The 115,343-nt window shown below is 33.0% G+C and carries 109 protein-coding genes and 5 pseudogenes (2 of these 114 cut by a window edge); 26 read left to right on the forward strand and 88 right to left on the reverse strand.

Features of this window, described 5'->3' with window-relative positions; translation table 11 throughout:
• Positions 1–17, forward strand: partial view of an IS1595 family transposase gene (locus tag IMCC3317_RS08665; protein ID WP_160128951.1) — the final stretch only. Its footprint begins 886 nt before the window's first position; the window shows 17 of its 903 coding nt (coding positions 887–903); its start codon lies beyond the left edge, outside the window; it ends in the stop codon at positions 15–17.
• A gap of 93 nt (positions 18–110) precedes the next feature.
• On the opposite strand, the pseudogene IMCC3317_RS23915 reads toward IMCC3317_RS08665, so the two are convergent.
• From IMCC3317_RS23915 to IMCC3317_RS08730, 14 genes and pseudogenes are all read right to left on the reverse strand, one after another.
• Positions 111–208, reverse strand: a pseudogene (locus IMCC3317_RS23915) (IS982 family transposase); the annotation flags it as partial.
• Positions 209–350: 142 nt separating this feature from the next.
• Positions 351–1,241: a hypothetical protein gene (locus IMCC3317_RS08670; protein WP_160129125.1), complete on the reverse strand. Its 891-nt coding sequence runs from the start codon at positions 1,239–1,241 to the stop codon at positions 351–353.
• 150 nt (positions 1,242–1,391) lie between these two features.
• Positions 1,392–2,390, reverse strand: a complete 999-nt coding sequence (locus IMCC3317_RS08675; protein WP_160129126.1) for a hypothetical protein — start codon at positions 2,388–2,390, stop codon at positions 1,392–1,394.
• Positions 2,383–3,882: a Mov34/MPN/PAD-1 family protein gene (locus IMCC3317_RS08680; RefSeq protein WP_160129127.1), complete on the reverse strand. Its 1,500-nt coding sequence runs from the start codon at positions 3,880–3,882 to the stop codon at positions 2,383–2,385. The genes IMCC3317_RS08675 and IMCC3317_RS08680 overlap by 8 nt, the downstream gene beginning before the upstream one ends.
• Positions 3,883–3,893: 11 nt before the next feature.
• On the reverse strand, positions 3,894–4,487 hold the full coding sequence (locus IMCC3317_RS08685; protein WP_160129128.1) for a Mov34/MPN/PAD-1 family protein: 594 nt from the start codon (positions 4,485–4,487) through the stop codon (positions 3,894–3,896).
• A 2-nt stretch (positions 4,488–4,489) separates the two neighbouring features.
• Positions 4,490–4,972 carry a ubiquitin-conjugating enzyme E2 gene (locus IMCC3317_RS08690; RefSeq protein WP_160129129.1) on the reverse strand — a complete coding sequence of 161 codons (483 nt, stop codon included), beginning with the start codon at positions 4,970–4,972 and terminating at the stop codon, positions 4,490–4,492.
• A gap of 61 nt (positions 4,973–5,033) precedes the next feature.
• Entirely contained in the window at positions 5,034–5,297 is a 264-nt protein-coding gene (locus IMCC3317_RS08695; protein ID WP_160129130.1) for a ubiquitin family protein, read from the reverse strand.
• A gap of 11 nt (positions 5,298–5,308) precedes the next feature.
• Positions 5,309–6,547, reverse strand: a complete 1,239-nt coding sequence (locus tag IMCC3317_RS08700; RefSeq protein ID WP_160129131.1) for a HesA/MoeB/ThiF family protein — start codon at positions 6,545–6,547, stop codon at positions 5,309–5,311.
• 360 nt (positions 6,548–6,907) lie between these two features.
• Positions 6,908–7,963: a DUF4407 domain-containing protein gene (locus tag IMCC3317_RS08705; RefSeq protein ID WP_160129132.1), complete on the reverse strand. Its 1,056-nt coding sequence runs from the start codon at positions 7,961–7,963 to the stop codon at positions 6,908–6,910.
• Positions 7,960–8,262 (reverse strand): hypothetical protein, encoded by a 303-nt coding sequence (locus IMCC3317_RS08710; RefSeq protein WP_160129133.1) that lies wholly within the window; start codon positions 8,260–8,262, stop codon positions 7,960–7,962. The genes IMCC3317_RS08705 and IMCC3317_RS08710 overlap by 4 nt, the downstream gene beginning before the upstream one ends.
• Positions 8,249–10,090, reverse strand: a complete 1,842-nt coding sequence (locus IMCC3317_RS08715) for a hypothetical protein (RefSeq protein ID WP_160129134.1) — start codon at positions 10,088–10,090, stop codon at positions 8,249–8,251. The genes IMCC3317_RS08710 and IMCC3317_RS08715 overlap by 14 nt, the downstream gene beginning before the upstream one ends.
• A 2-nt stretch (positions 10,091–10,092) precedes the next feature.
• The gene (locus IMCC3317_RS08720) at positions 10,093–12,762 is read right to left on the reverse strand and encodes a hypothetical protein (RefSeq protein ID WP_160129135.1); all 2,670 of its coding nucleotides are present in this window, start codon (positions 12,760–12,762) and stop codon (positions 10,093–10,095) included.
• Between the two features lie 9 nt (positions 12,763–12,771).
• Positions 12,772–13,344, reverse strand: a complete 573-nt coding sequence (locus IMCC3317_RS08725; RefSeq protein WP_160129136.1) for a toll/interleukin-1 receptor domain-containing protein — start codon at positions 13,342–13,344, stop codon at positions 12,772–12,774.
• Positions 13,345–13,347: 3 nt separating this feature from the next.
• Positions 13,348–14,304 (reverse strand): caspase family protein, encoded by a 957-nt coding sequence (locus IMCC3317_RS08730; RefSeq protein WP_160129137.1) that lies wholly within the window; start codon positions 14,302–14,304, stop codon positions 13,348–13,350.
• Between the two features lie 177 nt (positions 14,305–14,481).
• On the opposite strand from IMCC3317_RS08730, the gene IMCC3317_RS23675 reads away from it, so the two are divergent.
• Complete coding sequence (locus IMCC3317_RS23675; protein WP_228055004.1) at positions 14,482–14,640, forward strand: TIR domain-containing protein; 159 nt, start codon at positions 14,482–14,484, stop codon at positions 14,638–14,640.
• A 15-nt stretch (positions 14,641–14,655) separates the two neighbouring features.
• Positions 14,656–15,015, forward strand: a complete 360-nt coding sequence (locus IMCC3317_RS08735; RefSeq protein ID WP_228055007.1) for a TIR domain-containing protein — start codon at positions 14,656–14,658, stop codon at positions 15,013–15,015.
• Between the two features lie 6 nt (positions 15,016–15,021).
• Here the strand turns inward: IMCC3317_RS08735 and IMCC3317_RS08740 are convergent, their stop codons facing one another.
• The 5 genes and pseudogenes from IMCC3317_RS08740 to IMCC3317_RS08760 form a co-directional block, all read right to left on the reverse strand.
• On the reverse strand, positions 15,022–15,648 hold the full coding sequence (locus IMCC3317_RS08740) for a response regulator transcription factor (protein ID WP_160129138.1): 627 nt from the start codon (positions 15,646–15,648) through the stop codon (positions 15,022–15,024).
• Between the two features lie 2 nt (positions 15,649–15,650).
• The gene (locus IMCC3317_RS08745) at positions 15,651–17,747 is read right to left on the reverse strand and encodes an ATP-binding protein (protein WP_160129139.1); all 2,097 of its coding nucleotides are present in this window, start codon (positions 17,745–17,747) and stop codon (positions 15,651–15,653) included.
• A gap of 90 nt (positions 17,748–17,837) precedes the next feature.
• Positions 17,838–18,017, reverse strand: a complete 180-nt coding sequence (locus IMCC3317_RS08750) for a hypothetical protein (protein WP_160129140.1) — start codon at positions 18,015–18,017, stop codon at positions 17,838–17,840.
• A 539-nt stretch (positions 18,018–18,556) separates the two neighbouring features.
• A pseudogene (locus IMCC3317_RS08755) lies at positions 18,557–19,720 on the reverse strand (IS4 family transposase).
• Between the two features lie 493 nt (positions 19,721–20,213).
• On the reverse strand, positions 20,214–21,347 hold the full coding sequence (locus IMCC3317_RS08760) for a M57 family metalloprotease (protein WP_160129141.1): 1,134 nt from the start codon (positions 21,345–21,347) through the stop codon (positions 20,214–20,216).
• Positions 21,348–22,162: 815 nt separating this feature from the next.
• Here IMCC3317_RS08760 and IMCC3317_RS08765 point away from each other — a divergent pair.
• Positions 22,163–22,528: a hypothetical protein gene (locus tag IMCC3317_RS08765; protein WP_160129142.1), complete on the forward strand. Its 366-nt coding sequence runs from the start codon at positions 22,163–22,165 to the stop codon at positions 22,526–22,528.
• Positions 22,529–22,594: 66 nt separating this feature from the next.
• Here the strand turns inward: IMCC3317_RS08765 and IMCC3317_RS08770 are convergent, their stop codons facing one another.
• Together IMCC3317_RS08770 and IMCC3317_RS08775 are read right to left on the reverse strand one after the other, a co-directional pair.
• Positions 22,595–23,956: a pyridoxal-phosphate dependent enzyme gene (locus tag IMCC3317_RS08770; protein WP_160129143.1), complete on the reverse strand. Its 1,362-nt coding sequence runs from the start codon at positions 23,954–23,956 to the stop codon at positions 22,595–22,597.
• Between the two features lie 89 nt (positions 23,957–24,045).
• A complete protein-coding gene (locus IMCC3317_RS08775) occupies positions 24,046–25,287 on the reverse strand; it encodes an ABC transporter permease (protein WP_160129144.1) in 1,242 nt (413 codons plus the stop codon).
• A 124-nt stretch (positions 25,288–25,411) separates the two neighbouring features.
• Between IMCC3317_RS08775 and IMCC3317_RS08780 the strand changes: the two are divergent.
• Positions 25,412–25,555, forward strand: a pseudogene (locus IMCC3317_RS08780) (DUF1343 domain-containing protein); the annotation flags it as partial.
• Positions 25,556–25,651: 96 nt separating this feature from the next.
• Here the strand turns inward: IMCC3317_RS08780 and IMCC3317_RS08785 are convergent.
• The 5 genes from IMCC3317_RS08785 to IMCC3317_RS08805 all read right to left on the reverse strand — a co-directional run bounded on the left by IMCC3317_RS08785 (position 25,652) and on the right by IMCC3317_RS08805 (position 29,597).
• Entirely contained in the window at positions 25,652–25,825 is a 174-nt protein-coding gene (locus IMCC3317_RS08785; protein ID WP_160129145.1) for a hypothetical protein, read from the reverse strand.
• 215 nt (positions 25,826–26,040) lie between these two features.
• Positions 26,041–27,282, reverse strand: a complete 1,242-nt coding sequence (locus tag IMCC3317_RS08790; RefSeq protein WP_228055009.1) for a glycosyltransferase — start codon at positions 27,280–27,282, stop codon at positions 26,041–26,043.
• Positions 27,279–28,085 (reverse strand): glycerophosphodiester phosphodiesterase family protein, encoded by an 807-nt coding sequence (locus IMCC3317_RS08795; RefSeq protein ID WP_160129147.1) that lies wholly within the window; start codon positions 28,083–28,085, stop codon positions 27,279–27,281. Before IMCC3317_RS08795 ends, IMCC3317_RS08790 begins: the two co-directional genes overlap by 4 nt.
• 89 nt (positions 28,086–28,174) lie before the next feature.
• Positions 28,175–29,026 (reverse strand): sterol desaturase family protein, encoded by an 852-nt coding sequence (locus IMCC3317_RS08800; RefSeq protein ID WP_160129148.1) that lies wholly within the window; start codon positions 29,024–29,026, stop codon positions 28,175–28,177.
• Between the two features lie 64 nt (positions 29,027–29,090).
• Positions 29,091–29,597: a YkgJ family cysteine cluster protein gene (locus IMCC3317_RS08805; RefSeq protein WP_160129149.1), complete on the reverse strand. Its 507-nt coding sequence runs from the start codon at positions 29,595–29,597 to the stop codon at positions 29,091–29,093.
• A gap of 298 nt (positions 29,598–29,895) precedes the next feature.
• On the opposite strand from IMCC3317_RS08805, the gene IMCC3317_RS08810 reads away from it, so the two are divergent.
• The gene (locus IMCC3317_RS08810) at positions 29,896–30,600 is read left to right on the forward strand and encodes a class I SAM-dependent methyltransferase (RefSeq protein ID WP_160129150.1); all 705 of its coding nucleotides are present in this window, start codon (positions 29,896–29,898) and stop codon (positions 30,598–30,600) included.
• Between the two features lie 97 nt (positions 30,601–30,697).
• Here IMCC3317_RS08810 and IMCC3317_RS08815 read toward each other — a convergent pair whose 3' ends face one another.
• A complete protein-coding gene (locus IMCC3317_RS08815; protein WP_160129151.1) occupies positions 30,698–31,231 on the reverse strand; it encodes a DUF2059 domain-containing protein in 534 nt (177 codons plus the stop codon).
• Between the two features lie 230 nt (positions 31,232–31,461).
• Between IMCC3317_RS08815 and IMCC3317_RS08820 the strand changes: the two genes are divergently transcribed.
• The 4 genes from IMCC3317_RS08820 to IMCC3317_RS08835 all read left to right on the forward strand — a co-directional run bounded on the left by IMCC3317_RS08820 (position 31,462) and on the right by IMCC3317_RS08835 (position 36,496).
• Complete coding sequence (locus IMCC3317_RS08820; protein WP_160129152.1) at positions 31,462–33,807, forward strand: T9SS type A sorting domain-containing protein; 2,346 nt, start codon at positions 31,462–31,464, stop codon at positions 33,805–33,807.
• A 162-nt stretch (positions 33,808–33,969) separates the two neighbouring features.
• On the forward strand, positions 33,970–35,484 hold the full coding sequence (locus IMCC3317_RS08825; protein ID WP_160129153.1) for a helicase HerA-like domain-containing protein: 1,515 nt from the start codon (positions 33,970–33,972) through the stop codon (positions 35,482–35,484).
• A 63-nt stretch (positions 35,485–35,547) separates the two neighbouring features.
• Positions 35,548–36,138: a hypothetical protein gene (locus tag IMCC3317_RS08830; RefSeq protein ID WP_160129154.1), complete on the forward strand. Its 591-nt coding sequence runs from the start codon at positions 35,548–35,550 to the stop codon at positions 36,136–36,138.
• Positions 36,128–36,496, forward strand: a complete 369-nt coding sequence (locus IMCC3317_RS08835) for a cupin domain-containing protein (RefSeq protein WP_160129155.1) — start codon at positions 36,128–36,130, stop codon at positions 36,494–36,496. The genes IMCC3317_RS08830 and IMCC3317_RS08835 overlap by 11 nt, the downstream gene beginning before the upstream one ends.
• A gap of 361 nt (positions 36,497–36,857) precedes the next feature.
• Here the strand turns inward: IMCC3317_RS08835 and IMCC3317_RS08840 are convergent, their stop codons facing one another.
• Entirely contained in the window at positions 36,858–38,327 is a 1,470-nt protein-coding gene (locus IMCC3317_RS08840; protein WP_160129156.1) for a hypothetical protein, read from the reverse strand.
• Between the two features lie 458 nt (positions 38,328–38,785).
• Here IMCC3317_RS08840 and IMCC3317_RS08845 point away from each other — a divergent pair, with 458 nt between their 5' ends.
• From IMCC3317_RS08845 to IMCC3317_RS08875, 7 genes are all read left to right on the forward strand, one after another.
• Entirely contained in the window at positions 38,786–39,001 is a 216-nt protein-coding gene (locus IMCC3317_RS08845; RefSeq protein WP_160129157.1) for a hypothetical protein, read from the forward strand.
• A gap of 224 nt (positions 39,002–39,225) precedes the next feature.
• Positions 39,226–40,272 (forward strand): hypothetical protein, encoded by a 1,047-nt coding sequence (locus tag IMCC3317_RS08850; protein WP_160129158.1) that lies wholly within the window; start codon positions 39,226–39,228, stop codon positions 40,270–40,272.
• Positions 40,273–40,740: 468 nt separating this feature from the next.
• Positions 40,741–41,580, forward strand: a complete 840-nt coding sequence (locus IMCC3317_RS08855) for an SH3 domain-containing protein (protein ID WP_160129159.1) — start codon at positions 40,741–40,743, stop codon at positions 41,578–41,580.
• Positions 41,581–41,659: 79 nt separating this feature from the next.
• Complete coding sequence (locus tag IMCC3317_RS08860; protein ID WP_160129160.1) at positions 41,660–44,695, forward strand: ligand-binding sensor domain-containing protein; 3,036 nt, start codon at positions 41,660–41,662, stop codon at positions 44,693–44,695.
• A gap of 116 nt (positions 44,696–44,811) precedes the next feature.
• Complete coding sequence (locus IMCC3317_RS08865) at positions 44,812–45,564, forward strand: LytR/AlgR family response regulator transcription factor (protein ID WP_160129161.1); 753 nt, start codon at positions 44,812–44,814, stop codon at positions 45,562–45,564.
• Between the two features lie 368 nt (positions 45,565–45,932).
• Positions 45,933–46,775 carry a GLPGLI family protein gene (locus IMCC3317_RS08870; RefSeq protein ID WP_160129162.1) on the forward strand — a complete coding sequence of 281 codons (843 nt, stop codon included), beginning with the start codon at positions 45,933–45,935 and terminating at the stop codon, positions 46,773–46,775.
• A 292-nt stretch (positions 46,776–47,067) separates the two neighbouring features.
• Positions 47,068–49,776: a carboxypeptidase-like regulatory domain-containing protein gene (locus IMCC3317_RS08875; protein ID WP_160129163.1), complete on the forward strand. Its 2,709-nt coding sequence runs from the start codon at positions 47,068–47,070 to the stop codon at positions 49,774–49,776.
• A gap of 85 nt (positions 49,777–49,861) precedes the next feature.
• On the opposite strand, the gene IMCC3317_RS08880 is transcribed toward IMCC3317_RS08875, so the two are convergent.
• The 12 genes and pseudogenes from IMCC3317_RS08880 to ffh all read right to left on the reverse strand — a co-directional run bounded on the left by IMCC3317_RS08880 (position 49,862) and on the right by ffh (position 62,964).
• Positions 49,862–50,596 (reverse strand): hypothetical protein, encoded by a 735-nt coding sequence (locus IMCC3317_RS08880; RefSeq protein WP_160129164.1) that lies wholly within the window; start codon positions 50,594–50,596, stop codon positions 49,862–49,864.
• On the reverse strand, positions 50,596–51,006 hold the full coding sequence (locus tag IMCC3317_RS08885; protein ID WP_160129165.1) for a hypothetical protein: 411 nt from the start codon (positions 51,004–51,006) through the stop codon (positions 50,596–50,598). The genes IMCC3317_RS08880 and IMCC3317_RS08885 overlap by 1 nt, the downstream gene beginning before the upstream one ends.
• A 1-nt stretch (position 51,007) precedes the next feature.
• Positions 51,008–52,471, reverse strand: a complete 1,464-nt coding sequence (locus IMCC3317_RS08890; RefSeq protein WP_160129166.1) for an SLC5/6 family protein — start codon at positions 52,469–52,471, stop codon at positions 51,008–51,010.
• Between the two features lie 179 nt (positions 52,472–52,650).
• Positions 52,651–53,421 (reverse strand): HEPN domain-containing protein, encoded by a 771-nt coding sequence (locus IMCC3317_RS08895; RefSeq protein ID WP_160129167.1) that lies wholly within the window; start codon positions 53,419–53,421, stop codon positions 52,651–52,653.
• A gap of 545 nt (positions 53,422–53,966) precedes the next feature.
• Positions 53,967–55,085: a DUF2914 domain-containing protein gene (locus tag IMCC3317_RS08900; protein ID WP_160129168.1), complete on the reverse strand. Its 1,119-nt coding sequence runs from the start codon at positions 55,083–55,085 to the stop codon at positions 53,967–53,969.
• A gap of 157 nt (positions 55,086–55,242) precedes the next feature.
• Positions 55,243–57,045, reverse strand: coding sequence for a tetratricopeptide repeat protein (locus IMCC3317_RS08905; protein WP_160129169.1), 1,803 nt, complete (start codon positions 57,043–57,045; stop codon positions 55,243–55,245).
• Positions 57,046–57,679: 634 nt separating this feature from the next.
• Positions 57,680–58,135 carry a hypothetical protein gene (locus IMCC3317_RS08910; protein WP_160129170.1) on the reverse strand — a complete coding sequence of 152 codons (456 nt, stop codon included), beginning with the start codon at positions 58,133–58,135 and terminating at the stop codon, positions 57,680–57,682.
• A 2-nt stretch (positions 58,136–58,137) separates the two neighbouring features.
• Positions 58,138–58,311: pseudogene (locus tag IMCC3317_RS08915) on the reverse strand (SRPBCC domain-containing protein); the annotation flags it as partial.
• Between the two features lie 230 nt (positions 58,312–58,541).
• Positions 58,542–58,982 (reverse strand): SRPBCC family protein, encoded by a 441-nt coding sequence (locus tag IMCC3317_RS08920; RefSeq protein WP_160129172.1) that lies wholly within the window; start codon positions 58,980–58,982, stop codon positions 58,542–58,544.
• Between the two features lie 370 nt (positions 58,983–59,352).
• Entirely contained in the window at positions 59,353–60,153 is an 801-nt protein-coding gene (locus IMCC3317_RS08925; protein ID WP_160129173.1) for a hypothetical protein, read from the reverse strand.
• A gap of 445 nt (positions 60,154–60,598) precedes the next feature.
• On the reverse strand, positions 60,599–61,489 hold the full coding sequence (locus IMCC3317_RS08930) for a bifunctional 5,10-methylenetetrahydrofolate dehydrogenase/5,10-methenyltetrahydrofolate cyclohydrolase (RefSeq protein WP_160129174.1): 891 nt from the start codon (positions 61,487–61,489) through the stop codon (positions 60,599–60,601).
• 143 nt (positions 61,490–61,632) lie between these two features.
• Positions 61,633–62,964: a signal recognition particle protein gene (ffh, locus tag IMCC3317_RS08935; RefSeq protein WP_160129175.1), complete on the reverse strand. Its 1,332-nt coding sequence runs from the start codon at positions 62,962–62,964 to the stop codon at positions 61,633–61,635.
• Between the two features lie 895 nt (positions 62,965–63,859).
• On the opposite strand from ffh, the gene IMCC3317_RS08940 reads away from it, so the two are divergent.
• Positions 63,860–64,525, forward strand: a complete 666-nt coding sequence (locus IMCC3317_RS08940) for a hypothetical protein (RefSeq protein ID WP_160129176.1) — start codon at positions 63,860–63,862, stop codon at positions 64,523–64,525.
• A 215-nt stretch (positions 64,526–64,740) separates the two neighbouring features.
• Here IMCC3317_RS08940 and IMCC3317_RS08945 read toward each other — a convergent pair whose 3' ends face one another.
• Entirely contained in the window at positions 64,741–66,750 is a 2,010-nt protein-coding gene (locus tag IMCC3317_RS08945; RefSeq protein ID WP_160129177.1) for a LamG domain-containing protein, read from the reverse strand.
• A gap of 128 nt (positions 66,751–66,878) precedes the next feature.
• On the opposite strand from IMCC3317_RS08945, the gene IMCC3317_RS08950 reads away from it, so the two are divergent.
• The 3 genes from IMCC3317_RS08950 (at position 66,879) to IMCC3317_RS08960 (ending at position 71,056) form a co-directional block, all read left to right on the forward strand.
• Positions 66,879–67,394: an RNA polymerase sigma factor gene (locus IMCC3317_RS08950; RefSeq protein WP_160129178.1), complete on the forward strand. Its 516-nt coding sequence runs from the start codon at positions 66,879–66,881 to the stop codon at positions 67,392–67,394.
• Positions 67,395–67,857: 463 nt separating this feature from the next.
• Positions 67,858–68,754, forward strand: a complete 897-nt coding sequence (locus tag IMCC3317_RS08955; protein ID WP_160129179.1) for a FecR domain-containing protein — start codon at positions 67,858–67,860, stop codon at positions 68,752–68,754.
• Entirely contained in the window at positions 68,747–71,056 is a 2,310-nt protein-coding gene (locus IMCC3317_RS08960) for a TonB-dependent receptor plug domain-containing protein (RefSeq protein WP_160129180.1), read from the forward strand. Before IMCC3317_RS08955 ends, IMCC3317_RS08960 begins: the two co-directional genes overlap by 8 nt.
• Positions 71,057–71,205: 149 nt before the next feature.
• Here the strand turns inward: IMCC3317_RS08960 and IMCC3317_RS08965 are convergent, their stop codons facing one another.
• The 5 genes and pseudogenes from IMCC3317_RS08965 to IMCC3317_RS08980 all read right to left on the reverse strand — a co-directional run bounded on the left by IMCC3317_RS08965 (position 71,206) and on the right by IMCC3317_RS08980 (position 78,315).
• Positions 71,206–74,385 carry a S41 family peptidase gene (locus IMCC3317_RS08965; protein ID WP_160129181.1) on the reverse strand — a complete coding sequence of 1,060 codons (3,180 nt, stop codon included), beginning with the start codon at positions 74,383–74,385 and terminating at the stop codon, positions 71,206–71,208.
• A 301-nt stretch (positions 74,386–74,686) separates the two neighbouring features.
• A complete protein-coding gene (gene argS / locus IMCC3317_RS23835; protein WP_394351596.1) occupies positions 74,687–76,435 on the reverse strand; it encodes an arginine--tRNA ligase in 1,749 nt (582 codons plus the stop codon).
• A 105-nt stretch (positions 76,436–76,540) separates the two neighbouring features.
• Positions 76,541–76,783, reverse strand: a pseudogene (locus tag IMCC3317_RS23880) (arginine--tRNA ligase); the annotation flags it as partial.
• 375 nt (positions 76,784–77,158) lie between these two features.
• The gene (locus tag IMCC3317_RS08975; RefSeq protein ID WP_160129183.1) at positions 77,159–77,572 is read right to left on the reverse strand and encodes an RrF2 family transcriptional regulator; all 414 of its coding nucleotides are present in this window, start codon (positions 77,570–77,572) and stop codon (positions 77,159–77,161) included.
• A gap of 176 nt (positions 77,573–77,748) precedes the next feature.
• Positions 77,749–78,315 carry a hypothetical protein gene (locus IMCC3317_RS08980; protein WP_160129184.1) on the reverse strand — a complete coding sequence of 189 codons (567 nt, stop codon included), beginning with the start codon at positions 78,313–78,315 and terminating at the stop codon, positions 77,749–77,751.
• A 207-nt stretch (positions 78,316–78,522) separates the two neighbouring features.
• On the opposite strand from IMCC3317_RS08980, the gene IMCC3317_RS08985 reads away from it, so the two are divergent.
• Positions 78,523–79,971: a hypothetical protein gene (locus IMCC3317_RS08985; protein ID WP_160129185.1), complete on the forward strand. Its 1,449-nt coding sequence runs from the start codon at positions 78,523–78,525 to the stop codon at positions 79,969–79,971.
• Positions 79,972–80,188: 217 nt separating this feature from the next.
• On the opposite strand, the gene ctlX is transcribed toward IMCC3317_RS08985, so the two are convergent.
• The 42 genes from ctlX to rpsL form a co-directional block, all read right to left on the reverse strand.
• The gene (gene ctlX / locus IMCC3317_RS08990) at positions 80,189–81,124 is read right to left on the reverse strand and encodes a citrulline utilization hydrolase CtlX (protein WP_160129186.1); all 936 of its coding nucleotides are present in this window, start codon (positions 81,122–81,124) and stop codon (positions 80,189–80,191) included.
• Between the two features lie 99 nt (positions 81,125–81,223).
• Complete coding sequence (locus IMCC3317_RS08995) at positions 81,224–82,036, reverse strand: transporter (protein ID WP_160129187.1); 813 nt, start codon at positions 82,034–82,036, stop codon at positions 81,224–81,226.
• Positions 82,037–82,080: 44 nt separating this feature from the next.
• Positions 82,081–82,995, reverse strand: coding sequence for a dimethylarginine dimethylaminohydrolase family protein (locus IMCC3317_RS09000; RefSeq protein WP_160129188.1), 915 nt, complete (start codon positions 82,993–82,995; stop codon positions 82,081–82,083).
• Between the two features lie 71 nt (positions 82,996–83,066).
• Positions 83,067–84,356, reverse strand: a complete 1,290-nt coding sequence (locus IMCC3317_RS09005) for a citrate synthase (protein WP_160129189.1) — start codon at positions 84,354–84,356, stop codon at positions 83,067–83,069.
• A 191-nt stretch (positions 84,357–84,547) separates the two neighbouring features.
• Entirely contained in the window at positions 84,548–85,066 is a 519-nt protein-coding gene (locus IMCC3317_RS09010) for a DUF350 domain-containing protein (RefSeq protein WP_160129190.1), read from the reverse strand.
• Between the two features lie 12 nt (positions 85,067–85,078).
• Positions 85,079–86,122 carry a hypothetical protein gene (locus IMCC3317_RS09015; protein ID WP_160129191.1) on the reverse strand — a complete coding sequence of 348 codons (1,044 nt, stop codon included), beginning with the start codon at positions 86,120–86,122 and terminating at the stop codon, positions 85,079–85,081.
• A gap of 336 nt (positions 86,123–86,458) precedes the next feature.
• The gene (gene eno / locus IMCC3317_RS09020; protein ID WP_160129192.1) at positions 86,459–87,748 is read right to left on the reverse strand and encodes a phosphopyruvate hydratase; all 1,290 of its coding nucleotides are present in this window, start codon (positions 87,746–87,748) and stop codon (positions 86,459–86,461) included.
• Between the two features lie 152 nt (positions 87,749–87,900).
• A complete protein-coding gene (locus IMCC3317_RS09025) occupies positions 87,901–88,551 on the reverse strand; it encodes a hypothetical protein (protein WP_160129193.1) in 651 nt (216 codons plus the stop codon).
• 70 nt (positions 88,552–88,621) lie between these two features.
• Complete coding sequence (carA, locus tag IMCC3317_RS09030; protein WP_160129194.1) at positions 88,622–89,734, reverse strand: glutamine-hydrolyzing carbamoyl-phosphate synthase small subunit; 1,113 nt, start codon at positions 89,732–89,734, stop codon at positions 88,622–88,624.
• Between the two features lie 38 nt (positions 89,735–89,772).
• Entirely contained in the window at positions 89,773–90,591 is an 819-nt protein-coding gene (locus IMCC3317_RS09035; protein ID WP_160129195.1) for an FkbM family methyltransferase, read from the reverse strand.
• 102 nt (positions 90,592–90,693) lie between these two features.
• Positions 90,694–91,164: a 50S ribosomal protein L17 gene (gene rplQ / locus IMCC3317_RS09040; protein WP_160129196.1), complete on the reverse strand. Its 471-nt coding sequence runs from the start codon at positions 91,162–91,164 to the stop codon at positions 90,694–90,696.
• A gap of 61 nt (positions 91,165–91,225) precedes the next feature.
• A complete protein-coding gene (locus IMCC3317_RS09045) occupies positions 91,226–92,218 on the reverse strand; it encodes a DNA-directed RNA polymerase subunit alpha (RefSeq protein WP_046756842.1) in 993 nt (330 codons plus the stop codon).
• A 25-nt stretch (positions 92,219–92,243) separates the two neighbouring features.
• Positions 92,244–92,849, reverse strand: coding sequence for a 30S ribosomal protein S4 (gene rpsD, locus IMCC3317_RS09050; protein WP_160129197.1), 606 nt, complete (start codon positions 92,847–92,849; stop codon positions 92,244–92,246).
• Between the two features lie 85 nt (positions 92,850–92,934).
• Complete coding sequence (gene rpsK, locus IMCC3317_RS09055; protein ID WP_160129198.1) at positions 92,935–93,324, reverse strand: 30S ribosomal protein S11; 390 nt, start codon at positions 93,322–93,324, stop codon at positions 92,935–92,937.
• 100 nt (positions 93,325–93,424) lie between these two features.
• Complete coding sequence (gene rpsM / locus IMCC3317_RS09060) at positions 93,425–93,799, reverse strand: 30S ribosomal protein S13 (protein ID WP_160129199.1); 375 nt, start codon at positions 93,797–93,799, stop codon at positions 93,425–93,427.
• 2 nt (positions 93,800–93,801) lie between these two features.
• Complete coding sequence (gene ykgO / locus IMCC3317_RS09065; protein WP_007094966.1) at positions 93,802–93,918, reverse strand: type B 50S ribosomal protein L36; 117 nt, start codon at positions 93,916–93,918, stop codon at positions 93,802–93,804.
• Positions 93,919–94,013: 95 nt separating this feature from the next.
• A complete protein-coding gene (gene infA / locus IMCC3317_RS09070; RefSeq protein WP_046756846.1) occupies positions 94,014–94,229 on the reverse strand; it encodes a translation initiation factor IF-1 in 216 nt (71 codons plus the stop codon).
• A 2-nt stretch (positions 94,230–94,231) separates the two neighbouring features.
• Positions 94,232–95,572, reverse strand: a complete 1,341-nt coding sequence (secY, locus tag IMCC3317_RS09075; protein WP_160129200.1) for a preprotein translocase subunit SecY — start codon at positions 95,570–95,572, stop codon at positions 94,232–94,234.
• A 15-nt stretch (positions 95,573–95,587) separates the two neighbouring features.
• Positions 95,588–96,040, reverse strand: a complete 453-nt coding sequence (gene rplO, locus IMCC3317_RS09080) for a 50S ribosomal protein L15 (protein WP_160129201.1) — start codon at positions 96,038–96,040, stop codon at positions 95,588–95,590.
• Positions 96,041–96,055: 15 nt separating this feature from the next.
• Entirely contained in the window at positions 96,056–96,235 is a 180-nt protein-coding gene (gene rpmD / locus IMCC3317_RS09085) for a 50S ribosomal protein L30 (protein WP_160129202.1), read from the reverse strand.
• Positions 96,236–96,247: 12 nt separating this feature from the next.
• Entirely contained in the window at positions 96,248–96,772 is a 525-nt protein-coding gene (gene rpsE / locus IMCC3317_RS09090; protein WP_160129203.1) for a 30S ribosomal protein S5, read from the reverse strand.
• A 6-nt stretch (positions 96,773–96,778) separates the two neighbouring features.
• Positions 96,779–97,129 carry a 50S ribosomal protein L18 gene (gene rplR / locus IMCC3317_RS09095; RefSeq protein WP_160129204.1) on the reverse strand — a complete coding sequence of 117 codons (351 nt, stop codon included), beginning with the start codon at positions 97,127–97,129 and terminating at the stop codon, positions 96,779–96,781.
• A gap of 9 nt (positions 97,130–97,138) precedes the next feature.
• The gene (gene rplF / locus IMCC3317_RS09100; protein ID WP_160129205.1) at positions 97,139–97,681 is read right to left on the reverse strand and encodes a 50S ribosomal protein L6; all 543 of its coding nucleotides are present in this window, start codon (positions 97,679–97,681) and stop codon (positions 97,139–97,141) included.
• Positions 97,682–97,699: 18 nt separating this feature from the next.
• A complete protein-coding gene (rpsH, locus tag IMCC3317_RS09105; RefSeq protein ID WP_160129206.1) occupies positions 97,700–98,098 on the reverse strand; it encodes a 30S ribosomal protein S8 in 399 nt (132 codons plus the stop codon).
• A gap of 62 nt (positions 98,099–98,160) precedes the next feature.
• The gene (gene rpsN, locus IMCC3317_RS09110; RefSeq protein WP_160129207.1) at positions 98,161–98,430 is read right to left on the reverse strand and encodes a 30S ribosomal protein S14; all 270 of its coding nucleotides are present in this window, start codon (positions 98,428–98,430) and stop codon (positions 98,161–98,163) included.
• 2 nt (positions 98,431–98,432) lie between these two features.
• The gene (rplE, locus tag IMCC3317_RS09115; protein ID WP_160129208.1) at positions 98,433–98,984 is read right to left on the reverse strand and encodes a 50S ribosomal protein L5; all 552 of its coding nucleotides are present in this window, start codon (positions 98,982–98,984) and stop codon (positions 98,433–98,435) included.
• A gap of 2 nt (positions 98,985–98,986) precedes the next feature.
• Positions 98,987–99,298 carry a 50S ribosomal protein L24 gene (rplX, locus tag IMCC3317_RS09120; protein ID WP_160129209.1) on the reverse strand — a complete coding sequence of 104 codons (312 nt, stop codon included), beginning with the start codon at positions 99,296–99,298 and terminating at the stop codon, positions 98,987–98,989.
• Between the two features lie 13 nt (positions 99,299–99,311).
• On the reverse strand, positions 99,312–99,680 hold the full coding sequence (gene rplN / locus IMCC3317_RS09125) for a 50S ribosomal protein L14 (protein WP_007094978.1): 369 nt from the start codon (positions 99,678–99,680) through the stop codon (positions 99,312–99,314).
• 2 nt (positions 99,681–99,682) lie between these two features.
• Positions 99,683–99,940 (reverse strand): 30S ribosomal protein S17, encoded by a 258-nt coding sequence (gene rpsQ / locus IMCC3317_RS09130; RefSeq protein WP_160129210.1) that lies wholly within the window; start codon positions 99,938–99,940, stop codon positions 99,683–99,685.
• Between the two features lie 18 nt (positions 99,941–99,958).
• The gene (gene rpmC, locus IMCC3317_RS09135) at positions 99,959–100,150 is read right to left on the reverse strand and encodes a 50S ribosomal protein L29 (protein WP_160129211.1); all 192 of its coding nucleotides are present in this window, start codon (positions 100,148–100,150) and stop codon (positions 99,959–99,961) included.
• A 13-nt stretch (positions 100,151–100,163) separates the two neighbouring features.
• Complete coding sequence (gene rplP, locus IMCC3317_RS09140) at positions 100,164–100,583, reverse strand: 50S ribosomal protein L16 (protein WP_160129212.1); 420 nt, start codon at positions 100,581–100,583, stop codon at positions 100,164–100,166.
• Positions 100,584–100,603: 20 nt separating this feature from the next.
• Positions 100,604–101,329, reverse strand: a complete 726-nt coding sequence (rpsC, locus tag IMCC3317_RS09145) for a 30S ribosomal protein S3 (protein ID WP_160129213.1) — start codon at positions 101,327–101,329, stop codon at positions 100,604–100,606.
• 9 nt (positions 101,330–101,338) lie between these two features.
• Positions 101,339–101,746, reverse strand: a complete 408-nt coding sequence (gene rplV / locus IMCC3317_RS09150) for a 50S ribosomal protein L22 (RefSeq protein WP_160129214.1) — start codon at positions 101,744–101,746, stop codon at positions 101,339–101,341.
• Between the two features lie 9 nt (positions 101,747–101,755).
• Positions 101,756–102,034 (reverse strand): 30S ribosomal protein S19, encoded by a 279-nt coding sequence (rpsS, locus tag IMCC3317_RS09155; protein WP_072303192.1) that lies wholly within the window; start codon positions 102,032–102,034, stop codon positions 101,756–101,758.
• Between the two features lie 3 nt (positions 102,035–102,037).
• On the reverse strand, positions 102,038–102,862 hold the full coding sequence (rplB, locus tag IMCC3317_RS09160; RefSeq protein ID WP_160129215.1) for a 50S ribosomal protein L2: 825 nt from the start codon (positions 102,860–102,862) through the stop codon (positions 102,038–102,040).
• Between the two features lie 13 nt (positions 102,863–102,875).
• Positions 102,876–103,166 carry a 50S ribosomal protein L23 gene (gene rplW / locus IMCC3317_RS09165; protein WP_160129216.1) on the reverse strand — a complete coding sequence of 97 codons (291 nt, stop codon included), beginning with the start codon at positions 103,164–103,166 and terminating at the stop codon, positions 102,876–102,878.
• Between the two features lie 8 nt (positions 103,167–103,174).
• A complete protein-coding gene (rplD, locus tag IMCC3317_RS09170) occupies positions 103,175–103,804 on the reverse strand; it encodes a 50S ribosomal protein L4 (protein WP_160129217.1) in 630 nt (209 codons plus the stop codon).
• Positions 103,804–104,421, reverse strand: coding sequence for a 50S ribosomal protein L3 (gene rplC, locus IMCC3317_RS09175; RefSeq protein ID WP_160129218.1), 618 nt, complete (start codon positions 104,419–104,421; stop codon positions 103,804–103,806). Before rplC ends, rplD begins: the two co-directional genes overlap by 1 nt.
• A gap of 156 nt (positions 104,422–104,577) precedes the next feature.
• Positions 104,578–104,883 (reverse strand): 30S ribosomal protein S10, encoded by a 306-nt coding sequence (rpsJ, locus tag IMCC3317_RS09180; protein ID WP_160129219.1) that lies wholly within the window; start codon positions 104,881–104,883, stop codon positions 104,578–104,580.
• 10 nt (positions 104,884–104,893) lie between these two features.
• Positions 104,894–107,026, reverse strand: coding sequence for an elongation factor G (gene fusA / locus IMCC3317_RS09185; protein WP_160129220.1), 2,133 nt, complete (start codon positions 107,024–107,026; stop codon positions 104,894–104,896).
• A gap of 17 nt (positions 107,027–107,043) precedes the next feature.
• Positions 107,044–107,520 (reverse strand): 30S ribosomal protein S7, encoded by a 477-nt coding sequence (gene rpsG, locus IMCC3317_RS09190; protein ID WP_160129221.1) that lies wholly within the window; start codon positions 107,518–107,520, stop codon positions 107,044–107,046.
• Between the two features lie 23 nt (positions 107,521–107,543).
• Positions 107,544–107,918, reverse strand: coding sequence for a 30S ribosomal protein S12 (gene rpsL, locus IMCC3317_RS09195; protein WP_010230128.1), 375 nt, complete (start codon positions 107,916–107,918; stop codon positions 107,544–107,546).
• A gap of 243 nt (positions 107,919–108,161) precedes the next feature.
• Between rpsL and IMCC3317_RS09200 the strand changes: the two genes are divergently transcribed.
• The 4 genes from IMCC3317_RS09200 to IMCC3317_RS09215 form a co-directional block, all read left to right on the forward strand.
• Positions 108,162–109,787 carry a BamA/TamA family outer membrane protein gene (locus IMCC3317_RS09200; RefSeq protein ID WP_160129222.1) on the forward strand — a complete coding sequence of 542 codons (1,626 nt, stop codon included), beginning with the start codon at positions 108,162–108,164 and terminating at the stop codon, positions 109,785–109,787.
• Positions 109,788–109,900: 113 nt separating this feature from the next.
• Positions 109,901–113,140 (forward strand): SusC/RagA family TonB-linked outer membrane protein, encoded by a 3,240-nt coding sequence (locus IMCC3317_RS09205; RefSeq protein WP_160129223.1) that lies wholly within the window; start codon positions 109,901–109,903, stop codon positions 113,138–113,140.
• A 12-nt stretch (positions 113,141–113,152) separates the two neighbouring features.
• Positions 113,153–114,838, forward strand: a complete 1,686-nt coding sequence (locus tag IMCC3317_RS09210; protein WP_160129224.1) for a SusD/RagB family nutrient-binding outer membrane lipoprotein — start codon at positions 113,153–113,155, stop codon at positions 114,836–114,838.
• Positions 114,839–114,849: 11 nt separating this feature from the next.
• Positions 114,850–115,343, forward strand: partial view of a hypothetical protein gene (locus IMCC3317_RS09215; RefSeq protein WP_160129225.1) — the 5' portion only. It continues 406 nt past the right edge of the window; the window shows 494 of its 900 coding nt (coding positions 1–494); it begins with the start codon at positions 114,850–114,852; the stop codon falls past the right edge of the window.

Genomic DNA, 115,343 nt, shown 5'->3' on the forward strand with positions numbered 1-115,343 from the left:
GGATACTAAGTGTGTAACTCAATATATTAATATTTCATTGCGATTCAAATCTGCTGATATATTGAAGCCGTAATCTTTGATAGAACTCGATTCTTAAACTCATCAAATTATTTTAAGTATTTCTTCTAATAATAAACTGATCATAAAGCTGAGAAAATGATGTTTCTACAGGTTTCCTAAATTTTTTGAAAATATATAAATATTCTCTACTGAGTAGTAATTCGTTATCTATGATTTCCGTTCCATCGCCCGCTATTGCTACGGGTTGAGGTTGTTTAATCTCAAAAAATGTCACGCTCTATACTAATGTATCTTATGTTTTTTTGGTTAGAATATTATCATCAATTATATTAGTTTACAGTAAAATATGAAAAATGTATTTTTTTTTCATCGTGCCATAGTTCGTATGTATGTACTCCTTTTTTATAACTATAACCTCTTCTATTTCCCCATCCATTTAAAATTAAGTCCTTAAAATTACTACTACTTGATTCAATTTTTGAAGTTTGTGAATATGTATATCCTTCTGGCGATAACTTTCCCTTTTTTAAAATTTTATTTGAATCAAATATTTTAATTTTAAATTCCATTTCTCTTGACATTGGAAGGGAAGATACATAAGTGATTTTTGGGCGGATATACTTAACACTTGTGTATATTTTATCTCCGTAACTACCACTATCTGGCTTAAAATAAATACCTAAAATAGAAATGTTTTGCTGAGAATTAATTTTATTTCTGAGTGTTACAATTTCTGATTCTAATTTTACCGAAGCTTGTCTTGCAGTTTTTAAATTTTCAGAATACTGATCTTTTAATTTTTGAGTTCCTTGTTTTAGTTCATAATTTTCTGTATCTAAGCTTTCAATTGTATCATATAACCCTATTTTATGAATTTGTTCTTTCTCATACAAATAATACCAATATCCAAAAAGATTTGCAAATACAATTGTTGCTAATAAGAATATTATGCAATGATTTTGATAACTTTTAGTAATTATTGGTGTAATTTCTGGCTTTCCATATTCTGTATTTGGAATATATGATAGTGTACCTTTTTGGTTACAACACGTACTTTTTTTAGAATTAATCCATACCGATTTTAAATATATCGTTTTGCATTTGGCACATACACATACTTCATCTCCAACTTTCAATAGATTCCTGGTTACAGGATCTACACGATGATCCGCTAATATTGAAGGATGTTTTGCCCTATTAATAATTATTGAATTGCTCATTTTTTTCCAAAGAGTCTAAAATTGTATATTCTTGAAGTTTTACAGGATATTGATTCGTATTGATAAACTGAATTTAGATGAATATTATTTTTTTAATATATAGAGTATCTGATTTCGAATTCTAGATATTGTAATAATTAAGGCTTAATTTTACAATAGTTTAATTTGATATTCCCATTGATAGAAATACATATAATGTGTATCTCCAAAATCTGTTCCTTTAATAGAAATAACATTATCAGAAATAGGGTATTCATCAAAATCACTGATAAACGTTAAATCAACATTCCCCTGATGTGTCATATAATATGACCCTTCTGCAATTGAGTAATTAAAATTTAATGTATTTGAACCATCTTTCACAGAATTTTTATATACTTGGCAAACCAAATTATTATTAGCATCGTAAATAAATGCGTTAATATAACCTTCCCCTTTAGCTTCAATCTTGGCAGACTTAAAATAAATTGGTTGATTTACAGTAAAATATATTTTCGCTTGATACTTTCCATAGTCTATAGAATAGTTTTCAATTTCCTCATATTTAACACCTAATATAAAAATTGTCGATGATAAAACATCATTCGCGTTTTCCACTTTAACAGATAATTGCTCTAATTTTTGAGAAGATGAATTCAATCTTTGAGAAGATGAACTTAATTTTCGAGAGGATGAATTTAACTTTTGTTCTAATTCTAGTTTTTCTTTTTCAAGTAAGGATACATCATTAGTTAGACTAAGTATCTTAATATTTAATTCATTGTTTAATTTAGCATTTTTAGAATAAATAGAAGAGTATCTATCTTGTGTTTTCTCATACAAATAATGCCAATATCCAAAAAGAGCTGCAAATACAATTGTTGCTAATAAGAATAGTATGAAATGATTTTGATAACTTTTAGTAATTATTGGTATTGACTCAGATTTTCCGTATTCTTTATTTGGAATATACGATAGTGTTACGTTTTGTCCGCAACAACTTTTCCTTTGAGAATTAATCCATACCGATTTTAAATATACCGTTTTACATTTGGCACATACACATACTTCATCCCCGACTTTCAATAGTTTTTTAGTCACCGGATCCATGCGATGATCCGCCAATATTGAAGGGTGTTTTGATCTATTAATAATTATTGAATTACTCATTTTTTTCCAAAAAGTCTATAGGTGTACTTTCTTGATTGATAATATTAGATTCTAATTTAAGAGAATCAGTTTTATTATTTTGAAATTCTTCAAGATGATATGCGCATTTAAAAACTGATGTTCCAGTATTTTCTTGATTTAATTCTTTATTTGAACTTTCCCTATTCTTCATCACTTTCCCGTTTTGAATCATTTGAAAAATACCATACAACGTCGTAACCATCAGAAGAACTGTTAGTATCAATATTATCAAGTCTTTTTTTTTTGAATTATTCTTTGTTATCTGGATAGCTGAGGCAGGAATATTTAGTTTATCATCTTTCAAAATAAAACCTTTACATTCCAGCGCCTCTTTACCAACAAAAGCTTTCCATATTTGCTTGTGAGGATTTATAACAATGGCATAATGCCAATCTTGATTAAAAAAACGCTGTTGTGTATTCATGTCAGTTCCTGACATAAATACATCCAATCCATTTGGGTGTGTGTGATACCATCCGATAATTTGAATTGTTCCTTTTTCTTGATCATCAATTATTTTATCGGCATCAATCAGCATTTGAGACCAAGTTTCATGCGACATTTCCAAATAAACAGAACTTCCATTTGTGTTTCTCCCAACAACTACTTCTTCAACAATACCAAATTGAACTTCTCGTTCTTCATCAAAAAACACTTGTCCTAATAAAATTCCTCCTTGTTCAATTTTGTTATTTTTGGTGTTGTGATTTCCCCAACTTATGTGATTCCATATTTGCTCTCTAGCTTTTTGGGTAATATAAAAATGTGAGTCAGATTTTAAATGTTCATTTTGAGAAATTATATCTTCATCAATATTAAAATTATAGTGTTCTAGCGTTCTTTTTCCTAGTTTGAAACTTTCATCTTCAACGATATCAAATTTTTTCTTAATCTTAATTTTTTTGCCAGAAACTAGTTCTTGCTCATTTTTAGAATCTAAAACAAACTTTTTCTGATCTCTTTTATGAACCAGATTTGCTACTTGATTCGGATTATTTAAAAAATTATCTGTCGGGAATTCTGAGTTTCCAGATTGAAAACCTTTCAAGTACCAATTGAGCGCTTTTTTATTTACACCTTTTTCTGACTTTATGAAATCTCTGTTGTATGCTAAAGATAAAATCATTCTTTTAACATACGCTACAATCGTTCCTTTCTCTCCTTTATAATCAACCCACTGAACTCTTTGATTCACCAATGGAATATTGTTAGTTTTAAAATGTGGATGAAATGGAATGTTTGGTCCTTTTTTCACAAAGATTTCATAACTAACTTTAGCTTTCGTATGTGATATTTCCAATTCGAAAGCAAAATGATCTTCCAATTCATTTTCAGATATATAACTCTTAATGTCGATTTCGAAGTCAATAATATATTTGTTCTTATATTTTCGTTCTTCTAAATAGTTGATACGATCATGTAGATCGAAGAACAATTTTACTTCTGATATACTTTTTTCTACTTCATCCATATTAGTACTTATTATTTTAAAATATACCCTTTACATTCTTTGGCATCTGTTCCATTGAAAGCTCGCCATATTTGTTTTTGAGGATTGAGAACAATCGCAAATTGCCAATCATTAGCAAACATTTTTTGCTGTGTATTTAAATCTGTTCCTGAAATATAAACTGATAATCTTCCTGGGTGCGTATGATACCAACCAATGATTTGTAACTCTCGATTTTTAGCGTTTTCATTAATTTCATCCAAAGTATCCATCATTGATTTCCATACGTCATGATTTAATTCTAAGTATGTCATAGACCCTTTCGCCATTAATGCGGGAATAGCTTTTTCAACATATCCAACTATTATTTTATTGTTTTCATCCATATAAGAATGTCCAATTAATAATCCTCCTTGCTCTACAGAATTTTGATGTGTGTCTTTACTCCAATCTATATGGTCAAAAATTATTTTCGTAGCTTCAGTTGATATAACTATTTTGTTTGGTACTATTACTTCTTGAATGTTTGAAGCAACCTTTTCAAGTTCTTCACTATAAATGCTGTCATCAAAATTTTCAAGTTTGTATTCAGTAATTATTGAATTAATTTTAAACCTTTTTTCCATAATTAGTTTATATCAAACTTTTTCTTTGGTCGCATGGAAATACTCATTTTTTCTTTTGTTGGATCAGGCAATAATTTATTATCACATGGAAAAATATTTCGCTTTTTATTGGCCATAAACCAAGTATTTGCATCTTCATTTGCTGGACTATCTTCGTTTGTAATGTCTAAATCATATTGAAGTGTTCTTGCCATTCTGACAACATGATGGCCTAACCCTTCGGACATCATCCACGTTCCAAAACACCATTTTCCATCTTCATACCAATTTGGGTGATAAACAAACGGAGTTGTTTCCATTCTAACATCGGGAGCTGCTTTTGGATAATTTGACGGTATTTTCACATTCACGGTATGAACTTCTCTGTATTTAGGTCCTTCACCTATAATCCCTTTAATATTAAGTGTAACTCTGTATTCCTCCACATAGGGAGGAATACCTTTGATAGCTTCCCATGAGATAATATCTCCCTTTATATTGACCATTTCACGGTAGTCATTTTTTAATCTCATATTTCTTATTTCCTGAGGAGTCATATTTATATCTTTAAAATGTTATATTACCAGCATCTGTTGCTGGAATTACTCGTATAGTATCATTATCCTTTACTTCATTTTCTAATAAAGTTTTACCATTCGTTAATTGCCTTCCTCCTTTAATAGCAATATTGTATCCTTCACTACTTGCCGGAACAAATTCATTTGCAATTAATTCGCCTATTACTTCTTGTCCAGTCATGCTATCATCTAATGTTACACTAATGACTCTTCCATCTGTTGGATGCTTAAAATTTACAGTTACGTCTGCCATAATTTTTAGTTTTATTTGATTGTTTTTAAAATTGTTTTATCTATTAGTTTGAAATAGGAATATTTACCCTTATGATTTATAATAGCTATGATATGCATATAAGGAACTCCCAATTCATGCAATGTGAAATTCAATAACTTTTGATTTGTATTTTCTAAATTAAATACTTCTTGCGTAATTTTTTTTGTTTCTAAATTAGTGTTAGTTGATGCATACGATTTTCCTTTTGTTTTACAATTTTCACAAATAAATTCGTCTGCATTTATTCTAAAAGTTGGTCGCATAAAGCTGATTTCAGAAAAACAGGTTCTACATGAAACAGCTTTTATAAAAGCACGATCGCCTCTGAAATCTAGTGAAGCATGTTTACCAGCATACATATCTTGAGATATAAAGGTTAATAAATCTTTTAATTTTGAATGAACATCAAAAGGAATCGTAACTACTTTGGGATAGCTAGCATGTGCATCACAGAGTGGATTTGCTTGTTTTGAAAAAATATCAAAATCATTATTTTTCCCTTGAAAATATATTTTTTTACCGATTGCGACTTTTTCCCCACACAGAAATTTAATTGCTTCTTGTACTTGAATTCCCGATACAATGGCAGAAGTTATTTGTGTCGTAGGCATTTTTTCTTCATCAAATGCTTTGAGTTTTGCTTGATCGCATGAATAACGCTTATTAGCATTTTGCATTTGTTGTGGAGTTAGATTGCATTGGTAACAAGGTTCTTGAGGAGGATTATAAAATTCCACTCGCATTCCCAACTCATACATTCCGCTATCAATCCATGGTGTTTTTGCTAACCAGCATTGTTTATTTATAGACATTCGCGCTTCAACATTATCCAAACAACCTAAAACTAAATCCATTTCTTCATAAATTCCCGTACCAATCTCCCATACTAAATCACCGTGAAACCAATCTACATTGATATCGTCATAAAATGCTAACTCTTTAATACGTTTTGCTGCTACTTCGGCTTTTTTTCTCCCTACGTCATCTTTTCTGAACAATACTGTTCTACTGAGATTAGATGTTGATATGATATCAAAATCAACTATGAAAATATTTCCGATTCCTAGCAATGCTAAATTTTTTAAAGTCTCATTTCCTATGGCTCCTGCACCAACAACCATTACTTTTGCTTTTTTCAATTTTTCCTGACTCCACCATGATATCCGTTCTTGTCTATCTGTTGGATTTTCTTCAATATTGACTGAGCTTTTTATGTTGAATTTTTTCATATTTATTTTTTTACCATGAATACCCACAACCACCTCTTTCTATTGAACAATTCCACTTGTTATTTGATTTTGTGATAGTTTTTTTTGAATTACATTGTTCACAACTCCTAGGACGACTAGCACTTACTATTTTAAATCCTAAATTATTATTTATGATAAACTTTTTATCACTTTCTGTTGATGTGTACTTACTAGAAGTTGAAGACTTATTAGAAATAAATAGTTCTTCAATTTTTTGCCAGATGTCCGATAGAAAACCCAATTGTTTAAATTTTTAGTTATTCAAATATATTTTTTAAGTGAACGATATTTTTAATTATTTGTATTGATTTATTTCTCCTAACTTCTTACTAGAATATACTATGTCATAATTCTATTTTCTATTTCTTTCATGTACGGAAGTGGTACATGACCTTTATTTTTAAGTATAAGATCAATGTCCGTTTCTAAATTATCTAAAGCTTCATTTGCGCGTGCGTTTGTCAATTGAATATTCATCCGTCTTCTAGCTTCTATAAGCGCATCGTATTCTGTAGGCGATGTCATAATTTTTATCAAACTTGGTATGATTTCGAATAGAACAAAAAGAATACGAATTCCCCAACTCATCCACCAAGTGCTTCCAGTTTCATCTTCTTCAACTATTTGATGCAGTGCTTGAAATTTTGAAAGGAGATCAAACTGCTGCCCTACTTGTTGTTGTTCGTAATTTTTCCCTGCTAAATCTCTACCTTTGGTATAATCATACTTTAAGAAATTATCTAATTGAGTCTGTGCACTTTTAACCGCTGTAATGTGTAACTCCATATTACGCTTAGCATCTCGATACACTTTACCTTCTCCTTTCTTACCGCTAATTCCACCTCCAGCTAATTCCTCTGTCATCAGTTTTGACCAGGATTCTACTTCTTTTTGAGATGTTTCTATCTTTTGTTCTAACAAGCTTCTTTTCTCGTCTAATTTGTTTATCGCCGTTTCTTTCTTACTGGTTTCTTGAAGGTTTTCAGATTTGTAGTTTTGAATGAGTTGCTTCTCTATTCGTCCTTCCAAAAGTTTTAACTCAATAGGAATAGCAACAATAACACCTATTACAATTGCCAAACACAATCTTGAAACTGCGGTTGCTTTACTTTTTGCAGCAACTACTTCACGGTCTATGGCAATAATCATCAATGCATAAAAAGTTCCCAATAATGGTGCGACTATAAACCCTAAGTTATTAAATCTGACTGTTTCGGTCTTCCAGTCGAATTCTGTAAACATGTTTAAAATTGCATATGTGCCTGAACAAAAGGCCAAAATACCTGTTAATAATACAAATAAGCCAAATCCTAATTGTGTATCTTTTGCACTTTTAGGACACTTTTCATAAATATCAGTATCTGTTTTTGAAAGAAAGAGTAGTAGTTTTCTCATACCTTATTAGTTAGATTTATAATGGGTTTTATAATGATATTGTGACGCAAATAGGTAACTGGCTTTTTAATACTAATAATAGTGATGTTGCCTTTGAATATATCTTCCAGCTTTAGAAGTGAGCCATACAGATAAGAGTTTTTCTTTAAGTTTTGAAATGGCAGAAAATTGAGTTGTTTTATGTTCATTACACTATTTTGATATAACATCATATTTCCCTTTAGTAATGATGACCTTTTATTTAATCCTTTTACTAAGTTTAGTTTTGGAGTAATTCCTAAAGTTTTATTCCTCTCCATTATTGCCTATTTTTTTGGTATCAGAAGCTGTGATTATTAATTTTGAATCAGTATTTGATATTCCTTTTAATCGATCACTTGACTTTTTCAGTTTTTTAGTTAATTCATCAACCAAATCATCATCATCTTCCATTAAAGCGAGTTTCAATTCTTCTTTAATTTGTTCTCGCTGTTCTAAAAATGCCATTGCGTATACATCATTGTCATTAAGATCACTATGAGATACTCTTTTTAGACGAGGCGCTTTTAATTGCAATCCAAATTCTTCAGTAATTATGTGTTGTGTATTCTCAAATAGAAGTCCGATTTCATAATCTAGTTTTCTCGTTTCAGCTGCTTCTATTAGAAATCCTGCAACTCGTTTTACTTCAAGTTCAATTTCATTTTTTATATGATCACTAATATCTTTATATTCTTCTATTGTTTTACCAAAATATTTGATGTGGTTTTTATGAAATACGTGCCAATCATTTACAACTTGGACACCGTATTTAATTTCGTAATGTGTATTTTTAGTTTTACTTTCAATTTTAACAATACCACGTTCTGCATAAAGCTTATCAAAGCGTTCTTTGAGATCCGTATTTAAAAAACTAATAGAAACTTTAAGGTCAGTTTGATCTAATTTGAACACATATATTAATTGCTTTTTTATCGTTGCCTTTAACGAGTTACTAACATCATTAAACTCTTTGTAATATTTTGCAGGATCTACATTTCTTAATTCTTTTCTAACTATTTCGAGCGTCATTTTTTGCACATCGTCAATAATCGACTTTCTGGGTTTTATATACTTTTTATCAATGCCATTTAGTTTCGTTCCTTTTCCTTCTATTGTAACACTAAGTTTGATTTTTATTTCAGCCTCCGAAGTTTCAAATGTGTCTTGATCTCCTAAATTGAAAACAAAACCGTCTAAAAAATCAGCAATTTCTTCGCTCGGAATAGAAATTATATGTTGAATAGAATACCCAATTTCTCTTACCGCTTCATCAAGTTTTGAGCTAATATTTCGCCTGTATCCAGATTTGAATTCATCTACGATATCTTTGAAAGATTTGTCAATGAGTTCATTTTGAATGATAGCATCAGCTTTTTGCTTGATCCAAGTTTCAGGATCGTCAATGTTTTTCCACGAATATGCTCTCACATTTATAAGATTTACAACAATTTTATTACGCACTTCAATGTGGTCATCAAATATTTGACACTTAGTTGCGTGTACTATTGTTATATGTTGAAGCGGGCCTTTATTACGGTTTCCTATGGGCGCAAAACTTATTCCTCTAATTCGGAATCCTTTTCGCTCTGCTTGGTATATGATTGTTGTTCTAAGTTCTTCTTCTAATCGAAAAAAGTCATTTGTAAAATTCGGATGCGCTTCAATAAAGTTGCGAATCCAACTGGTTATTATTTTATGAATAGCTTCTGAAGCATTTTTATTCTTTTTTAAGAATTGAATCACCTTTATGCCCTTTCCTTTGATACAACTTAACTCAAAAGACAATTTTAATTTTATTGTAGTTCCTTCTCGTGGATCACTTATTTCACACAGTAAGTTTTCAACCTTCGAAAATTCTATAAAGTTTATAATATGATAACTATACTTTTTTCCTAGAAACGAGCCTACCTTTACAGTAAAGTTTTTTTGATAAAACGGCTCGCCTGTTTTATCATTTACGATAATTAATCTTTCGTAGTTTTCATCAATCTCTATATCATTAGAAGAAACTGTTCGTATAATTTTTTCAAAAATATTTGGATCTATATTAGATTGTCCTGATTCCATAACAAACTTTTTTGGTCGTACCGTAAATTTTTTAGACATAATTAGTTTTTTAGCTGGTTTATAAGTTCAATGAGATAACCTCGTTTCTTTTTGAGCTTCTTTTTTTCTTTTATATCTCTGATTTTGGAGGCAGTTTTATTTTGATTTAGACGAATTTCTCTAAGATTTAGTAAAAGCTTTTTTAACTGCTCTTTCGACAATACTTTTAAAAGTATAGAAATAAGTATTTCTTTTTTTTCTTTTATCCGAGTATCTGGAATCTCAGATTCTTCAATACGACATAAAAGACTATACCAATAAGACATAATAGAAGCTAATTGATATTGAATTATCCTAGATCTAAATGTATTTTCTTTGTCCTCAAATAAAATGGCTGCATTAAATAAATTCTCAATAATAAATTCTAAAATATTTCCTGACTCTTCTAAATTTTCAAATAAGGCTTTGTAGACATCACTCTTAATCACTTGACTATTCAGTGAATGATATTTATCATTTTTTTTCTGCCTAGTTATAATTAGTAAGTACGCAGTCAATATATTTTTTTCTAACCTTGTGTAATCTTCTAATGAAGTAGTTATTTCGGGAAACCAATTTCTTATACCTGAGATATATTTATAAAAATTTAAAGGATCTTTTAAGAGTAAACTTATGAACTCATCAATTGCATAATCATTAACTTTGTGAGTTTTATGTTGTAACGAGATTTTATAGAATTCTAAGGAATTAAAAACTTCATTTTTAATTTGAAATTTGGTTAATATATTAAGAATTATATAGTGTTTATTAACTTCGAAAAATCTGTCAATGAAAAATTTATTTATCAACTCTTTAGACTCATCATTTTCATGTATTATTGCTAATAGATCAACGAATAAATAGGTGTTATCTTTCAGTATTTCACTTGCATTATACAAGTCTGCGCATATTGTATTTAATTTATCTATACATACTATTCTTAGTTCATAAAGTTCATCTAAAATTGATTTTATTGAAGTATTCTCAGGTAAGCTTTCTTCTTTATAGAAGAGAAACTTTATATATTGTGCTTTTTTTAGTTTTGAGTCATATTGTTGGTTGAAATTAATTGGATCAATTTCTTTCATCTTTCTTAGATAACCCTCTTGATCTTCGATGTTCTTATTCTTTTCGAGTTTATCTATCCTTTCATCTAAAATTTTGATATCTGTTTCAGTGTTGTATTCCAAACTCAGATACTTAGCTATATTTTTTCTTTGATTTTCTAGCTTTAATAACCAAATTTTTAATATTTCTTCTCCGTAATAGTTTTTGAAATAAATATTCAGTTTTGCTATTACTGGATGTATTCTATTATGTAATTGAAAAGAGATTTTAGTTGAGAACAACTCTTGCTTTTCAATAAATGTACGAGCTTGTTGATCTGCAAAAAGTGTAAATTTTTTGAATAATGTATTTTTACATGCATCCGCTTCATTTGTATTTTTAAAATCGACAAAACTCTGGTTATTTACATAGTAAGTCTCTAATCCACAATCATCTAATATTGAATCAGTATCTTCTTCCCAAATAGACAAAAGAGATATCTTTTTATCATTTACTCGTATTTTTTTCTTGTCTTTTATTAGAATAGTAACATACCTATTAAAAAGATCAGGTGGTAGTTCAGGAAATATAGTTGCAACAAATAATACGTATTTGCTAATGGGCTCTTTTTTATTTTTGAATATTTCTTTAAAGCTAGTTCTAACTTCATTTTTCTTATTTCTGATAATTGTATTGAAATTAGACTCTTCAATAATTTTATCTAAATCCTTTAGTAAGTTTTTATCGCCACTGCTCCAATAATCATCTTTTTGATCATTTCTTATAATACAAGCTTGGTCTTCTGAGATTTTATATTTTCGCATGTAAACTTCAAAAGCATCAATGATGTAAAAGTCAAAGGGAGATTGTATGAGGTAATTTTGATTTTCATGATAAGTCAAATAGATAATAAAAAAATCAAGACTTAATCTTTTCACTATATCATCTTTACCTCTACGACTTTTTTTACGCAATGAATTCAAAAGTGCTGGGTTTTTATTATTACGACTATCATAAATGAATAGTAATAATTTATCTGCTTTTTTTACAAGTGATTTGCGTCGGCAATCTTCAATGAGATGAATAATATCAGAACTTTCATACGTATCGAATGAAACTTCTTGTTTTTTGTATGTATCAAAAATTTTATCCTGAGCAATCGCATGTTTCAAACTATTGGCAATTTCTTCATGCGCACAGTTAACAATCAGAAAACTATTTTCATGTAAAGAATTGATACTTTCTTTACTTAGGTCTTGAACTCCAAATTTTATTTTATCCGTATCAATAGGATCCAACTGTGTTGGCAGTCCATTCCGTTCTTGCGCATAATTATAGGAATTTTTATTTATGGTATTGTGATCCCCGAATATGGCATCCTGCTCAAAAGTATTGTCATTAATTTCAATTTTTTCTTCTTTCTTTGGCTCATCATCAAGTTCATCCGGATTAGGTTCCGTTCTTGAAGGTTCTTTTGCTACTGGTTCGTCTTTTTCAGAAACTTCTGCATCTGAACTAGATGTTCCATCATCCACTTTTTCTGGATTGTTAATTTTAATTTTTCCCTTTTCACCTTCTTCTTTTCCAGTTTCAGGATTTGAATCTTCTGCTTGACCTTGAGGATCTTTATCTCCATTATTTGACATATTAACAGCTTATTTTGAGTTATTTTTATTTATCGTATTGTTGTTACCAAACATGGCATCTCCTTTAAAAGTATTCCCTTTTACTGTTAAAGTTTCATTGTCATTATCGTCTGTTGACTTATTTTTAGAAGAATTTTCATAATCTTGGTATGCGTATACTATTTCTTTTATTTGCTGTGCCAAATGTTCTGGATTATACTCCCACGGAAACTTTGTAATTCCCTTAAGTTCTTTATGAACTTCAGTGATAAGTGTTTCATCAATCATAATAGGGATGAGATATGCTGATTTTTCCATCATATACCTAGGTATAAATGCTTCTATTTCAGCTTGAACAAATTCATTTTCTGGATCTATATAATTTTTAGAAACTACAATAACTACACACTTCGAATCATGCCTGTAAATTTCTTGCAGTTCGTCTTTGAGTTTTCTTCCAAGCATTACTTCTTGACGTTCAGGGTAATAGTATCGAATCATTTCTGGTGCTTTTAGTTTCAAAGCTAAATAGATACTTAAGGCTATGTTTCTATCTGCTCTAGCAAAAGAAATTGCAACGTCGTGTTTGTATTTTTCTGCCATAATTTAAATGCTTCCTTTATTTACTAAATTCCAATAGTGCTGACCAAGTGCCGTTAATTTGCATGATTTTGATTCCATAGCTGCATCATACATATGAATCGCATTTACGGGAACGACCAAATTGACTCTATTGTAACGTTGCAACACATGAAACTTTTTTGAATGTTTTGGAATCATACTCTTGGAAGTATGTTCATAACTTGGGTCAAGTTGAAATTCAGCCGTTTTAGTTTTAAATAATTTCACTATACGTTTTAAATTCTTCAAAGAAATAGTAGGTTTTACATTTTTTAGGCTTATGAAATATTGAACATTTGTTTTAAAAATTGGACGTTGATCCCATTCGCCTAAAGATTGATCTATGTGTGCATATACACTACCAGGTGTTATTTGTCCTACTAGATTTGCTGCGCCACCATTAAGTGCATCAACCAATAAAGTTGTAAAAACTCCTGACCCATCGATTTCTGTTGCATATTGTTCTTCTGAAGAAGCTGTTAAGATTGTCATGCCTTCAGCTAATAATGCTTTATCATCAAAATCTCTTAGTGATCCTGTAATACCACTATGACAACAATCTAAAATAATTATTTTGTTTGTAGCTTTAGATTGATTCGCAAATATTAGAACATCATTTAATGATACTCCTTCGTGTCCTTTTTGATTGTTTGATGCCAATATAAAACCTCCTGAATTTTCAACATGACCATGCCCAGCAAAATAAAATAGAACAGTCTCTTTTTTACTTTCAAAAAGTTCTTTTATATGCTTTCTTAATGTATTAGAAGATAATTTATCATCTTCACTTGAAGAAGTTAATAGCTTAATTCCAAAATTTTTTGTTCTATCCCCATTTCTTTTCAATGTTGAAGCTACTGCTTCGGCATCATTTACAGCACCACTTAAGTTTTTATATTTCTGATAATAATCAATACCTACTATTAAAGCCTTCTTTGCCATATTATCTGTTTTTTAATTAATAATTAATTAGTTGAGATGTTTTCTAGTTTCACTAACATTACAAATATTTAATTTTTAATCCCCTATTACTATGGTAGTTGTATTGATATTGATATCATTAGAAGTAGGGAGAGCTTCTCCTGATTATTTTTTCAACTTTGCGTGAAAATTTTAATCATGAGACATAAAGTATTTATCAGTTATCATCATGAAAATGATTTCAGTTATCGAAAAAAATATGAAAAACTATTTAACGAAAAGTTTGACATACTAGATTCTCTTTCAGTAAAGCCTGGAGAAATTAAAGGAGTTAGCACAGAAGAATTTAGAAGATAAATCCGAGAGAAGCATTTGAGAGAGTCAACGGTTACTGCTATTTTAATAGGAGAAGACACTTGGCGTCGACATCATGTTGATTATGAAATTCATAATTCTTTAAAGCAAACACAAAATAACCTAAGATCTGGAGTTTTAGGAATTATTTCACCATTTTATGCTACATACAGTAAAAATTCATATGATGAAAAAACGATTCCTAAACGTTTGGCTCAGAATATATCCAATAGCTATGTAGCTATTAAATTTTGGCATGGAAATCCAGAAATTAATCAACAATGGATTCATGAAGCTTTTCAAAAAAGGAATAAAATAATTCCCATGAATTCTATGCCGCCAATGAAGCGAAATTGGAAAGGTGATAAATGGCAATAAGAATTGTTAATTATAGCCATTCTCTCTTGCATATATTATAAGTTCTTTAGAATTTTTAACACCTGTTTTTTCAATAAGATTTTTCCGGTGTGAGTTTATAGTTGACTGAGCTCTACTCAATTTTTCTGCAATATCAGGAGTTGACAAACCTTTGCCTATAAACTTCAATATTTCTTTTTCACGCTGCGTTAATCTTACTTCTCCATGAACATTCTTTGATCGGAGTCCAGCTATCAACGCATTCTTAACATCATCGCCTAAATATTCTCCATCATCATAAATAGTCTTTATTGCTGTGACAAGTTCTTCTTTGCCTTTGTTTTTTAAAATATATCCGTGTGCGCCTACTTCTAATATTCTTCTAATGAATTTAACATCCTTATACATGGTTAAAATAAGTATTTTCACTTTTGGAAATTCACTACGTATGTAATTTGTAAGTTCTACTCCATCCATTTTTGGCATATTAATATCCAAGACAGCTACATCTATATCATTATTTTGAAGAAGCGGAATAACATCTTTGCCATTATTAGCTTGTCCTATTACAGTAATGCCATCTTCTTCATTTATTAACGATATTAAACCATCAACGACTATTTCGTGATCATCGGCTATTATTATTTTTATCATAATTATATTTCTTTTATTGGAATATCTATGGATATACTTGTTCCTTTATTAATCATTGAATCTATATGTAACTCTCCATCAAGTGATTCCACTCTTGTAGCTACATTTTTTAATCCCATTCCTCTATTTTTTTTGTCATTTACATCAAATCCTACACCATCATCTTCTACGGATATATTTAGCTGATTTTCTCTACTAACAAGTTGAATTGTTATATTTTTTGCTTTCGCATATTTTAAGATATTGCTAATCAATTCTTGTATAATTCTATATATTGTAATTTCAACATCATTATCCAAACGATTGTTTAACCCATGCGCAATAAACTCTACTTCTATCTGATTACTTTCTTCTAATGTTTCTTTTAAATCTTCCAAGGCAGCGACAAGACCAAACTTAGTAAGGACTCCTGAAGCCATATCGTGTGATATTTTCCGAACCTCATCACAGGCGTTATCCAATAATTCATTTGCTTTTTCATATTGCTTTATGTTGGATGATTTGAGTTCTTCTATATTTTCTTCAACCGATTTGAAATGCACTTTTACCATCGATAAAATACTGCCTAATCTATCGTGTAAATCTCTTGCAATCCGTTGTCTTTCGCTTTCTTGACCCTCTATCATTGCATTGATAGACTTCATTTCTTGATTTTTTAATAACTCAGATACTTTTTGTTTGTCAATAATAGCCATATCAGCTTTCCGTTTTTGCTTACTTCCTCTAATAATTGCAATTAAAAGTAATATTAGTAAAAAAAAACCTATGGAAAGTGCATAATTCTTGATTTTCGAGTTATCTAATTCTTGCTGCGTAATTACTTTATCTTTAGCTAAGGAGTTCAACTCCATTTGTTCTTCTTGAAAATTAGCTTTTGTAATAATTGCCCTTTTTGATGTATCAAACATGCTCTCTTTTAACTTAACAAATTGATTTTTAAAACTTAATGCCTTATCAAATTCTTTTAACTCTGTGTGACTTAATGCCAAATTACCATATGCTTCTATTTGAACATTAACATTACTCGATTGCGCTGCTAATTCAAGAGCATCTGTGTAATAATCAACAGCACTTTCATATAATTCTTTCCTAAATTCAATATTACCTAAGTTACAGTAAGCCTCAGCTAGGTATTCTGTAAGATTATACTTTTTTATGATAACTAAACTTTTCTCGTAATACGATGTTGCTTCGTTTAATTTATTCTCTACATAATAAACAGCAGCCATCATATTATACAAGACTACATTCTTTTTTTCTAAGCCTAATTCGTCATTTAGTAATGCGGATTTTTTAGTATACTCAAGTGATAAAGCTATCTTATTCATTTTGAAGTACGCGATTCCTAAATTCATGTAAACATCTGTAAGTTCATAGACTCGATCAAATTCTTCCAGTATTAGTTTACTTTCCATCAAATATTTTATTGCAGATGGATACATTTCAAGATTGATATATAATGCTCCTATATTTGATAGCGAATAAGCTGTCTCGCTTTCATCATCTAATTCCTTTCTAATTTCCAATACTTCAAAATAATATTCCAGAGCTTTATCATACGCTCCAGTATTATTATATAACACTCCGATGTTGTTATTTATAGATGCCATTTGATATTTCAACTTTAAAGATTTGAAGTTCTCAAGGGCAGCTAAATAATAAGCAATTGCCTTTTCTGATTGCTTTTGTAAAGTATAAATTCTTCCTAGTTGATTTTGCGCTCTTCCTGTTCCGTATGTATGCCCAATGTTTTGCTCAATACTTAAAACTTCAAGAAAAATGTTTTCTGCTTTTTTAAGTTTATTTTGATTTGTGTAGATTGTTCCTATTCTGGTCTTACTTGTTGCATTACCTTTGAAATATAATATTTGCTCACTTATTTTTTTTGCTTCCGCAGCATATTTCAATGCCTTTTCCTCATCAATTCTAGTAAGCTCCCATGCCAAGTCATTTAATGTATTTACTCTCAAGGAGTCATTCTTCTGATTGGTTTGGAGCGTTACAAGCAAATCATCAATTGTTTGATTTTGTCCTATTGCTATATTCAGAAAGAAAAGAATACATACAATTAGAAATTTTATTTTAGTAGTTAAATACATTGAACAAATAGATAAATATTTAATAAATAATGCTTTACATCCTATAAAGATAATAAAGCATTAAGAGATATTTTATAATAAAGGTAAGAATTAACTTTGTTTTTTAGGATTTCCCTCATCTTCTTCTCCTGGCCTAATATCCTTTATGGTAGTTGTTGGTGTAACTCCAGGTTTAGGATTTGCTGGTTTCGTAGTTACTGGTTCTTCTTCTTTCGGCTTTGTAGTTTCTGTATTTTCTGTTGTAGAGAAACCTTTTCTAGAATTTGTCATAAATTAGAAGTTTTATGGATTAATAAGTACAAATATCGAATGATTTGGCTTAATAAAACTCCATACTATTTACGGTAATTGTATCATTACTAGTAATGACTAATCCTCATATTTTTTAAAACTTGTAAATGTTTTCTTTGAAAAATAATTAGGAGTCGTTTATCATCCAATGGAATGTCTACTTGCTTGTGCATATTTATATGAATACACAAAAAGTGGAGTGAAAAATTAAATAATTCTAACACCAATAATCTTTAAAACTGAAACAATCAACTCCACATCCTCCTCCAAAAAGTTCGAAATTCTTTTCTCCGACTCCACAAAAACCCTTGAAAATCATTGATTTACAAGGGTTTATTTTTTTAGGTGTCATTGTGGTTGATATAAATTACTTTTTTTAAGATTTGTTTGCAATATCACTTTATAAAAACATTCTTTTCACCACCTATTTTTTTCAATCTTTCAAGGTAACTTCTCAATCAAATAATCTAAAAATTTAGTGTAGCATTTTTTTGATAGTTATTAGCACTAGTGTCCACTTAAAATAAGCTGAAAACCAGTTGGTTAGTATTATTTTCATTGACATTATTGCAATCTGATTTCATAAGTAATTCATTTACAGGCACTTTATCTAGTAGTGATGCAGATAAAATTTGTAGAATTTCGTAGTTTGAACGATTAATTTTTAAATCTTTTGCGATTATAGAAACTAAACAGTAAGTTATGATTGCTACATTAATTTGGAAACGAACAGCGTTTTCCGATGTTCCCCAAAAAGTTTTAACTTTTAGGTGTTGTTTTATCCATTTAAAAAACAATTCTACTTTCCATCTTTGTTTGTAAAGTAATGCAATATCTTGAGATGGTAGTTCAAAATTATTTGTCAAAAAAGTTAGCATTTTTTTATTTTCACTATCTAAAAACTTGACTTTTCGTATCTTCTTAGGATAATCTTTCGAGGTGTAAAAACCGTCTATTTTACCTATTTGGTCATATTTAATTCCTGTTGTTTTATCTACTTTTTGAGAATACATTCTTTTGAATTTTACATTAGATTTTGCCCTAACTACAAAGTAGGCTTTAGCTTTTTCGATACGAAAAAGGCGTTCATAATCAACATAAGCACGGTCAAAAATGTAATAAGCAAACGGTTCATAATCTATAACATCCATGGCATTAATGTCGTGAACATTTGCTTCTGTAATATGAATAAATACGGGGATTTGAGAGTTAACATTAAATAATGTGTGCAATTTTATTCCAGCTTTGGTTTTACGAAAATGAGCCCAACAAAAAACACTTAAGCATAAGTCTATCGTTGATGAATCAAAGGCATAAATATTACCTTTTATATCAAAAGGAGTATTGTTGTTTTTATCTTGAGCAATCAATATTAAATGATTGGCAAACTCCTCAAATATTTTGAAATTGCGATTTTCATTAGCCTTGGATAAATTGCTACGAGTTACGTTTTTACCTAAACCTAAATGGTAGGATTTTGATTGATGTGCTTCGATAACAATTATCAAATCTCTCAAGCTTTCTCTAGCAGAAAGTTGTCCAAAAACCATTCATAATAATTGGTTCCAACAAGTAAAATGTTTGACAGATTTATTGCCAAAATATTTACTAGTTAACCTATCAAAAACGCGCTGGGGAAGAAATTCGACCAGTTGAGAAAAGACATATTTACCCTGATTCATATTCGTAATATTTGAACTACGAACATAATAATCATTTCAAATCGTCACGCTCAAAAATGACACTTAAAGTACAGATTTACAGTAATTTCAAAGAACTTATTTTATTTTTTAGTGGACACTAGTGAGTTATTAGTTTTACAGAATCTTTTAATAAACCAACTAAATCATCATTCATAGAAATAAAAAAGAACTACTTATAAAAAATCACAACCAATATCTACTATGATAATTACCAATCAAAAAAAGATTGTTTAGCAAACTTGGGTTCTCTTTTTTACTTGTGCATCAACTTATGAAATAGCATAAACCTTTCTTACAATTCATGAATCACGAAGTTTCTTTTCTTTTCTTTCTTCCATATTCCCTATAAATTCAATACTATTAGACAAGGAAGCTAATACACATATTTATTACCAGAATTATGACAAGAAAGCCCAACAGAACCTGTTGGACTTTTATATGTAAAAACAATATTTTATGTGTAAATTAAAAATTATAAAATTGAGAATGCGTAAGTAATTTCTAGATCTTCACGCGTACAAGTTTCTCCTTGATACGCAGAGCATTCTTCTTCTTCTTCATCTATATAATATCTATTGCTTCCGGCAGTTAATATACGGTTTCTATAATATGAATATGTTCCAGAGGTATGATTGTATTCTTGTACTACTATTTCATAATTGACTTGTACATTTCTGTTTAAATTTGATAAGGTAGTATAGCTTCCATCTTCAAAAACATCAACAAAAACGTTATCCAATACATACCACTCATTATTATCGTATTCAGTAAACTCATTTACAACATCAATACGCAATGCACGTGGAAATAAAGCTCTAAAGGCTACCAAATCGCCTGTAGAAAAAGCATTTCCGCCGCGAGCTGTATGCCACATAATAGAACCTGTATCATTCGCACTTGTTCCAGGAATGTTTACTGCGCTACCTTCACCATTAGCACTCCAATCCGTGTGTCTGAATCCTACGCAATGTCCAAGTTCATGAATAACTACGTTTCTTCGTATAGTTGCGCCGAAAGCTCCTAAAGCATCTACATTTAACGTAACCGTATTAAATACGCGTCCGTTAGATGGAAATCCTGCGCGTCCTAATACGTTTGAAGATTCTACTCCAAAGTCACTTCTAATAGTAATGTCTGCCTGATTGGCATTGGTAACACGTACAAAGAATAATGCACAATTATTAATACCATTCAACTCAGTAATAGCGTTTACAGCATCTGTGGTCAAAGTGGTTCCAACAGAATTGTCTATGAACACATTGATACGCATTCTGTTTAACGATACTAATTTCCCAGTATTAAAAGCTTGTTCTGTATTGCTTCCAGTATCAGATAAATCGTAATCGTTAATATCTTTACTATACAATAAATCTGGCGGCGCCAAGAAATGATCGTTCGTTTCATAAATAGTGCCTTTTTCATAACCTCTACTATATAATAATTGTACAACAGGATGATCGTCTGACGCTAATCGTTTAAAATCTGTGCGTTCAATAGGTGCGATTGCTTCTTCTTCAAGCAATTCTTCTGTATCATGTTGGCAACTTACAAATAGGAATAAGCCAACCAATACATACATAATGTCAAATGTTAATTTTCTTTTCATAGTTAAGTAGGATTTGTGATTGTTAAAATATTTATTTACTAAAGGTATGAAAACAAGTAAGTGATCACTTACGGAAATACCATAAATAAGGTATGAGAAACGATTCGTTTTATCTCAGAAAAATTCCTTATGAACTCATGATTTTTTAGCACGAATGAGTTAATATAAGTATTGTCGGTTTTTATGTAGTTTTTGACGCCCACACTTTGAAGAAACGAAATTGCTTTGAATATTCAGCACTTGGACAAAAGACCAAACAAACTTCTTTATTACCTAAAGTAGATTCAAACAACCGTAAGAAATCACAGGTATTCAGTCCTTACAAAGAAAATCTTGAAAACGTACTTTATCTTCCTTTCTTTGCAGTTAATCTGATATGGAAATACACTATTTTAAAAAAAAAGACGTTACTTTTGTTAAATATATGAAATGATATCATCAGAATTTTAAAATTTCGATTTCAAAAAAAAGATTTCTCACAAACACAATTCTCCCCCTAACTTGCTGTTTTCTTATTAGTACTTACTTTTTCAAACGAAGATGATTTTTTTCATTATAATGAATAAACAAAATCTAGTATCAAAAAAACAATAAAAACCTTTAAACTGTTGATATTTAAAGACGCTAGCTAAATTTCAAAACCTAGTTATACATCATTAAAAATCAAAAAAATAATAATTTATGAATTTTAAGTTTTTTATCTATAAATAGAACATATAGCTGAAAATTAAATACCCAAAAGACGCTGATAAAAACTAAAAAATTTGCACTGAAAATTCATAAATTATTAAAAATCAGTAGCTAAAATTATTTTTGTGAGTTTTTTTTTATACATTTATGCTGTGAAAATACAAAATACCATATTATTATTTTTCATATTTACTTTTACCTTACAAGCAAATACTACGGTTGAAACAAACCGTACAAAGAAAAATATTAACGCAACAGTAATCGCAACCGATCAAGGAACTAATACAAGTTCATTGGTAGCACCAACTATTGCTAATGATGCTGAAGGCGGCGGAATTACTGCCGATAAAGGAAGTTTGAATTCTATTTTAGGATATTCTATACTTATCTTCTTTTCTGTGTTAATCATTATATTGATTGACAACAGAAACCTAGAGAGACGCTATAAAAAGTTAGCTTCTGACTTTAACAATAAAGAACCCATATTATAAAAAATATACAAACAAAAAAAGTCGAATATTGCTATTCGACTTTTTTTATGCGGTATCATGAAAAATCTATTTGATTCCTTTAATGATATCATATTTAGTAATAATATGATGTTTATTGTCGCCTAAATCTACCAATACGGCTTGATTATCTTTAGTAATTAATTTAGAAATTTCATCAATAGAAGTATTCTTATGTACTATTGGGAAAGGTTTTTGCATAATATCAGCAATGTACATATCTGCAATATCTTTATTCTCCATAAATTTTGCAAACAACGCCGTTTCGTCAATAGAACCTACAAAACCTTCAGCATCAACAACTGGAATTTGAGATATTTTGAATTTACGCATACGCTCAATTGCATGCGAAACCAACTCTCCTGTTTTTACAGTAACCAATGGTTTATCATCATGATCTTTAATCAAATCGGCAGCCGAAGATATTTCTACATCTAGAAATCCGCGTTCGCGCATCCAATCGTCATTAAACATCTTTCCAACATATCTACTTCCATGATCGTGAAATAATACTACCACTACATCGTCTTTTGTAAAATGTTCTTTTAATTGCAACAAACCTTTAATGGCAGATCCGGCAGAATTTCCTAAAAACATACCTTCTTCCTTTGCCAAACGTTGCGTATAAACCGCAGCATCTTTATCGGTTACTTTCGTAAATCCATCAATAATATCAAAGTTTACATTTTTTGGTAAAATATCTTCTCCAATTCCTTCCGTGATGTACGAATAGATTTCGTTTTCATCAAAAATACCTGTTTCATGATATTTCTTAAACACAGAACCATAGGTATCAACGCCCCAAATTTTAACATTCGGATTTTGTTCTTTCAAGTATTTTCCAACGCCTGAAATCGTTCCGCCAGTTCCAACACCAACAATAAAGTGCGTAACTTTTCCGTCGGTTTGCTTCCAAATTTCTGGACCTGTACTTTCGTAATGTGCTTTTGCGTTACTCGGATTATCATATTGGTTTACATACCAAGAATTTGGAGTTTCTTCTCCCAAACGCTTTGAAACTGAGTAATACGAACGTGGATCATCTGGCTCAACAGCAGTCGGGCAAACCACAACTTCTGCTCCAACAGCACGTAAAATATCTATCTTTTCTTTCGATTGCTTGTCTGCCATTACACAAATAAGCTTATATCCTTTAATAATAGCAGCTAAGGCTAATCCCATTCCCGTGTTTCCAGAAGTACCTTCAATAATAGTTCCGCCAGGCTGCAAACGTCCATCAGCTTCTGCATCTTCAATCATCATTAACGCCATTCTATCCTTTACAGAATTTCCTGGATTAAATGTTTCGTATTTTGCCAATACCAAAGCATCAACATCTTTCACTAAAGCATTCATTTTGACCATTGGCGTATTTCCAATAGTTCCTAATATATTTTCTGCGTAGTCCATTCTTTTGTTTTGAAGCGACAAAGATACAAAGTTCTATTTATTTTATAGTATACAATCTTCAAAGTCTTGTTAATAGTAGCGTGTTGATTTTACTGAAATTTAATTGCTTTTACAGGCGTGATTTTGGTGATGATATACGAAGGAATCAACAACATTAAAACGCACAATACCAACGTTCCAATATTGAGCGCCAAAATATGCCAAACCTCTATATGTGTTGGAATAATGGCGGTATGATATTGCTCAGGATTCGGAAATTTTAGCAATCCAAAACTACGTTGTATCCAAATAAAAGCGATTCCAATAAGATTTCCCCAAAGCAATCCAATTCCAATCAAATATGCAGCGTTGTACAAAAATATTTTTCGAATACTCCAATTGCTACTTCCAAGCGATTTTAAAATTCCAATCATGGGCGTTCTATCTAAAATCAATACCAAAAGTGCGGTAATCATATTAATTCCTCCAACAATAATAATAATTCCAATAATGAGAAATATATTGACATCAAACAGTGAAATCCATTCAAAAATAAACGGAAATTTACTAATCACGCTTTGTGTATCTAAATTTGGAGGAATCACATGATAAATTTCTTCATCCTTTAGTTGAATCTCGTCAAAACTATCCAGAAAAACTTCAAAGTTTCCTATTTCGCCAGCTTTCCACTTATTCATTCGCCGAATGTGTCGAATATCAACCAACATCACATTGGCGTCAAACTTCTGAAAACCAGAATCATAAATTCCAACAATCTCAAACGTTCGTTCGTTCGGAATTTCATTTGTATTTTCTTTCAGAAATAAAGATTTAAACGTGTCGCCAAGTTTCAACTCTAAGCGTCTTGCCAAATATGCTGAGATTAAAACTTCTCTATTTTCACGTTTGTCAGAAACGTTTGGAAATCGTCCTTCTTTCAAAAAATCAGTAAAAGCTTCCCAATTATAATCGGTTCCAACACCTTTTGCCAACACACCTTCAAATGTTTTTTCTGTGCGAATAATTCCTGCTTTTATAGCAACTGCTTGAATATGTTTAATGCCTGAAACCTGCGTAAAATCTGGGTAAAACTCTTGATTGGAATCCAAAGGCGTCAACGAAACTTCTGAATCGTTATTATCAAAATTGGAGATTTGAATATGTCCGTTAAACGCAGCAACTTTTTCTTGGATCGTTTTTTGCAATCCCATTCCCGTAGCAATCGCAACCATCATCATCACAATACCAATAGCAATTGCTGCAATTGCAATTTTAATTATTGTTGCTGAGACACTACTTTTATACTGTTTAGCCTTAATAATACGTTTGGCAATAAAAAACTCGTAATTCAAATTAAAGAATGGTTTATAGATTTCTCAAAAATACATTTTTATTGTTGTTATTAATTGGATTTTTCTCAAGATGTCAATCTAATTAACAACAAACACACCTGAAACTCCTTTTTTCAATAAAGACAAGTTCTTTTCAAAACTCGCAGGAACTGACAAATTTCAACAACAAATTGAAGCAGGATTATCGGAATCGGAAATTAAAGCAACTTGGCAAAAAGGTTTAGAAGATTTCAGTAAAACAAAAAGTAAGTGTTTAATTTACAATTAAATGATTGAAGAATTGAAAGACTCAGAAACTTCTAAAAACTAAAAAAAGCGAAGATTTCTCCTCGCTTTTAGCTTCTTTTTCGATAACAAATATATCTTATGGACAGTTACAATCACATTCGTAAATCCCTACGGTATTTGGATCACAGATTGCCGCTGCTTGCCTAGGACAAACATCCCAACATGATTCTCCTCCACCTCCATTAATTTGACTTTGAGTTTTTTTACTTAACTCTTCTGCACCTTTTACTTCTAAAATGTTCTTTAACATAGCTTTGATTTTTTAAATGGTTAATAAAACTAATCTTACAATTAAAGTAATATATAAATCATATATTTAGCTACGGTAAAACCTTTGTTAACTTATATTTAACATTTTTATACTCAACTTATTGATCGATTTAGTGATTGAAAAACTCAAAACCAACAACCAACAACCAACAACCAACAACCAACAACCAACAACCAACAACTCACAACTCACAACTAAACTTTATTCTTAGCTTCAATCCACATTGACATATACTTTGTACTATTTGCAGTGTGCAATCGCAACAAACTTCCCATAAAATTTTGTGTTCGGTGCGTTTCTAAATTTTTGATTGTGATCTGAATTTTTTCTAAAAGCTGCCGCTGAAATATTTCTTTTTGATAACGTTTTGCGAGAATTTCAAAACCATTTTTTTGTGATTGTAACCAATGCCTTTTGTTTGTGTATAATTCCACAGCTTCGTTGACGAAGGTTTCTATATCGTCTGAAACAATTCCGTTCCAAGGTAGATTTCCATGCATTCCTTCTGCGCCAATTTTTGTGGTTACACAAGGCGTTCCGTTTTGCATTCCATCAATCAGTTTCCCTTTCAATCCTGCGCCAAAACGAATTGGAGCCAATAAAATTCGAGCATTCGAAATCACTTCAGAAGCACTTTCTGCGCGACCTTTGACATAAAATTTTTCTTTCGGCTGATTCAACTGCAAACTATTTTCCTTTGCATACGAACCATATACGTGCATTTCTATTTTGGGTAATTTTTTCCGTAAGATTGGCCAAATTTTGGTTTTTAAATACAACACCATATCACGATTTGGCGCATGCAAAAAGTTTCCGATTGTCACAAAATGATGCCGTTCTTCAAAACTTGGTAATGTATCTATTTCTTGTTTTGAAACTGCTTCAAGCATAAACGGAATGTATAACAATAATGAAGCATCAATCTTGAAATCGTTCACTAAAATATCAAGTTCAACTTCCGAAATCAATAACGAAATGTCACAACGTAAAATACTTGCAATTTCACGTTGCGCCAATTGATAGTTTTTTAGCATATCAATATGAAAAACGTTTCCATCTTTTAATGCTTGATGCCGCGCTTTTCGCAAACTGTGTAAATCTTCTGTGTCTAAAATTCGCAAGGCATTTGGGCAATTTTCAGAAACACGCCAACCAAATTGTTCTTCCATCATAAAACGATCAAACAGTACAATAGACGGATTGAGTTTTTTAATGTATTTATCAAAGCTTGAATCGTTAATCTTAATAGTTTTCGTAGCAATATCTAGCTGACGCAAGTCAAAAGCAAATTCACTTTTTGCGGCTGGACATGCAAACGTGACTTTCCAATCATTCGCTCGAAAGAGCTGTAATAATTGCAACATACGTGTTCCTGCCGCAGAAGAATTTGGTTCTGGCCACACATACCCAATCACTAAAACGTGTTGTTGTTTCATATACATAAAGATTTCAACATATTAGGATAATCCGTGACAATTGCGTCCACGCCAATATCAAGTAAATATTGCATCTCCTTTTCTGAGTTTACCGTCCAAGGTATGATGCGAAACCCACATTCTTGATATTCTTTGGTGTTTTCTTCGTTGAGTAGTTTATAGTATGGACTTATTATTTGAGGTTTAAAACTGAGTTGTTGTAATTTTTCAGCAATAGTTTCGTGTTTGTTTACCAACAAAGCAATGCGAATTTTAGGTGCTTGTTTTTTAATTTCTTCCAATATGCGAATATCAAAAGCTTGTAAATTCACGCGCATTCCCAACTCATTATCCTTTAAAACTTCTACTACCAAACGAACAAATTGAGAAACATTTGGTGTATAAATTCCGTCGTATGCAGGCTCACTTTTGAATTCAATATTGTATTTAATCTGTTTGTTAGATCGTGCTTCTGCCATCGCAATCACTTCTGACAACAAAGGTTTGACAACTTTTATATTTTTTTGTAAAGGAAATTTTGAATTCTTTTTTGATCCACAATCGTATTGACGAATGCTGTCGTAATTCATTTGATAGAGATTATACTTTTCTTCATCCTTTTTGGAAATTGAATTTCCTTGAAGGTCTAAAACAATTTCATGATTCATAAACGGTTCATGAGAAACGACTACTTTTTGATCTTTAGAAACAGCAATATCCATTTCTAAAGTGTGAACGCCTAAATCAATCGCTTTTTCAAATCCTATGATTGAATTTTCAGGTAATAAACCTCTGCAACCGCGATGTCCTTGAATTTCTGTCATTTTCTTATGATGTGCTTGAGGCGAGCATCCAACACAAGAAAAAGAATGCTACGAGTTGAAAAATTGTGTTTGAAAATTTCATGGAAAAATTATTCATCAGCATTGAATGTTGTTGGCGGACGATATTTGTTGAAAGGAATTTTGAGTAAACTTTTTAAGTTGGCATTTTCAGTTGCATCTGGATACGTATCAACACCATAAACTAATGTTTTTGGATCTTTTACAGCGAATGTTCTAAAAATATGATCCCAAATTGAAAAGATATTTCCATAGTTTGTATCTGTATATGGCAACTGATGATGATGATGTACTTTATGCATATTTGGCGAAACAATTACGTAGCTAATCCACGTATCAACACTTTTTGGCAATACAATATTTGCATGATTAAACTGCGATAAAACCACTGAAATTGATTGATACAACATAATAATTGCAACTGGCGCACCAACAATGAGTACACCAATTAGCGTGAAAACAAATCGGATGACACTTTCGCCTGGATGATGTCTATTTGCAGTTGTTGTATCTACATGTGTGTCTGTGTGATGTACTAAGTGAAAGCGCCAAAATACAGGAACTTTGTGTTCAACATAATGTGCCAACCAAGCGCCAAAAAAGTCTAATAAAGCAACGCCAATTAATACAAACCACCAAGCTGACAAGTCTGGAAATTGAAGGTCAATCCATTGTAAAAGCCCAAATTTATTAGCTATCGTCCATTCTGAAGCTTTAAAAAGTAAAAACGCCAATAAAAAATTGACAACAATCGTCGTCAACGTAAAAAAGATATTAATACCTGCGTGATGTATTTTTTTATAATTGAATCGAACTAAAGGAATCATATATTCAATGAGCCAAAAAAAGGCGATTCCGCCAACTAAAATAACACTTCTGTGTGAAGAAGGAATCGATTCAAAATATGATAAAATAGTTTCCAAAATAGTAAGATGTGATGGGTTTTACAAAGTTATAAAGATACGTTTTTCTGAAAAGTATAAAAAACTATCGTTTTGCTTTTTCCTCAAGTACACTTTTTAATTTTTCCATAATGTTATACGTTGCAGGACAAATGGAAATATTATTCATGGTAATTTCAGAAATCTTGTGGAATTTTTTTCGATTGGTATGCGGATATTCTCTACATGCTTTTGGGCGAATATCGTAAATCATACATTCATTGTCGGCTCCTAAAAAGTGACACGGCGCAGTTTGTAATACATGATGATTATCTTCATCAAAAAATAAAAATTGACTGATAAATTGATACTCTTTCATTTTAAAATGCTTGGAAATTCGAGCAATATCAGCGTTTGTAAAGATCGGACTTGTCGTTTTGCAGCAATTTCCACAATCCAAACAATCCGTTTTTTCAAACTCTTCTTCATGCAATTCCTGCATGATATAATCTAAGTTTTTAGGTGTTCTTTTTTTCAGCTTCGCGAAGAATTTTAGGTTCTCTTTTTCTGCATCTTTCGCCAGTTTTGGAAGCTCATTGATAAAATCCTGCATGTGTGATTTCGTTTGCTGACAAAAATACATGATAATTTTTTGATTTGTTGGGTAACAAAACATTTAAAAGAGTACTTACTTGTATAACATCAGAAAAACATACACTTATTTTCAGATGTGAAAAAATGAGAATGCTAGGTTTCTAAAGTTGGGGGATTTTAGGAATTTAGGTTAATTATTTAGGTTATAGTTAACAAGAGCAACGCGGAATACTTTTGTAGGATGCGTTGCTTTTTTTATGCCTTTTCGACAAAGTTCAATTACTTGATGTATTTTTGCGATCTATTTTTAGAAACAGATGAAGGATTTATTCGGGAAAGCAATTTTAGATTATCAACAAGGAAATTACACAGAAGATATCGTAACCTCAACGTCTATTTCTGAAGAAGATGCATTGCCAATTCCGTATTTATTTCGGTCATATGGCGAAATGCCCAAACTAGAACAAACAGCACTCAAATTATCCAAAGGCAACGTTTTAGATGTCGGTTGCGGCGCAGGAAGTCACAGTTTATATTTACAAAATGAACGCAATTTAGAAGTTACTGCAATTGATGTTTCCGGAGCTGCAATTGAAGCTTGCAAACTTAGAGGAATTACAAATGCTGAACAAATTGATGTCATGGAATTTACAGGTCAGTTTGACACGATTCTTCTATTAATGAATGGCGCAGGAATGTGCGGAAAACTAAATCGGATTGGTAACTTTTTGAATCATCTTAAAACAATACTAACTGACAATGGACAAATCTTAGTAGATTCTTCCGATATCATTTATATGTTTGATGAAGATGAAGATGGCGGAAAATGGATTCCTTCTGAAAACGATTATTACGGAGAATTACTATATAATGTAAGCTACAAAGGCGAACATGAAGAACCTTTTAACTGGTTGTATATTGATTATAACACACTACAAAACGCCGCACATGCAAGCGGTTTAAAATGCGAACTCATCCTTGAAGGCGAACATTATGATTATTTAGCGAAGTTATATAAATAGAAAAGTTCACTTCGAGAGCCTCAGTGAACTTTTCTATTTTGGTTAAAATAATTTCTAAATTAGAGTTCGCTGAGGCACTCGAAGCGAAGTCGAAATGCTAATTCAAACTATAGCCTTTTTCTAGTAATTTATTAAGGACACTTTTGTACAATTCGCCACTCCATTGCATGGAAATTTCACCTTCAATTTTTGCCAATCCATCTTTGCTTGCAATCATTTTTTGACCAGTTTCTGAATCGTAAAAATTCCCGATTTGTTGTCGTTGTACGTTTGTTAACTTAGAAGCATCTTTTTTCATTTGTTTTGCTGCCGCAGATTCATAAAAAACAGTCATATTTTTAATGTCGTTCAATGTAAAATATGCTTTGTAGGCAGAAACCAAAATTGATTTTACATCTTCTACTTGCTTCTTTTTATCGCTTTGCAATTCGCTCCAATCTGCTTCCGAAACTTTAGCGTCTTTAAAGTGTTTCTTCAACATTGTAAACATTGCATCAATAGCACCTTCGTATTGTTCTTGTGTTCCGTTAATCGTTAAATACTGTTTTACAGTTTCTACATACGGATCTGTTTGTGCAAAAGAAATTTGTGTACAAACTAAAAATAATACGGCAATCAATAAATTCTTCATAGTTATAAAATAAAACTGGTAGGCTTTACAAGAATACCTCTTTTCAAATACTATTCCAAAAAGCAAAGTAAAAATACTGTTTTATACTTTAATGTGTTAAAATGCTAAAAATTAAGTAAGAAATTAAACAATAACTTAGACAAATTTAAAAAAAACGAGTATAAATGTTATTTTTTCATTAATTTTCCATAAAAATTACTATCATAATCAACAACCACAACCATTTTACTATGAAAAACTTTACTTTAATTCTTCTGCTTGCCTTTATCTTTCAGGCAACAGCTCAAAACTCACAACGTCCTGTTCCTGAAAGTTGGAACATCGCTACGATTGAAAAAGTAGCTCCAATTGAATTTGAAAAACCAAATTTGGCTCCTTTACAGGCTGAAGATGCTGTTAATGATTTAAATAAATCAATTCCTTGGCGATTTGGATTTGATCATTTTGTAGATTATGGTTTAGATAATGCAGGAAAATGGCATACATTACCAAATGGTGATCGTATTTGGAGAATCAACTTCGTTTCTCCTGGCGCATTAACAATGAACTTAATTTTTGATCGTTACCATATTCCTGTCGGAGGAAAAGTATACATATATAATGATGATCGTTCTCAAATTTTAAATGTATTTACACATCAACACAACAATCCTGAAGAAATTTTAGGAACTTGGATGGTAGACGGAAAAAGTATTTGGATTGAATATTTTGAGCCAAAAAAAGTAAGCGGACAAGCACGATTAAATATTGGAAACGTTATTCACGGATACAGAACATTAAATTATCCGGACACAAATGCTAACAATCCTGAAGCATTAAACGATTCAGGAGCTTGTAATGTAGATGTAAACTGCGACATTACAGCAACTTCTTCTACAGCGAACGATATTAAAAATGATGTAAAAAAATCTGTTGGAATGATTGTTGTCGGCGGAAGTGGTAATTGTACAGGAGCTTTAGTAAATAATACAAATAATGACGGAACACCTTATTTCTTAACAGCAAATCACTGTTTAGGTGGTTCGGTTGCAGGTTGGGCATTTCGTTTTAACTGGGCAAGTGATGAAACTGTAGCAGATTGCGCTACAAATGCTCCAAGTGTAGATAATTCTTTTATTCAAACAGCAAGTGGCGCTATTTTAAGAGCATCTAACTCTGAGTCAGATATGGCATTGGTTGAAATTACAGATGCAGCTTTCTTTGCAGCAAGTCCAGATGTAGTTTGGGCAGGTTGGAATCGTTCTACATCAGCTGTTCCTTCTTTAAATGTTGGAGTTCATCATCCAAGTGGAGACATTCAAAAAGTATGTGTCGATTTTCAAGGCGCAACACGATTTACAACATCATTCAACGGAAATCCAACAACAGAAGTTTGGCGAATTGCTGACTGGGATTTAGGAGTTACAGAACCTGGATCATCTGGTTCGCCTTTATTTGATCAAGATGGATTAATTATTGGAGATTTATCTGGTGGATCAGCAGCATGTTCTGGTACAACTGACAATGGAGGTTTTGATATTTATGGACGTTTTGGCGTTTCTTGGGATTTTAGTGCTACAAATTCTGCGCAATTAAAATTCTGGTTAGATCCAGCAGGAACAAATCCAATTACATTACAACAATTTCCACCAACTCAAACCTTTAATTTTGATGCAGGTATTTCTGTTTTAAATATTCCAACTGATTTATGTGATGCAACTATCACTCCAACATTACGTCTTAAAAATGCTGGAAGTACACAATTAACGAGTGCAACAATTGTATATCAATTAGATAGTGGCGCGCAAACCACCATTAACTGGACAGGAAGTTTAGCACAAGATGCAACAGAAGATATTCCATTAGCTGCAATTGCGGTTTCTGGTGCTGGAGCACACTCATTCTCAGCTTCTGTGTCAAATCCAAGTGGAAACGCAGATCAATCGCCAACAAATGATAACAACGTAAAAAACTTTACTATTCCTGTTAGCTTTGCAACAACAACAGTCAGAGTTATCATTACTCCTGATCGTTACGGAGGTGAAACAACGTGGATATTGGCAAGTTCAAATGGAACTGTCGTAGGAAGTGGCGGACCATATACAACAACAGGAACAAACGGTACACAACCTGATGAAATTACAGATGTAACTATTACAGCATTTGGTGACTGTTATACATTTACATTAAATGATTCTTACGGAGATGGAATTTGCTGCTTATACGGAGCTGGAACTTATAGATTGGAAGATGGAGCTGCTAATATTTTAATCAATGGTAACGGAGATTTTGGAGGAGTATCAACAGACTTATTCAAAGTAACAGATCCAGCATTAAACGTAGACGAAAATGTATTGGCAAGTAATTTACGAATCTATCCAAATCCTTCTGCAGCTGATTTCACAGTTTCAATTAGTAAATTTTCGAATGTAGCATACGAAATTAGTAGTATTACAGGACAACGTATTCAAACAGGAACATTTAGCAACGGAAACAATACGCTTTCTATGCGAAGTGAAGCTGCTGGTTTATACTTCATCAAAATTACAGATGTAGAAACAAATACTAGTGTGACTAAAAAGATTATCAAATACTAGAAATCATAGTATTTCTTTATAAAATAAAGCATCCGTTTTTCTGTTGAAAAGCGGATGTTTTAGTTTACACTAATTTCTCCGTGAATAACTTTAGTAGAAATCTAATCGCAATTTTTTTAGACTTCACTAAAATCGCTTACTTTTAACCAAATTTTGGAATTCATGAATAGCAAGGACAATTTTATTGATCATATTGACAAAGGATATGTAACAAAAGGTGATTACATTATTATGGGATCAGCTATGTATGAAGGCGAAACTGTGACCGATGCATATGTAAAAATTCCTTTAAAAACATTAAATAGACATGGTTTAATTGCTGGTGCGACAGGAACTGGAAAAACCAAAACACTACAAATACTAGCTGAAAACTTATCTGACAAAGGAATTCCTGTATTATTGATGGATTTAAAAGGTGATTTAAGTGGAATTGCACAACCAAGTCCTGGACATCGAAAAATTGACGAACGTCATGCAAAAATTGGTTTTCCGTTTGAAGCAAAAAACTTTCCTATTGAAATCCTTTCCTTATCCGATCAAGATGGTGTGCGTTTGCGCGCTACGGTTTCGGAATTTGGCCCTGTATTACTTTCTCGAATTTTAAACTTAAGTGAAACCCAATCTGGAATTGTTGCTGTTGTTTTTAAATATTGTGATGATAACAAAATGCCATTGCTCGATTTAAAAGATTTCAAAAAAGTATTGCAATATGCAACTGGCGAAGGAAAACAAGAATTTCAAGAAGCATACGGACGAATTTCTACCGCTTCTACAGGTGCAATTTTGCGTAAAATTGTAGAATTAGAACAACAAGGTGCCGAATTATTTTTTGGCGAAACTTCTTTTGATGTAAACGATTTGACTCGTATTGACAAAGACGGACGCGGTTATATCAATATTATTCGTTTGACGGATATTCAAGATAAACCAAAATTATTCTCCACGTTTATGTTAAGCTTATTAGCAGAAATTTACGAGACGTTTCCTGAGCAAGGCGATAGCGGACGACCAGAATTGGTATTGTTTATTGACGAAGCGCATTTAATATTTAAAGAAGCTTCCAAAGCATTATTAAACCAAATAGAAAGCATTGTAAAATTAATTCGTTCCAAAGGAATCGGATTGTACTTTGTAACACAAAATCCAACCGATGTTCCAGAAGCAGTTTTGGGACAATTAGGTTTAAAAATACAACATGCATTGCGTGCGTTTACGGCAAAAGATAGAAAAGCAATCAAGTTGACCGCAGAAAATTATCCTGATTCAGAATATTACGATACTGCCGAAATTTTAACATCTTTAGGTATTGGAGAAGCATTAATTTCTGCGTTAGATGAAAAAGGAAGACCAACACCATTAGCCGCAACTATGTTACGCGCGCCAATGAGTAGAATGGACGTATTAACGCCTTCTGAATTGAAAGAAGTAATTGATAACTCGAAATTGGTTCGGAAATACAATGAAGACATTGATCGTGAAAGTGCGTACGAAATGCTAAACGAAAAGATTAAAAAAGCAGAGGCACTTCACGAAAAAGAAGAAGAATTCAAAACAAAAGAAAAATCTTCCAGATCTTCTAGCAGACAAAGTACACGCCAAAATCCAATTATTAAAGTGATCACAAGTGCTTCATTTATAAGAAGCTTCTTTGGAATACTCAAGAAATTTATCAAATAGTAAACAATAAAAAAAGTATAAAAAGGTTATCCTTTCAACATTAAATACATAAACTAAAATCGCGTGAAAAAGTTATTATTACTAAGTATCAGTATCGTTTGTTTGGCAAGTTGTGCTAAAAAAGAAGATCCATTTTTGATTCAAAAAGATCAAATCGGAAAATTGTACCAAGACATTACTGTACAGCAATTAGATTCTGTTTTTGCCAATGATTCTTTGGTAAAACGCATTGGCGAAGGCGATTTTGTACAAGCTGGTGACGACAAGTATTTAATCTTTGAAAAAGGTGGAAAACAACTATTAACGTTGACACCAAGACAGCAACATGATGAAAATGAAAAGATTAAAACGATTCAAATTCACGATCCGCGTTTTAAAACAGACAAAGGTCTTACGCTAAAAAGTACGTTTAAGGATATTCGTGAAAATTATAAAATCAAACACATTCACAATACATTCAGAAACATTTTAGTTACGGTGGATGGAAACGAATATTTTACGATTGACAAAAAAGAATTGCCAGAAGATTTACGCTACGATATCAACTTAAATATTGAAGCACTTCAAATTCCTGATGCGGCAAAAATTAAATATTTTATGATCAATTGGGAACATCCTGAAACTCCTAAAACCGATTCAAAAGATGTCCAATAAAAAATATCACGTTCAAAAAAAACCATTTGTCGTTCCAACAACTGATGGAAAACTCATTGAAGAACATTTTGGAAATGCTACGGATGGAAATTCTGACGTAAGTGTTGCACACATGATTGCGCCGCCAAAATGGAGCGAACCGTTTCAAACTCCTAAATTTGATGAATTTACATATATCATCAAAGGAAAAAAACAATTTATCATTGATGATGAAATCATTATTTTAAAAGCTGGACAATCGATCAAAATTGAAAAAAATACGCGTGTACAATATTCCAATCCGTTTGACGAAGCTTGTGAATATTTAGCCGTTTGTTTGCCAGCATTCGCTATGGATTTGGTAAACAGAGAAGAATAATACCTGTTATCACTTAAAATGCACCTAATAATTTGTTTCTATTGCGCCCATACTTCGACTAGGCTCAGTACATGTATTTCAATATAAAATAAAACCGTAACGATGCTATGCATTGATTTTCTAATTCATCTGGACACACTATAATTAAAATTATTTTAGGCTCCTTTTAAATAATAATTGGTGTAATAAAAAGGTTATTTAGAAAATGATTTTGAAACGTCATTCTGAATTTTCACATTGAATTTATCGAAGTGTATTTCAGAATCTCAGCGTTGCAATCTCAATGATTATGTAAAACTGAATCAAGTTCAGTTTTACATAACTTTCTAAATAACCTTTTCCCCTTTTTATAATACCAAAATTACGGTTTAATAATCGTTACATATCTGTACGTTCCGTTCTTTCCAATATACCCATATCCATTCGTAGTTCGTGCTCTTGCGTATACATTAAACGAATGCGCGCACGTTACTTTTGGATTAAAGTTTCCTATAATATGATGACTTCCTTGCCAGTTTGCAGGCATTGTTGCAGGATCGTACTTTTTATATACAATATTCTCTGAATCACCTTCGCCCCAACGTGCTGTTAAGCTATAATCCAATAAATTTCCTTCGGTATCAAAAGCTTCTACATCAATGACTAGTACATCTTTATTATTTTGAAGATTTACAATGCCACAAGCGCCAATTTCTGCATTTTTATACTTCACAGAATTGATACTTACTTCCGGAACATTATTGTCAATATACATAGTTAACACTTGCTCTGGAGCTGTTGCGCCAACTTCTGTTCCTGCGTTGTTATAGAATTTTACTTTAAATTGATGCAATCCTGTATTTAATTTTGTTGAATTGAATTGAAACAATAAATCATCAATAGAATAATCGACGCCTGCGCTTGGCATTTTATAAAAATTACTTGCATCTGGCGAAGAAGCTTCCAATATATAATCGGAACCATTCCATTTATAATTGTACCAAGAAGTTACAAACTCTGAGAATGATCCCGAAGTTCCTGCTCTATGGAATACTTTGTACTTTCTTGCGCCTACTCTTGGCAATTGATCCATTTTTGTGCGATTTCCAATTACGTTTAGCAATCCGCCAAAAGCAGCATTTCTAGCATAAATAAAATAGTTAGAAGCTGTTGTTGCGCGTCCTGTTGCAGCATTAATTTTTGTGGTTGGAATTAATCCGACACTTCCCATAACTGGTCCTAAATCAGCGGTTGAAATAGATGGTTTTCTAGAGAAATACAACGTGTGTAATTTGGAAAAGTCTCTGAAAAAATTTGTTGGTGTGTCATAATTTAGATTTGGAGTGTTTGAATGCACTCTGAAACCAAACTTTGTATACGAACTAAACCACCACCATAATAAGTTGATCTTTAAATCGGTCAATCTAAATTTGAATTTCCAGATTCTGTGTGGCGTTGAAGAATTTGGAGAAGTCCCGAATGTACTTTTACATTCTGACTTTTGTACTTCATTCAACAAACCTGTCCATCTTCCTGCGCCTTTATAATATTGTCTTCCCATTTTATTAGGATTGCCAGGATAGTTTCCATAATTCACATCATAATTTGGTGTAATGGCTCTATTTCGATTTCTATCGAAGGTAAACCAAAAATAATCGCCTGTTCCTGGATCGTTATGTGTGTCTTTTACAACATCCAACACTACATATAAATATTTCGCGTCATTTTTGGCAAGCATGAATCCGCCATCGAATTTCATCTTGTTGTCTTGTGCGCCTGACCAAACAGCATCTTCTAATTGATCGTCTAATGAAATGGGCGTTCCTGCCCAACTTGATTTAATTGTTCCCATAATTTTTTCTGGTTTTTAGGTTATACTTATTTTATGGAACAAAATTACTGTAACCTAACTACCTGTGTAATAGTAGAAAAACTAATTTTACATAGGAAAAAGACTATTTTTTAGTATGGTTTTTAAATCAACTAAAAGTTAATTCAAGCCTATTCTCGATACAATTTTATTTATTTCGATAGCTCCGCTCGATATAAAAAAATCACTGGAATTGACATTTTTGAATATAGTTACGTCCGTGTAGGCAGAAATTTTGGGAGAATTTTGTATCGAAACCAAATAATATTCAATAAAAAAATAGAAAGTATTCCTGATTTTCGACGAATTCTAGTTTATCACTAACGAATTCTAAAAGCACTCCGAAAAAGCCTCCAATTGCCACTACATTTGAAATGTAATTAAGAAACAAAATCATCTTAATCACAATAAAAAGATACAAACTTTAAAACAAACATCAAATGTGGTACGATATAACAGCAACAAAAATGATTCAAAAATATTTGAATATCTATTCGCAAATTAAACTGCAGTTTGATGGCGAAGGAAACGTAAACACAGTTGCTTTGTTTCAAGAAGGCAAATGGATTTCGAGCCCGACATTGGCAAAACGAATGCGCTTACAACATATTTCATTACCAATACGGCAAAAAGCATCTATTACATTAAAAAGATAAAGGTTGGTTGGGAAGAATCAGCTTGAATACTTTTGACGGCTGTCAGAAGCTACGATTGTAAACTATTGAAGAGTGGGTTTTCAAATGCAATAACAATCGTGATTTCAATCAAAAAGTGGATTGACCTTATTCAAGCTGATTTTTATACTGCTAGAATTAAAGGATTGAAAAATTGAATTATTAAAAGATTAAAAAAATAACACAACATTAAAAATTACAACACTATGAAAACAAAAGCATTAAAAATGGCAACATTCATGGGAATCATATTAACATTAGTATTCGCATGTTCAAAAGAAAGTTCAAACGATTTAGCTGAAATAACCGCAAGCGAAGCAACCGCTTCCAAACAAGCCGTTGTATTCATCGCAGGATATGACAAAGGTTCTAGCACGTATTATAAAGACGCCAAAAAGCACTTTCAAGAGTTGAGTTATACAATTATAGACGACGCATTTTCGCTTCAAGAAATTATTTCTTGGTTAAATAAAAATCATAACGAACAAGATTATAGCGAAATTCACATTGTAAATAAAGGAAATTCTAAAAAAGGACTTTCGTTAGAAACTACAATTCACGGCGAGTTACTTTCGCAAGAAACGTTATTAAATTGCTTAAAAGAAAACAAACTTCCAACACTAGAAAATGTATTGGCAGCAGACAGCAAATTGGTATTTCATACATCTGAATTAGGCAAAAATAAAAATTTATTACAAGTTTTAAAGCAAACATTTACGGCAAACTATCAGCCAAAAGTATTTGCAACGCAACATGCAACCGTTTTTAACGGACAGTTTCAAAAGCACTTCTTAGCGAAAGTTTTTTACGGATATTATCCAACAGCACAATCTCCTGGAAATGTAGATTTATCAAAGCAATTTATCAACAAATATCCTTTGGAAGACATTCATTGGTTAGACGCAATCAGAACAAAAGAAGAAGGCGAACCTGGAGAAGCATTCGCGTATAAATTCAACATTCCAATTCGTTGGGAAATCCAATTCTCAGACGACGATGAAATTCCTTCTTTGGCTGACGGAAACGAAATTATGGATTGGATTGACGATAACGAAGCTTATAAAAATATAATTACTGACATGGGAATCTCTGTAGAAAAATTCAGATGGAAAGCTGTAAAAGTTGGGCAAAAAGTAATCATCAAAGGAAAAACAACGGCGGTTTGTATCTTAAAACCAATGATGCAACGTAACAATCCGTTATCATATGTTCGAACAGAATTTGACAATCAACGGTATTATACACAGCTTTGATTGATGTGACAATTTGTTGATTTGAAAATGTGTCAATTTGAAAATGATGTTTCTTTGAACCTTTACAAACTATAAAAGCAATCTGTAATTGTAACCTGCAGATTGCTTCTCTTTATTCACTCTAAAATTAATTTGAAGATTTGGAAATGTGTTAATTTGAAAATTACTTTTATTTGAACCTTTACGTAAAATTAAGATGTTCCAAACGTCACTTCGAGTGATTTTCTGTCATATTGAGCGCAGTCGAAATAGACAAAAAATAGTATCGAGAAGTGCTTAACACCTACGAATTGTTTCTTTATCTAAAACGACTTGCGCAAAGTGAAGTCAGAGTAAACGATCTTAAATCATATAACAAACAATACTGATGTTGCGTGTAGCGCATAATTTTCAAATCGGCAAATTTTCAAATTAGCACATTGAATTACTTATCAAAAAAATAAACCAATTTTAACCTATATTTGTCTTATGTTCACTTTAAAACTCAATACCATTTCGCTTCTCATGTGCTTCTTCTTTTGCACACTAAGTCATGCGCAAAAAGATACTACATACATTGACCAAAACTTCAAGGTTAATGAAACGTATTCGTTATTTGGCGACAATGTAAAGTTAAGAGCTGAACCAAATACTACTTCGGAAGTTGTTACGTTGGTACGAATTGGCGACACGATTACCATTCTTAAAAAAACGGACGAATTTCTTCAAGATGCAACTTCAAAATCAGCTTGGTATGAAGTAGACTTTCAAGGAAATAAAGGTTTTATTGCTGGAAAATTTATTGCAAATACACATAAAAAAAGTGGAAATCAACAGTTTTATTTTCGCTTCGAATCAGATGATGAACAGGGAAAATTACACATCCGAATTGTTCATAATACAAAGACAAAAGCGTATACAGAAGCTACGTTAAAACTTTTAGACGAAAATATTGGCGTGAGTTTTGAAGAACATCACGATTTAAAAAACGTGCTTAGAATTCTAAAAGTTAACTATTTTGGCGATTCTTGCGGAGCAGAAAGCGGCAAAACAGTATTATTTTTGGACACTAACTATAAATTAATTAAAGTAGCAGATTTATCTTCAATTGGCGACGGCGGTGTGTATTCTTTATCAGAAACATTCACCTATAAAACTGATGAAAATAACGGACAACCAATAATTCTATTTACAAAAGAAGAAGAGGAACAAGTTGACGAAGAAAAACGTTGGTTTGAAACGAAAAAAATAACCAGAATTTACGAATGGAATGGCTCAAAATTAGTTCCTGAATTTTCGAAAGAATTTAAAAAAAGAATAGAAAACTAAAACGTCAATTCGAGTGATTTTTGAAAAAAATTGTATCGAGAATAGTATTTTCCTATTCTTTCAAAATAGTATAAAGTATATGAAGTTAAATTGCCAAACATATCTCCTACTCGCTTTTTTAGTGTTTGGAACTTGGTTTTCAAACGCGCAAAACAATCAGTTACGCGCGTATACGTTAAAAGATGGTTTGCCACAATCACAAGTAAATGCTATTGTTCAAGACGATTTAGGCTATTTATGGATTGGAACGCAAGGCGGCGGAATTGCTCGTTTTGACGGGATTTCCTTTAAAATATGGAATGAAAAAAACGGGTTGGGTTCTAACTACATTCAAACATTGCAGTTTCAAAAAGATGCACTATTTATTGGAACGCGTCAAGGACTTTCGGTTCGAACCAAAAACACATTCAACAATTACACAACGCCGCGCGTATATCATATAGAAACGACAACGAATGCAACATATTTAGCTACTCGAAAAGGAATTTACACCTATACTTCTGTTGATGGAACAAAACCTTTGGATTGCAATGCCATCATTAATAACACGCAGATTAACGATATTTTATTTGATGGAACTTCTTTCTGGATTGCTTCCCAAAGAGGTTTGTGGAAAACAAATCTCTTAGAGAATACTGGAACATTTATAAAAATTTTAGATGGCGATTTTAAATCGTTAGTCAAGTACAAAGAAAAAGTAGTTGCGGCGAGTTTTACAGACGGAGTTTATTTGTTTGAAGGTGGAAAAGAAAATTTTCAAATCATTTCAGAAGTAAAACAAATTAATACGATCAATTTAATTCATTCGGAAGAATTGTGGATTAACACTACAAATGCAGGAATTAAACGGATTAATCTGACTGATAATTTAGCCGAAAAATCAATTACAAAACAAAACGGTTTATCCGTCGACAACATTCGTGAAGTCTATAAAGATCGTCAAAATAATATTTGGATTGGTTCGTCGGGTGGCGGATTGTTTAAATCTGAAAAGAACAATTTTAGACATTACACAAAAAATAATGGCTTAACTGCAAACCGAATTTATGCCGTTCATCATTTGGAAAATACATTGTGGCTTTCTACGTCTAAATCTGGTTTAATGACGATTGATTCTACAGGAATTCATCAAGAAAAAGCAACAAGCGACTATTTGAACGTAAAAGTTAGAACCTTAACCAATGATAAAGAAGGTAGAATTTGGGCAGGAACTGAAAACAAAGGAATTTATATTTATCAAAAAAAGATTCGCGATACAATTGTCTATGATAGCACTTTGGTGGATGAAATTACGTATGAAAAACGGCAAATTGAAGACATATATACCGCAACAATTACCACAGAAAACGGTTTGCCTTCCAATTGGATTCGGGCTATAAAAATTTACGGTTCACAAATTTGGGTTGCTACGTATGCAGAAGGGATTTTTCGTTTTCAATACGATCATGAGAGTAAAAAAATATACAATCTTAAAACATTTGACAGCGAACAAGGTATTAAAGATTTAGCTATTCGCGATCTCGCTCGCGATGAAACTGGTCGTGTTTGGTATTCCACAAGCAAAGGTCATTTAGGCTATATAAAAGATAATAAAGTCACGCATTTAGAACCAAAAGATGTCATTGGAAGTGAAGTAACGATTGGTACAATCCGTTTTCACAATTACGATATGTATCTTGGTACATTTGGCAAAGGAATTTGGTATTCAACCTTATCTAAAGATTTGGAATTTAAACAATTACAAGGAGAAAAAGATTTGTATTCCGACAATATTTATCAACTTATTTTTGACGATAACGGAATGCTTTGGGCAGGAAGCGAACGCGGCGTAGATCAAATTTCTTTAGATAAGAAAAATGAAATCATCGATGTAACTCATTATGGGGAAAATGATGGTTTTTTAGGAATTGAAACCTGTCACAACGCAACTACTAAAGATAGTGAAGGAAATTTATGGTTTGGAACTATTTACGGACTTACAAAATATGCGCCCTCAACCTCAGAACAACAACTTTCGAAACCTAAATTACACTTTGAGAATATAGAAGTTGCATATAAAAGCTTAGATTCGATTGACTTACGCGATTGGACAAATTCTAAAAAACGGTTACAACTTTCGGCAGATAAAAACAACATGGCATTTCAGTTTCGTTCAGTCGATTTGGACAATCCTGAAGCAATTGTGTATCGCTATAAATTTGACGAAGATAACTGGAGTCCGTGGACGAAAGAAAATAAAATCACATTTGGCGGTTTGGATTATGGCGATCATACATTTTTGGCGCAATCACGGAATAAAGATTGGCTCGAAAGTGATCCGATTGATTTTAAATTTCACATCATTCAACCATTCTACAAAAAAACGTGGGTTCGCAATGTGTTTTGGACAATTCTTGGTTTGATTGCTATCGCGATAGTTTTCTTATATATAAAACGCGTAAAGTCTAAAAACCGTGCCATTCGTGAACGTTTGCAACTCGAAAATCATTTGCTTTCGCTGGAACAAAAAGCATTGCGTTTGCAGATGAATCCGCATTTTATTTTCAATGTCTTGAACGGAATTAAAGGCATGAGCCGAAACGATATTACAAAAATGGATACAACCATTAATACGTTTGCTGTGTTGCTTCGGGAAACCTTGACAAATTCTAGAAAAGACACTATTACGCTTGCGCAAGAAATTAAAACCTTGAAAAACTATGTGGAAGTTGAACGTTTGATGGCGAGCAAAGATTTTGCGTATGAAATAGAATTGGATTCTGAGTTAGATCCGGAAGAAGTATTAATTCCGCCAATGTTGATTCAACCGTTTGTGGAAAATGCAATTAGACATGGAATTATGCCGTTGCAACGACCTGGCGAATTGAAAGTTCATTTTGCAACAGACAACCACTTTTTGTACGCAACAATTACAGACAACGGAATCGGGATTCATCAATCACAAGAAAATAAACCAAAGACAGATCATCAATCAATGGCATTGCAAGTTACCAAAGAACGAATAGAATCGTTGGCTGGTCGCAACACGTTGAAAATTGAAGAGATTTCCAAAAAAGATGCTACCTTAGCAGGGACGAAAATTTCGTTTAAGATTCCGCTGGAAACGGAATTCTAAATGTTAAATGCTGAATTTTAAATTTTAAATGTAAAAGAGTTAAACTCACAACCAACAACCAACAACTGACAACCGAAAACACAAAACTGATAACCAACAACAAACAACTAAAAAAAATGCTCACTACTATTATTGTTGACGATATTCCTTCCGCTTTACAAATGTTAAAAGGCGATATTGAACGTTTACATCCTGAATTGAATATTATTGGAACTGCTTCAAGTGTCGTAGAAACGGCAAAACTCTTGCGCAAGCAACAACCTGATATTTTGTTTTTAGATATTATGCTCGGCGATGGTTCTGGTTTTGATGTGTTGGAAATTTTTCCAGATTTGACTTCCAAGATCATCTTTGTAACCGCAAGTGACGAATTCGCTATTCGAGCATTCAAATTTGCTGCAATTGATTATGTATTGAAACCGTATGCTGAAGAAGAACTTTCGTTGGCAATTAATAAAGCTAAAAGTCAGATTCATCCGAATAAAGAACGATTGGATATTTTGAAAGATACGTTAGCTGCGCCAAATTCTAAACCAAATAAAATTTCACTTCATACCTTAGATAAAATTATTATTGTGAGTCTGGATGAAATTATTCGTTGCGAATCGGATAGTAATAATACCATTTTCTATTTGCTAGACGGACAGAAGATTTTCGTGACCAAAACGCTGAAATATTTCTCAGATATGTTGAGCAATTACCAGTTTTTACGCGTACATCAAAGTCATTTGGTCAATCTGCAATTTATAAAAGCATTCATAAAAACGGATGGCGGTTATTTGTTATTAAAAGATAAAAGTACCGTTCCTGTTTCGGTTCGCAAAAAAGTGGAAGTGATGGAAGTTTTGAGTAGTATTCATCGGAAATAACTTCGACTCCGCTCAGCTACCGTTGCGTACATTGAGCATAGTCGAAATGCAGATTTTTGGATTGTTAGATTTGTTAGACATTAAACTTAGTCGAAATGTGGACTTGTTAGATTTTTACAGAATGTCAATTCGAGTAATTTTCGAAGTGAAACGAGGAAATTGTATCGAGAATCATTTGATATACAAAGCTGTTCTCTGAAAAGGTTAAGTAATTCGTTGACAAAACTGCAAACTGAGACTGAGACTGAAAACTGTCAACTAAAACTAAGCGTTTACACATAAATTACTGTTAATTTTTTAAGAAATAAAACAATAATGTTTAGCATTTAATTATATTTGTTAAACAAAATTAATTTTAACTACAAATCATGAAATTATTTCTCTTCAAATCTATCTCGATTGTTTTCTTATTACTGTTTTCATCCAAGCCAACTGTCCAAGAATTTCAAGGTCAGGCGTTCTACTTTTCAAAATCCAAAATGGAATTAGGAAATTGGGGAGCAAGATTAAGCGAAGCGCAGAAAAAAGATGTTGCAGCACGTTTGAAGAATCGATTGGAAAAAACATATGTATTAGATTTCAATAAAACTGAATCTGTATTCAATGAAGAAGATAAGTTAGATGCCATTTCGGGCGCAACAGATTCTTGGGGAAATAATTTTTCAAGAGGCGAACAATATAAAAATGTCAAAGAAAATAAGTTAGTGCAGACACAAGAATTTTATGGAAAGAAGTTTTTAGTTAAAGATAAATTACAAACCATTGAATGGAAAATGGGCAAAGAAACCAAGCAAATAGGACAATACACGTGTTTTAAAGCAACAGCTTCTATACCTTCAAGCGATTTGGCTTGGTATAATTTTTCTTGGGGAGATTTGCAAAGAGCTTCAAGTACCGATAAAAAAGCAGATGGTACAACTGTTGAAATTACAGAACCTGAAATAAATATGACAGAAGTTGAAGCTTGGTATACGCCGCAAATTCCAGTAAGTCATGGACCAGCCGAATATTGGGGACTTCCAGGATTAATTTTAGAAGTAAGCGCAGATAATACGACAATGTTGTGTTCTAAAATTGTATTGAATTCTGGTGAAAATGTTAAGATTGAAGCACCAAATAAAGGAAAAGAAATTACAAAAAGTGACTATCAAGCAACGATTCAGAAAAAAATGCTTGAAATGAGAAATAACCGAGGAAGAAGAAGAGGATAAACACTGGTTGTGCATTTTGATAAAATTCGTCAATTCGAGTGAATTTTACGATTGAAAATGAGTGAAATTTGTATCGAGAATAGAATTTTTTGCACCAAGTAGGTTCTCGATGTTTCGACCAAGCTCAACACAAGTACGATTTTTCGTGCCTCAAAATCACTCGAACTGACGTTTCATTATACTTTTGAATTCAAAATGCACAACGGGTAATAAGTTTTTAATTTTATATTAAACTTTTACCTTAATATATAGTCTAAGTCAAAATGATCTTCAAAACTAACCAAAATCACCAATGAAAAAAATACTTTGTATTTTCCTATTCCTTGCAGCGAACTGCACTTTTGCTCAAATTAAACTTGAAGGAGTTGTTAAAGATAGCCTGAATAAACCTTTGGAATTGGCAAACGTAATCGCCATAAATAAAGAAACTGGCACGTTAGAATCGTATAGTATTACCGATGCGCTCGGAAAGTACAAGTTAGCGTTGAGCAAAAATAGCACCTACAAAATGCAGGTAAGTTATATTGGTTTAAAGAATTTAGAGCAAACGCTGTCCACAAAAGAAGTTGATATTGCAAAAGATTTTGTAATGAAAGAAGGCAATACGTTAGATGCCGTAAAGCTTACCTACGAAATGCCCGTTACTGTTAGAGGAGATACGCTAATTTACAATGCGGATTCTTTTAAAAATGGTACAGAACGAAAGCTAGAAGATGTCCTTGAAAAATTGCCAGGTGTAGAAATTAATGAAGATGGACAGATTGAAGTTGAAGGAAAAGTTGTCACGAAATTAATGGTAAACGGCAAAGATTTCTTTGATGGAGATACCAAATTAGCAACCAAGAACATTCCGTCGAAAGCCGTAGACAAAATAGAAGTATTGCGTAATTATTCTGAAGTTAGTCAACTGAGAAGTGTTTCAAACAATCAAGATAATGTTGCCATCAACATCAAACTAAAAGAAGGAAAAGAGAATTTCTGGTTTGGAAATATCACTGCCGGATCAGGCGCCTCACCAGACAATGAATTGTATCTGTTTCAACCCAAATTATTTTATTACAGTCCAAAATACAGCATTAATTTTATTGGAGATTTGAATAATATAGGAGAATTAGCCTTGTCACGAAGAGATATTAGAAACTTTGGTGGTGGTTTTAGAGCTCCAAGTAGAAGTAGCGGAACCAATATTAATCTTGGAGATAATAGTTTGAATTTTTTAACAAGTCAGCAAAATGCTTTAGAAATTGAAAACAAATTGGCTACAGGAAACTTTAGTTATTCTCCAAATGAGGCATTGGATTTTAGTGGATTCCTTATTTACAATAGCAGTCGTATTCTTTCTAAACAAACAAGTTTTGTACAATATACAGATCCTGAATTGGGAATTCCTGATGAGGCAACGGAACAAAGAAGTAGAGAACGTTCTGATCAAGTACTTTTGAAACTTAGTACTTCTTACCAACCGAATGTTAATAATCAGCTCGATTATGATGTATTGGGACGCATTTCAAACGACAGACAAAATCAAAGTGTTTTTTCTTCAGTAATTGGAAGCACAAATCAACTCGATGAAGTAACGCCGTTTAGCATCAATCAAAATATAAATTATTATTATACAATTAATGAAACAAATATTTTAGCATTTGAAGCACAGCATTTGTTTAAAAACGAAGATCCTTTTTACAATGCCACTTTGGGCAATGAACAAAATGGTGCTTTTGATACTACTGCGGAAGCGTTAGGTTTGGATACTTCTGTAGAGAATTATAATTTGAATCAGAACCGACAAATTAAATCCAATCAATTGGATGCAAAGTTGGATTACTACAATATTTTAAATGCAAAGAGTAATATCAATATTACACTTGGAACTATTTTGAGTCGCCAAGAATTTAATTCCAATCTTTTTCAGTTTTTAGGTCCTGGATTAACATTGAATCCAACACCAACATTTAATGATGGACGCGCAACCAACGATACTGAATACAATTTTAGTGATATATATTTAGGAGTTCATTACCGATTGAAAAGTGGAAAGTTCACCTTTACACCTGGTTTTTCAGTACATGCCTACGGAAACAATAACAGTCAGTTTGGAGAAACGTATAAAGATAATTTCTTTAGAGTTTTACCAGATTTTGAAACACGCATTCAATTTAAAAAGAGTGAAGCCTTAACGTTGCGATATAATATGCAAAATCAGTTTACAGATGTAACACGATTGGCAGAAGGTGTGGTGATGAATAATTTTAATAGCTATCAATTTGGGGAACCTAATTTACAGAACGCGTTGTCGCACAATGTAAGTTTGGTGTATACGAGTTTTAATTTGTTTAATTATACCAATGTATTTGCAAGAGCATCTTATTCAAGTAATATTGATCAGATACGTGGTTTGACAAATTTTGAAAATGTGATTCGAACGAGTACGTTTTTCAACTCTAATTTTGCTGATGAAAACGTCAATGTTTTTGGACGCGTACAACGCACGTTTGGAAAGATTCGCGGAAGCTTAAACGCTCGTTTTAATTATAGTAAAATAAATCAGTTTATTCAAGGACAACAATCGTTGAATGAAGGCTATACACAAACGTATACGCCAGAAGTTCGGACGAATTATAAGGAAGCTCCAAATGTGAGTTTGAGTTACAGATATAGTGTAACGAATAATACGCAAGGAAGTCGTAAGACAAAGTTTGTCACGACAGCTCCATCAATTGATTTTGATGCGTATATCTTGAAAAGATTGACGTTCCGTACCGATTACACGTATACCAATCAAGATTTAGGAGATGGTGAATCGCAATCGTTTCAAACGTGGAATGCGTCACTCGCCTACCGAAAAGACAAAGATGCCAAATGGGAATATGAAATTAAAGCGACGAATATTTTAGATATTAGCTCGCAAGTACGAAACAGTGCCAATAATTTATCGGTGTTCACTTCTGAGACGTTTATTCAACCGAGATTTGTTACTTTTAGGTTTGTTTATAGTTTGTAGTATAAGAGATATATAATTGTAAAAGCCGAACGACATTTGTTAAATGTTGTTTGGCTTTTTTTATGTTGTTGGTATTTTATTTTCTTTATAGACTTGTGCAACGGTTACCATTGTTAGCCACTGGCTTTTTTCGTACTGTTTTTATTTCAATGCATATTCTATTTTGTAAAACTATAGGTGCTTTAGGATACTTACCTAATGATATATCTTTTAGAACAGGTAAATATGTTCCAGGATATATATCAATATTCAATCCCTTATTAGCTAGCACACAAAAAACACTAATTTCTTCTAAAATAAATTCAATAGAATTTCTTACTGCTGTCTTAAATTCTATACCAGATAATTTATTGTTATTTTCTAATCTTTTTATAAAAATTTTTGCTGTTGTTAGTATTGAGGATTCAAAGTCTTTATTTGAATTGTAAAACTCAATTATCTGTTTGTTATAAACTTCATACTCATTATACTCGAAAAAATCTTTCCAACGTGTTATCTTAAAAAAATTTGAATTGCCTTGTATTAAAGATTCTAAAACATCAATTATATCATTTCCCAACTTTTGAGTATCTGTAACAAGATTTTTATTTGCATCTGATTTAATTATTTCTAGATTATGACGATACAAATAATCAGCTACTAATATTGTACATTTTGAAAAATTATTTTTTATAAATTTTAATAAGGCTATTATTTTATCTTTATTCTGATAAAAATCATTATTTATGCTAACTGCAATATAACAATTACCCTTGTTTTTTAAAGTGTCAATTTCGTGGTTCGGTGTTATATTTAGAACCTTTATTTTTCTTTCAACCATTACACAGTTTTATCGTCAATATTTCTAGCTAGAAAATGACATCCTAGTGTAAAAAGTATATTAAAAACTGCTGCAGTAATGATATATTTTGAGTAAGAATAATTCAAATCAGCTTTTGCTTCTTCCGGCGTTGATGTCAAAATCAAATATATTGTTGAACAAATTACAAAAATTGAGATGATTGTAGTCAGTTTAAGTAATAGGTTTATAAAGGCAGTTTCATAATGGTATTGTCTAGATATTGAATAATTCTTTGGAACATCTAAAAATTCTTTAAAGTTTACAGGATTGTTGGATGTGTCAATTGCTTTATTTAGAACAATTTCTTTAGACCTGCTTATTGGCTTAATAAGATACATTGCTGTAGAGGAAGAAACAGCAATTACACAAGAAAATAGTAATTCAAACATATTATTGTGTTTTAAGGTTTTTAAATTTTAGACCTATTATTAATCCAAATGTAGTTAGTGTCATACCAATTGGCGTTGAAAGTTGCGACCATAATTGATTGCTTTCCTCTACTGCTTTGAAAGTTGCATACACAATTATAAACCAAGCTATTAAAATAGAAATAGAAATTATCCAATTACCAGTTGGCTTCAATGATATAGGGTCATCTTTAAGATGCCAAAGTGAATAAATGATTAATGGCGCTATGATACCAAGTTGACCAAAAACATTATAGATTAATGGTAAAAACCATTCACCAACATTTGCTTGTGCAACTGAAAAAACTGCAGCAAGTGAAAGCATAATTATAAATGAAATGATTGTTATATAGAGTTTTAGTTTTTTTACTTCTAATTTTTCCAAACTTTTCTTAAAAGTATTTGTGTCGGCTAAAGATGTTGTTAATGCAATTAATGCTGTATCAGCAGTTGAAAATAAAGCACTTCCAAATCCAATAACTATAAGCGGATATAAAACTAATTCAGAAATCCCACCAGAACTTTTTATTGCATCAAGAAAAGAACCTAAATCTCCAAAATACATTCCCTTACCAGAGAGTATGGCAAATGCAATGACAGGCACGAACCAAATGATTGAAAATTTTAAGATATGAGATCTAAAACCTTTCCAAACTTCCTCTCCAGAAGTACATGCAGCAACTCTCTGCCAAGAGGATAATTGGGTAAATGGAAGAGAAACATTAATGATTAAAATCCAAAAGCAAAAAACTAAAGTATTTTGCCATTCTGCATCGAACGAAAAGAACTTACTGAATTCAAAATTAGGACCATTTTCAGATTGAAACAATATGCTAAATAATAAAACAGCTATTACTGAAACTAACATTAACATCAGTTGCCAACCATCTGTTTGCATAACTGCTTTTAGCCCACCAATCCGCACATAATAGATTACTATTAATCCAACAACAATAAATGATATCACACCGTAGTAAGGTGTAAACGAACTGAAGAAGTAACCGAATATTATGGAACCAACGTATAATTCAATGAATAAAATAATAAGAAAACTTGTTATAGTCAATGCTGTTATAATTCTTGCATTAACTTTGCTTCTAATCGTATAAAACCATAGGTCAGACACAGTTCTCACATCTTCTTTTATTACATCTTTGTCTCTAACATATCTAACAAACAGGTATTGACCAAGTAAATAAGTCAATCCACACCAAAGTAAGGTTAATCCATAAAATTTAGCATTAGTTAGAAAGAATAACATGACAGTAGCAAGCGAAGAACTTGCTGCTACAAATGAGCTTCCATATTGTTTGCTTGATATTGATTTGTCAGCCATAGTATAGCCTATTAGAGAGAACTTTGAAGTTTTTGCTCTAGACGCAAGTAAAATAAAAATTAAGGACGAAATACTCAATCCTATTAGTGCAGTAATGTCAGATATGTTCATAACTTTATGGTTAGTTAATGTTTTTCTTCAGCTTGTGGCCAACGTGTTTGTGTAAAAAAAATTACGGTTTTGTCAGCGAGGAATTTCCGAAGGAAATTCAGAATTTGGCAAAAATGCAACTGCCTTTGTTTAAGCACTAATTTAGCAATTTTTTTTATACTGTGTTGAGCACAGTAATTTTAACGATGCTTTTCGATTATCATATAATTCGTAATTACGTGTTTATCAATTTCCTTTGCTAAATTGTATAAGAATTCATTCCCTTTTAACGCTTTATCTAATGAATAACTTAAGGTTTTTCCGTGTGCAATTTTATTTCTGTCGTCTCGATAACTATGAAACTTATCTTTATGTTCAGTACTTAAATTATATGTCAATAAATCAGTAATTAAATTTGGAATATCCGCACTTTTCCATCTGTTTTTATTTTTTATCATTTGTTTCAGACCGTAAAGGGCTAATTTTTGTGATGGCCAAACTATAGGTTTGTCTTTAATAATATTCGTAAATTTTATATATCTGTCTTTGTCTTTTTTAACATATTCTTTTCTTAATCGATGTAGGTTTTTTTTGTCTTCTAATTCTAAATTTCCGTTTTGTGCAACTTTGGTTTCTATGAAAGCTAAATACTCTTCTTTTCCGCCGTGGAATTCAATTATTTCATCTATTAGAGAGAAAAAATATGATTCAAAAAAGGAAAAATTTGAAAGTAAGATGTTTGCTCCCAAAACAGTTTTATATTTATCTAAATTTTCTTTCTCCGTCGAATAAGGAATTGTTGAATTTCTAAATTCAGAGTTTTCTACCAAGTGAGTACTCGAATCAGTATCGTTTTGTTGGAATGCATATTCTAATTGTGGAACAGCTGTACAGACTAAAACAGAAAAATTCAGAGTTGATTGAGAGTGTTCTTTCAATATTAGGAATGCATTTGACCTTCTTATATTCATTTTAAGTTCTGATTTTTTTTATTGTGCAACGGTCAGGGATTATGCTCTGTGGATGCGCAGCATACACGTAAAGAGCATTTACTGTGGATCAATTGTGTATATTCTTAGTTGTGTGTCCGTTTCACAAGTTAAGCAAAAGATTTAATAAATATACTATAAGTTAGTTGATGCATAGCCATTCTCTGACCGTTGTGAGTCATTGAGTGTTACAGGATAACAGAACTTTTAAGTTACTTTTATCCGATTGTTCTATTTTTTGCAAAACAACATCTGATGGAGCGAAATAGCCACACAATCTGCCTTGTTCTAATTTTTTTCTCAACTTCCTTAAATTAAGTAGCTGTCAAGACATTATTAGTTGGAATTACGCTTCATGCTTTATATCACCTCCGACAGATTCATTATATAACAAGCACTATTTTTACAAAAATTTCTCTTATTCTTGATAAATATAAGACAATAACTACAACCATACAATGTGGTTTCCCGTAATCCATATAAAAAAGATAGAAAAACGTGCAAATCACTCTACCAAATACCGCAACTTAAAACTTCCGAGTAATCAATTTCGGAGCTTTCTTCGGAGTTTCAGAAATAATTTCGAAGTCAATAACACCCAATAATAAATCTTCTTCTGTGGTGACGACTTCAACTTTCCAAAGTCCGTCAATTACATTTTCTTTGTAGGTGTAGCCTCGAAAACCATTATCGCGTCCGCCAACAATTTCATAGGTTATTTCGTCCGTAACTTGCCATGTTGCTGTTGCAGGATCAAAATAATTCCATCGATGCGAAACCGCTTTGTTTAAATCCGTCGGAGCAAAAATAGAAGAGAATACATATACACGTTCATTAGGATTGTGAAAGAATTTTATTTTGTGATCTCGCCAAAATATATACCATTCATCCGATTCATACGTCACCACATACTCATTGTTTTCTTTCGTAATATTATGCGCTACCATTCCTTTATCTAACGCCAACGGAACTGGTGGAATCATGTTAAAATAATACAACACATTGATAAATAGATACATGGAAAGAATGATTCCTAGAAGCTTAGGCAGCTTAACTTCCGATTTCGTACTCGGACTAGAAAAGTAAATGAATAGGATTAGTAAAATTGTCATAACAGTACTTATGATTCCTGAAATTATAAAAATAGTAGTATTTATTTCCTTCAAAATCACTGGAATCATAAAAGCAAAGAATGTAAAACTGATGAAGTAATACACACTAAACTGAAGATATTTATTAGAAATTCTTTTCTTTAAAAACTCATTCGCTATTAAAAGCAACACTAGAATTGCAAAGAAAGTACCCGTTTTAGATAATGAAACACTTCTAGAAAAGTAAATAACATACGCGCTAGAAAGTCCTCCAAAAAAGAATTGAATGGCTAATGGGAAATACTCTTCATATTTTTCTAAAAAGGTGTTTTCCCACTTGTTATCATCCGCTAAATTAAATAGGTATAATGTAATTGTTAGCAATGTCATGTGTGACGTTAACATCACTAAATCGTAGACTCTATCAATTCTGCCGAGCGTTAAAGAATCAAAAATAAAACCTCCAATAAAGAATATAATTGGCGCATACTTTTCATGCTTTCTGATAAAATTTCGAAAGGCACTATTTCTAAATTTGACTAATGTTCTTTTCATACTTGAGGATTGATCGCTAAATATAGTCGTTACTAAAAACTTAAGTGAACTCATTAACGATAATGATGAGCTGAAAAATGAAGCTTCCCGTAATTCACTAAAAAAGGTGGAAAAAACACAAATATTCTTCTCAAAATAACAGCAAAACAAACGTTCTTTACTTCTGTCCTTTTGCTTTTATACAGTTATTTAATAATTGTGCATCTACTGTGATACCAAGTTCTTTTGCAGCAAGTAAATCCAAACAATAGTCTGGCTCGGCTAACATTTGTTTTATTTGCCCGCGAATGTAAAAAGCAAAACCAAGTGTATTGTCTATTTCAATGGCAGTATTACAGTCGGATAGCGCAGCTAGTAAAGTGGATTCCGATTTTTTAAATGACGATGTAGTCGGAGAGTTCCAACGAATACTTAACGGTTGTGTATTGAAATTTCCATAAATAGAAAACGACCTAAATTTTATTTTCTCAACGGAACTCACCTTTGCAATTGCCCGATTTACATACGCCAAAGGGTAGTTTTTATTAATTTTTATACTTTCATTAAAGTCATTTATGGCACGTTTATAGTCCTTTTTTGTTACATAAATATAACCTCGCATGTTGAAATATGCTTCTTTATTGAATCCATCTATACTAGGTGCTACCGTTATTCCTTTATTGATTTCAGTGAATGCTTCATTAAATCGACCTAAATTAATGTTGCATTCTGAAATACTTAAATATATGGTGGCTAATGAACCATTGTAATAACTTGTAATTTTGTCGCTTGATGCACCAGAAAACCTTGGATTAATTTTTATTTCAGCTTTTATTTTTTCTTTATTTTTTAATGATACGCTGTAACATGCAAGTGCTTTTTCAAATTCATTTAAAATCAAATACGTATTTCCTTTAAATGATAGCATCATTGCATCATCCGGAAATTTTTTAAGTCCAATAGCATATATATCAAGTGCTTTTTGATATTCTCTTTTGTTATAATACCCAACACCTCTTTGATAGTAATAACTAGGTTTTGAAGAATTGCAAATGTCTTGAATAGCACCATTTATTTGTGTTATGAATGCTTCGTCGTTGATTGTACCATCTTCAATAAATGATTTTAACGTTGAATAGTCAGCACATGAAGCGTCAAGATCTTCTAACTCGTAATATATCAAAGCTCTGTTTATATAAGATGCATAATCATTTTTATCTACAGAAATAGCTTTTGAGTAATCGTTTATTGCTTTTTGGTATTCTTGCAACGCATAAAATATTGCCGCTCTTCCTATATATGATGCGGATTGACTACTATCAATTTCAATTGCTTTGTTGATATCTTTTAAAGCTTCTTTAACTCTTCTTTGATTTAAATAAACACTAGATCTATGAAAATACGGATAATAGTTTTTGGGAGCTAAAGTTATTGCTTTTGTTAAATCGGAAATAGCTGATGATGGATATCCAGAATTTGAGTTGTAAAGTCCACGCATTATATAACTATCTGGATTGTTGGGATCAATTTTTATTGCTTTGTTATGATCGCTTAATGCGCCAAATTTATCACCAAGCATTTCTTTTAACTTTCCTCTGTAAGAATAAAGCAACGCCTCATTTGAGTCTGTCTGTACTGCTGTATCAAAATAATCAAGTGCTTTTTTGTTGTCGCCTCTTAAAGAATAAATTCTGCCAATATTCAGATAACAACGAGCACATTTTGGATTAACCTTCAACGCTTCCAGATAGTATTTTTCACCAAGATCGAGATTGTTTTTTACAATATGAGCATACCCAAGTGCACGAAGTACGTTTTCATTTTTTGGATATTTCTTTAGTTCCGTCTCAAAATAGTGTACCAATTCATCTTTCTGTCCTATATTTAATAAGGAATCACTAATTTTTTGATACGCTTCTTTGGATTGCCCAAAAGTAAATGTCACAAAGAACATTACTACTATTGTTATTATTATTTTCATAAGATTATACTAATATATACCCGTTGTGCATTTTGATAAAATTCGTCAATTCGAGTGAATTTTACGATTGAAAATGAGTAAAATTTGTATCGAGAATAGAATTTCTTACACTAAAGCAGGTACTCGATACAATTTTTCGTGCCTCAAAATCACTCGAACTGACGCTTCATAATACTTTTGAATTCAAAATGCACAACTGGTTAATATATGCATTTACGAAACTTACATTTCCTATTCGTTTATTTCTCATTAAATATAATACAAACATCACAGCTATACAATGAAGTTTTCAGTAATTAAAACTAAAGAATAAACAGTCTATCAAAAACCTCCGCTGCTTTTGTACATTTCCTGCGGTGCTTTTGATCAAAACCTAAGCAGGTTTTTTAGTTAAGAAAAAGTTGAAAATTATCGTGTCATAAACGACTGTATATCAATCGTTTATTTAAAAATTGAAGTAGTCGCTCTTTTTATAAAATAATTCCAATTACCAACGTAGCTTTCACGTTTAAATTTGAGAATGTCGTCGGGAAAATTTTCCACACTTTTGTAATTATCGCGAATTGTGTTCCATTGTTGAGTGGCTTTAATTCACTTAACAAACAGACGCATTTTGTATATATAGGCTATTGGCTCACATTTTTATTTTCATTATTTTTTTTAGAAACTCATTTAAATTAGAAATAGCAATTAGTTCATCTTCGGAAGCGACATTTAAGATTAATGGTTGTCTGTTAACTATTCCATATACTATGATACGGTTCCAATTTTTTGGGTTTTTGTAGGTAAATTTATAACCCTTCAACGTAGCGCCAAATGAGATTACTTCGATCTGTTCTTTAGAATTAGCTTTCTTGCCGAATTTTTTGATTAATTGTTCTGGAATAGTTTTTAGCTTTTCTTTATTTAGATGTATCCATTGAACTGAAATTCCATTACACTTTAAAAGTTCGAATTTTGATTTGGCTATACAGTTCTTTGGAACCTCAATCTCAATATTTGCATAATCTAACGTTTTAATTTCTTGGTTAGATTGAGAAAAGCTGATGTTAATAAATAAAAGGCTGAAAATTAAAAGAAGTTTTTTCATAATTAAGTTTTTATTCTATCAAGATAAGCAACCAAACGCTCTTTCACAAAATAATTCCAACCGCCAATACAACTTTCACGCTTGAATTCGGGAATATCGTCGGGGAAATTTTCAATAACTTTTGTGGTTAATGTAAGTTGTGTTTTGTTGTTGTGCGACTTCAATTCAAACGTTACATACGAATCGACTTTCCTTAATTTTTCAACTTTTCATGTTCTTTTCTTTGCTTGCCCAAAGAAAATGAACCAAAAGAAAAGGCACTTTTATGAGGAATTTTTAGTTCTTTTCTGAAAGAACTAAAACCGAAATGAAAACACTAAATTTTTTCCAAGGCTTCAAAAATTCTTAACGTGTTTTCATTTCTATTCTGCATAAAAGTTAGCTATCGAGTTATATTAATAACCTTTTATTTTGTTTTAAGTAAGAAACCGTATAACCGTTCCTTTATAAAATAATTCCAACCGCCAATACAACTTTCACGCTTGAATTCGGGAATATCATCGGGAAAATCTTCTACTACTTTTGTGGTTAATGTAAGTTGTGTTTTGTTGTTGTGCGACTTCAATTCAAACGTTACATACGAATCGCCTTTACAATTTTCGTATTTCCAATTGTAGACTATTTTTTGTTTTGGAATGACTTCTGTTAGTGTCCAAACATGTAAAAAATCGCGTGAAGGTGCTTTTACATTGAATTTTGTTTGAAAACCTACTTCTGCTTCAAAAGCTGGAATGTTATCAAAAAACCATTGGCGCATTTGAGTTACTTCTGTAATGGCGTTCCAAACAGTTTCAACAGATTGTTCAAATATTTGTGTGACAATAATTGGCGGTTCGGAGGTTTTCATACTACTTGAATTTTGATTAAAGATACTTATTATTTGGCAGTATTTTGATGCTTACAATTGTCGTTGGTTCAAGTGTCGAGTTGAAAACTCAATGTATCGAGAACGCTTTCTAGCTCAAATTGATTCTCGATACAATTTTTAAATATGTACTTCGTCATTTTTAAAAATTAATCGAATTGACGTACTAAATGCAGTTAGCAAAAACAAAAAAAGCAACTTCTTTCAAAGTTGCTTTTCGTTATATAATATGTAAAGGTTGCTTTTAGACCGAGCCTAGAGTATATAAGCGACGAATGAAAGCGGTGGAGTTTCAAAAGCATTCGTACATAAAATCTAAAGGCAGGATGAGACTTTGTGTTTGCATGGTTTATTATGGATAAAATGCTGCATAAATTTCGCATATTTCAGCGCATCCGCCATCTTCATCTGTGCATTTTAAAATACCCGCACTGGCAGATAGTGTATCATAATAACTTTCTTGCCATAGCAACTCTCCTTCTCCATCATAACAGTCAACTTGAAAAGTTCTTCCACTTTTCATATTATTTTTTTGACTTGTTTCTATGAAAGAAAGTTCTTTTAGCTTGTAAGTATCTTTGTTACGAGAAATAGTAAAAGTTACTCCTTTATTGTTGGCAGTGCTTGTTTTAACTACTTCATCTAAAATTGCTAGTATTTGCTGTATTGGCTTGTTATTTTTCGCAACACTACTTTCAGTAATTGAAGGTGTATAGGTTATTTTTGCGTTGCAAACAGTTGCACATCCTCCATTTTCTAAGCAATCCCATGTTGCTTGCCCTGCACAACCTGCACTTTCCCCACATTCGGTAACGGTAGTATCTCCGTCTCCCCAAGTACATGTAACCGTATAATTATCGCCAGGAGATTTACTGTTATTTTTTAATCCTGTTGCAAAAGCAAGTACTTTTGTTGAATTTTCAATGAGTTCAAAGTGTTCTTTGTAGTCTTGTCCTTTGTAATTTTTCATCTCAAACACAACGATCTTACCTTTGGCATCACCTACTTTTTTCATGTCTTGAAGAATCTTTTCAATCGTTGCCTCTTGAATATTATTAGAATTTGTTTCTTCGGTGTCTGAGCAGGCTACTGTAAGCACAAGTAAACATACTAAATACATAATTTTGAAATGCTGGTTGATAGTTTTTTTCATGTTAATTGGTTTAATGGTTTCACATAACTTTAACGCACTTCAGAGGAAATCTTTCAACAAGATACGAATTTTCTGTAAAATACAGTAACTCTAGACGATGTAATTGCATTTAGTATCCTTTTTAAAATACTTATAATCAGCTAATTGTACCGCCATAAAGTCTGACTAAAGATTACTACGCTTTTAGATTCAAGAGTGTAGACTATAGATTATCAGAATATTATATATTTTTATGGATGAAAAGCTCTTTTTTTATAAAAAAGATAATTCCTCCTAATGTGCTATTTTCATTATGTTGTCTTATAATTAATTTATATTGACAAAAATAACCCCATAAGTAATATAAAACTTACGGGTAACCGTAAATACATAATATTATTTAAAATAATTCATAAAAAAAGCGACCTTTTTCAAGATCGCTTTAGTATATAATATATAAGTTGTATTACTTTCTGTTTGCCATAATATGACGTTCTCTAGCGAGTAACGTATTTTTTAATAACATAGCAATTGTCATAGGTCCAACACCACCTGGCACTGGCGTAATGTGACTTGCCTTTTTACTTACGTTTTCGAAATCTACATCACCTGTAATCACATAACCTCGTTTTGCATTCTCATCTGGAACACGCGTAATTCCTACATCAATGATAACTGCGTCATCTTTTACCATTTCCGCTTTTAAGAAATTTGGTTGCCCTAAAGCCGTGATGATAATGTCAGCCTGACAGGTAATTTGTGTAATGTTTTTAGTGTGACTGTGCGTTAATGTTACGGTAGAGTTTCCAGGAAATCCGCGTCTTCCCATCAAAATACTCATAGGTCTTCCAACAATATGACTTCTTCCAATAACAACGGTATGTTTTCCTTTGGTTTCTACATCATAACGTTCTAATAGTTCTAGAATTCCAAAAGGTGTTGCAGGAATAAACGTAGACATATCTAGCGCCATTTTCCCGAAGTTTTCTGGATGAAATCCGTCCACATCTTTGTCTGGATTCACTGCCATTAATACTTTTTGCGTATTAATTTGTTCTGGCAAAGGCAATTGAATAATGAATCCGTCAATATCATCATTTTCATTCAATTCATGAATCTTTTTCAATAATTCAAGTTCTGAAGTTGTATTAGACATACGAACCATTGTAGATTCAAATCCGACACGTTCGCACGAGCGCACTTTACTTCCTACATACGTTAAACTTGCGCCATCGTCACCTACCAAAACTGCTGCCAAATGCGGAACTTTTTCTCCGCGATCTTTCATTTTCTGAACCTCAGCGGCTATTTCGTCCTTTATTTCATTGGATACTTTTTTTCCGTCTAATATAATCATGTGTAGTTGTGTGTTGAATTGATTGAAAAATTAAAAGACTGAAGGATTGATGGATTGAAATATAGTTTTACATTTAAAATTCAACATTTAAAATTTAAAATTTCCAAAACCCAAGACCTAAAACCCAAAGACCCAAAAGCAGATTACCCGCCCATTCCTTTCATCATCTGCATTAGCTTTCTTCCGCCGCCGCCTTGCATCATTTTCATCATCTTGCTCATTTGGTCAAACTGCTTTAATAATTGATTCATTTCTTGAACCGAACGCCCTGCTCCTTTTGCAATACGTTTTTTACGACTTGCATTAATCGTAGTTGGTTTTGAACGTTCATCAGGAGTCATGGAATGAATTAGTGCTTCAATATGTTTAAAAGCATCATCTTCAATTTCCATACCTTTCATTGCTTTTGAAGCTCCAGGAATCATGCCGACTAAGTCTTTCATGTTCCCCATTTTCTTCACTTGCTGTATTTGCTTTAAGAAATCATCAAAACCAAACTGATTCTTTGCAATCTTCTTTTGTAATTTTCTAGCTTCTTCTTCATCAAACTGCTCTTGTGCTCTTTCTACTAACGACACCACATCTCCCATTCCAAGAATACGATCTGCCATACGCGAAGGATAGAAAACATCAATTGCTTCCATCTTTTCACCTGTACCAATAAACTTAATTGGTTTGTTTACTACGGATTTAATCGAAATCGCAGCTCCACCACGTGTATCACCATCTAATTTCGTCAAGATAACTCCGTCAAAATTCAAAATATCATTAAAAGCTTTTGCAGTATTCACCGCATCTTGTCCAGTCATAGAATCCACCACAAAAAGTGTTTCCTGTGGCTCAATTGCTTTATGAATATTTGCTATTTCGGTCATCATGGCTTCATCAACTGCCAAACGACCTGCGGTATCTATAATAACTACATTATGTCCGTTTTCTTTGGCAAATGCAACACCTGCTTCTGCAATAGCAACCGGATCTGTATTTCCTTTATCCGAAAACACATCCACTTTTATCTGCTCACCTACAATATGTAACTGATCTATCGCTGCTGGACGATATACATCACAGGCAACTAATAAAGGTTTCTTTGTTTTCTTTGTTTTTAAGTAATTGGCAAGCTTTCCAGAAAACGTCGTTTTACCCGAACCTTGCAAACCAGACATCAAAATAATCGATGGTTTCCCCGACAAGTTAATTCCTGCCGCGTCGCCGCCCATTAATTCGGTTAACTCGTCTTTCACGAGTTTTACCATCAATTGTCCTGGTTGTAATGTCGTTAATACGTTTTGTCCTAAAGCTTTTTCCTTTACAGTATTTGTAAAATCTTTGGCGATTTTGAAGTTTACATCGGCGTCAAGCAATGCTCTTCGCACTTCTTTTAATGTTTCAGCAACATTTACTTCCGTTATACTTCCATGACCTTTCAGTACATGCAACGCTTTATCTAGCTTTTCACTTAAATTATTAAACATACGACGTATTCTTTTTTAGAAGTTGCGAAGATACGAGAAACTTCTAAATTTTGAAAGTATAAAATCACTCGTTTTTAGTTGTGAGTTGTGAGTTGTCGGTTATGAGTTATAGTCGCTTTGCTCCTTTGTTGTGGATTTGTTGTTCGGTGGTTTGTCAATTTGTTGATTTGGCGTTTTAATCAACTTCTAAAATCTAAAATCAGCACTCGTTAATCGTTAATTGGTGTTTGGTATTAGGTCGCTCCGCTTTTGAGTCTTGGGTTTTTCGATATTCAAAATTCAGTATTCAATATTCACTATTCACTAACTTCTCAAATCTAAAATCAACATTCGTTAATCGTTAATTCTTTTTATTATTAGGTCGCTCCGCTTTTGGGTTCTGGGTTTTTCGATATTCGAAATTCAGTATTCGATATTCAGTATTCAATAACTTCTCAAATCAAAAATCAACATTCGTCAATCGTCAATCGTTAATTCGGTGTTCTTTATTCTATACTCTTTGTTCTATGTTCTATCTTCTTTTAAAAAATCAAAAATCAACATTCGTTAATCGTCAATCGTTAATCATTTTTTGGGCGTTACCACCTTAACACTTCCGCTTCGCTCAGTGTACGGCGGTCAGGCTAACCGCTATATCTTTTTTAAAAAATAGTCATTGCGAGAATCTTCCAAAAAATTAATAGCAAACTGTGCTTTATACAAACAGATTACTTCGTCGTTCCTCCTCGTAATGACGAGTTCAAAATTTAAAAAAGGATGTCGCTCCTATCCTTAACGCGAAATAGTAATATAATATCAATGAAGCAATTACAAAGTATACTGAGGTACTCGAAGCATACAAAATTGTACAATTCATAAATATCTCATACATTTAAAGTCTTAAAACTGTATTCCTATGATTATTTTTAATGGCGAAGCAATTGTTGTAACCTTGCTTGCCGCACTATTTACACTTCCATTTTTTGGATTTTACCAATATGACTACATGAGCGAAGATATGTTTGCCGTTTGCATGAGTTGGATGGTTTTGCTAACTTCTCTAATATGTAGAGGATTAGGTGTTGTAGGACGTTTGTTCTTTCTTCCGATGTGGTTATTGAGCATTCCAGCGCCTTTTGTAGTTACCTATATTTCATACGGTTGGACAGGAATTGGAGCGACCTTCGGAATTTTTATAGGCTTAGTCGCTTTTCTAATAGGACTTTCCTATAGAAGTGAAAAAAGACGCCTCAGAAATCTTCAAACAGAAACCATTACATTTCCGTATAAAGAAGCCGATGCCGAAGCGTATTGGTTAGCCGTTAAAAGCAAGTTTTTCTCGCCAACATTCACCAAAATGACACCAGAAATTGCGCGTTTTAATGTCAATGTTGCAGAGAATTTGCAAGCCACAAAAGCCGAATTGAATACGTTAGATGCGTATATACAATCTATGCGAAATGCAGGAACAACACATTCAAAAATAGATCCGACAGTTGAGAAAAATCTCATGAAAGAAATTGATCAACATATTGAACTCATTCAACAGCGAAAAAAATTCAATCAAAAAATTGCGGTGTAGTTAATAGGTATATTTTTAAATTCACAGGAATCCGTTTACAAAACAACAGATTACTTCGTCATACTTTCCTCGTAATGACGTTTCAAAAATTAAATCAATGAATTCATTTTGCAGACTATTCAACATTGAGTTTCACTAAAAAAAGCTGCCTAAATTCTACAAAAGGCAACTTTTAAACTAAACTAAGTCACTAAACTAACTTAATTAAACACTAATTATAAACAAATGTTGCAATCTGCTTCTAACGTAAATAACGTGGAAACTTCATTCGGATTTAATGCAACTTTGTAAACTCTTATATCATCTAAATGACCTTGAAAACCATTTCCTAATATGTAATTTGTCAACGATGAATTTCCAATGTCAATTGTAGAATTTACATCTTCATTTCGTTGGATGCCATCTCGGTATAAACGTACCGTATTATTTGTATCAACCGTAAGTACTAAATGATGCCAATTGGTGGTGTCGGTTGGTAAATTGGTGTCCATATTCCAAGGATCGTCCCATAAACCATATCCAGAATTTGCGTCACTAAATACGGGCGTATTCAAATCAAAAACACTGAGTTGAAAACCTTCGCTTATGACTGCTCCTTTTTGGAATAGAATTTCATAATTAGTAGGATCTGTGTTTTGCATTTTAAACCAAAGACTTACCGAAAACGCGTCGCCTTGCACAATTTGGTTTGCTGTTGTCACAGGAATTTCTATAGTTTCATTTCCGCTAAAAGCGATGGCGCACGTTGCATTTCCTGCTCTGTCTGAAACATAATTGTAATTTCCTGAAGCTTCCCAATTGCTTACCAAATCTTTAGTTTCGTTTGCAAATGGCAGGTATAAAATTAAGTCATTTGTTAAAATCGTTGTGTTTGTACAGCAATCTTCTACGGTAATTATGATTGTATATACTTCATACATTCCGTTTACATCTTCAATTCGTAGATATAGGGTTTCTTGCGGAAATGTATTTGTGTATGCTGTTGGAATTAGTGCAAATATGTTTGCATTCGCGTCAGCTTCTGTTTGATGAAAAGAGAAATTGTATGGCTGCGTACATGTTATGTTTGCAATGAATAATTCTTCCAAATTCATTTCTACAAATCCATCAAACGGATTGTCTTCATCACAAATGGTGGTTTCTATGTTTTCAAAACATTCAAATGGCGTTGTGTTTTCACACGATTTCTGCAACGTTACTTCTTGATTTCCGCTATGTAATTGCAATTCGTTTTCGCTACATTCATCAATAATCCACGAACCGTTCAATGTTGTAATATTTGCACTTACATTGCTAATGTTTAACACCAAATTTCCTTGCGATATTGCTACTTCCCAATTTCCTTCAAATATGTTACTACTTGAAGGTTCGATTGAGAATGTGAAAGAACCATCTGCATTGAAGTAAAATTCATATTCTAATTGCGTGTTTCCGTCCAAATTGGTAATTCGCCAAAAACAATCTGCCAAATTTGCGGTTACTTGTGTTTGAGTACAATCTGCATCGTTGTAATTGTTGTCATCGTCTTCATCGCAGGTATTATCTGCAGCAGCGATTGCCGCTTCTAATGCTGAATTATTATTTACAGAAATGGTAGTTCCGTCAGCAGTTTGAAGATTTATTGGATAGTTTATACTCGCCACAACTCCGCTAGAAAGTGTTGCTAAAAAGGTATATAATTGTTGATCGTGTGTAATGTTTACTGTTTCAATGACTTCAAAATTTACATTAAAAATTGCAATGCTAAACGGATATTGAAAGTCAATACATTCAATGTCAATATCTGGCTGATTTGGGCCTGAACAATTCGAAATTTGCGAAAGTAATGCTGCTTCATTTTCAATCGTAATTTCCGTATAATCACTTAAAATAATTGTAATTGGATATGTAATTGCAACCGTTTCATCCGTTGATTGATTTAATAATTCAAGAATTGTAGCGTAATCGTTTGTGCTATTTACAACAATTGTTGTTCCGTTAACTGAAACTGTCACAGGCAAATCGACCAAGAAACAATTTGAATTGTCAATGATGTTATCCAAAGAACCATCAAGCAATGTCATGCGCTCCATTAATTGCGGCAACGCTGTGTTTGCCACCAAAGTAGCTGCTGGATTTGATTCTGAAATTTCTACATTTTCTTCTTGACAAGAATTGAAGCAGAGACATATCGCGAGAAGCGAAAAAAGGGTTTTTATGAATTTTATAGGAGCGATTCCATTCATATATTCATGAGGTTTACATAGTCTAGTTTTCTAGTATGCTATTATTAAAACAACTTCGAAGGCAAAATTCCCACCTATATAATTAAAAAATTTATGTTTACTTTTAGTCCATAATTTAACTAGCATTTATGCCAAAACCATTGCAAGATAACATTTGTAACGAATTGATGTTTTCTAAAATTTTCAAGAAACATTACCAAAGTTTGTATTCGTATTTGTATTACAAGTTTGGCGATTATTTGAATCCAGAAGATAAAGCACAAGAAGCGTTTACGAAATTATGGCAAAATTGCGGAAAAGTTACGCCTGCAAAAGCCAAAAGCTATGTGTTTACGATAGGTAATAATATGATGCTGAATGAAGTGAAACATCATAAAGTCGTTTTACAACATCGAAAAATAAAACCAAGATCGCATACCAACGAGAATCCTGAGTTTTTAATGCAAGAACAAGAGTATTTGCAAAAATTACAACGTGCTATTGGAAATTTGACAGAATCTGAACGTGTAGCTTTTTTGATGAATCGTGTGGAAGGAAAAAAACATAAAGAGATTGCCGCGTTGCTAGATATTTCTACGAAAGCTGTGGAAAAACGTATTTATCGTGCGCTGAGCAAGTTGCGGGAAGAGATAAATGAGTTATGAGTTTGTTAGTTTGTTAGTTTGTTAGTTTGTTAGTTTGTTAGTAAAATAAATTTTTCATCGATAACTAATCGTCTTTTCGAGTAATTTTTGAAATGAAATGAAGAAAATTGTATCGAGAAATACTTTAAACTCAAAATGTAAAACTCAAAATGTAAAATGTAAAAGTTTTAGCTTGTTTGTGTGATACTGAATCAAGTTCAGTATGATGTAATTACAAATAAGAATCTAAAATTTATAAAACGTCTTTTCGAGTAATTTTTGAAATGAAATGAAGAAAATTGTATCGAGAAATACTTTAAAACTCAAAGCAGATCTCGATACTAATTTGTTTCACAAATTCACTCGATCAGACGATTAGCTTATAAATTTAAAAATATTTTCAATTTAAAATTCAGCATTTATAATTTAAAATTTCTATAGGGGAATTTAAGATACAAAGTTGTTATATAGATAAGTACCAATTATGAAACGAGAAGAATTACTACAAAAATGGCTAGATCACGCGTTGACGCCTCAAGAGTTGGAAGCTTTTAAACAGCTTGACGATTATGAGGAATTAACGAAGTTAGATAACGCCTTACAGCATTTTAAAGCACCAGAAACAAATGTTGAAGCTGCTTACAATACTGTTCAATTTAATAGAAAAGATACATCAAAACCTACTTCATGGTTAAAGCCATTGCTAAGAATTGCCGCAATTTTAGTGATTGGTTTTGGCGCATATATGTACACAACATTGCCCAATACAATTACAGTTAATACGCTTGTTGCGAATAAAACTTCACTAGAATTACCTGATACTTCAGCTGTTACCTTAAATGCGGTATCGAGTTTGTCATTTGATAAAGATTTGTGGAGCGAAAAACGCGAAGTCAATTTAGACGGAGAAGCATATTTTAAAGTAGCCAAAGGTGCTGCGTTTCGTGTGATTACCGATGACGGAATTGTAACCGTTTTGGGAACACAATTTAATGTAAAACAACGTGATAATTTATTTGAAGTTTTCTGCTATGAAGGTTCAGTAAAAGTAAGTTACAACAAAGAAAATATTGTTTTAACGCCTGGAGAACGCTATTTGATACTTGATGGGAAACAAATTCGCAATGAAAAAGAAATGCTAAAAGAACCATCATGGATTAGAGATGAAAGTTCTTTTAAAAGTTTACCTTTACGAGAAGTCATTCAAGAGCTTGAACGACAGTATGATGTAACGGTTGACGCCAGTAAAGTAGATACTTCTCAGATTTTTACAGGAAGTTTTACACATACCAATATTGATTTGGCATTGAAATCAATTACGTTGCCGTCACAGTTGAAATATCAAAAGAAACAAAACTCGATTATTCTAAAACGTGACTAAAAAACGCGTACTCACTTTTTTCACTTTTCTTTGCTTCTTTCTTAGTTTTCAATGTGTTACTTCACAAGAAAATCAGGAGAATAAAATTTTACTGTCTAAATTATTACCTAAAATACAGAAAAAATACGATGTTGTTTTCTCCTATGTAGATACTGTTTTAAAGAATGTTTTAGTCACTCCACAAATCAATAATGCTGTTTCGCTTGAAACTTTATTAGATGGTTTTGAATTAGAAACGAATCTTCGGTTTACCTTAATTAATGGACGTTATATTGCCATTACTGTTTTTATTGATCAGATTCAAGAATTGGACGAAATTTATTTGACAGAATATATTGCTTCAGGAATTTCCATGAATAGAAACGGGCAAATTACCGTGAAACCTAAAAATTTCGGCATTTTACCTGGCGTTACCGAACCTGATGTTTTACTGACGATTCAAGCCTTACCAGGAATTTCAAGTAGTAACGAAACTGTTTCAAATATTAATATTCGTGGCGGAACAAATGATCAGAATATTTTATTGTGGGACGATATTAAAATGTATCAATCTGGACACTTTTTCGGGTTGATTTCTGCATTTAATCCGTATTTCTTAAATAAAGTAATTGTCACTAAAAACGGAACAAGTGCTAAATTTGGCGATGGTGTTTCTGGAATGATTCAAATGCAACTAGATCATCATCCTAACGATTCTTTAGTCGCTGGCGCGGGATTAAACTTGATTCATGCAGATGGTTTTGCCAAAATTCAACTCAACAAAAAGATGGAAATACAAGTTTCGGCGCGTCGTTCCATTACCGATTTAGTCGAAACGCCAACCTACGCAATTTATTTTGATCGTATTTTTCAAGATTCAGATATTACCAATAACAATCAAGAAACGAACAATACAACAACTACAAATAGAGATTTCTATTTCTATGATATGAGTACGAAATTCATCTATGATATTTCTAAAACAGATAATATACAGTTTAGTTTTTTGAATATTTTTAATGATTTGAGTTATACGGAAGAAGCTACGTTAAATAATCAACGAAAAGCTGTGAATAGTGGAATTACACAACGAAATTTGGCTGCTGGTTTGACGTATAATCGAGAATGGTCGCCAGCATTTTCTACACAAGTGCAATTGTATCTTTCGAATTATAATTTAGAAGCGACAAATTTTGATATTACCAATAATCAACGGTTATTTCAAGAGAATGATCTCGCGGATAGCGCATTTAAATTTCATACAAAGTATCGTATTAATGAAAATTTCACGATTCAGAATGGGTATCAGTTTTCTGAGATTGGAATTACCAATATTCAAGATGTGAGCAATCCACAATTTCGTAGTAATCGTAAAGATGTGATGCGAAATCATGCTGTATATTCTGAATTGAATTATGTTTCAGATAGTTACCGAACGATGTTGAATTTTGGAATTAGAGCAAATCAATATGGAAAGATTGATGAATTTCGCTTTGAACCACGTTTGAATTTTAGACAGCAATTTTCTAATTATTTTAGTGTGTTGGTTTTGGGCGAATATAAAAGTCAAGCCATATCTCAAGTAATTGATTTACAGAATGATTTTTTAGGAATTGAAAAACGTCGTTGGACACTTGCTAACGGAACTTCTGTTCCATTGATTGAAAGCAAACAGGTTTCTATTGGCGCGCAATACACGAAGAATAATTTGTTGATTAGCGCAGAAGTGTACATCAAGAAAGTTGACGGAATTACCACGCGAAGTCAAGGTTTTCAGAATCAGTTTCAATTTGTGAATGCTGTTGGAAGTTATACTGCACAAGGAATTGACTTGTTGTTTAATAAGAAATGGCACGATTTTAATACGTGGTTGAGTTATTCATTTAGTAAAAATGACTACGATTTTATGTCGTTGAATAATGGCGAAATGTTTCCGAATAATTTAGATATTACACATAATTTAACGCTTGGCGGAACGTATTCTTGGAAAGCTTTTGAATTTTCTTTAGGAACGTATTATCGCACAGGAAAACCAACAACTACGCTTGGTTCGCCAACAGTTGTGAATGGAACTATTAATTACAATTCGCCAAATGCTGAGAATTTAGATGATTATTTTAGAACTGATTTTTCAGCCACGTATCGTTTGACACTTTCCAAAAAGAAGAACATCAATTCAAAAATTGGACTTTCTGTTTGGAATGTTTTTGATCAGCAAAATATCTTAAACGAATATTATAATTTAGATAATACGGTGATTTCTGAAATACAGAATCAGTCGTTAGGCATTACACCGAATTTGAGTTTTCGTGTGGAATTTTAAAGTTACTCTTGAAACGTCATTACGAGGAAGTATGACGAAGTAATCTGCTACTCGAGAAGCAGATTGCCACAAGTTTTTTCAAAACTTTCGCAAAGACGTAATCATAAAAATATAGTAAAATTAAAAACACAAGAAAGCACTTCTCAATTTTATCGTTTTTCTAATTTTTTAAGTATAATTTCAATTGCTTTATCCAATTGTGGATTTTCATTTTCTAAACGCTCTTTAAAGTTTTCGCCAACATATACATCTGGCGTAACTCCATGAGTTTCTAAATTTTTCCCATCCAACGTATAACAGCCCCAAGTTGGTAATCGATATGAAGAACCATCAACTAAAGAATTACTGGTTGTAAAAACAATCCATCGATACGTTTCTGTTCCTACAATGGTTCCCATTCCTAGTTCCTTAAAGCCCGCTGCTGTCATTTCTGCATCAGATAAAGATTGTTCATTTATTAGTAAAACGATAGGTTTATCGCCATAACTAAAATTAGATTGACTCGTTAATTTCCCTTCTCTGTATTTCCAGTTTAAATATTTTTTTTGACGCAAGAAATTCAATACTGCATCATGTACATTTCCTCCAGTATTATAACGTAGATCTAAAATTAAACCGTCTTTGTAAGCTTCTTCACTAACTAAATCATGATAAAATTTGGTTAATTCGCTACCAGACATATTTTTCATATGAACATACGCAACCTTATTGTTCGTCTTTTTATCAACATACGCTTGATTTTGGTCTTGCCATTCATCATAAACTAAATCTTTAACAGCCCAGAAATTTGCTAGATGCACATTCACACTAAACTCTTTTCCGTCTCTACTAAATGTCAAACTCATTTCTGACTTGAATTTAGGATTCGTAAAATAGTGCTCTCTATTAGATTTTGTATCAACACTATTTCCATTTACAGCAACCAGTTTATCTCCTTTTCTAAGGTCTTTCCCTTTTACATCCGTTGGTCCTTCAGAAACGATTCTTTCTATTACAAACGGATTGTTATTATTAAAAACAATTCCTGTTTCTAATGTCTGAGTGCCATAATAAGTTTGCTCTTCTTTACCATTTGATCTAAACCCAAAGTGAGACGTATTTAACTCACCAAGCATATCGTTAAAAATTAATCTTAAATTACCTCTACTAGAAACATAAGGCAAATATGCAGCATAATCATCTCTTAGTTTTTGCCAGTTTTCTCCATGAAAATTCTCATCATAAAAATTCTCTTCCATTCCAGCCCAAGCTTCATAATACATTTGGTTAAATTCATCTGATAATGATTTATTAAAACTATAATCAATTGCAATTGGTTTTAACTTATTAGTGCCTAAATTCACGGTATTTATAATTCCTTTAGATAAGATATAGTGTTTTTTATCTACAGTAATAAATTGATAACCAAACATAGGCGTATCATTTAATTTAACCGTTTTATTATCTTCAAAAGGTTCTAAAGTAGTTTTCCATAGCTTACTTTTTCCTTGATCGTGATTCGATATATATAAAATATGTGTTTTGTTTCCGTCATTTATAACCGTGATATTGCGTTGATTACCAAATCTTGGACTAATCGCTGTTAACCTATCCATCAACCCTTTTTCGTTGATAGTAACAATGACTTTTTCTTTTACTTTCTCCTTTTCATCTTCTTTATCTTCTTTGTCTTCTTTGTCCTTTTTATCTTTCTTCTCTTCTTCTTTAAAAAGTTCGTTTACTTTATCTATTTTAAAAGGTTTTTCATATTTATCTAAAGCCATTTGATATACTTTAGATTTCCCATTTCCTCCACTAGGAAATCTTGGCACTGTCCTTTCGGAAGAGAAATAAATATATTTTCCATCAGAAGACCAAGCTGGTTCAGATTCTGAAACTTTAGTATTGGTTAAGTTTTTTGTTTGCTTTGTAGTTAAGTTATGCACGAAAATATCTGCTTCAAAATCTCTGTAAGCAGTGTATAAAATATAGTTTCCATCTGGAGAAAAATAAGGGTCAGCATTATAGATTCCCCACAATTCATCTTTCACGATCAATTCACTTTTATATGTTTTTAAGTCGATTGTATAGATTTCGTTTCTACCTCTTAAATACACACCTTTAGTTTTGTCTATATTTAGCGTAATTTGTCTGTTATTGCTCTTATTTTTTGTGAGTTGATTTGTTGTTGACGTTCCATCTGCTTTGGTTACAAACCAATTGTAATATCCTTTATCAGACCTTGAAAAAACTACTGAATTATTATCGCTTAGCCATTTCACTTCTTTCACAGCTTCTAAAGGATTTGTTTGTATTTCTTTTACAAACTTTCCTTTTACATCAGAAATAAATAATTTTCCTCTAGATATAAACGCCATTTTTTTACCATCTGAAGAAATATCGAAAAATGTAATGTTCCCTTTTACATCATACGATTGTTCTTTGTTGATTGTTGAATTTCTATTGATATTGAAATTCAGTTTTTTGGTAGAATTTTTAGCAACATCATATACAAATAATTGATATTCTTTTCTAAAAACTACTTTTTCACCATTTGCAGAAACCTTTGGCCACATAATTGACGTAGAAAAACTTGTCAACCTTTTCTTTTCCCCATTTTGGAATGTGTACAGATTATATTCTCCATTATGCTGATCTGATTTAAAGTAAATAGTACCTGATTTATCTATCGTTGTTCCAAAATCTTTTCCTCTATAAGATGTATGTTTTGTATATTTTTTTGATTTTAAATTGTATGATTTTATATCTGGATTGTAATCTCCTTTGTATCTTTTTCTATGCGCAAAACGTGAGCTTTCCCAAGATTCATTAAAATAAATATCATTTGTTTTTGGGTGTTCTACAACATTATGAATCGTATTGAAATAGTGATTGAAAGTTCTTTTTGGAGTTCCTCCATTAATATTCACTGTATAATTTGTCACAGAATTATATCTGCCAGATGTGAAATTGATCGTTTTACTATCCCAATTCCAAGAAGAAACCATATCGCCACTTTGATGAAATGTAAGTTGTGTAATTTCCCCACCTTTTAAAGGCATTACATACACATCATAATTTCCGAATTGATTACTAGAGAACGCCAACCATTTACCATCTGGTGAAACACTTGGGTTCGTTTCTGATCCGTCCATAGCAGTCAATCTAAAAGCATCTCCACCACTTGAAGAAACTTTCCACAAATCGCCTTCAAAACTAAAAATAACATCATTTGCGTCAGGCGTTAATGTTGGTTTTAAAGTAAAATGAACAGCATCAAAATTTTTCTGTTGCGCATTCACAAAGGATACTATTATAAAGACGAAAAAGATACAGATTTTTTTATACATGGTTAAAAGGTATATTATTTTTATTCAAAATAGAACATTGATTATAATTACTGTAAGCATCGAAATAGCGCTAAAAAGCTATAATTCAATCCCGAAAACAACGAAGATATAAACTTAAATTTTATTTTAAAGACGAACATATTAAGTTTTATCATTCTTAACTTGATTCAGTATTAATTCAGAATCACATTACTACAAGTTCATGATTATGTGACCCTGAATCAAGTTCAGGGTGACGTAAAAAAGAAATATCAAAAATAGTAAGATCCTGAAACAAGTTCAGGATGATTTTCTTCGAAAATCACATTCGCTCAGGAACTTCAATTCCTAACAACGTAAACGCTGATTTGATCGTGTCTCCTACTTTTTTGGATAGTTGCACTCTGAATACTTTTTTCGCTTCGTCTTCTTCTCCTAAAATGTAAATATTTTGGAAGAATGAATTGTAGAGTTTTACCAAATCGTATGTGTAGTTTGCAATTACTGCAGGACTTTGATTGTTTGCCGCTAATTCTACAGCCGCAGGATATCCTTGCAATTGTTTTACAATTTCTTTTTCGCGAATATCAATCTCAATTCCTGTGATTTCTGCTGAATAATCAAAGTCAGCCTTTCGTAAAATTGACTGAATTCGCGCGTATGTATATTGAATGAAAGGACCTGTATTTCCTGCAAAGTCAATCGATTCTTTCGGATCAAATAAGATTCGTTTTTTTGGATCTACTTTTAGAATGAAATATTTTAATGCGCCCATTCCAATGATTTTGTACAACGCTTCTTTTTCTTCATCGGAATAACCTTCTAACTTGCCTAATTCTTCTGAGATTTCTTTCGCAGTTGTTGCCATTTCAGTCATTAGTTCATCTGCATCAACGACAGTTCCTTCACGGCTTTTCATTTTTCCGCTTGGTAAATCTACCATTCCGTACGATAAATGCGCTAAGTTTTTAGACCATTCGAATCCGAGTTTTTTCAAGATTAAGAATAATACTGAAAAGTGATAATCTTGCTCGTTTCCAACGGTGTAAATCATTCCGCCAATGTCTGGATAATCTTTTACACGCTGAATTGCCGTTCCGATATCTTGCGTCATATACACCGCAGTTCCGTCTGAACGTAAAACTATTTTTTCGTCTAAACCATCTTCCGTTAAATCACACCAAACTGAACCATCTTCTTTTGCATAGAAAACACCTTTTTCAATTCCTTGTTGTACTACATCTTTTCCTAAAAGATACGTATCACTTTCATAGTATAACGCATCAAAATCAACACCTAAGTTTTTATAGGTAGTTGCAAAACCATCATAAACCCATTGGTTCATCTTCTTCCAAAGTGCAACGACTTCTTCATCGCCAGCTTCCCAATCACGCAACATTTGTTGTGCTGCATTCATAATTTCGGTCGTGTCTCTTGCTATTTTAGAAATCTTTCTAGATTCTTCGGAAATTTTACCTTCCAAATCCGTAACACGCTTTACAAGTTTATCAAACTGTTTTGTTTTCTTTTTAGTCGCTTCTTCTGCTGCTTCTGCAGTATTGTCTAATATAGATTTTGAAATACTAGAAATTAACATGTTGTTGTCAATTACAGTTTCCAGTTGTATTTCAAATTCATTACCTAATTGTGCAATTGATGTATAATCTAACTTTTCAAGTTCCTCTTTTTTCTTTGTACCCAATGTTTCTATCAATGCATTATGCGCATTGATTTGAGCTTCTAAAGCTGTTGGAGGATCTATGATATTATTTATATAATTTTCAAAAATTGGTCTTGCCTCTTCACGTAATTTCATTTCGAACAATACGTAATATTTCCCAACCAATTTATCACCTTTTTCATCAACCGTTGGCGTTTCTCCGTTTCCGAAACGTTCCCAAGCCAACATCGATTTGCAGATGTGAATTCCACGATCATTAATGATTTGTGTTTTGTATACTTTTTTTCCAGAAGCTTTGATAATTTCCGAAACACTATATCCTAATAAGTTGTTACGAACGTGTCCTAAATGCAATGGTTTGTTCGTGTTTGGTGAGGAATATTCAACCATTACCGCAGATTCTCCTGCCGTTGGAGTTGTATGACCAAACGTATCATTTTTGACAATATTCGCGAAGAAATTTAAATAGAAAGAATCATCTATCACTAGATTTAAAAAACCTTTTACAACGTTGAAACTGCTTATTTCTGAAACATGTTCTAGTAAATAGTTTCCTAATTCTTCTCCAAGTTGCGCCGGATTCATCTTTTTAACGCGGAGCATCGGAAATACCACAACTGTAATATCACCTTCAAAATCCTTTCTTGTAGCTTGAAATTCTACAGTATCTAATGTAGCGCTGTACAAGGTTTGAAATGCTTCTTTGATTTTTTCCGTTAAGGCTTCTTGAATATTCATTACTCCTAAAATTTGAGGTGCAAAGATATTAATTATTGGGTATGTTTAACGAAAGTTGTTGTAGATAATTATTTTAAACCAGTATTGCCCAATTATAGATATGAGACCGCTTACTTCGACTTTGCTCAGCACAAGTCGCTGTTAGATTATAGAATAAAGACTTGATACTTACTATTTGATAATCAGTCGTGATTTTAAACAGTTTTGAAAAAATTATTTTTATGGGTTTTAATTTGATCATTAAGCAGCTTTAATTTTTCAAATTGATCTTTTGAGATTGGATTCTTTAAAATTTTATGGCTTCAAAAATTCTTAACGAAAAATAAATACTACACTGCGGAAAAAGAAACCGTTACTTGCAATGTTAATTTCGTTTTATAAACTCGTGAGATCTTCTAGAGTTTTGTTCTCTAAAACGGCGAGCATGTTATCGCGTACTTCTAACATTAAATGATGCAATCCGCATTTGGTTTCGTCCACGCAATCATCACACTTTTCATAGAAATTTAAACTTACACATGGAAGCAAGGCAATTGGCCCTTCTAAGATTCGAATGAGTGAAGCTACTTTGATTTCATTTGGCATTTTGATTAAGTAATAACCGCCACCTTTTCCTTTTTTGGAACCGAGAAAACCATTGTTTTTTAGTTGGAGTAAAATTGCTTCTAAGAATTTTTTAGAAATTTTTTCTTCTGTAGCAATTTCTGAGATTAACACAGGTGAGTCGCCGCCTTTTCGCGCTATGTAACTTAATGCCTTTAATCCGTATTTTGTTTTTTTAGAAAGCATGTGAATGATTTTCAGATAATGATAACGTTTCGAGGCATTTCAATCTTGTGTATAAAAGTAAATGGTTGTTTGTTAAAAACAAAAATATTTGATGATTATCTACTATTTTGATGATTTTGGTAGTGAATCGTCATAATTTAACACTTTTAAACGCCTTTGCTAATTGTATACTTAATTTACGAATTTTCAATATCTTCTTTGCCTTCTTCTATTTTTTCTTCATCGTCTTCTGTGTATAACATGTCATGATCTTCTCCTAGTCCGATGATGGAAATAATGTTTGTAACAGCTGTATACAGCATCAAAATTACTGTAATCATCATTCCACTAATAATAGACGTAAATATGAGAGTAAGCCAATAAATACTATTGAACCAACTTGTTGGCACTTGATCAGATTCCATAATTGGCATGTTAAAAAATTGAAAAAGTATTAACGCCGAAATAAAGAGAATTACATCAAACTTTGCAATGTTTAATACTTGTTTGTAATGTTTCTTTTTTAACGTATTGTCAGATCCTGAACTTACACTTATTAACGTAAGTAACAATGCTAAAATTGTCGCTGATGCTAGTACAATTGTATTACACAACATATTCAATCCAGAAAGTTGACCTTCTAATAATTGCTTGGCTTCATATCCTGAGACGTTTCCCATGAGAAATACACCAATTCCAGTAAAGGAAGTTGCAATAATTCCTCCTAATAAAGCGATTTTATGTGTTTTAAAAAATTCGATCATGATGTGATAGTCTTTGTAAAGTTTCAACAAATATAATTTTGGAAATCCGATTTTGATATTGCATACGATTTTATAATTAGCTCAAATACTATTTTAAGCATGTTTGTCTCAAATACAATACCACAAAACACGTAACATTCTCATACTGTGTGGTTTTATTTTAGTATTTTTGCCATCGATTATAGTATAAATCTATTAATACATTACATGAAAAAAATCGTTTTTATATTGCTTTTACTACCAGTATTGGCAATAAGTCAGAAAATAAAGATTAAGAAAAATAAGATTCTTTTTGATAAGAAAGAAGTTGCCATTTTTGAAGATGGAGACGAAAGAAACAAGTATACGTTTAAGTATTTGTCAGGCGAAAAAGCATTTGATGCAGCCTACAAAGCCATTTCGGTTTCAGCTATCCAAGATCATCAATATGTAGAAATGACTTCTGCGGATGGAAAGAAAACGGAGATTCCATATGAAATTTTACAAACATCATTTAGTTCAAAGAAAATTATTATTCGGTTGTTAAGTCAGAAGTATAATATGATTGATGCTAACGGAATTAATAAAGAAGCTGTTGCTGCCTTTTTTGCTGAAGAACGTGAATCTATTAGCGAAAAATATATGCAAGCTGCTGCCGCTGCGAAGTTAGAAGCTGATGAGCGTAAACAAACTGTTGGACGTTACAAACCGTATGTAAAACCTAACGGAACGATTACTTTTGGAGGTTCGCAAGGAACAAAAATTGTTGGAAAAGTATATTATTCAGCTTCTGAGAAAGCATACGCTATTACTGATTTGGATGGAATTAAAGTCGCTACTGCGGAAGAATCTCGCAAAATGGGTTCTACAGCTGCGGTTGTAAAAACATATACTGATGAAACGTTTGAGTTTGACGAAGGTTCTAAAACCATGTTTACAGGTCGTTTTTCAAGAACTTTTGGACAGTTATTTGTAGAAAGTATGGTTGGGCGCGGATATGTTTTTGGGCGTCAAGCGAAGAAACAGAAGAGTGAATTACACAAAGAAAAAGTAAAGATTGCGAAGGAAAATAGCGTGAATTTATACGGCGTTTCTGGAAGTGTAACAGATAAGAAAGGAAAGAAATACGATGGAACTGTGTATGTAGTTTTTGAGAAATTAGAACTTGAACCTGGACAACAAGTTGCTGGTTTACATGATATGAATTCTATTGATAATTTCGGGAAAGATATTAGTATTCGCTATGAAAATGATAAAGGAAGAACACGTATTAAGAAGTTTTCTGCGAAAGATGGAATTTCGTTTACAGCAATGGATGAAGGTGTTGAAAAGACATTTCACGGAATGAAAACGAAAGGAAATGCATTGAAGAAATTATCAAATGCTACGAATTTCGGATTTAATAATTCGTATTTCTACGAAGAGATTTACGAAGAAAATGGACATATGCTTTTGGTAAAACCTGGAGAAGAAGGAACATATGTTATTAAAGTGAAAGACGAGAAATCTGGTTTTATGATTGATGATCGTAACAACGAAAAGATTTCAAAAGCTTTAGCAAAGTATTTAGGAAAGTGCAAACAAGTTGCGAGCGATTTGAAAGCTGGCGAATTTGATGTAAACAATGAAGAAAACTTGAAGCAAATTATTCAAGAATATAATGATTGTGGAAAGTGATTTTTTGATTGAAAGATTGAAAAATTAAAAGATTGAAAAACTCAATAATTGAGAAATATAAAAGCCTAAGAAATAATTTTCTTAGGCTTTTTTCATTTCGACTAGTTCCATGTGTTTTGTTTCGTCAAGCTCAGAATGACGTTGAAAGCATCCTATTTTGACTCCGATCAATGTACTTTTGTTAATGTTTTCAAGTACGTTGAGCGGAGTCGAAACGTTATTTTTTCGGTAAGAAAACCTCAGCCATCATACAACGTGCGCTTCCGCCGCCGCAAGTTTCGATGGTTTCTAACGAACTTGATAGTATTTTGCAATGCTTTTCAATCGCTTTTATTTGACTTTCAGTTAATGATTTGTATGCTGCCGCACTCATGATTAGAAAAAGCTCATCGTTTGTTCCTTTTACTTGCAACATGTTTCCAGCAAAGCTAGTTACTTGTTCTTCCGTGATAATAATGAGTTCTTTTCCATCTTCTTTGAGATGTTTTTTTACGTTTTTACGTTCTTTTTTATCATCAATACATTCTAAACAAATGACTGCAAATGTTTCTGCCAAACACATCATTACATTCGTATGATAGATTGCTTTTCGTTCGCCATCAACAGTTTGATTCGCCGTAAAAACTATTGGTGTATATTCAAAATCTTCACAGAATTCTATGAATAATTCTTCATCAGCTCTTGGCGATAATGCACAATAGGCTTTTCTGTTTACTCTGTCTAACGCAATACTTCCTGTTCCTTCTAAGAAAACTTCTTCATCTTCAGCAGCTGTGTAATCGATAACATTTTCAATTACAAAACCTTGTTTTTCTAGTTCAACTAAAATATCTTCTCTGCGTTCGTGACGACGATTTTCAGCAAACATTGGATATAAACCTACGTTTCCGTTTTCGTGAAACGAAATCCAATTATTTGGAAATATTGAATCTGGTGTATCTGGTTCTTCTCTATCTTGAATGACGATGACATGTACGCCAATTCCTTTTAGTTTTTCTACATACGCGTCAAATTCTCGTTGTGCTTTTATCTGAACTGTTTCTGGCATTACACCATCTAGTTCTTCTTGGTAATAGTTATTTACCGCCGTTTGTTCGTTCATGCGAAACGCAATCGGACGAACCATAAGTATGGCATTAGTCGTTTGTTGCATTGTTAATTTTTGTTAGTGCTTTTTAAAGTCCTAAAACTACGTAAAAACTAAGATAGTTTGTTATAATTTTTGAAAAGGATTTTTCGATTTTCATCGAATTTATAATTGATACGTAAAACCTAGATGATACGCAAATCCTTTAAATACATTTCTTCCAGAAATCACATATGATGGCGCTACATAGATTCCTGATTTTTTAGAGAGCGAAAAGTGATATGTTCCGCCAATTTTATGATAGTTTGCTCCAAGACGTCTAAAATCTTGAGGTCTTGGTGTTCCTCGATAATCTATTCCGCCAAAAGCATATTGAAAGTCATACCAAAAATCAAAATAACTTTTCGAACTTGCTTTTCCGAGTCTGATTGTCACAGGAAGACTATTAGGAACTGGCGCAAATTTATAAGAGAATCCACTTTGTAGATTTATAAACCAGCCAGATTGTTTTTGATAATGTAGTAATGCGCGGAAATCTAAGATTTTAGCTTGCTGTCCTAAATCATTTAAACCTCCAATGTTATAATCAGTTAAATTAAAGGAAAATCCAGTTGCTAAAGAAAGTTCCAATTTATCTTTTTTCCATTCCTTTTGCAATAGTTTATATTTTAGAAAAAACTGTGCATCTTGAAATCCATTTTCTTTATTGCTTGATAAATAAGGTATGGAAGCTTGTATATTTAGTCGATTATTTATTCCATAGATTCCAAATAATGAAACACTGTACAGGCTTCTGCTTAAGTCGCTTTTTTCTCTTCCTATGAAGTAATTTTTAGAGTCTTCAAATCCTAAACCAACAACGACTATTGCATCTCCTTTTTCACTGTAAAATCCACTAATAGGACCTTGAGCAATTCCATTGTAAGAATTACAGAAAATAAGTAGTAAGCTACTAATTTTTAAAAAATATTTCCACATAGACTGTTTTTTATATGTTAGTCTGCGGATTTAAAGAAAACTTACTATTCTCTGATTAATGGCATTGTACTACAACGTAATAATCCTTCTTGCTTAGCAATTTGTGAATACGGAACTTTCTCAACCGTAAAACCTTGTGCTTCTAGCCATGTGTTTAAGCGTGTAAAGTTTTGTTCTGAAATGACAACTGTTGGCGAAATCGAGAATATGTTACTATTCATATTATACATTTCGTCTTTCGTGATTTCGAAAATGTTTTCTTTCCCAAATAAATCAACCAACCATTCGTATTCTTCTTCTATTAGGAATCCGTTTTTGTGTAAGATTGCTTTGTTTTTTCCAACAGGTTGAAAACAACAATCTAGGTGTAATGCATTTTCTTTTGGTTCTGTATTTGATTTACGAAGTTCGAATGATTTTACTGTTTTGTCTGGAAATAATTCTTGCAATGCAATGACAGCATCTATATTTGTACGTGCAGTAATGTAGTCTGAATAGTCTTCGCCTGAATAAGTTCCGACAAAAATATAATCGCCATGAGGCATTACATCGCCACCTTCTACATGAACTTCTTCTGGCAACGTAATTATATTTTCAGGATTGATTTGATTGATTACATGTTGAATTGCTTCTATTTCGCGATCACGATCTGGTAATATGTTAGATGTGATAAATTTATCTTCTATGACAAAAGCGATATCTCTTGAGAATATTTGATTGTAATCTTTGATGATTTTCGGACGAAATACTTTGACATTGTGTTTTTCAAAGATTGCAGCAACAGCTTCCATTTCGGGAATCATATCTTTTTCTAACGGATATGTTCCTGCCAACACATGTAGTTTTGATTTTGGATCGTAACAGTCTTCAGCTTTTGGAATAGGTCCGCAACTTTCCGCTGTTCCTAAAACAACTGCCCGTAATTGAGAAGTTTCATCGTTTATGTATAGTTCTAACATGCAATTCGGGTATATAGTAAAAAAGCTTCATAACGTTGAGTCTATGAAGCTTTTCAATTTTGTTTTAAGTATTATCTGTCAGAGATTTTAGAAAATTCTCTGTGATTTTCTCCTATGTAAACTTGGCGTGGACGACCAATTGGTTCTTTGCGCAAACGCATTTCTCTCCATTGTGCAATCCATCCAGGTAAACGTCCTAAAGCGAACATTACTGTAAACATTTCTGTTGGAATTCCCATTCCTCTGTAAATGATTCCAGAGTAGAAATCCACGTTTGGATATAGTTTTCTGTCTACAAAGTATGAGTCTTCTAACGCTTCTTTTTCTAATCCTTTTGCAATGTCTAAGATTGGATCTTCTACTCCTAAGTCAGCTAATACTTCATCGGCTGCTTTTTTGATAATGGTTGCTCTTGGATCAAAGTTTTTGTAAACTCTGTGTCCGAATCCCATTAAACGGAAAGAATCACTTTTATCTTTTGCTTTCGCCATGTATTTTTTAGTGTCTCCACCATCTTCACGAATTCCTTCTAACATTTCCAATACGGCTTGGTTTGCACCTCCGTGTAATGGTCCCCAAAGTGCTGAGATTCCAGCAGCAAGTGAAGCAAATAATCCAGCGTGAGACGAACCTACCATACGAACTGTAGATGTTGAACAGTTTTGCTCGTGATCTGCATGTAAGATTAGTAATTTGTCTAATGCATTTACAACTATTGGATTTAGTTTGTATTCTTCATGCGGCTTCTTGAACATCATTTGCAATATGTTTTCTACATATCCTAATGATGAATTTCCATAATCTAATGGTAAGCCTTGTTTTTTACGCATTGCCCAAGCTACTAATACAGGGAATTTTCCAAGTATTTTTACGATGGCATTATACATTTCTTCTTCCGAATCAACATTTACTGATGATGGATTGAACGCTGTTAATGCGCTAGTTAGTGAAGCCAACACGCCCATTGGATGTGCTGTTTTTGGAAACGCGTCTATTATTTTTTTGATATCATCATCAACAATAGATTGCGCTTTGATGTCTTTATGGAATTTTGCCAGTTGCTTTGAAGTTGGCAATTCTCCAAAGATTAATAAGTAAGCAACCTCTAAAAAGTCTGCTTTTTCAGCTAAGTCTTCAATAGCATATCCTCTGTAACGGAGAATACCTTTTTCTCCATCTAAAAATGTAATCGCACTTTCACAAGAACCTGTATTTTTATATCCAGGATCAATGGTAATAACTCCATTTGTTGATCCTCTTAAATTTTTGATGTCAATAGCGATTTCATTTTCTGTACCTTCAATTACAGGGAACTCATATTTCTCACCATTGATTTCTAACTTAGCTATTTTCTCTGACATATTTTTATAGAATTTTTATTTTTTGTTTCAATTGCTAATTTACGAAATATGTAGCGATTTATGAATAGACTTGACAAAGGATTTTATAATTGAGATATTGCTAAAATCTATGGCAATTAAAAAGCGATTCGTATGAATTTGACAATCGCTCATTGCGTTAAAGTATTATAAAACAATCCTATTATACTGATTTATGTGTATTCTAAAACCGTTGGTTGTGGCAAGAAGAGTTCGATTAAGAATACGAGACTGTCTCTAGAAATCATCGTGATTGTGATTAGAATTGTTGTGAGTAAAATCGCGACAGCTAAATTATTCTTTTTTAATTCTGCAACTTCATCCACATGCTTTGTTAATGATTTTGCCAACATAAAAGAACTGAAGTGAATTAATCCGGCTAACAAGAATCCTGCAAATAGTGATAGCGACGAATATTTTAAGATTTCAACGAATAGGTTTTCTTTCGCATGAATTTTCAACATTTCTATCGCACTGATGATTGACGGAATGATTCCGCTGAGCAAATATCCTGTACTAAAGATGATTCCTGAAAAGAAGATACTTAATGCCAAATTGGAGTCATTTAGATTTTCTTCTTTTAGCTTAAATATTCTGATCAATATTTTATACGAAATAAAGAATATGATAATGGCAAGTACTATTGATAGTACCATTTGACTTAATGCTAGATAGAATATGTCTGTTTTCATAAGATTGTTTTTTTAGTTGACTAATACAAAATCCCAATATTGTAAGCTTGAAACGTCTTTTGGTAAATATCCAATTGGACATCCTTTTGCAGTAGTTTCTACGAAATAATATTTTTTTCTGTTGTGTGTTTTATATTTTCCTCGTGCTGGCAAGTTGATTCCTAACACAGAGTGTTTGTATTGATCGCTGTTTAAAATGGCTACATCATAGTTGAATTTTGCCAAGAGTACAAATAGTAATACAGTTCGTGAATCGCAATCACCTTTGAGGTTTGTACCAAATTCTGCGGGCGCAAATATTCCGAGTCGCACATTTCCGACACATGGATAATCTTCGTTTCCGTCGCACGGCGTTGATTTTATATAATTGTATTGTATGTTTTGAATGCTTGTGATGATGAATTCGGCAAACTTTTTACGACCCATTTTTTTGTCTTGCTGAATTTTACTGAACGACGTATATAAGTGTTCTAACAATGGCTTATCATGATCTGCCATGTGTTTGTAAAATTTTCCCCAAGTGAAGTCGCGTGTATATGTGTAACCTTCTCGATTTACTTTCGATTTTTGCACGCTGTTTTCGGCAATTTTGAAGTTCATTCGATACCAATCGCCATCAAAATCTTTCCAATATTGCTTATTAATGATGTATCTGATAACTTCGTCGCCTTCCGTAGTTGTAATGATTTCTGTTTTGGATGATTCGTCGTCGGTAACAGTTGTTTCTTCTTTTTCATATCCTGCATTTTTCATCAGAATCGTCATGATAACAGAGAATAGTACTAATACAGCAATGGTTCGCAATACGTCGAAAAATACGCTTTTGAAAGCATCTTTGTTGGATACAGATTTTCGTACTACTTTTTTCCAGAGATATCTTAATATAAAAAAACCGCTGACAGCCACTACTAATAGCGATATACCTTCAATTTTGACTTCACTACCTAAGAAAATTAGAATGATTAGTAAAAAACCTGTAGCAATAAGCGCCAAACAACCCGAAAAGAATCGTTGAAAGGCAACTACACAACCATGTGGTTTTTTTTGTTCTATCATGTGATAAAGATACTATCTTTTTTGAATTCTAAAAATACGCAGAGTTGCTGATTTTTTTAGGTGTTGTTTTAGTCGCTTTGCTTCTTTTCGTTTTTTGTTAATTTGCCTGCACTGAGCGAAGTCGAAGTGTTGATTTGTTGATTCGTTGATTTGTGTATTGGAGTGTTTGGAGTATTTACCTCTGACGTGACGAATTTTCTAAGTCCATAAACTAATAAACTCTTCAACTTATAAACTTTTGTGGGTTTTGGGTTTTGGGTTTTGGGTTTTGGGTTTAACAAAAAAACGAGTTCCTTTGCAGAAACTCGTTTTGAATATGTTCTAATTTAAAATGTATTAGTTGATTTTGAATGCTTTTTCTTGTGGAAAGTAGGCAACTTCTCCTAATTCTTCTTCGATACGTAATAATTGATTGTATTTTGCCATTCTGTCTGAACGAGAAGCCGAACCAGTTTTAATTTGTCCTGTGTTTAACGCAACTGCTAAATCTGCAATGGTGTTGTCTTCTGTTTCTCCAGATCTGTGTGACATTACCGAAGTGTATCCAGCATTATGTGCCATATTTACAGCAGCAATTGTTTCTGTCAACGTCCCTATTTGGTTTACTTTGATTAAGATAGAGTTTGCAGTATTGTTTTCAATTCCTCTTGATAAACGTTCTACATTCGTTACAAATAAATCGTCTCCAACTAATTGAACTTTGTCTCCAACAATCTCAGTTAGGTATTTCCAACCTTCCCAATCGTTTTCGTCCATTCCATCTTCTATAGAAATAATTGGATAGTTTGCTGCTAATTCAGCTAAGTAATCCGCTTGTTCTTTGGAAGTTCTTACTTTCCCTGTTGAACCTTCAAATTTTGAGTAATCATAAGCGCCATCAACATAAAATTCTGCTGCAGCGCAATCTAAAGCAATCATAATTTCGTCTCCAAGTTTGTAACCTGCATTCGCAACTGCTAATGAAATTGTATCTAAAGCATCTTCTGTTCCGTCTAATGTTGGTGCAAATCCACCTTCATCTCCAACAGCTGTACTTAAACCTCTGTCGTGTAAAACTTTTTTTAGGTGATGAAAGATCTCAGTTCCCATTTGCATAGCATGTGTAAAGTTTTTCGCTTTTACAGGCATGACCATGAATTCTTGAAACGCGATTGGCGCATCAGAATGTGATCCTCCATTGATGATATTCATCATTGGCACTGGAAGTGTGTTTGCAGAAACGCCTCCAACATATCTATATAATGGCATTCCCAATTCGTTTGCGGCTGCTTTTGCGGCTGCTAAAGAAACTCCTAGTATTGCATTTGCTCCAAGATTCTTTTTGTTTGGCGTTCCGTCTAAATCGATCATTATTTTGTCGATTTGATTTTGCTCAAATACAGAAACTCCCATAAGTGCTTCTGCGATCGTTGTATTTACATTGTTCACAGCTTTGCTAACTCCTTTTCCCATGTAAGCGTTTCCGCCATCTCTTAACTCAACAGCTTCATGTTCTCCTGTTGATGCTCCAGATGGTACTGCTGCTCTTCCCAATATTCCATTTTCCGTTACTACATCTACTTCAACAGTTGGGTTACCTCTTGAATCAAATATTTGTCTTGCGTGAATGTTGATAATTCTGCTCATTTTCTTTTTTCTTTTTATTTCGTCTAGGCTAATTTACGAAACTAACGCTAGTTTTATGTGATTGCACATTGCTTTTACGGATATGTTAGCAATGCGCTATTTTTTCTTCTTTTTAGAGAATGCGAAAACGTTTTCCCTAGTATATAATGCAACTATTTTTTACTGAATAGCACAATATTTTCTGTTGATTTGAACGCGTACGATAATGGTTTGTTCATAAATGACTTTTCAGCATCATAATCTACCAAGGCAGTTGCATTTGGAACTTCTAACTTCCATGAATTAGAAGTTGTCAGTTTCCCTGGAGTAATCATTGCTACTTGTCCATAGGATTCTGAAATGTCAATCGCAATGGTTGCTTTTCCATTGTTTGCCGCTTCTTGTGCTTTTTGTAATACTTCTTGATCGTTTGCGTTTCCTAGTTTCGTCCAGGCATCAGATTTTGAAATTGTTGGATAAATGCTATCATACATCACATGTTCACCTTTCGCATCATTAAAATCTGAGATTTGATAAAACTCCGAAATCATTTTTGTTATGTTGCTTCGGCAATCATTTCTGTCAGCTGAATTTGCTTTGCAATTTTTGAAATATGCAATGGTAATTGATAAGAATTGTTCTTGAGCCAAAGTCAAATCTTCAGTAGTGACAACAATATTCGCTTCCGCTTTTTCAGCTTCCGTTGTTGCTTCTTGCGTTGTCGTAGTTTTTTCTGTTTCCGTTAATGGCGTTGAAGGTTTTGTTTCTTCTTTGCAAGAAACCACAAATGCAAACGCTATTAGTAAGGTGATGATTTTATACATTTTTGTGTTGGTTTTATGTGTTATACTATTTATCACTTGAATTTACTATAAAAGAAAACAACAAATGGTACTAAACCGTTTTTACTTTTTGAATATTCGCGATAAATTCATCAAATAAATATTCTCCGTCATGTGGCCCTGGACTTGCTTCTGGATGGTATTGTACCGAGAAACAGTTTTTGTTTTTTATACGAATTCCAGCAACGGTATTATCATTTAAGTGTGTATGCGTGATTTCCACATCAGCATTTGCTTCCGTTTCTTCTCTGTTGATAGCAAACCCATGATTTTGCGATGTGATTTCGCCTTTTCCTGTCAATATATTTTTTACTGGATGATTGATTCCTCGGTGTCCGTTGTGCATTTTGTACGTTGAAATTCCGTTTGCCAACGCAATTACTTGATGTCCTAAACAGATTCCAAATAATGGTAAATCGCGCTTTATGATTTCTTTAGCTAGTGCAATTGCATCCTGCAACGGTTCTGGATCGCCTGGTCCGTTTGATAAGAAATATCCATCAGGATTCCACGCGTTCATTTCTTCAAACGTTGCATTGTATGGAAATACTTTGATACACGCATCTCGCTTTGCAAGGTTTCTGAGAATGTTCTTTTTTATTCCGATATCAAGTGCGGCAATTTTGTGAGTAGCATTTTCGTCTCCGTATATATAAGGTTCTTTGGTTGATACTTTTGACGCTAATTCTAGTCCTGCCATACTTGGCACTTTTGCTAGTTTCGCTTTTAGTTCGGCTATGTTGTCTACTTCCGTAGAAATAACAGCATTCATTGCTCCATTGTCTCTAATGTAGCTTACTAATCCGCGTGTATCAACATCCGATATTGCAAATAGGTTGTATTTTTCTAAGAATTCTTTTAGTGAACTATCTGCGGCATCTCTCGAGTAATCGTAACTAAAATTTTTACAGATTAAACCTGCAATTTTCACGCTGTCAGATTCCATTTCGTCAGTAGCTGTTCCGTAGTTTCCAATGTGTACATTTGCGGTAACCATTAATTGTCCATAGTATGACGGATCTGTGAAGATTTCTTGATATCCTGTCATTCCTGTGTTGAAGCAGACTTCTCCGAAAGCAGTTCCTGATTCTCCAATTGCTTTTCCGTGAAAGATAGTTCCATCTTCAAGAAGTAATATTGCCTTTTGTCGAGTTTGGTATTTCATATCTAGCTATACAATTTAGTTGTGTGTTTTTGTATGAATTAGTTGTTATGCTGTATTGTTACTATGGTGTTGTTGTGTACTTTTCCTGAAATTTTATAGCCTAAAGAAAGAATGTTATTTTTAAACCATTCATTTTCTAAGATATCATTGTGCGATAGTATTTCAAGTATTAAGATCGGTTTGCACCTTTTGATTGTATTGATTGCGCCTTTTAATGCTGGTATTTCAAATCCTTCTAAATCGAATTGAAGTATTGAAATATTTCTATCTTCAGGAATCATACTGTCTAGCATTTCGATCATAATTGGTACAAATTTACCATTTTCTGAATCAATTATTCTACTTGCGCCACCTAATAATCTTCCGTCTTCAGTTTCTATTTGCAATTGAACTTCAGATTTTTTTTCTCCTAAGCCAACTTGAAATAGGTGTACATTTTTTAGATTGTTGATGCGTATGGTGATTTCGGCACATCGGAAGTATTCGGCACTTGGTTCAAATGTCCAAACGTTCGCCTTTGTAGAAATATTTTTTGCAATTCCGGGAAGAAAGTCTCCAAAATACGCGCCAGCTTGTACAACATCTCCATTACCACAGTGATCAATTATGTATTGAATGGTTTCTGGCTCGTACACATTTCCTTTGAGAATTTCTTGCACTACAGATTCTTGTTGTGCAGCAAAAGGCGTACAATAACCTCCGTATTTGTTGTAAGCAATTGTACAATCTAATGTAAATTCATCCTTTACTAAAGAAGTATTATACCTAGGTTTATTGACCTGAGAAGTTTTTAAGATTTCTCTTTTTATAAATTTCTTTAGACTTTTTGGAGCTAATGATTTTAGTAGATTGATCATTTCTTTAGTACTTCTTATTGAATGATATCGTCGTTTTCAAATACAAAAAAAAGGATAAACTTAAAAAGTTTATCCTTCTATAATATAATGAATTATTTTTCATTATTCTTCTTCAGTTGAAGCTTGTGGCGTTTCTACTACTGGTGCAGTTTCTTTCTTTCCACCTCTTCTACTTCTTCTAGTAGTTTTCGCTTTTTTCTCAGTAGTGTACGTTTCGTTGTAGTCTACTAATTCGATTAATGCCATTTGAGCATTATCTCCAAGACGATTTCCTAGTTTTATGATTCTTGTGTAACCACCTGGTCTATCAGCAACTTTTACAGCAACGTCTCTGAATAATTCAGTTACCGCATACTTGTCTCTAAGTTTACTAAATACTAAACGACGATTGTGCGTAGTATCTTCCTTAGATTTAGTTACTAATGGTTCAAAGAAAAGTTTTAAAGCTTTCGCTTTTGCAACAGTTGTGTTAATACGTTTGTGTTCAATTAATGAACACGCCATATTAGCTAACATTGCTTTTCTGTGAGCAGTTTTTCTACCTAGGTTGTTTCCTTTTTTTCCGTGTCTCATGACATTTGTTTTTTACCTTTATCTTGCTACAACTCTTACTGAGGAGCAAATTATAGAGGAATTAATCTTTATCTAATTTGTATTTTGATAAGTCCATTCCGAAACTTAAACCTTTAACGTTTACTAGTTCTTCTAGTTCCGTTAATGATTTTTTACCGAAGTTTCTGAATTTCATTAAATCATTTTTGTTGTAAGATACTAAGTCTCCTAGTGTATCTACTTCCGCAGCTTTTAAACAGTTTAGTGCTCTTACAGAAAGGTCCATGTCTACTAATTTTGTTTTTAGTAATTGACGCATGTGTAATGATTCTTCATCATATGTTTCTGTTTGTGCAATTTCATCCGCTTCTAGTGTGATACGCTCATCTGAGAATAACATGAAGTGGTGAATAAGTGTTTTTGCAGCTTCAGTCAAAGCTTCTTTAGGATGAATAGATCCATCAGTAATGATTTCAAAAACTAATTTTTCATAATCAGTTTTTTGTTCAACACGATAGTTTTCTATGCTGTATTTTACATTCTTTACAGGTGTGTAAATAGAATCTGTAAAAATTGTACCTAAAGGCGCATTTGATTTTTTGTTTTCTTCAGCAGGAACATATCCTCTACCCTTTTCGATAGTAATTTCCATGTTTAAGTTCACACTAGCATCCATATTACAGATTACTAGATCTGGATTTAATACTTGGAAACCAGAGATGAATTTTTGAAAATCACCAGCAGTAAGTTGTTCTTTACCTGAAACAGAAATAGATACTGATTCGTTATCGATATCGTCTATTTGTCTTTTAAAGCGAACTTGCTTTAAGTTTAAAATAATTTCTGTTACATCTTCTACAACACCAGAAATCGTTGAAAATTCGTGATCTACTTTGTCCATACGAACAGAAGTAATCGCAAAACCTTCCAATGATGATAGAAGTACTCTTCTTAATGCGTTTCCGATAGTTAACCCATAACCAGGTTCTAAAGGACGAAATTCAAATTTGCCGTCAAACTCAGAAGAGTCAATCATGATAACTTTATCGGGCTTTTGGAAGTTTAATAATGCCATATTAAGAATACTTTCTGATTAGTTATTATTTAGAATATAATTCTACGATTAATTGCTCTTTAATGTTTTCAGGAATCTGAAGTCTTTCAGGAATAGCAACAAATGTACCTTCCATTTTTTCTCCATTCCATGTGATCCACTCATATACGTGGCTAGCATTTGCTAGAGATCTTTCAATTACTTCTAGAGATTTAGATTTTACTCTTACTCCAACTACATCACCTGGTTTAAGGCTGTAAGAAGGAATGTTTACTTTTTCTCCGTTTACAGTAATATGACGATGCGATACTAATTGTCTTGCTCCGCTTCTTGTTGGTGCAACTCCCATTCTGTAAACTACGTTATCTAAACGAGATTCACATAATTGTAAAAGTACTTCACCAGTAATTGCTTTACTCCTGTTTGCTTTTTCGAACAAGTTTCTGAACTGACGTTCAAGAATTCCGTACGTGTATTTAGCTTTTTGCTTTTCCATCAACTGGATTGCGTATTCGGATTTTTTTCCTCTACGTCTGTTGTTTCCGTGTTGACCTGGAGGATAGTTTCTTTTTTCAAAAGATTTATCTTCTCCAAAAATTGCTTCTCCGAATTTACGGGCAATTTTAGTTTTAGGACCAGTATATCTTGCCATTTCTAATAGTTATTTATGAGAGTGATGTATGAATTAAGGCTTTCTCCTTCGATAATCGTTAATCTCTCAATGAAAATTAATTTAATTATACTCTTCTTCTTTTTGGAGGTCTACATCCATTGTGTGGTAATGGAGTAACATCGATAATCTCAGTTACTTCAATTCCTGCGTTGTGGATGGTTCTGATAGCAGATTCTCTACCATTTCCTGGACCTTTTACATAAACTTTTACTTTACGTAATCCTGCTTCATGAGCTACTTTAGATGCTTCTTCCGCTGCTGTTTGCGCTGCGTAAGGTGTGTTCTTTTTAGAACCTCTAAAGCCCATTTTCCCTGCAGATGACCAAGAAATTACATCTCCTTTTTTGTTTGCAAGTGATATGATGATATTGTTGAAAGATGCAGTTACATGCGCCGCTCCAACTGCGTCAACTATTACTTTACGTTTTTTCGTACTTTTGCTAGATTTTGCCATACTTTTTTTAGTATTTAGATTTTAGTAGTTAGTAGTTAGATTCTTTATAATTAAATAATAGTTCTTACTACTCAATACTAATTACCAACATCTATTTTAATTATTTAGTTGCTTTTTTCTTGTTAGCAACAGTTTTTCTTCTACCTTTTCTTGTTCTAGAGTTGTTCTTAGTTCTCTGACCTCTTAATGGAAGTCCAGATCTATGACGAATTCCTCTATAACAACCGATATCCATTAAACGTTTGATGTTTAATTGAACTTCAGTACGTAATTCACCTTCAATAGTAAAAGATCCAACTGCTTCACGAATTCTTCCGATTTCGTCATCAGTCCAATCAGATACTTTAGTATCTTCACTTACTTTTGCTGTAGCTAAAACTTCTTTAGATCTACTTCTACCGACTCCAAAGATGTAAGTCAGTGCGATAACACCTCTTTTGTGTTTTGGAATGTCTACTCCTGCGATTCTTGCCATAACTATCCTTGTCTTTGTTTAAATCTAGGATTCTTTTTATTGATTACGTATAATCTTCCCTTACGACGCACAATTTTGCACTCGGGACTTCTCTTTTTTATTGATGCTCTTACCTTCATAAGTTTATTAATTTAATGATTGAAAATTAAAAAATTAAAAAAATTCATTACGAATAATCTTGTTCAATCTTTCAATTCTTGAATCATTTAATAGATTAATATCTATAAGTAATTCTTGCTTTTGTTAAATCATACGGACTCATTTCTAACTTCACTTTATCACCAGGTAATAATTTGATGTAATGCATACGCATTTTTCCTGAAATGTGAGCCGTTACGATATGCTCGTTTTCTAATTCTACACGGAACATAGCATTTGATAATGCTTCAATGATTGTTCCATCTTGTTCTATTGCAGCTTGTTTAGCCATAATTATGCAACTACTTTACGGTTTTTACCAGTTTTCATTAAACCATCATAATGTCTGTTCAACAAGTATGAGTTTATTTGTTGCATAGTATCAATGGCAACTCCTACCATAATTAGCAACGATGTTCCTCCGAAGAATAATGCCCAACCTTGTTGAATTCCTAATATAGTCCCAACAACTGCAGGGAATATTGCGATCAATGCTAAAAAGATTGATCCAGGTAACGTAATTTGAGACATTATCTTGTCTAAGTATTCTCCAGTTTCTCCGCCAGGGCGAATTCCCGGAATGAATCCTCCACTTCTCTTCAAATCATCTGCCATTTTATTAGTAGGCACTGTGATTGCTGTATAGAAGTATGTAAATATGATGATTAGGAATGCAAATAAAACATTGTACCATAATCCAAATACATCTTGAAAGTTAGATATCATCCATTGTCCAACAGATGAATCTGTTCCAAGACCTTTTCCAAGTGCTGCAGGCACAAACATCAAAGCTTGCGCAAAGATGATTGGCATTACACCAGATGCATTTAATTTTAATGGAATAAATTGTCTTGCTCCAAAAACATTCTTCTCATATCCACCAGTTGCAGTTCTTCTAGCATATTGTACAGGTATTTGGCGTACTGCCATTACCAACATGATACTAGCCATAATAATAGCTAACCATATTACAATTTCTATAAGGATTAACATTGGTTTTCCTGAGTTAGAAACAAATTCTTGCACGAAAGCTTTAGGCATGTATGCAATAATTCCAACCATAATTAATAATGAGATACCGTTACCAATACCTTTGTCTGTAATTTTTTCTCCTAACCACATTGCAAAAATTGTTCCTGTGACAAGGATGATTACAGAAGGAATGATAAAGTCTAATCCTTTACCTATTGTAAATGCTTCAGGTGGAACTCCTAGTTGTCCTAATCCCCATAAGTAGAAAGGTGCTTGCACCAAACAAATAACGATTGTTAACCATCTAGTAATCTGAGTGATTTTTTTACGACCACTTTCTCCTTCTTTTTGAAGTTTTTGCAGGTAAGGAATCGCGATTCCCATCAACTGAACTACAATAGAAGCAGATATATATGGCATAATTCCTAATGCAAATACAGATGCTTGAGCAAAAGCTCCTCCAGTAAACATATTTAATAGACCACCAAGTCCATTATCAAAATTACCAGCAAACTCAGCGCCAAGCTTTGTATAGTCCATACCTGGAAGACATACTTGTGCACCAAAACGGTACACTAATAAAAGTCCTAGTGTCACTAAAACTTTATTTTTTAGTTCTTCTATGCTCCAAATATTTTTTATTGTGTCAATAAAATTTTTCATGCTTCTATGTACAAATTATAAAGTTACTGCTTCTCCTCCTGCTGCTTCGATAGCTGCTTTAGCTGAAGCTGTGAATTTGTGTGCTGTAACTTTTAATTTTGATTTTAGTTCACCTCTTCCAAGGATTTTTACCAAATCATTTTTTCTAGCTACTCTATTCGCTACTAATACTTGTAAATCGACAGTATCTGTGATTTTACCTTCCTCTACCATTTCTTGTAGTCTATCAAGATTTACACCTTGATATTCTTTACGATTGATATTTGTGAAACCAAACTTAGGAACACGTCTTTGCAGAGGCATTTGACCACCTTCAAATCCAATTTTCTTTGAATAACCTGATCGAGATTTTGCTCCGTTGTGACCTCTTGTCGAAGTACCACCTTTTCCAGAACCTTGTCCTCTACCTACTCTTTTGTTATTACTTTGAACTGAACCTTCAGCTGGTTTTAAGTTATTTAACTCCATAACTAGTTGTTATTTTTAAGCTTCTTCAACAGAAACTAAATGTTTAACTTTATTTACCATTCCAAGGATATTTGGTGTAGCTTCATGTTCTACAACCTGACCGATCTTTTTAAGACCAAGCGCTTCTAGTGTTCTCTTTTGATTTTGAGGACGACTAATTTTGCTTCTTACTTGTTTTACTTTGATTTTTGCCATTTTATCCTTGATTTATCCTTTAAATACTTTTTCTAAAGAAACTCCTCTTTGTTTTGCAACAATACCTGCATCTCTTAATTGTAATAATGCATCAAATGTTGCTTTTACTACGTTATGCGGGTTAGAAGAACCTTGAGATTTAGATAATACATTGTGAACTCCGACAGCTTCTAATACTGCACGCACAGCTCCACCTGCAATAACTCCCGTACCGGAAGATGCTGGTTGAATGTATACTCTAGCTCCACCATATTTACCTTTTTGTTCATGTGGTAATGTACCTTTTTGCAAAGGAATACGTACTAAGTTTTTCTTAGCATCTTCAATTCCTTTTGCAATAGCTGTAGCTACGTCTTTAGATTTTCCTAAACCTTGTCCTACGACACCGTTTTCATCTCCAACAACTACAATCGCTGAGAAACCAAAGGCTCTACCACCTTTTGTTACTTTAGTAACACGTTGTACTCCTACCAAACGATCTTTTAATTCTAGTCCACTTGGCTTTACTAATTCTGCGTTTTTGTATTTCTGATACATAGTTTCTTAGAATTTAAGTCCTCCTTCTCTAGCACCTTCTGCTAATGATTTTACTCTTCCGTGGTATAAATATCCACCTCGATCAAATGAGATTGTTTCGACACCGGCTTTCAACGCTTTTTCAGCAATTGACTTCCCTACTAAGGAAGCAGCTTCTGATTTTGTATCAGCTTTGATATCTTTGTCTCTCGATGATGCTGCTGCAATTGTTTTGCCATCTACATCGTTAATGATCTGAGCATAAATTTCTTTATTGCTTCTAAAAACAGATAATCTTGGTCTAGCTTCTGTGCCACCAACGATTTTTCTAATTCTGTTTTTGATTCTCTGTCTTCTTTCAGTCTTTGATAATCCCATAATTAATTATTAAGCTGATTTACCTGCTTTTCTTCTTAATACTTCTCCAACAAATTTAACTCCTTTTCCTTTGTAAGGTTCTGGACTACGGAAGCCACGGATTTTAGCCGCTACTTGCCCTACCAATTGCTTATCAAAAGAAGTTAATTTTATAATTGGGTTTTTTCCTTTTTCAGATATTGTTTCAATATTAACTTCTGGAGCTAAATTGAGAACAATATTGTGAGAAAATCCTAGAGCTAGTTCTAGTCTTTGTCCTTGGTTACTTGCTCTGTATCCAACTCCAACTAGTTCTAATTCTTTTGTAAACCCTTTAGAGACACCTTCAACCATGTTGTTGAGTAATGCTCTATATAGACCGTGTTTTGCTCTATGATCTTTGCTTTCAGATGGACGTTCTAGTACTAATTGACCTTCTTCTTGTTTAACAGTGATACCGTCAACTTGTTGTTTCAATTCTCCTAGTTTACCTTTTACGGTTACTTGACCTTCTTTTATATCTACAGTAACTCCTGCTGGAATACTTACTGGGTTTTTACCTATTCTTGACATTTCTGTTAGTCTTTTTAATTAGTAAACGTAACATAAAACTTCTCCACCAACATTTTCACGTTGAGCTTGCTTTCCTGTCATTACTCCGTGAGAAGTTGACACAATTGCAATTCCCAATCCGTTTAATACTCTTGGAAGTTCCTTAGTTCCAGCATACTGACGTAAACCTGGCGTACTGATTCTTTGAATTTTCTTGATTACAGGATCTTTGGTCATCTTATCGTATTTTAATGCGATTTTGATGTTTCCTTGAACTTTTGAATCTTCAAACTTGTAGCTTAAGATAAAACCTTGATCAAATAAGATCTTAGTTATTTCTTTTTTTAGCTTAGAAGCTGGAATTTCCACAACTCTGTGTCCTGCACTACTAGCGTTTCTAACTCTAGTTAAATAATCCGCTATTGGATCTGTATACATATTTATTAATTTGTGGTTTTGGTTTTCAATAAAAACATTGAACCTGAAACCAATTTATATTTTTACCAACTTGCTTTTCTAACTCCAGGTATTAACCCTTTGTTAGCCATTTCTCTGAACATTACACGAGAAAGTCCAAACTGACGCATATATCCTTTTGGTCTTCCTGTAAGTTTGCAACGATTATGCATACGAACTGGAGAAGCATTTTTCGGCAACCTTTGCAATGCTTCGTAATCTCCAGCTTCTTTTAAAGCTTTTCTTTTCTCAGCATATTTAGCAACCGTTTTTGCTCTTTTCACCTCGCGGGCTTTCATTGATTCTTTAGCCATAATTAGTTCTTTTTAAAAGGTAAACCTAGTTCAGTTAATAATGATTTAGCTTCTTTGTCTGTTGACGCAGAAGTCACAAATGTAATATCCATACCAGCAATTCTGTTTACTTTATCGATATTTATTTCTGGGAAGATAATTTGCTCAGTAATTCCTAAGTTATAATTACCTCTTCCATCAAATCCATTTGCTTTGATTCCACCAAAATCTCTTACACGCGGTAAGGCTGAAGTAGCCAATCTATCAAAGAACTCATACATTTGCTCTCCTCTTAACGTAACTTTCACGCCAATTGGCATTCCTTTACGTAATTTGAACGTTGCAACATCCTTTTTAGATAAGGTATGAATAGCCTTTTGTCCTGTAATTTTCCCAAACTCCTCAAGAGCATGGTCAATTAATTTCTTATCAGCTACAGCACCACCAACACCTCTACTCAAAACAATTTTTTCAAGTTTTGGCACCTGCATTACGTTATTGTAACCGAATTCTTCTGTAAGAGCTTGGATAACTCTATCCTTGTACTCTTGTTTTAATCTTGGAATATAAGCCATAACTATAATACTTCATTAGATTTTTTAGAAAACCTTACTTTCTTATCACCTTCCATTCTGTAACCAATTCTTGTTGTTTCTCCTTTTGAAGTCAACAAAGATAAGTTAGATATTTGAATAGGCGCTTCTTTTTTAACGATTCCACCTTGAGGATTTTGAGCACTAGGCTTTTGATGCTTAGATACCATGTTTACTCCTTCAACAATCGCTTTGTTCTTTTCACGAAGAATAGTTAGCACTTTACCTTCAGACCCTTTATGATCTCCAGCTATTACTCTTACTGTATCTCCTGATTTTATCTTTAGTTTTGTCATCTTAAATAATGTATTAAAGCACTTCTGGTGCTAATGATACAATTTTCATGAATTGCTTATCACGAAGTTCTCTAGCAACTGGTCCGAAAACACGTGTTCCTCTCATTTCCCCTGTTGGGTTTAAAAGTACACAAGCGTTATCATCGAATCTTATATAAGATCCATCTGGCCTTCTTACTTCTTTCTTAGTACGTACAACAACTGCTGTAGAAACTTGTCCCTTCTTAACACTACCGTTGGGAGTTGCATCTTTTACAGTTACAACAATTTTGTCTCCTACAGAAGCGTACCTTCTTTTAGTTCCGCCTAATACACGAATAGTTAAAACTTCTTTAGCTCCCGTGTTATCTGCTACTTTTAATCTTGATTCTTGTTGTACCATAATTACTTAGCTCTTTCAATGATTTCAACTAATCTCCAACATTTGGTTTTACTCAATGGACGTGTTTCCATTATTTTTACTGTATCACCAATGTTGCAATCGTTCTTTTCGTCGTGCGCAACGTATTTCTTTGTTTTTAACACGAACTTTCCGTACATAGGATGCTTTACTCGTTTAACTTCGGAAACCACTATTGATTTCGTCATTTTATCACTGGTAACAACACCTATTCTCTCTTTTCTTAAATTTCTTTTTTCCATCTGTCAGTAGAATTCAATTTATTGCAATTCTCTTTTAGTTAGTTCAGTAGCTACTCTTGCAACTGTTCTTCGTACCGAACGCAACTGAATTGGATTATCCAAAGGAGACATAGCATGCGCTAGTTTCAAGTCAGAATGACTTTTCTTAAACTCCTTTAATTTCTCTTGTAACTCAGCTACAGATAATTCTTTAATTTCTGATTGTTTCATAACTTATTAAAAATTAAGCTTCGAAATCTCGAGCTACAATAAACTTAGTTTTAACTGGTAATTTTTGAGCTGCTAAGCGTAATGCTTCTTTAGCAACTTCCATAGGAACTCCTCCTACTTCAAAAATAATTCTCCCAGGTTTCACAACAGCTGCCCAGTATTCTGGCGCACCTTTACCTTTACCCATACGTACTTCAAGCGGCTTCTTTGTAATTGGCTTGTCTGGAAAAATCTTAATCCATAATTGACCTTCTCTTTTCATGAAACGAGTTGCCGCAACACGGGCTGCTTCAATTTGACGAGATGTCAAAAAATTTGAATCTAATGATTTAATACCAAACATACCGTTAGAAAGTAAGTGACCTCTACCAGAGTTCCCTTTCATTCGCCCTTTCTGTACTTTACGATATTTTGTTCTTTTTGGCTGTAACATTTTTCTTTAACTTTAAAAAATTACTTTCTACGACGAGGTTTTCCTTTTCCACCTGAGTTATTATTTCCACCTTTTCCAGATTGCTTTTTAGCCATCCCTACTAATGGAGATAATTCTCTTTTTCCATAGACCTCACCTTTCATGATCCACACTTTAACTCCTAATCTACCGTAAGTAGTATGAGCTTCATGAAGTGTGTAATCGATGTCTGCTCTGAAAGTTGACAAAGGAATACGACCATCTTTATAAGATTCCGATCGTGCCATTTCCGCTCCGTTTAATCGGCCAGAAATTTGCACTTTAATACCTTCTGCATTCATACGCATTGCAGCAGCAATTGCCATTTTGATAGCTCTTCTATACGAAATTCTGTTTTCGATTTGACGCGCTATACTAGCTGCAACTAAGTTTGCATCAAGTTCAGGTCTCTTAATTTCAAAGATATTGATCTGCACTTCTTTACCAGTAATCTTCTTAAGCTCTTCTTTCAACTTGTCTACCTCTTGACCGCCTTTACCAATAATGATACCTGGGCGAGCCGTCGTGATAGTAACGGTTACAAGTTTAAGCGTACGCTCGATGATTACTCTAGAAACACTAGCTTTAGATAAACGAGCATGGATATACTTTCTGATTTTATCGTCCTCAGCAAGTTTATCTCCATAGTCATTACCTCCGTACCAGTTGGATTCCCATCCTCTGATGATACCAAGGCGATTTCCGATTGGATTTGTCTTTTGTCCCATACTTCTATCTTAACTTTGTGTATTATTATTAGCTCCTAACACCAATGTAACATGGTTGGAACGCTTTCTTATTCTATGTGCACGACCTTGAGGTGCTGGACGAAGTCTTTTTAACATACTTCCACCATCAACTCTGATCTCTTTTACAAACAATTCAGCTTCTTCAACGCTAGCATCTTCGTTTTTAGCTTGCCAGTTTGCAATAGCAGACAATAACAATTTTTCTAAACGACGTGACGCTTCTTTTTGACTGAATTTCAATATATGAAGCGCTTTTTCTACTTTAACACCTCTTACTAAATCCGCTACTAAACGCATTTTTCTTGGTGAAGTAGGGCAGTTATTCAACTTTGCAAAGGCTATACTTTTCTTAGCCTCTTTGATTTGCTCTGCTCTTTCTCTTTTACGAACTCCCATAGCTTCTTATTATTTTTTTCCTTTATTTTTTGCACCAGCGTGACCTCTAAATGATCTTGTTGGTGAAAATTCTCCTAATTTATGTCCTACCATGTTCTCTGTAACATATACAGGAACAAATTGACGTCCGTTATGCACAGCAATAGTTTGACCAACGAAATCTGGAGTAATCATAGATGCTCTTGACCAAGTTTTGATCACTGCTTTCTTTCCTGACTCAACATTTTGTTGAACTTTTTTATCTAAACTATAGTGAACGTAAGGTCCTTTTTTTAATGATCTAGCCATGTCTTATTTCTTTCTACGTTCTATGATATACTTATTACTTGCTTTCGTCTTAGATCTTGTACGGTATCCTTTAGCAGGAATTCCATTTCTTGATCTTGGATGACCTCCAGAAGATTTACCTTCTCCACCACCCATTGGGTGATCAACAGGGTTCATTACTACTGGTCTAGTTCTTGGTCTTCTACCTAACCATCTTCCTCTACCTGCTTTCCCAGATACTAATAACTGGTGATCAGAGTTAGAGATAGCACCAATTGTCGCTAAACAATTAGCCATTACCATTCTAGTTTCCCCAGAAGGCAATTTGATAGTAGCGTATTTACCGTCACGCGCCATTAACTGAGCAAAAGCACCAGCACTACGAGCCATAACAGCTCCTTGTCCTGGACGCAATTCTACACAGGAAACAATAGTTCCTAATGGAATACTGCTTAATGGCATTGTGTTTCCTATTTCCGGAGCAACTTGTTCTCCTGAAATAACGGTTTGACCTACTTTTAAACCATTTTGAGCTATGATATAGCGCTTTTCACCATCAGCATATTCTACTAATGCAATGAAAGCAGTTCTATTTGGATCATACTCAATAGATTTAACTTCCGCAGGAACTTCTTTTCTATCTCTTTTGAAATCAATAATTCGGTATCTTTTCTTATGACCACCTCCGATGTAACGCATGGTCATTTTACCTTGATTGTTTCTACCACCAGATCTCTTTTTCGGTACGAGTAAACTCTTTTCCGGCTTATCAGTAGTAATGGCATCGAATCCGTTGACTACTCTAAAACGCTGAGCTGGTGTTACTGGTTTTAATTTTCTTACTGACATTGTTTGTCTTTACTTATATATTGCTATAAAAATCAATAATATCTCCTTCCGCCACATCAACTATCGCTTTTTTCGTTGCGTTAGTCTTACCATGCTGAACTCCAGTCTTGGTGAAGCGTACTTTTCTATCCGGTCCGTAATTCATAGTACGAACTTTCTCTACAGAAACCCCATAAGTAGCTTCTATAGTTTTCTTAATCTCAACTTTGTTAGCTTTTACATTCACTAAGAAGGCATATCGATTATTTAATTCACTATCAGCTGTAGCTTTTTCTGTTACAACTGGTTTAATTAAGATGCTCATTTGGTTCTTTATTTACTTAGATTTGACTCAATTCCCTCTAACGCACCTTCAAATAGAACTATACTATTTGCATTGATAATTTTGTAAGTGCTTAATTCTGAACTAGTTAGAACCTCAGAGGTTTTCAAATTACGTGACGACAAATATACATTATTATTTGAATCACCCAACACAAATAGCGATTTTTTACTATCTAACCCTAAAGCTTTCAATAGATTGATGAAATTTTTAGTTTTAGGAGCATCAAAATTAAAGTCTTCAAGTACAATGATAGACTCACTTTTCGCCTTTAATGTAAGAGCTGATTTTCTAGCCAATCTCTTTACATTTTTGTTTAACTTCTGAGAGTAACTTCTTGGTCTAGGACCAAAAACTCTACCTCCACCTTTGAATAAAGGGTTTTTAATACTACCTGCTCTCGCCGTACCAGTACCTTTTTGTTTCTTAATCTTTCTAGTACTACCAACAATCTCAGCTCTTTCTTTAGCCTTGTGCGTTCCTTGTCTTTGATTAGCAAGATATTGCTTCACAGATAAGTAAACTGCATGATCATTTGGTTCTATAGCGTAAACAGCATCAGAAAGGTTTGCCTTTCTACCTGTTTCTTTTCCGTTTAAATCTAAAACTGCTATTTCCATTACTTCTGAACGATTACATAAGCGTTTTTATGCCCAGGAACACATCCTTTGACAACTATCAAGTTCTTCTCAGGAACAACTTTTAAAACTCTTAAATTTTGAACTTTCACTTTATCTCCACCCATTCTTCCTGCCATACGCATTCCTTTGAATACACGTGCAGGGTAAGAAGCAGCTCCAATAGATCCTGGTGCTCTAAGACGGTTGTGCTGACCGTGTGTAGCTTGACCTACTCCAGCAAATCCGTGACGTTTTACAACACCTTGAAATCCTTTACCTTTAGAAGTACCAGCAACATCTACAAATTCACCTTCTTCAAAGTGGTCTACAGTAATGCTGTCTCCTAATTTATACTCTTTCTCAAATCCTTGGAATTCAATAACTTTGTATTTAGGCGAAGTACCTGCTTTTTTAAAGTGACCATTAGCCGCTTTTGAAGCACGTTTCTCTGCCTTGTCATCGAAACCAAGCTGAAGAGCCGAATACCCGTCAACCTCATCGGTTCTGACTTGGGTAACGACACAAGGTCCAGCTTCAATAACTGTACATGGAATGTTTTTTCCATTCTCGTCAAAGATACTTGTCATGCCGATTTTCTTTCCAATTAACCCAGACATATTTATTAATTTAATTAATTATTATTTGCTTTCTTTTGAAAGCTCTAAAAAAAACAGGGTTAAATACTTCAACCCTGTTTGATGTATTTTTACCATTTTTCCTTTGCGAAACGCTCCAGACATGTTACTAAAAGATTCCCTTTTAGTTTTTTATGATCACACTTTGATCTCTACTTCAACACCACTTGGTAATTCAAGTTTCATAAGCGCATCAATTGTTTTTGAAGAAGAACTATAGATATCTAATAGTCTCTTGTAAGAACTTAATTGAAATTGCTCTCTTGATTTCTTGTTTACGTGTGGAGAACGTAATACAGTAAAGATTTTTTTGTGCGTAGGTAACGGAATTGGTCCAGTTACAATAGCTCCAGTAGTTTTTACTGTTTTTACGATTTTTTCAGCTGACTTGTCAACTAAGTTATGATCGTAAGATTTTAATTTGATTCTAATTTTTTGACTCATTTTCTTAGTTTTAAGCAGTTACACCTTTAGATTTTGCAATTACATCTTCTGAAATATTAGAAGGAGTTTGTGCATAATGTGAAAATTCCATTGTTGATGTTGCTCTTCCTGATGATAATGTTCTTAATGTAGTTACATATCCAAACATTTCAGATAACGGAACATCTGCTTTTACAACTTTCGCTCCAGCTCTATCATCCATCGCGTTCACTTGACCACGACGACGGTTTAAATCTCCAACAATATCACCCATGTTTTCTTCTGGTGTTACTACATCCATTTTCATGATTGGCTCAAGAATAACAGCTCCAGCAGCTTTCGCAGCAGCTTTATACCCTAATTTAGCAGCCAACTCAAATGAAAGTGCATCAGAATCCACAGCGTGGAAAGATCCATCTTTTAATGTAATCTTCATTGTATCCATCTCAAATCCTGCCAAAGGTCCATTCTGCATAGCAGCTTTGAATCCTTTTTCAACAGATGGTATAAATTCTTTAGGAATACGACCACCTTTAATTTGATCAACAAATTGTAATCCAGAACCTTCAAAATCTTCATCAGCAGGTCCCATTTCGAAAACAATATCTCCAAACTTACCACGTCCACCAGATTGTTTCTTGTAAGTTTCTCTGTGCTGAGCGGTTTTAGTTAATGCTTCTTTGTATTCTACTTGTGGTTCTCCTTGATTTACTTCAACCTTAAATTCACGTCTTAAACGATCTACAATAATATCTAAGTGAAGTTCACCCATTCCAGATATAATTGTTTGTCCAGAAGCCTCATCAGTTTTAACTTGAAAAGTAGGATCTTCTTCAGCTAGTTTACCTAAAGCCATTCCTAATTTATCAACATCTGCTTTCGTCTTAGGTTCAACCGCGATACCGATTACCGGATCAGGGAAGTCCATAGATTCTAAAACAATTGGATGTTTTTCATCAGAAAGCGTATCTCCAGTTTTAATACTTTTAAAACCTACAGCCGCTCCAATATCTCCTGCTTCGATAAAATCGATTGAATTTTGCTTGTTAGCATGCATTTGATAGATACGAGAAATACGTTCTTTTTTACCAGAACGGTTATTTAAAACGTACGAACCTGCATCTAAACGACCAGAGTATGCTCTAAAGAATGCTAAACGACCTACAAAAGGATCTGTAGCAATTTTAAATGCTAATGCAGCAAACGGCTCATTGACATCTGGTTTACGCAATTCTTCTTTTTCTGTATCAGGATTCATCCCTACAATACCATCCTTGTCCATTGGAGAAGGCAAATAACGACATACAGCATCTAATAAGAACTGTACTCCTTTATTTTTAAAGGCAGAACCACAAATCATTGGAATGATTGCCATATCCATTACAGCAGCACGCAGCGCAGAATGCACTTCTTCTTCTGTAATAGAATCTTCATCTTCCATGAATTTTTCTAAAAGATCCTCGTCATAACTTGCTACTTCTTCAATTAAAAGCGCACGATATTTACGAGCTTCTTCTTTCATATCTTCTGGAATTTCGATAACGTCAAAAGTTGCCCCTTGAGTTTCATCATGCCATACGATAGCTCTATTCTTTACTAAGTCAACAATACCTTTGAAATTTTCTTCGTCTCCAATATTAAGAACGATAGGCACAGCATTTGAACCTAACATTTCTTTAACTTGAGTACAAACCATCATAAAGTCAGAACCTTGACGATCCATTTTGTTTACGAATCCAATTCTTGGTACTTTGTAGTTATCGGCAAGTCTCCAGTTAGTTTCAGATTGTGGCTCAACACCATCAACTGCACTAAATAAGAAAACTAAACCATCCAATACACGTAATGACCGATTTACTTCAACAGTAAAATCAACGTGTCCTGGAGTATCAATAATGTTGAAATGATAATCTTTTGTATCTGGTGTTGGTTCTGCATTTTCTAAAGGAAACTGCCATGTACATGTTGTAGCAGCAGACGTAATTGTAATACCACGTTCTTGCTCTTGCTCCATCCAGTCCATTGTTGCAGCACCATCATGCACTTCACCAATTTTATGACTTACACCTGTATAATACAATACACGCTCAGTCGTAGTGGTTTTACCAGCATCAATATGCGCAGCAATACCTATGTTTCTTGTAAATTTTAAATCTCTAGCCATTTCTTAGTTGTGTCTGATTAAAATCTAAAATGTGAGAATGCTTTGTTTGCTTCAGCCATTTTGTGCGTGTCTGTTCTCTTTTTAACTGCTGCACCTTCTTCTTTTGCAGCTGCTAATACTTCAGAAGCTAATTTTAAAGCCATTGACTTCTCGTTTCTTTTACGTGAATAGGTAATTAACCATTTCATCGCAATAGATACTTTTCTATCTGGTCTGATTTGCATTGGAATTTGGAACGTAGCTCCACCTACTCTACGAGAGCGAACTTCTACGTGTGGCATTACATTAGATAATGCATCTTTCCATAATTCTAAAGCTGATTTCTCTTCATCTGTTTTCTTTCCATCTACAATATCCATTGCGTCATAGAAAATTTTGAATGCTACTGACTTCTTACCATCCCACATTAGGTTATTCACGAAACGTGTCACTAATTGATCATTAAATCTTGGATCTGGTAAAAGAGGTCTTTTTTTCGCCTTACTTTTTCTCATGTCTTTACATTAAAAGTTTTTAATTACTTCTTTGGGCGTTTTGCACCGTACTTAGATCTACGCTGTGTTCTACCTTCTACACCAGCGGTGTCTAAAGCTCCACGAACGATATGATATCTAACTCCTGGTAAATCTTTTACCCTTCCACCTCTAACTAATACTATCGAGTGCTCTTGTAGATTGTGTCCTTCACCTGGAATGTATGCGTTCACTTCCTTACCATTTGTTAAACGAACTCTTGCAACTTTACGCATTGCTGAATTCGGTTTTTTTGGCGTTGTCGTGTAAACACGTGTACAAACTCCACGTCTCTGAGGACAAGAATCTAAAGCAGCCGATTTACTCTTCTTAGTTATTTTGGCTCTTCCTTTTCTTACTAATTGTGAAATTGTTGGCATCTATATTTAATATATTTTGATGTTAAAACCCTCTTTAGAGGGCGGCAAAGATAAGTATTTTTTTGTATTATTCAAATCCTAATAACTTAATTTTCAATAAGATTAATTTTTTCGAGCTTTTATATACATTATTTCCTGTTTTTTTACGTTACTTTTACAACTGTTGCACTTATCTTTTTTAGTTTGAAAAAATCATCATTACATATTCTTCTTTCGTTTTTTTTACTTTTTTACTCTTCATTTATGAACAGTCAAACATTAAAGGTAAAAGGAAGCACAGCTGATGAGCAACAAATTATTGATGTAACTAATTATAAGCAAGCGCACGAAAATATAAAATCTATTGTAGATGAATTGAATTATTTACAGAAATCGTTTTTTAATGTTGGTTATTTTGATGCTTCATATTCCAAAGTTTTAAAGATTAATGATTCTACCTATCAAAGCACCTTCAAACTGAATACAAAATATACTTCTTTAAAGGTGTCTTATAATAAGGACAAAATCGACGGAAGTCTACTTAGTGCATTTACTTTTGATTATACAGATACACATTTTAATATCGCGCCAGAGAATTTGACACCTTTTTTAGAAGCACTGATTGAGAATTTTCAAAATACTGGAAATCCATTCGCGGAAGCGCAACTTAAAAATATTAGCAAGAAAGGCGCTATTGTTTTTGCAGATTTAGATATTGAAGTTATTAAAAAGCGTCGTTTGGACAAGATTGTAATTAAAGGATACGAGAAATTCCCAAAAGCATATACCAAACATTATTTACGGTTGACCTCAAAAGTGTTTAATAAGGAAGAAATTACAAAACAAACGAAACGCATAGATCAATTGCCTTTTGCGCGTCAAATTAAAGACCCAGAATTGTTATTTACAAAAGACTCCACTACCTTATATGTATACATTGAAAAAGTGAAGAGTAATTTTTTTGATGGTTTTATTGGATTTAACTCAGATGAAGATACCGGAAGTTTGAAATTAAATGGATATCTCGATTTGAAATTAGTCAATAATTTGAATGCTGGTGAACAGTTTAATATTTTATGGAAGAATGATGGAAATAAGCAAACTAAGTTTTTAGCAGATTTGAAGATTCCATATATTTTTAATTCTCCTATCGGGATTAATGCCGCACTCGATATTTTTAAGCGCGATTCACTTTTTACAACTGTAAATACTACTTTTAAAGCGTTTTATCAGATTAATCAAAATAATCAAGTTCATATTGGAATTCAACAAACTGAATCTAATAATCTTTTAGATGATAACACAAATACGGCAATTGACGATTATAAGAGTTTTTTCACTACTGTTGGCTATACTTTTGCAAAAAGAAATAATAATTTTAATCTTTTTCAAGATAAAGTTATTGTCAGTTTAGAAGGACAACTTGGAAGTCGTAAAAATGATTCAGAAAAGAACGAACAAACAAAGTTTTCTTTTACTGGAAATTATTTATGGCAATTGAACAATCGGAACTTTATTTATGTAAATAATACATCTGAAGCATTAATTTCTGACAAATATTTAACCAACGAAAAGTTACGTTTAGGAGGAATTCAGTCGATTCGCGGATTTAACGAAAATAGCCTTGAAGCTACACTTTACAGTACTGTTAACACAGAATATAGATACATTCTTTCACAAAATTCTTACGTGCACTCCATTATTGATTTCACGTATTTACAAGACGATTTGACGCAAACTGACGTGAAGTTATACGGTTTTGGTTTCGGACTTGGAATTCGATCAAAATCGGGTCTTTTAAAAATTAATTATGCGGTTGGAAAAACGGATAATTCTTCTATTAAACTATCTGAATCTAAGGTGCATATAAGCTTGTCAACTTCCTTTTAACATTCGTTATAACGTTACTTTTCTCAGACAGCAGTCACTTTTTTCCCTAAAAAAATAGGAATATTAACATATTATTAAGATTTTTGGGATAGCTAATTCAAATAATTAACACAATGAGAACAAAGTTTAATGGAATATTGACGCTTTTGCTGGCGTTAATGGTGCAGCTCGCGCTTGCACAAGAAAAGACAGTCAAAGGGACTGTTTCCGATGAATCTGGAGTTCCGCTACCCGCGGCCAGTGTAATCGTTAAAGAAACCAATTTAGGTATGTCTACCGATTTTGATGGAAATTATTCTATCAAAGTAAATCAGGGACAGACTTTAGTATTTAGTTACGTTGGTTATGATAAGAAAGAAATCGTTGTTGGAGCTTTAAGCACTGTCAATGTATCTTTAAGTCCCAACAATCAACTTGAGGAAGTAGTTATTACTGCTCAGGGAATTAAAAAGGAAAAGAAAGCCTTAGGTTACGCAGTAACCACAGTAAACAGTGAAGACTTAGAGCAGAAAGCGGATACTGATATCGGTAAGATATTACGTGGTAAAGCTGCTGGTGTACGTATTACTGGTTCTGGAGGTGTTTCTGGTAGTGGTTCTAACATCATTATTAGAGGACAATCTTCTATTACAGGTGGAAACCAGCCGTTATTTATTGTAGATGGTGTACCGTTTGATGGTTCATCAGGTGGAGCAAACCAGTCTGCAAGTTCAGCTGACTTCCAATCAGGTAACGTAAGTAGTAGATTTGCCGACATCGATCCAAACAACATTGAAAGCGTAAGTATCTTAAAAGGTTTAAGTGCAACTGCTCTTTATGGTGGTGAAGGTCGTAATGGTGTAATCTTAATTACAACAAAATCAGGGAAAGATGCCAACAAGAAAATGGAGGTTACAATTAACCAATCTATTTTCTTTAACAAAATCGTTTTACCAGACTACCAAAATACATGGGGTAATGGTTTCCAAAACGTATACGGAGCATTCTTTAGTAACTGGGGAGCTCGTTTTGACAGTCAGGCTACTATTGACAATGCATTTAGAACGTCTATTTTAAACAACTTTAATGTTGAACCATCTGTATTATTCCCAGGAAGAACAGATTTAGACTCGCCAACTGTAGCGTACAGACCTTACGATAGTCAAGAAGAATTCTTTAAAACTGGTATCATCAATAGTACTTCTATTAATGTTGCTGGCGCACTTTCTGACAAAGGAAGTTTTAATGCTTCTTATGCACACGTAGATGATGAATCATTTATTCCTAACAACAGCTTACGACGTGATAACTTCTCTGTAGGTGGAACTTTTAAAATGTCAAATAAGTTTACTGTATCTGGAAAGATCAGTTTAGCTAAAACAGACATTAGAAGTCCTTTCACAGATGCATCTACTGGTAGTGACGTAACGTCTTCTACTGCTGGAACTGGAGGTATTGCTTCTATTTGGAATATTCTTTATTTACCACGAAGTGTAGATATTACTGCACCAAGCCAACATCCTCTTACAGGAGAAAGTATTTGGTATAGAGGTGGAAATGACCGTACAAATCCAGCTTGGGTATTGAATAATACACAAGATAGAAATAGTACTGACCGTGTATTTACAAACTTTGTAACTTCCTATGAAGCTGCTGATTGGTTGACAATTTCATACAGATTAGGTTTGGATAGTCAAAATACAAGATCAAGACGTGTTATTAATAAAGGTTCTAATGATGGTTTACATCCAAATGGATACTTACAGACAACTTCTGAAAGATTCACTATTTGGGATCATTCAGTATTAGCTTCTATTGATAAAGAAATTAATGAAGATTTTGGTATTCAAGCAACTATTGGAGCAACTTCAAAACGTCAACTTTTTGAGCGTGATGGTTCTGAAAGTAGAGATCAAATCGTATTCGGTTTATGGAATCACTTAAACTTTAGTAACTCTAGTACTATTATAGAAGGAACTGTATTTGCTGATAACAATCAGACGTACCAAACATACAGCGAACAAAACAACGTTGCAGTGTATGCTTCTGGTACAGTATCGTACAAGAATTTCTTATATGTAAATGCTACAGCTAGAAACGAATGGAACTCAACATTAGAGCAAGAAAACAGATCACAGTTTTCTCCTGGTGTTAGTGTATCTTTTATTCCTACTTCAGCTTTCGACGGACTTAGATCTACAAACGGATTAAACTTCTTAAAGCTTAGAGCTGGTTATGGTACTTCTCCAGGTTTCCCTGGTCCTTATAACACAAGAGGTGTTATTTCTTTAGTACCAAACATTTTCCAAACTGCTGGAGGAAACGGAACAGTTACAACAGGTGTTCCTAACTTCTTACCAAATCCTGCATTAAAACCAGAATTATCTAAAGAACTTGAATTTGGTATAGAAACAAGATTCTTAGACAACAGAGTTGGATTAGAGTTTACGTATTACAGCAGAGATACAGAAGATCAGATTATTCAAAGACCATTAGCTCCTGAAACAGGATATACAAGTACATTTACAAACATTGGTAATGTAGTAAACAAAGGTTTTGAAATTTCTTATGACATTACTCCTATCAAAACAGAAGACTTCCAGTTTAAAATATCAGGAAGTTTTACTAAAAATGAAAGTGAAGTAAAAGGTCTTGATGATGGAGAGCAAATCCTTTACGGAGGTATCTTTTCAACTCCTGCAAACGCAGCTATCAACGGACAACCATTAGGTGTTATTTTTGGTGCTAGAATAGCAAGAGATGCTGAAGGTAATCGTTTAGTGAACGAAAACGGATATTGGATTCAAGACACTGAAAACGGAGTAATTGGTGATCCAAATCCAGATTGGTTTACTACAGTAAACGGTGGTTTTACTTGGAAAAATTTATCATTTAACATGCAATGGGAATACCAAAAAGGTGGAGACATCTACGCTACTACAGTAGGAGCATTAGTTGGTAGAGGACTTGTAGAAGATACTGATTTTGACAGAACACAAGGTATTATATTACCTGGAACACGTCAATCAACAGGACAACCAAATGATATTCAAGTAACAGCTACGGAAGCATATTTTAACAATATTGGTTTCGGAGTTGATGAAATATTAATCTACGACTCAACACATATTAGATTAAGAGAAGCTTCTCTTAGTTACAGACTTCCTAAAAAATGGTTAGATAAAACTCCTTTCGGAACAGTTTCTCTTTCAGTATCAGGTCAAAACTTATTTGTAAAAGCATTTAACACACCTGATAGCGTAAATTACGATCCTGAATTGAACAGTTTAGGAGTTGGAAACTCTCAAGGATTCGACTACTTAACTTCTTGGAATTCCAGAAGATACGGTATGAGTATAAAAGTAACATTCTAAAAAAAAATGACAATGAAAATAAAACATAACAAATTATTTTGGTTGCTAGGACTAATACTCGTATTCTCTTGTGAAACAACGGAATTAGATTTACTAGTAGACCCAAATGTACCTACTCCAGAAACATTGAATGAAAATGGAAGTTTAAACTTCATTCAGTTTAATCTTGCGGAGTTCTTTGAAGAAGCCACTGAGGCAGGTGCAGAAACTGTACGTTTAGAGTACATGTTTGACACATATGAAGTAAACTTCAATAATACAAATGTAAACACAGGAGGAATGTGGCGTATTGGATATGCAGATATCCTTAACGAAATTCAATCTTTAGTTCCAATTGCAACAAATACTAGTAGTCACAGACATTTAGGTGTTGCTAGAATCATTAAAGCTTATACATTGATGACTTTAGTTGACTATTTTGGAGATGTTCCTTTAACAGAAGCATTACAAGGTGATAGCGGAATCGTTTTCCCTACTGTTGATCCAGCATCAGACGTTTATGAAGCTGCATTTGACGAATTAGACTTAGCATTAGCTGATTTTGCTAATATTGATGGAAACACACCTAATTTTAATGATTTATACTTTGGTGAAGACAGTAGTACTTCTATGGATAAATGGACGAAATTAGCCAATACACTTAAGCTTAGATATTACTTAAACAGAAGACTTATTGACCAAGCTGGTTCATTAGCAGGAATCAATACTATACTTACTGGTGGAAACTTTATCACCAGTAGTGCTGACGATTTCACATGGGTATCTGGAACACAAGGTAATCCTCAAAGTAAGCATCAATATTATGTTGAAGAGTATGAAGCTGCAAACACAGGTGAATATATTCCTAACTACTTTATGTGGGCATTAACCGAAGAAAAAGGTGCTGATGATCCAAGACTAAGATACTACACGTACAGACAAGTTGGAAGTTTTCCTTCTGATGCTGCTACTTTAGATACAGAAATTAGCTGTTGGAATGATCCAAGACCTGCATCGTATGCACCAATTGATGCAATGCAAGCAGTTCCATTACCATTTTGCTCTCTATTTGGAAGAGGCGATGGATATTGGGGAAGAGATCATGCTAATAGTGAAGGTATTCCACCAGATAATGCAAAAAGAGCTACTTTTGGAGTATATCCAGTTGGAGGTCGTTTTGATGACAATGATGCTTCAAGAATTGATTCTGGAGATGGACTTGCAGGAGCTGGTATATGGCCAATTATGATGGATTCTTTTGTATATTTCATGAGAGCTGAAGCTGCTTTGTACTTAGGTACTACTGATGACGCCGCAGCAATGTTAGAGCAAGGAATGAGATCTTCTATGAATACAGTAATCGCATTTTTACCAAACCCAGGAGATTTTTCAAATACTTCTGATGCTTCTGACGTTAACTCATATGTAGCTGGAGTTATGTCATCATACATGGCCGCAGGAAGTGATCAAGAAAGAATGAATATCATTGGTAAAGAATACTGGTTAGCAATGTATGGTAATGGTATTGAAGGGTACAACCTTTACAGAAGAACTGGCGCGCCAGGTAATTTACAGCCTACATTACTAGGAACTGGTTCTTTTCCAAGATCATTCTTATATCCAAGTAATACAGTTGATAGAAACTTAAATATCAGTCAGAAACCAGGACTTACAGTACAAGTATTCTGGGATAACAATCCAGCAGGATTTATTCAATAAAAAAATAAATTATGAAAAATAAACTATTAAAATCATTCATAGTATTAGGTGCTATGGTAGTAGCATTTAGTAGCTGTTCAGATGATGACACATTACCTGTGAAATTTGACGAACTGACAGTTTCTGGAGGCCCTTACGCATCAGAAATCACTACCAATGGCTCTACAAACGTTAACAAGTTAGACCCAAGTAGCTCAAGCTTCTCTAAAGACTATCAATTAATTTCTCCTGCCGGAGGAACTGATATCTCTAAAGTTGAAGTATATGTTAGCTTAGTAGGACAAAATATCAATGCTGATGAAGCATTGTTGTTAACTGCTGACGCTTCAAGTTTCACTTCACCTGCTGACGGAGGATATCCAGAAGCGAATATTGTATTCGATGGTGCAGCAATTATTACTGCTTTAGGAATTGACTCTTCTAATTTAGAAGGTGGTGATACATTCAATTACAGACTAGCAATAACAAACCCAGGAGGAACATTTTCTGATGTAAGTGCTAACTT

The organism is Kordia antarctica, from assembly GCF_009901525.1.
Lineage (GTDB): Bacteria > Bacteroidota > Bacteroidia > Flavobacteriales > Flavobacteriaceae > Kordia > Kordia antarctica.

What these genes read in the sequence shown, in the direction of transcription:
- rplV (WP_160129214.1), bottom strand. Translation starts at nt 101,746, where the DNA reads ATGGGAGTTCGTAAAAGAGAAAGAGCAGAGCAAATCAAAGAGGCTAAG.
- IMCC3317_RS08880 (WP_160129164.1), bottom strand. Translation starts at nt 50,596, where the DNA reads ATGGTTGAAAGAAAAATAAAGGTTCTAAATATAACACCGAACCACGAA.
- rplP (WP_160129212.1), bottom strand. Translation starts at nt 100,583, where the DNA reads ATGTTACAGCCAAAAAGAACAAAATATCGTAAAGTACAGAAAGGGCGA.
- rplF (WP_160129205.1), bottom strand. Translation starts at nt 97,681, where the DNA reads ATGTCAAGAATAGGTAAAAACCCAGTAAGTATTCCAGCAGGAGTTACT.
- IMCC3317_RS09200 (WP_160129222.1), top strand. Translation starts at nt 108,162, where the DNA reads ATGAACAGTCAAACATTAAAGGTAAAAGGAAGCACAGCTGATGAGCAA.
- IMCC3317_RS08985 (WP_160129185.1), top strand. Translation starts at nt 78,523, where the DNA reads ATGAAAAAAATCGTTTTTATATTGCTTTTACTACCAGTATTGGCAATA.
- IMCC3317_RS08925 (WP_160129173.1), bottom strand. Translation starts at nt 60,153, where the DNA reads ATGAAAAAAACTATCAACCAGCATTTCAAAATTATGTATTTAGTATGT.
- secY (WP_160129200.1), bottom strand. Translation starts at nt 95,572, where the DNA reads ATGAAAAATTTTATTGACACAATAAAAAATATTTGGAGCATAGAAGAA.
- rpsC (WP_160129213.1), bottom strand. Translation starts at nt 101,329, where the DNA reads ATGGGACAAAAGACAAATCCAATCGGAAATCGCCTTGGTATCATCAGA.
- rpmC (WP_160129211.1), bottom strand. Translation starts at nt 100,150, where the DNA reads ATGAAACAATCAGAAATTAAAGAATTATCTGTAGCTGAGTTACAAGAG.
- rplX (WP_160129209.1), bottom strand. Translation starts at nt 99,298, where the DNA reads ATGACAAAACTAAAGATAAAATCAGGAGATACAGTAAGAGTAATAGCT.
- IMCC3317_RS08890 (WP_160129166.1), bottom strand. Translation starts at nt 52,471, where the DNA reads ATGAACATATCTGACATTACTGCACTAATAGGATTGAGTATTTCGTCC.
- rpsK (WP_160129198.1), bottom strand. Translation starts at nt 93,324, where the DNA reads ATGGCAAAATCTAGCAAAAGTACGAAAAAACGTAAAGTAATAGTTGAC.
- rpsD (WP_160129197.1), bottom strand. Translation starts at nt 92,849, where the DNA reads ATGGCAAGATATACTGGTCCTAAAACTAAAATTGCCCGTAAATTCGGA.
- rplW (WP_160129216.1), bottom strand. Translation starts at nt 103,166, where the DNA reads ATGAGCATCTTAATTAAACCAGTTGTAACAGAAAAAGCTACAGCTGAT.
- IMCC3317_RS08670 (WP_160129125.1), bottom strand. Translation starts at nt 1,241, where the DNA reads ATGAGCAATTCAATAATTATTAATAGGGCAAAACATCCTTCAATATTA.
- IMCC3317_RS08805 (WP_160129149.1), bottom strand. Translation starts at nt 29,597, where the DNA reads ATGCAGGATTTTATCAATGAGCTTCCAAAACTGGCGAAAGATGCAGAA.
- IMCC3317_RS08980 (WP_160129184.1), bottom strand. Translation starts at nt 78,315, where the DNA reads ATGATCGAATTTTTTAAAACACATAAAATCGCTTTATTAGGAGGAATT.
- rplO (WP_160129201.1), bottom strand. Translation starts at nt 96,040, where the DNA reads ATGGAGTTAAATAACTTAAAACCAGCTGAAGGTTCAGTTCAAAGTAAT.
- IMCC3317_RS09015 (WP_160129191.1), bottom strand. Translation starts at nt 86,122, where the DNA reads ATGATAGAACAAAAAAAACCACATGGTTGTGTAGTTGCCTTTCAACGA.
- rplQ (WP_160129196.1), bottom strand. Translation starts at nt 91,164, where the DNA reads ATGAGACACGGAAAAAAAGGAAACAACCTAGGTAGAAAAACTGCTCAC.
- rpsL (WP_010230128.1), bottom strand. Translation starts at nt 107,918, where the DNA reads ATGCCAACAATTTCACAATTAGTAAGAAAAGGAAGAGCCAAAATAACT.
- IMCC3317_RS08905 (WP_160129169.1), bottom strand. Translation starts at nt 57,045, where the DNA reads ATGAAAATAATAATAACAATAGTAGTAATGTTCTTTGTGACATTTACT.
- IMCC3317_RS08965 (WP_160129181.1), bottom strand. Translation starts at nt 74,385, where the DNA reads ATGTATAAAAAAATCTGTATCTTTTTCGTCTTTATAATAGTATCCTTT.
- IMCC3317_RS08865 (WP_160129161.1), top strand. Translation starts at nt 44,812, where the DNA reads ATGCTCACTACTATTATTGTTGACGATATTCCTTCCGCTTTACAAATG.
- rplB (WP_160129215.1), bottom strand. Translation starts at nt 102,862, where the DNA reads ATGTCAGTAAGAAAATTAAAACCAGTAACACCAGCTCAGCGTTTTAGA.
- rpsJ (WP_160129219.1), bottom strand. Translation starts at nt 104,883, where the DNA reads ATGAGTCAAAAAATTAGAATCAAATTAAAATCTTACGATCATAACTTA.
- rplR (WP_160129204.1), bottom strand. Translation starts at nt 97,129, where the DNA reads ATGGGATTATCAAAGACTGAAAGAAGACAGAGAATCAAAAACAGAATT.
- IMCC3317_RS08855 (WP_160129159.1), top strand. Translation starts at nt 40,741, where the DNA reads ATGTTCACTTTAAAACTCAATACCATTTCGCTTCTCATGTGCTTCTTC.
- rpsS (WP_072303192.1), bottom strand. Translation starts at nt 102,034, where the DNA reads ATGGCTAGATCATTAAAAAAAGGACCTTACGTTCACTATAGTTTAGAT.
- IMCC3317_RS08705 (WP_160129132.1), bottom strand. Translation starts at nt 7,963, where the DNA reads ATGAGAAAACTACTACTCTTTCTTTCAAAAACAGATACTGATATTTAT.
- IMCC3317_RS08860 (WP_160129160.1), top strand. Translation starts at nt 41,660, where the DNA reads ATGAAGTTAAATTGCCAAACATATCTCCTACTCGCTTTTTTAGTGTTT.
- IMCC3317_RS08835 (WP_160129155.1), top strand. Translation starts at nt 36,128, where the DNA reads ATGTCCAATAAAAAATATCACGTTCAAAAAAAACCATTTGTCGTTCCA.
- IMCC3317_RS08950 (WP_160129178.1), top strand. Translation starts at nt 66,879, where the DNA reads ATGCCAAAACCATTGCAAGATAACATTTGTAACGAATTGATGTTTTCT.
- IMCC3317_RS09005 (WP_160129189.1), bottom strand. Translation starts at nt 84,356, where the DNA reads ATGTCAGAGAAAATAGCTAAGTTAGAAATCAATGGTGAGAAATATGAG.
- IMCC3317_RS08680 (WP_160129127.1), bottom strand. Translation starts at nt 3,882, where the DNA reads ATGGATGAAGTAGAAAAAAGTATATCAGAAGTAAAATTGTTCTTCGAT.
- IMCC3317_RS09210 (WP_160129224.1), top strand. Translation starts at nt 113,153, where the DNA reads ATGAAAATAAAACATAACAAATTATTTTGGTTGCTAGGACTAATACTC.
- IMCC3317_RS08710 (WP_160129133.1), bottom strand. Translation starts at nt 8,262, where the DNA reads ATGGAGAGGAATAAAACTTTAGGAATTACTCCAAAACTAAACTTAGTA.
- IMCC3317_RS08920 (WP_160129172.1), bottom strand. Translation starts at nt 58,982, where the DNA reads ATGAAAACCTCCGAACCGCCAATTATTGTCACACAAATATTTGAACAA.
- rpsE (WP_160129203.1), bottom strand. Translation starts at nt 96,772, where the DNA reads ATGTATCAGAAATACAAAAACGCAGAATTAGTAAAGCCAAGTGGACTA.
- IMCC3317_RS09205 (WP_160129223.1), top strand. Translation starts at nt 109,901, where the DNA reads ATGAGAACAAAGTTTAATGGAATATTGACGCTTTTGCTGGCGTTAATG.
- IMCC3317_RS08795 (WP_160129147.1), bottom strand. Translation starts at nt 28,085, where the DNA reads ATGACAGAAATTCAAGGACATCGCGGTTGCAGAGGTTTATTACCTGAA.
- IMCC3317_RS08930 (WP_160129174.1), bottom strand. Translation starts at nt 61,489, where the DNA reads ATGATTATATTAGACGGAAAAAAAGTATCCAATGAAATAAAGGACGAA.
- IMCC3317_RS08675 (WP_160129126.1), bottom strand. Translation starts at nt 2,390, where the DNA reads ATGAGTAATTCAATAATTATTAATAGATCAAAACACCCTTCAATATTG.
- IMCC3317_RS08895 (WP_160129167.1), bottom strand. Translation starts at nt 53,421, where the DNA reads ATGAATATAAGAAGGTCAAATGCATTCCTAATATTGAAAGAACACTCT.
- IMCC3317_RS08720 (WP_160129135.1), bottom strand. Translation starts at nt 12,762, where the DNA reads ATGTCAAATAATGGAGATAAAGATCCTCAAGGTCAAGCAGAAGATTCA.
- IMCC3317_RS08900 (WP_160129168.1), bottom strand. Translation starts at nt 55,085, where the DNA reads ATGAAAAGAACATTAGTCAAATTTAGAAATAGTGCCTTTCGAAATTTT.
- IMCC3317_RS08690 (WP_160129129.1), bottom strand. Translation starts at nt 4,972, where the DNA reads ATGGTCAATATAAAGGGAGATATTATCTCATGGGAAGCTATCAAAGGT.
- IMCC3317_RS08945 (WP_160129177.1), bottom strand. Translation starts at nt 66,750, where the DNA reads ATGAATGGAATCGCTCCTATAAAATTCATAAAAACCCTTTTTTCGCTT.
- IMCC3317_RS23675 (WP_228055004.1), top strand. Translation starts at nt 14,482, where the DNA reads ATGAGACATAAAGTATTTATCAGTTATCATCATGAAAATGATTTCAGT.
- IMCC3317_RS08790 (WP_228055009.1), bottom strand. Translation starts at nt 27,282, where the DNA reads ATGAAACAACAACACGTTTTAGTGATTGGGTATGTGTGGCCAGAACCA.
- fusA (WP_160129220.1), bottom strand. Translation starts at nt 107,026, where the DNA reads ATGGCTAGAGATTTAAAATTTACAAGAAACATAGGTATTGCTGCGCAT.
- rpmD (WP_160129202.1), bottom strand. Translation starts at nt 96,235, where the DNA reads ATGGCAAAAATCAAAGTAAAACAAGTAAGAAGCAAAATTAGTCGTCCT.
- IMCC3317_RS08910 (WP_160129170.1), bottom strand. Translation starts at nt 58,135, where the DNA reads ATGAAAAAACTTCTTTTAATTTTCAGCCTTTTATTTATTAACATCAGC.
- IMCC3317_RS08685 (WP_160129128.1), bottom strand. Translation starts at nt 4,487, where the DNA reads ATGGAAAAAAGGTTTAAAATTAATTCAATAATTACTGAATACAAACTT.
- IMCC3317_RS08820 (WP_160129152.1), top strand. Translation starts at nt 31,462, where the DNA reads ATGAAAAACTTTACTTTAATTCTTCTGCTTGCCTTTATCTTTCAGGCA.
- IMCC3317_RS08840 (WP_160129156.1), bottom strand. Translation starts at nt 38,327, where the DNA reads ATGGGAACAATTAAATCAAGTTGGGCAGGAACGCCCATTTCATTAGAC.
- IMCC3317_RS09045 (WP_046756842.1), bottom strand. Translation starts at nt 92,218, where the DNA reads ATGGCATTATTAAACTTCCAAAAGCCCGATAAAGTTATCATGATTGAC.
- IMCC3317_RS08850 (WP_160129158.1), top strand. Translation starts at nt 39,226, where the DNA reads ATGAAAACAAAAGCATTAAAAATGGCAACATTCATGGGAATCATATTA.
- ctlX (WP_160129186.1), bottom strand. Translation starts at nt 81,124, where the DNA reads ATGCAACAAACGACTAATGCCATACTTATGGTTCGTCCGATTGCGTTT.
- IMCC3317_RS08845 (WP_160129157.1), top strand. Translation starts at nt 38,786, where the DNA reads ATGTGGTACGATATAACAGCAACAAAAATGATTCAAAAATATTTGAAT.
- IMCC3317_RS08700 (WP_160129131.1), bottom strand. Translation starts at nt 6,547, where the DNA reads ATGAAAAAATTCAACATAAAAAGCTCAGTCAATATTGAAGAAAATCCA.
- IMCC3317_RS08875 (WP_160129163.1), top strand. Translation starts at nt 47,068, where the DNA reads ATGAAAAAAATACTTTGTATTTTCCTATTCCTTGCAGCGAACTGCACT.
- IMCC3317_RS08770 (WP_160129143.1), bottom strand. Translation starts at nt 23,956, where the DNA reads ATGGACTACGCAGAAAATATATTAGGAACTATTGGAAATACGCCAATG.
- rplE (WP_160129208.1), bottom strand. Translation starts at nt 98,984, where the DNA reads ATGGCTTATATTCCAAGATTAAAACAAGAGTACAAGGATAGAGTTATC.
- IMCC3317_RS09025 (WP_160129193.1), bottom strand. Translation starts at nt 88,551, where the DNA reads ATGTATAAAATCATCACCTTACTAATAGCGTTTGCATTTGTGGTTTCT.
- IMCC3317_RS08815 (WP_160129151.1), bottom strand. Translation starts at nt 31,231, where the DNA reads ATGAAGAATTTATTGATTGCCGTATTATTTTTAGTTTGTACACAAATT.
- IMCC3317_RS08760 (WP_160129141.1), bottom strand. Translation starts at nt 21,347, where the DNA reads ATGAAAAGAAAATTAACATTTGACATTATGTATGTATTGGTTGGCTTA.
- IMCC3317_RS08870 (WP_160129162.1), top strand. Translation starts at nt 45,933, where the DNA reads ATGAAATTATTTCTCTTCAAATCTATCTCGATTGTTTTCTTATTACTG.
- rpsM (WP_160129199.1), bottom strand. Translation starts at nt 93,799, where the DNA reads ATGGCAAGAATCGCAGGAGTAGACATTCCAAAACACAAAAGAGGTGTT.
- IMCC3317_RS08745 (WP_160129139.1), bottom strand. Translation starts at nt 17,747, where the DNA reads ATGTATTTAACTACTAAAATAAAATTTCTAATTGTATGTATTCTTTTC.
- IMCC3317_RS09035 (WP_160129195.1), bottom strand. Translation starts at nt 90,591, where the DNA reads ATGATCAATCTACTAAAATCATTAGCTCCAAAAAGTCTAAAGAAATTT.
- argS (WP_394351596.1), bottom strand. Translation starts at nt 76,435, where the DNA reads ATGGTTGAATATTCCTCACCAAACACGAACAAACCATTGCATTTAGGA.
- ykgO (WP_007094966.1), bottom strand. Translation starts at nt 93,918, where the DNA reads ATGAAGGTAAGAGCATCAATAAAAAAGAGAAGTCCCGAGTGCAAAATT.
- infA (WP_046756846.1), bottom strand. Translation starts at nt 94,229, where the DNA reads ATGGCTAAACAAGCTGCAATAGAACAAGATGGAACAATCATTGAAGCA.
- IMCC3317_RS08940 (WP_160129176.1), top strand. Translation starts at nt 63,860, where the DNA reads ATGATTATTTTTAATGGCGAAGCAATTGTTGTAACCTTGCTTGCCGCA.
- IMCC3317_RS08975 (WP_160129183.1), bottom strand. Translation starts at nt 77,572, where the DNA reads ATGCTTTCTAAAAAAACAAAATACGGATTAAAGGCATTAAGTTACATA.
- ffh (WP_160129175.1), bottom strand. Translation starts at nt 62,964, where the DNA reads ATGTTTAATAATTTAAGTGAAAAGCTAGATAAAGCGTTGCATGTACTG.
- IMCC3317_RS08725 (WP_160129136.1), bottom strand. Translation starts at nt 13,344, where the DNA reads ATGGCAGAAAAATACAAACACGACGTTGCAATTTCTTTTGCTAGAGCA.
- IMCC3317_RS09000 (WP_160129188.1), bottom strand. Translation starts at nt 82,995, where the DNA reads ATGTTAGAACTATACATAAACGATGAAACTTCTCAATTACGGGCAGTT.
- rplD (WP_160129217.1), bottom strand. Translation starts at nt 103,804, where the DNA reads ATGGAAATAGCAGTTTTAGATTTAAACGGAAAAGAAACAGGTAGAAAG.
- IMCC3317_RS08695 (WP_160129130.1), bottom strand. Translation starts at nt 5,297, where the DNA reads ATGGCAGACGTAACTGTAAATTTTAAGCATCCAACAGATGGAAGAGTC.
- IMCC3317_RS08995 (WP_160129187.1), bottom strand. Translation starts at nt 82,036, where the DNA reads ATGTGGAAATATTTTTTAAAAATTAGTAGCTTACTACTTATTTTCTGT.
- IMCC3317_RS08730 (WP_160129137.1), bottom strand. Translation starts at nt 14,304, where the DNA reads ATGGCAAAGAAGGCTTTAATAGTAGGTATTGATTATTATCAGAAATAT.
- IMCC3317_RS08785 (WP_160129145.1), bottom strand. Translation starts at nt 25,825, where the DNA reads ATGTTAAAGAACATTTTAGAAGTAAAAGGTGCAGAAGAGTTAAGTAAA.
- IMCC3317_RS08715 (WP_160129134.1), bottom strand. Translation starts at nt 10,090, where the DNA reads ATGTCTAAAAAATTTACGGTACGACCAAAAAAGTTTGTTATGGAATCA.
- rplN (WP_007094978.1), bottom strand. Translation starts at nt 99,680, where the DNA reads ATGGTACAACAAGAATCAAGATTAAAAGTAGCAGATAACACGGGAGCT.
- carA (WP_160129194.1), bottom strand. Translation starts at nt 89,734, where the DNA reads ATGAAATACCAAACTCGACAAAAGGCAATATTACTTCTTGAAGATGGA.
- rpsN (WP_160129207.1), bottom strand. Translation starts at nt 98,430, where the DNA reads ATGGCTAAAGAATCAATGAAAGCCCGCGAGGTGAAAAGAGCAAAAACG.
- eno (WP_160129192.1), bottom strand. Translation starts at nt 87,748, where the DNA reads ATGAGCAGAATTATCAACATTCACGCAAGACAAATATTTGATTCAAGA.
- rplC (WP_160129218.1), bottom strand. Translation starts at nt 104,421, where the DNA reads ATGTCTGGGTTAATTGGAAAGAAAATCGGCATGACAAGTATCTTTGAC.
- IMCC3317_RS08810 (WP_160129150.1), top strand. Translation starts at nt 29,896, where the DNA reads ATGAAGGATTTATTCGGGAAAGCAATTTTAGATTATCAACAAGGAAAT.
- IMCC3317_RS08750 (WP_160129140.1), bottom strand. Translation starts at nt 18,017, where the DNA reads ATGACAAATTCTAGAAAAGGTTTCTCTACAACAGAAAATACAGAAACT.
- rpsG (WP_160129221.1), bottom strand. Translation starts at nt 107,520, where the DNA reads ATGAGAAAAAGTAAGGCGAAAAAAAGACCTCTTTTACCAGATCCAAGA.
- IMCC3317_RS08885 (WP_160129165.1), bottom strand. Translation starts at nt 51,006, where the DNA reads ATGTTTGAATTACTATTTTCTTGTGTAATTGCTGTTTCTTCCTCTACA.
- IMCC3317_RS09010 (WP_160129190.1), bottom strand. Translation starts at nt 85,066, where the DNA reads ATGAAAACAGACATATTCTATCTAGCATTAAGTCAAATGGTACTATCA.
- IMCC3317_RS08740 (WP_160129138.1), bottom strand. Translation starts at nt 15,648, where the DNA reads ATGATAAAAATAATAATAGCCGATGATCACGAAATAGTCGTTGATGGT.
- IMCC3317_RS08825 (WP_160129153.1), top strand. Translation starts at nt 33,970, where the DNA reads ATGAATAGCAAGGACAATTTTATTGATCATATTGACAAAGGATATGTA.
- rpsQ (WP_160129210.1), bottom strand. Translation starts at nt 99,940, where the DNA reads ATGGAAAAAAGAAATTTAAGAAAAGAGAGAATAGGTGTTGTTACCAGT.
- IMCC3317_RS08955 (WP_160129179.1), top strand. Translation starts at nt 67,858, where the DNA reads ATGAAACGAGAAGAATTACTACAAAAATGGCTAGATCACGCGTTGACG.
- rpsH (WP_160129206.1), bottom strand. Translation starts at nt 98,098, where the DNA reads ATGTATACAGATCCAATAGCGGATTATTTAACTAGAGTTAGAAACGCT.